The sequence below is a fragment of the Serratia sp. BNK-23 genome (assembly GCF_047456145.1).
Lineage (GTDB): Bacteria > Pseudomonadota > Gammaproteobacteria > Enterobacterales > Enterobacteriaceae > Serratia > Serratia nematodiphila.
Window position 1 is genome coordinate 1,372,358 of record NZ_CP179900.1, and the last position, 113,074, is coordinate 1,485,431.

108 protein-coding genes (2 of these 108 cut by a window edge) are annotated in these 113,074 nt (G+C 60.9%); 81 read left to right on the forward strand and 27 right to left on the reverse strand.

Features of this window, described 5'->3' with window-relative positions:
- Together fadJ and sixA are read left to right on the forward strand one after the other, a co-directional pair.
- Positions 1–2,018: the 3' portion of a fatty acid oxidation complex subunit alpha FadJ gene (gene fadJ, locus ACMGF9_RS06480; RefSeq protein WP_015378619.1), read on the forward strand. It extends 148 nt beyond the left edge of the window; 2,018 of the gene's 2,166 nt are visible here — the last part of the coding sequence; its start codon lies beyond the left edge, outside the window; the stop codon is at positions 2,016–2,018.
- 388 nt (positions 2,019–2,406) lie between these two features.
- The gene (sixA, locus tag ACMGF9_RS06485; RefSeq protein ID WP_004936230.1) at positions 2,407–2,889 is read left to right on the forward strand and encodes a phosphohistidine phosphatase SixA; all 483 of its coding nucleotides are present in this window, start codon (positions 2,407–2,409) and stop codon (positions 2,887–2,889) included.
- A 69-nt stretch (positions 2,890–2,958) separates the two neighbouring features.
- Here sixA and smrB read toward each other — a convergent pair whose 3' ends face one another.
- On the reverse strand, positions 2,959–3,489 hold the full coding sequence (smrB, locus tag ACMGF9_RS06490) for an endonuclease SmrB (protein WP_004936226.1): 531 nt from the start codon (positions 3,487–3,489) through the stop codon (positions 2,959–2,961).
- Positions 3,490–3,659: 170 nt separating this feature from the next.
- Between smrB and prmB the strand changes: the two genes are divergently transcribed.
- The 6 genes from prmB (at position 3,660) to ACMGF9_RS06520 (ending at position 8,338) form a co-directional block, all read left to right on the forward strand.
- The gene (gene prmB, locus ACMGF9_RS06495; protein WP_015378618.1) at positions 3,660–4,592 is read left to right on the forward strand and encodes a 50S ribosomal protein L3 N(5)-glutamine methyltransferase; all 933 of its coding nucleotides are present in this window, start codon (positions 3,660–3,662) and stop codon (positions 4,590–4,592) included.
- Between the two features lie 65 nt (positions 4,593–4,657).
- Positions 4,658–5,743, forward strand: coding sequence for a chorismate synthase (aroC, locus tag ACMGF9_RS06500; RefSeq protein ID WP_004936219.1), 1,086 nt, complete (start codon positions 4,658–4,660; stop codon positions 5,741–5,743).
- Positions 5,744–5,748: 5 nt separating this feature from the next.
- Positions 5,749–6,576: a penicillin-insensitive murein endopeptidase gene (mepA, locus tag ACMGF9_RS06505; RefSeq protein ID WP_088381817.1), complete on the forward strand. Its 828-nt coding sequence runs from the start codon at positions 5,749–5,751 to the stop codon at positions 6,574–6,576.
- Positions 6,577–6,579: 3 nt separating this feature from the next.
- Complete coding sequence (locus ACMGF9_RS06510) at positions 6,580–7,386, forward strand: sulfite exporter TauE/SafE family protein (protein WP_414160608.1); 807 nt, start codon at positions 6,580–6,582, stop codon at positions 7,384–7,386.
- 80 nt (positions 7,387–7,466) lie between these two features.
- Positions 7,467–8,024, forward strand: a complete 558-nt coding sequence (locus ACMGF9_RS06515; protein WP_015378615.1) for an elongation factor P hydroxylase — start codon at positions 7,467–7,469, stop codon at positions 8,022–8,024.
- A gap of 32 nt (positions 8,025–8,056) precedes the next feature.
- A complete protein-coding gene (locus tag ACMGF9_RS06520; RefSeq protein ID WP_004936209.1) occupies positions 8,057–8,338 on the forward strand; it encodes a YfcL family protein in 282 nt (93 codons plus the stop codon).
- 40 nt (positions 8,339–8,378) lie between these two features.
- Here the strand turns inward: ACMGF9_RS06520 and mnmC are convergent, their stop codons facing one another.
- Positions 8,379–10,400 (reverse strand): bifunctional tRNA (5-methylaminomethyl-2-thiouridine)(34)-methyltransferase MnmD/FAD-dependent 5-carboxymethylaminomethyl-2-thiouridine(34) oxidoreductase MnmC, encoded by a 2,022-nt coding sequence (gene mnmC, locus ACMGF9_RS06525; protein ID WP_414160609.1) that lies wholly within the window; start codon positions 10,398–10,400, stop codon positions 8,379–8,381.
- Between the two features lie 170 nt (positions 10,401–10,570).
- Here mnmC and fabB point away from each other — a divergent pair, with 170 nt between their 5' ends.
- Together fabB and ACMGF9_RS06535 are read left to right on the forward strand one after the other, a co-directional pair.
- Positions 10,571–11,791: a beta-ketoacyl-ACP synthase I gene (gene fabB, locus ACMGF9_RS06530; protein WP_004936203.1), complete on the forward strand. Its 1,221-nt coding sequence runs from the start codon at positions 10,571–10,573 to the stop codon at positions 11,789–11,791.
- Between the two features lie 212 nt (positions 11,792–12,003).
- Complete coding sequence (locus ACMGF9_RS06535) at positions 12,004–12,225, forward strand: hypothetical protein (protein ID WP_004936201.1); 222 nt, start codon at positions 12,004–12,006, stop codon at positions 12,223–12,225.
- Positions 12,226–12,277: 52 nt separating this feature from the next.
- Here the strand turns inward: ACMGF9_RS06535 and apbE are convergent, their stop codons facing one another.
- Entirely contained in the window at positions 12,278–13,309 is a 1,032-nt protein-coding gene (apbE, locus tag ACMGF9_RS06540; RefSeq protein WP_021505583.1) for an FAD:protein FMN transferase ApbE, read from the reverse strand.
- A gap of 152 nt (positions 13,310–13,461) precedes the next feature.
- Between apbE and ACMGF9_RS06545 the strand changes: the two genes are divergently transcribed.
- Positions 13,462–14,574, forward strand: a complete 1,113-nt coding sequence (locus ACMGF9_RS06545; protein ID WP_060559993.1) for an SLC13 family permease — start codon at positions 13,462–13,464, stop codon at positions 14,572–14,574.
- Here the strand turns inward: ACMGF9_RS06545 and pepT are convergent.
- Positions 14,571–15,818 carry a peptidase T gene (gene pepT, locus ACMGF9_RS06550; protein ID WP_075684721.1) on the reverse strand — a complete coding sequence of 416 codons (1,248 nt, stop codon included), beginning with the start codon at positions 15,816–15,818 and terminating at the stop codon, positions 14,571–14,573. The genes ACMGF9_RS06545 and pepT overlap by 4 nt on opposite strands.
- 217 nt (positions 15,819–16,035) lie before the next feature.
- On the opposite strand from pepT, the gene ACMGF9_RS06555 reads away from it, so the two are divergent.
- On the forward strand, positions 16,036–16,932 hold the full coding sequence (locus tag ACMGF9_RS06555) for an endonuclease/exonuclease/phosphatase family protein (RefSeq protein WP_015378611.1): 897 nt from the start codon (positions 16,036–16,038) through the stop codon (positions 16,930–16,932).
- Positions 16,933–16,959: 27 nt separating this feature from the next.
- Here ACMGF9_RS06555 and ACMGF9_RS06560 read toward each other — a convergent pair whose 3' ends face one another.
- On the reverse strand, positions 16,960–18,393 hold the full coding sequence (locus ACMGF9_RS06560; RefSeq protein WP_351006336.1) for a PLP-dependent aminotransferase family protein: 1,434 nt from the start codon (positions 18,391–18,393) through the stop codon (positions 16,960–16,962).
- A gap of 93 nt (positions 18,394–18,486) precedes the next feature.
- Between ACMGF9_RS06560 and ACMGF9_RS06565 the strand changes: the two genes are divergently transcribed.
- On the forward strand, positions 18,487–18,942 hold the full coding sequence (locus tag ACMGF9_RS06565) for a rhodanese-like domain-containing protein (RefSeq protein ID WP_021505580.1): 456 nt from the start codon (positions 18,487–18,489) through the stop codon (positions 18,940–18,942).
- 4 nt (positions 18,943–18,946) lie between these two features.
- Here ACMGF9_RS06565 and flk read toward each other — a convergent pair whose 3' ends face one another.
- Positions 18,947–19,975 carry a flagella biosynthesis regulator Flk gene (gene flk / locus ACMGF9_RS06570; protein WP_021505579.1) on the reverse strand — a complete coding sequence of 343 codons (1,029 nt, stop codon included), beginning with the start codon at positions 19,973–19,975 and terminating at the stop codon, positions 18,947–18,949.
- 205 nt (positions 19,976–20,180) lie between these two features.
- Here flk and ACMGF9_RS06575 point away from each other — a divergent pair, with 205 nt between their 5' ends.
- Genes ACMGF9_RS06575 through ACMGF9_RS06590 form a run of 4 tightly spaced genes read left to right on the forward strand, consistent with a single transcriptional unit; the run spans position 20,181 to position 23,835 of the window.
- Positions 20,181–20,543: a hypothetical protein gene (locus tag ACMGF9_RS06575; protein ID WP_015378607.1), complete on the forward strand. Its 363-nt coding sequence runs from the start codon at positions 20,181–20,183 to the stop codon at positions 20,541–20,543.
- Positions 20,544–20,592: 49 nt separating this feature from the next.
- Positions 20,593–22,629, forward strand: coding sequence for a protein-disulfide reductase DsbD family protein (locus ACMGF9_RS06580; RefSeq protein ID WP_414160610.1), 2,037 nt, complete (start codon positions 20,593–20,595; stop codon positions 22,627–22,629).
- The gene (locus tag ACMGF9_RS06585) at positions 22,626–23,342 is read left to right on the forward strand and encodes a DsbA family protein (protein WP_312425077.1); all 717 of its coding nucleotides are present in this window, start codon (positions 22,626–22,628) and stop codon (positions 23,340–23,342) included. The genes ACMGF9_RS06580 and ACMGF9_RS06585 overlap by 4 nt, the downstream gene beginning before the upstream one ends.
- Complete coding sequence (locus ACMGF9_RS06590; protein ID WP_414160611.1) at positions 23,335–23,835, forward strand: protein disulfide oxidoreductase; 501 nt, start codon at positions 23,335–23,337, stop codon at positions 23,833–23,835. Before ACMGF9_RS06585 ends, ACMGF9_RS06590 begins: the two co-directional genes overlap by 8 nt.
- On the opposite strand, the gene ACMGF9_RS06595 is transcribed toward ACMGF9_RS06590, so the two are convergent.
- The gene (locus ACMGF9_RS06595; protein ID WP_166730212.1) at positions 23,832–25,298 is read right to left on the reverse strand and encodes a PLP-dependent aminotransferase family protein; all 1,467 of its coding nucleotides are present in this window, start codon (positions 25,296–25,298) and stop codon (positions 23,832–23,834) included. The genes ACMGF9_RS06590 and ACMGF9_RS06595 overlap by 4 nt on opposite strands.
- A 172-nt stretch (positions 25,299–25,470) precedes the next feature.
- Between ACMGF9_RS06595 and ACMGF9_RS06600 the strand changes: the two genes are divergently transcribed.
- Positions 25,471–26,466, forward strand: a complete 996-nt coding sequence (locus ACMGF9_RS06600; RefSeq protein ID WP_031300548.1) for a DMT family transporter — start codon at positions 25,471–25,473, stop codon at positions 26,464–26,466.
- Positions 26,467–26,622: 156 nt separating this feature from the next.
- Positions 26,623–27,252, forward strand: a complete 630-nt coding sequence (locus tag ACMGF9_RS06605) for a CatB-related O-acetyltransferase (RefSeq protein ID WP_015378601.1) — start codon at positions 26,623–26,625, stop codon at positions 27,250–27,252.
- Positions 27,253–27,286: 34 nt separating this feature from the next.
- Here ACMGF9_RS06605 and ACMGF9_RS06610 read toward each other — a convergent pair whose 3' ends face one another.
- The 3 genes from ACMGF9_RS06610 to ACMGF9_RS06620 are packed head-to-tail and all read right to left on the reverse strand — an operon-like array spanning position 27,287 to position 30,243.
- Positions 27,287–28,804: a tripartite tricarboxylate transporter permease gene (locus tag ACMGF9_RS06610; RefSeq protein ID WP_015378600.1), complete on the reverse strand. Its 1,518-nt coding sequence runs from the start codon at positions 28,802–28,804 to the stop codon at positions 27,287–27,289.
- 11 nt (positions 28,805–28,815) lie between these two features.
- Entirely contained in the window at positions 28,816–29,247 is a 432-nt protein-coding gene (locus ACMGF9_RS06615) for a tripartite tricarboxylate transporter TctB family protein (RefSeq protein ID WP_004936154.1), read from the reverse strand.
- Positions 29,248–29,262: 15 nt separating this feature from the next.
- Positions 29,263–30,243, reverse strand: coding sequence for a Bug family tripartite tricarboxylate transporter substrate binding protein (locus tag ACMGF9_RS06620; RefSeq protein WP_015378599.1), 981 nt, complete (start codon positions 30,241–30,243; stop codon positions 29,263–29,265).
- A 360-nt stretch (positions 30,244–30,603) separates the two neighbouring features.
- On the opposite strand from ACMGF9_RS06620, the gene ACMGF9_RS06625 reads away from it, so the two are divergent.
- From ACMGF9_RS06625 to ACMGF9_RS06635, 3 genes are all read left to right on the forward strand, one after another.
- A complete protein-coding gene (locus ACMGF9_RS06625) occupies positions 30,604–30,849 on the forward strand; it encodes a hypothetical protein (RefSeq protein WP_021505572.1) in 246 nt (81 codons plus the stop codon).
- Positions 30,850–31,016: 167 nt separating this feature from the next.
- The gene (tctD, locus tag ACMGF9_RS06630; protein WP_004936146.1) at positions 31,017–31,691 is read left to right on the forward strand and encodes a transcriptional regulator TctD; all 675 of its coding nucleotides are present in this window, start codon (positions 31,017–31,019) and stop codon (positions 31,689–31,691) included.
- Positions 31,678–33,096: a sensor histidine kinase gene (locus tag ACMGF9_RS06635; protein WP_004936144.1), complete on the forward strand. Its 1,419-nt coding sequence runs from the start codon at positions 31,678–31,680 to the stop codon at positions 33,094–33,096. The genes tctD and ACMGF9_RS06635 overlap by 14 nt, the downstream gene beginning before the upstream one ends.
- Here ACMGF9_RS06635 and ACMGF9_RS06640 read toward each other — a convergent pair.
- Positions 33,093–34,013, reverse strand: coding sequence for a DMT family transporter (locus ACMGF9_RS06640; RefSeq protein WP_004936141.1), 921 nt, complete (start codon positions 34,011–34,013; stop codon positions 33,093–33,095). The two genes, ACMGF9_RS06635 and ACMGF9_RS06640, sit on opposite strands and share 4 nt — an antisense overlap.
- A gap of 117 nt (positions 34,014–34,130) precedes the next feature.
- Between ACMGF9_RS06640 and ACMGF9_RS06645 the strand changes: the two genes are divergently transcribed.
- From ACMGF9_RS06645 to hisP, 15 genes are all read left to right on the forward strand, one after another.
- The gene (locus ACMGF9_RS06645; protein WP_015378596.1) at positions 34,131–34,904 is read left to right on the forward strand and encodes an AraC family transcriptional regulator; all 774 of its coding nucleotides are present in this window, start codon (positions 34,131–34,133) and stop codon (positions 34,902–34,904) included.
- 53 nt (positions 34,905–34,957) lie between these two features.
- Complete coding sequence (pdxB, locus tag ACMGF9_RS06650; protein WP_021505571.1) at positions 34,958–36,079, forward strand: 4-phosphoerythronate dehydrogenase PdxB; 1,122 nt, start codon at positions 34,958–34,960, stop codon at positions 36,077–36,079.
- Positions 36,080–36,189: 110 nt separating this feature from the next.
- Positions 36,190–37,200 (forward strand): aspartate-semialdehyde dehydrogenase, encoded by a 1,011-nt coding sequence (locus ACMGF9_RS06655; RefSeq protein WP_015378594.1) that lies wholly within the window; start codon positions 36,190–36,192, stop codon positions 37,198–37,200.
- Positions 37,200–38,021, forward strand: coding sequence for a tRNA pseudouridine(38-40) synthase TruA (gene truA, locus ACMGF9_RS06660; RefSeq protein ID WP_015378593.1), 822 nt, complete (start codon positions 37,200–37,202; stop codon positions 38,019–38,021). The genes ACMGF9_RS06655 and truA overlap by 1 nt, the downstream gene beginning before the upstream one ends.
- Positions 38,022–38,099: 78 nt before the next feature.
- Positions 38,100–38,762 (forward strand): DedA family protein, encoded by a 663-nt coding sequence (locus ACMGF9_RS06665; protein ID WP_004936130.1) that lies wholly within the window; start codon positions 38,100–38,102, stop codon positions 38,760–38,762.
- Between the two features lie 232 nt (positions 38,763–38,994).
- The gene (gene accD / locus ACMGF9_RS06670) at positions 38,995–39,903 is read left to right on the forward strand and encodes an acetyl-CoA carboxylase, carboxyltransferase subunit beta (protein ID WP_004936126.1); all 909 of its coding nucleotides are present in this window, start codon (positions 38,995–38,997) and stop codon (positions 39,901–39,903) included.
- Positions 39,904–40,093: 190 nt separating this feature from the next.
- A complete protein-coding gene (gene folC, locus ACMGF9_RS06675) occupies positions 40,094–41,359 on the forward strand; it encodes a bifunctional tetrahydrofolate synthase/dihydrofolate synthase (RefSeq protein WP_031300547.1) in 1,266 nt (421 codons plus the stop codon).
- A complete protein-coding gene (dedD, locus tag ACMGF9_RS06680) occupies positions 41,360–42,097 on the forward strand; it encodes a cell division protein DedD (protein ID WP_021505568.1) in 738 nt (245 codons plus the stop codon). It begins immediately after the preceding gene.
- Positions 42,098–42,331: 234 nt separating this feature from the next.
- On the forward strand, positions 42,332–42,832 hold the full coding sequence (gene cvpA / locus ACMGF9_RS06685) for a colicin V production protein (RefSeq protein WP_004936119.1): 501 nt from the start codon (positions 42,332–42,334) through the stop codon (positions 42,830–42,832).
- Between the two features lie 21 nt (positions 42,833–42,853).
- Positions 42,854–44,371 carry an amidophosphoribosyltransferase gene (gene purF, locus ACMGF9_RS06690; RefSeq protein ID WP_021505567.1) on the forward strand — a complete coding sequence of 506 codons (1,518 nt, stop codon included), beginning with the start codon at positions 42,854–42,856 and terminating at the stop codon, positions 44,369–44,371.
- 135 nt (positions 44,372–44,506) lie between these two features.
- Complete coding sequence (locus tag ACMGF9_RS06695) at positions 44,507–45,079, forward strand: UbiX family flavin prenyltransferase (RefSeq protein ID WP_004936112.1); 573 nt, start codon at positions 44,507–44,509, stop codon at positions 45,077–45,079.
- A gap of 304 nt (positions 45,080–45,383) precedes the next feature.
- Positions 45,384–46,166 carry a histidine ABC transporter substrate-binding protein HisJ gene (gene hisJ / locus ACMGF9_RS06700; protein WP_004936109.1) on the forward strand — a complete coding sequence of 261 codons (783 nt, stop codon included), beginning with the start codon at positions 45,384–45,386 and terminating at the stop codon, positions 46,164–46,166.
- A gap of 82 nt (positions 46,167–46,248) precedes the next feature.
- On the forward strand, positions 46,249–46,935 hold the full coding sequence (locus tag ACMGF9_RS06705) for a histidine ABC transporter permease HisQ (RefSeq protein ID WP_015378590.1): 687 nt from the start codon (positions 46,249–46,251) through the stop codon (positions 46,933–46,935).
- A complete protein-coding gene (locus tag ACMGF9_RS06710; protein ID WP_021505566.1) occupies positions 46,932–47,636 on the forward strand; it encodes an ABC transporter permease in 705 nt (234 codons plus the stop codon). The genes ACMGF9_RS06705 and ACMGF9_RS06710 overlap by 4 nt, the downstream gene beginning before the upstream one ends.
- Positions 47,637–47,656: 20 nt before the next feature.
- Entirely contained in the window at positions 47,657–48,430 is a 774-nt protein-coding gene (gene hisP, locus ACMGF9_RS06715) for a histidine ABC transporter ATP-binding protein HisP (protein ID WP_004936098.1), read from the forward strand.
- Positions 48,431–48,437: 7 nt separating this feature from the next.
- Here hisP and ACMGF9_RS06720 read toward each other — a convergent pair whose 3' ends face one another.
- From ACMGF9_RS06720 to yfcG, 3 genes are all read right to left on the reverse strand, one after another.
- Positions 48,438–49,352: a TIGR01777 family oxidoreductase gene (locus tag ACMGF9_RS06720; RefSeq protein ID WP_021505565.1), complete on the reverse strand. Its 915-nt coding sequence runs from the start codon at positions 49,350–49,352 to the stop codon at positions 48,438–48,440.
- Between the two features lie 16 nt (positions 49,353–49,368).
- Positions 49,369–49,740, reverse strand: a complete 372-nt coding sequence (gene folX, locus ACMGF9_RS06725) for a dihydroneopterin triphosphate 2'-epimerase (protein ID WP_004936094.1) — start codon at positions 49,738–49,740, stop codon at positions 49,369–49,371.
- A 111-nt stretch (positions 49,741–49,851) separates the two neighbouring features.
- Positions 49,852–50,481, reverse strand: coding sequence for a GSH-dependent disulfide bond oxidoreductase (gene yfcG, locus ACMGF9_RS06730; RefSeq protein WP_004936091.1), 630 nt, complete (start codon positions 50,479–50,481; stop codon positions 49,852–49,854).
- A gap of 244 nt (positions 50,482–50,725) precedes the next feature.
- Here yfcG and yfcE point away from each other — a divergent pair, with 244 nt between their 5' ends.
- The gene (yfcE, locus tag ACMGF9_RS06735; protein ID WP_414160613.1) at positions 50,726–51,277 is read left to right on the forward strand and encodes a phosphodiesterase; all 552 of its coding nucleotides are present in this window, start codon (positions 50,726–50,728) and stop codon (positions 51,275–51,277) included.
- Positions 51,278–51,376: 99 nt separating this feature from the next.
- Positions 51,377–51,922: an NUDIX hydrolase YfcD gene (gene yfcD, locus ACMGF9_RS06740; RefSeq protein ID WP_004936086.1), complete on the forward strand. Its 546-nt coding sequence runs from the start codon at positions 51,377–51,379 to the stop codon at positions 51,920–51,922.
- A gap of 54 nt (positions 51,923–51,976) precedes the next feature.
- Here the strand turns inward: yfcD and ACMGF9_RS06745 are convergent, their stop codons facing one another.
- Positions 51,977–52,996, reverse strand: a complete 1,020-nt coding sequence (locus ACMGF9_RS06745; RefSeq protein ID WP_021505563.1) for a LacI family DNA-binding transcriptional regulator — start codon at positions 52,994–52,996, stop codon at positions 51,977–51,979.
- 310 nt (positions 52,997–53,306) lie between these two features.
- Between ACMGF9_RS06745 and ACMGF9_RS06750 the strand changes: the two genes are divergently transcribed.
- From ACMGF9_RS06750 to ACMGF9_RS06770, 5 genes are all read left to right on the forward strand, one after another.
- Entirely contained in the window at positions 53,307–53,750 is a 444-nt protein-coding gene (locus tag ACMGF9_RS06750) for a PTS sugar transporter subunit IIA (protein ID WP_021505562.1), read from the forward strand.
- A gap of 92 nt (positions 53,751–53,842) precedes the next feature.
- Entirely contained in the window at positions 53,843–54,124 is a 282-nt protein-coding gene (locus tag ACMGF9_RS06755) for a PTS sugar transporter subunit IIB (protein WP_015378585.1), read from the forward strand.
- A 23-nt stretch (positions 54,125–54,147) separates the two neighbouring features.
- Positions 54,148–55,527 carry a PTS ascorbate transporter subunit IIC gene (locus tag ACMGF9_RS06760; RefSeq protein ID WP_004936074.1) on the forward strand — a complete coding sequence of 460 codons (1,380 nt, stop codon included), beginning with the start codon at positions 54,148–54,150 and terminating at the stop codon, positions 55,525–55,527.
- Positions 55,528–55,540: 13 nt separating this feature from the next.
- Positions 55,541–56,392 (forward strand): transketolase, encoded by an 852-nt coding sequence (locus ACMGF9_RS06765; protein WP_118891834.1) that lies wholly within the window; start codon positions 55,541–55,543, stop codon positions 56,390–56,392.
- Complete coding sequence (locus ACMGF9_RS06770; protein WP_033632504.1) at positions 56,385–57,344, forward strand: transketolase family protein; 960 nt, start codon at positions 56,385–56,387, stop codon at positions 57,342–57,344. The genes ACMGF9_RS06765 and ACMGF9_RS06770 overlap by 8 nt, the downstream gene beginning before the upstream one ends.
- A 63-nt stretch (positions 57,345–57,407) precedes the next feature.
- On the opposite strand, the gene pta is transcribed toward ACMGF9_RS06770, so the two are convergent.
- Both pta and ackA read right to left on the reverse strand, forming a co-directional pair.
- Complete coding sequence (pta, locus tag ACMGF9_RS06775; protein WP_004936066.1) at positions 57,408–59,567, reverse strand: phosphate acetyltransferase; 2,160 nt, start codon at positions 59,565–59,567, stop codon at positions 57,408–57,410.
- Between the two features lie 74 nt (positions 59,568–59,641).
- Entirely contained in the window at positions 59,642–60,844 is a 1,203-nt protein-coding gene (gene ackA, locus ACMGF9_RS06780) for an acetate kinase (RefSeq protein WP_004936063.1), read from the reverse strand.
- Between the two features lie 358 nt (positions 60,845–61,202).
- Here ackA and yfbV point away from each other — a divergent pair, with 358 nt between their 5' ends.
- The 4 genes from yfbV (at position 61,203) to ACMGF9_RS06800 (ending at position 64,900) form a co-directional block, all read left to right on the forward strand.
- Entirely contained in the window at positions 61,203–61,658 is a 456-nt protein-coding gene (gene yfbV / locus ACMGF9_RS06785; protein WP_004936061.1) for a terminus macrodomain insulation protein YfbV, read from the forward strand.
- A 143-nt stretch (positions 61,659–61,801) separates the two neighbouring features.
- Positions 61,802–62,296: a YfbU family protein gene (locus ACMGF9_RS06790; RefSeq protein WP_004936059.1), complete on the forward strand. Its 495-nt coding sequence runs from the start codon at positions 61,802–61,804 to the stop codon at positions 62,294–62,296.
- A gap of 17 nt (positions 62,297–62,313) precedes the next feature.
- The gene (locus ACMGF9_RS06795; RefSeq protein WP_015378584.1) at positions 62,314–62,970 is read left to right on the forward strand and encodes a sugar phosphatase; all 657 of its coding nucleotides are present in this window, start codon (positions 62,314–62,316) and stop codon (positions 62,968–62,970) included.
- Between the two features lie 79 nt (positions 62,971–63,049).
- Complete coding sequence (locus ACMGF9_RS06800) at positions 63,050–64,900, forward strand: SLC13 family permease (RefSeq protein ID WP_076740584.1); 1,851 nt, start codon at positions 63,050–63,052, stop codon at positions 64,898–64,900.
- 27 nt (positions 64,901–64,927) lie between these two features.
- Here the strand turns inward: ACMGF9_RS06800 and yfbR are convergent, their stop codons facing one another.
- Both yfbR and ACMGF9_RS06810 read right to left on the reverse strand, forming a co-directional pair.
- Positions 64,928–65,527 carry a 5'-deoxynucleotidase gene (gene yfbR, locus ACMGF9_RS06805; protein WP_015378582.1) on the reverse strand — a complete coding sequence of 200 codons (600 nt, stop codon included), beginning with the start codon at positions 65,525–65,527 and terminating at the stop codon, positions 64,928–64,930.
- A gap of 107 nt (positions 65,528–65,634) precedes the next feature.
- Positions 65,635–66,849: a pyridoxal phosphate-dependent aminotransferase gene (locus ACMGF9_RS06810; RefSeq protein ID WP_004936047.1), complete on the reverse strand. Its 1,215-nt coding sequence runs from the start codon at positions 66,847–66,849 to the stop codon at positions 65,635–65,637.
- 855 nt (positions 66,850–67,704) lie between these two features.
- Between ACMGF9_RS06810 and lrhA the strand changes: the two genes are divergently transcribed.
- The 14 genes from lrhA (at position 67,705) to nuoN (ending at position 84,425) form a co-directional block, all read left to right on the forward strand.
- Positions 67,705–68,649: a transcriptional regulator LrhA gene (lrhA, locus tag ACMGF9_RS06815; protein ID WP_004936045.1), complete on the forward strand. Its 945-nt coding sequence runs from the start codon at positions 67,705–67,707 to the stop codon at positions 68,647–68,649.
- 708 nt (positions 68,650–69,357) lie between these two features.
- On the forward strand, positions 69,358–69,795 hold the full coding sequence (nuoA, locus tag ACMGF9_RS06820; RefSeq protein WP_004936040.1) for an NADH-quinone oxidoreductase subunit NuoA: 438 nt from the start codon (positions 69,358–69,360) through the stop codon (positions 69,793–69,795).
- 15 nt (positions 69,796–69,810) lie between these two features.
- Positions 69,811–70,485, forward strand: a complete 675-nt coding sequence (locus ACMGF9_RS06825; protein WP_004936039.1) for a NuoB/complex I 20 kDa subunit family protein — start codon at positions 69,811–69,813, stop codon at positions 70,483–70,485.
- A gap of 96 nt (positions 70,486–70,581) precedes the next feature.
- Positions 70,582–72,378 (forward strand): NADH-quinone oxidoreductase subunit C/D, encoded by a 1,797-nt coding sequence (nuoC, locus tag ACMGF9_RS06830; RefSeq protein ID WP_004936036.1) that lies wholly within the window; start codon positions 70,582–70,584, stop codon positions 72,376–72,378.
- A 2-nt stretch (positions 72,379–72,380) separates the two neighbouring features.
- Positions 72,381–72,932 carry an NADH-quinone oxidoreductase subunit NuoE gene (gene nuoE / locus ACMGF9_RS06835; RefSeq protein ID WP_004936034.1) on the forward strand — a complete coding sequence of 184 codons (552 nt, stop codon included), beginning with the start codon at positions 72,381–72,383 and terminating at the stop codon, positions 72,930–72,932.
- Positions 72,929–74,275, forward strand: coding sequence for an NADH-quinone oxidoreductase subunit NuoF (gene nuoF / locus ACMGF9_RS06840; RefSeq protein WP_414160614.1), 1,347 nt, complete (start codon positions 72,929–72,931; stop codon positions 74,273–74,275). The genes nuoE and nuoF overlap by 4 nt, the downstream gene beginning before the upstream one ends.
- 77 nt (positions 74,276–74,352) lie before the next feature.
- A complete protein-coding gene (gene nuoG, locus ACMGF9_RS06845) occupies positions 74,353–77,091 on the forward strand; it encodes an NADH-quinone oxidoreductase subunit NuoG (RefSeq protein ID WP_031300541.1) in 2,739 nt (912 codons plus the stop codon).
- Positions 77,088–78,065: an NADH-quinone oxidoreductase subunit NuoH gene (gene nuoH / locus ACMGF9_RS06850; protein ID WP_004936022.1), complete on the forward strand. Its 978-nt coding sequence runs from the start codon at positions 77,088–77,090 to the stop codon at positions 78,063–78,065. Before nuoG ends, nuoH begins: the two co-directional genes overlap by 4 nt.
- A 14-nt stretch (positions 78,066–78,079) precedes the next feature.
- Complete coding sequence (gene nuoI / locus ACMGF9_RS06855) at positions 78,080–78,622, forward strand: NADH-quinone oxidoreductase subunit NuoI (RefSeq protein ID WP_004936019.1); 543 nt, start codon at positions 78,080–78,082, stop codon at positions 78,620–78,622.
- Positions 78,623–78,635: 13 nt separating this feature from the next.
- The gene (gene nuoJ / locus ACMGF9_RS06860; protein ID WP_004936018.1) at positions 78,636–79,193 is read left to right on the forward strand and encodes an NADH-quinone oxidoreductase subunit J; all 558 of its coding nucleotides are present in this window, start codon (positions 78,636–78,638) and stop codon (positions 79,191–79,193) included.
- Complete coding sequence (gene nuoK, locus ACMGF9_RS06865) at positions 79,190–79,492, forward strand: NADH-quinone oxidoreductase subunit NuoK (RefSeq protein ID WP_004936014.1); 303 nt, start codon at positions 79,190–79,192, stop codon at positions 79,490–79,492. The genes nuoJ and nuoK overlap by 4 nt, the downstream gene beginning before the upstream one ends.
- Entirely contained in the window at positions 79,489–81,336 is a 1,848-nt protein-coding gene (gene nuoL, locus ACMGF9_RS06870) for an NADH-quinone oxidoreductase subunit L (protein WP_015378577.1), read from the forward strand. Before nuoK ends, nuoL begins: the two co-directional genes overlap by 4 nt.
- 95 nt (positions 81,337–81,431) lie before the next feature.
- Positions 81,432–82,961 (forward strand): NADH-quinone oxidoreductase subunit M, encoded by a 1,530-nt coding sequence (nuoM, locus tag ACMGF9_RS06875; RefSeq protein ID WP_004936002.1) that lies wholly within the window; start codon positions 81,432–81,434, stop codon positions 82,959–82,961.
- Positions 82,962–82,967: 6 nt separating this feature from the next.
- Positions 82,968–84,425: an NADH-quinone oxidoreductase subunit NuoN gene (gene nuoN, locus ACMGF9_RS06880; protein ID WP_004936000.1), complete on the forward strand. Its 1,458-nt coding sequence runs from the start codon at positions 82,968–82,970 to the stop codon at positions 84,423–84,425.
- 60 nt (positions 84,426–84,485) lie between these two features.
- On the opposite strand, the gene ACMGF9_RS06885 is transcribed toward nuoN, so the two are convergent.
- Complete coding sequence (locus tag ACMGF9_RS06885; protein WP_004935995.1) at positions 84,486–85,358, reverse strand: LysR family transcriptional regulator; 873 nt, start codon at positions 85,356–85,358, stop codon at positions 84,486–84,488.
- Positions 85,359–85,705: 347 nt separating this feature from the next.
- On the opposite strand from ACMGF9_RS06885, the gene ACMGF9_RS06890 reads away from it, so the two are divergent.
- The 14 genes from ACMGF9_RS06890 (at position 85,706) to menE (ending at position 100,256) form a co-directional block, all read left to right on the forward strand.
- On the forward strand, positions 85,706–87,535 hold the full coding sequence (locus ACMGF9_RS06890) for a thiamine pyrophosphate-binding protein (RefSeq protein WP_015378575.1): 1,830 nt from the start codon (positions 85,706–85,708) through the stop codon (positions 87,533–87,535).
- Positions 87,536–87,617: 82 nt separating this feature from the next.
- Positions 87,618–88,043, forward strand: coding sequence for a cupin domain-containing protein (locus ACMGF9_RS06895; protein WP_004935988.1), 426 nt, complete (start codon positions 87,618–87,620; stop codon positions 88,041–88,043).
- A 43-nt stretch (positions 88,044–88,086) separates the two neighbouring features.
- Positions 88,087–88,950, forward strand: coding sequence for a DMT family transporter (locus tag ACMGF9_RS06900; RefSeq protein ID WP_049241827.1), 864 nt, complete (start codon positions 88,087–88,089; stop codon positions 88,948–88,950).
- Positions 88,951–88,969: 19 nt separating this feature from the next.
- Positions 88,970–89,506 carry a DUF2938 family protein gene (locus ACMGF9_RS06905; RefSeq protein ID WP_414160616.1) on the forward strand — a complete coding sequence of 179 codons (537 nt, stop codon included), beginning with the start codon at positions 88,970–88,972 and terminating at the stop codon, positions 89,504–89,506.
- A gap of 137 nt (positions 89,507–89,643) precedes the next feature.
- Positions 89,644–90,888 (forward strand): MFS transporter, encoded by a 1,245-nt coding sequence (locus tag ACMGF9_RS06910; RefSeq protein WP_004935980.1) that lies wholly within the window; start codon positions 89,644–89,646, stop codon positions 90,886–90,888.
- A gap of 234 nt (positions 90,889–91,122) precedes the next feature.
- Entirely contained in the window at positions 91,123–91,632 is a 510-nt protein-coding gene (locus ACMGF9_RS06915) for a DUF1097 domain-containing protein (protein WP_004935976.1), read from the forward strand.
- A 363-nt stretch (positions 91,633–91,995) separates the two neighbouring features.
- The gene (gene idnO / locus ACMGF9_RS06920) at positions 91,996–92,760 is read left to right on the forward strand and encodes a gluconate 5-dehydrogenase (RefSeq protein WP_033632515.1); all 765 of its coding nucleotides are present in this window, start codon (positions 91,996–91,998) and stop codon (positions 92,758–92,760) included.
- Between the two features lie 22 nt (positions 92,761–92,782).
- Positions 92,783–93,814: an L-idonate 5-dehydrogenase gene (gene idnD, locus ACMGF9_RS06925; RefSeq protein WP_414160619.1), complete on the forward strand. Its 1,032-nt coding sequence runs from the start codon at positions 92,783–92,785 to the stop codon at positions 93,812–93,814.
- An 81-nt stretch (positions 93,815–93,895) separates the two neighbouring features.
- Positions 93,896–94,207, forward strand: a complete 312-nt coding sequence (gene elaB, locus ACMGF9_RS06930; protein WP_004935964.1) for a stress response protein ElaB — start codon at positions 93,896–93,898, stop codon at positions 94,205–94,207.
- 380 nt (positions 94,208–94,587) lie between these two features.
- Positions 94,588–96,264, forward strand: a complete 1,677-nt coding sequence (gene menD / locus ACMGF9_RS06935; RefSeq protein WP_414160620.1) for a 2-succinyl-5-enolpyruvyl-6-hydroxy-3-cyclohexene-1-carboxylic-acid synthase — start codon at positions 94,588–94,590, stop codon at positions 96,262–96,264.
- A complete protein-coding gene (gene menH, locus ACMGF9_RS06940; protein ID WP_015378567.1) occupies positions 96,261–97,031 on the forward strand; it encodes a 2-succinyl-6-hydroxy-2,4-cyclohexadiene-1-carboxylate synthase in 771 nt (256 codons plus the stop codon). The genes menD and menH overlap by 4 nt, the downstream gene beginning before the upstream one ends.
- An 11-nt stretch (positions 97,032–97,042) precedes the next feature.
- The gene (gene menB / locus ACMGF9_RS06945) at positions 97,043–97,900 is read left to right on the forward strand and encodes a 1,4-dihydroxy-2-naphthoyl-CoA synthase (protein ID WP_033635308.1); all 858 of its coding nucleotides are present in this window, start codon (positions 97,043–97,045) and stop codon (positions 97,898–97,900) included.
- The gene (gene menC, locus ACMGF9_RS06950) at positions 97,900–98,883 is read left to right on the forward strand and encodes an o-succinylbenzoate synthase (RefSeq protein WP_076740588.1); all 984 of its coding nucleotides are present in this window, start codon (positions 97,900–97,902) and stop codon (positions 98,881–98,883) included. Before menB ends, menC begins: the two co-directional genes overlap by 1 nt.
- Positions 98,871–100,256, forward strand: coding sequence for an o-succinylbenzoate--CoA ligase (gene menE, locus ACMGF9_RS06955; RefSeq protein WP_015378564.1), 1,386 nt, complete (start codon positions 98,871–98,873; stop codon positions 100,254–100,256). The genes menC and menE overlap by 13 nt, the downstream gene beginning before the upstream one ends.
- A 44-nt stretch (positions 100,257–100,300) precedes the next feature.
- Here menE and katA read toward each other — a convergent pair whose 3' ends face one another.
- Positions 100,301–101,737: a catalase KatA gene (gene katA, locus ACMGF9_RS06960; RefSeq protein WP_015378563.1), complete on the reverse strand. Its 1,437-nt coding sequence runs from the start codon at positions 101,735–101,737 to the stop codon at positions 100,301–100,303.
- A 338-nt stretch (positions 101,738–102,075) separates the two neighbouring features.
- Here katA and ACMGF9_RS06965 point away from each other — a divergent pair, with 338 nt between their 5' ends.
- Positions 102,076–102,615 carry a YfaZ family outer membrane protein gene (locus tag ACMGF9_RS06965; RefSeq protein WP_004935943.1) on the forward strand — a complete coding sequence of 180 codons (540 nt, stop codon included), beginning with the start codon at positions 102,076–102,078 and terminating at the stop codon, positions 102,613–102,615.
- A 61-nt stretch (positions 102,616–102,676) separates the two neighbouring features.
- Here ACMGF9_RS06965 and tyrP read toward each other — a convergent pair whose 3' ends face one another.
- The gene (gene tyrP, locus ACMGF9_RS06970) at positions 102,677–103,885 is read right to left on the reverse strand and encodes a tyrosine transporter TyrP (RefSeq protein WP_015378562.1); all 1,209 of its coding nucleotides are present in this window, start codon (positions 103,883–103,885) and stop codon (positions 102,677–102,679) included.
- A 246-nt stretch (positions 103,886–104,131) separates the two neighbouring features.
- On the opposite strand from tyrP, the gene ACMGF9_RS06975 reads away from it, so the two are divergent.
- Positions 104,132–105,328 carry a nicotinamide mononucleotide deamidase-related protein YfaY gene (locus ACMGF9_RS06975; protein WP_414160622.1) on the forward strand — a complete coding sequence of 399 codons (1,197 nt, stop codon included), beginning with the start codon at positions 104,132–104,134 and terminating at the stop codon, positions 105,326–105,328.
- A 3-nt stretch (positions 105,329–105,331) separates the two neighbouring features.
- Here ACMGF9_RS06975 and ACMGF9_RS06980 read toward each other — a convergent pair whose 3' ends face one another.
- On the reverse strand, positions 105,332–106,540 hold the full coding sequence (locus ACMGF9_RS06980; protein ID WP_254842460.1) for an FAD-dependent oxidoreductase: 1,209 nt from the start codon (positions 106,538–106,540) through the stop codon (positions 105,332–105,334).
- A 116-nt stretch (positions 106,541–106,656) separates the two neighbouring features.
- Between ACMGF9_RS06980 and ACMGF9_RS06985 the strand changes: the two genes are divergently transcribed.
- Positions 106,657–107,478 carry an AraC family transcriptional regulator gene (locus ACMGF9_RS06985; RefSeq protein ID WP_160125648.1) on the forward strand — a complete coding sequence of 274 codons (822 nt, stop codon included), beginning with the start codon at positions 106,657–106,659 and terminating at the stop codon, positions 107,476–107,478.
- 230 nt (positions 107,479–107,708) lie between these two features.
- Entirely contained in the window at positions 107,709–107,861 is a 153-nt protein-coding gene (locus ACMGF9_RS06990; RefSeq protein ID WP_004935921.1) for a Hok/Gef family protein, read from the forward strand.
- A 59-nt stretch (positions 107,862–107,920) separates the two neighbouring features.
- Here the strand turns inward: ACMGF9_RS06990 and yfaE are convergent, their stop codons facing one another.
- The 4 genes from yfaE to ubiG form a co-directional block, all read right to left on the reverse strand.
- Entirely contained in the window at positions 107,921–108,181 is a 261-nt protein-coding gene (yfaE, locus tag ACMGF9_RS06995; RefSeq protein ID WP_015378558.1) for a class I ribonucleotide reductase maintenance protein YfaE, read from the reverse strand.
- A 3-nt stretch (positions 108,182–108,184) separates the two neighbouring features.
- Complete coding sequence (nrdB, locus tag ACMGF9_RS07000; protein WP_004935915.1) at positions 108,185–109,315, reverse strand: class Ia ribonucleoside-diphosphate reductase subunit beta; 1,131 nt, start codon at positions 109,313–109,315, stop codon at positions 108,185–108,187.
- A gap of 67 nt (positions 109,316–109,382) precedes the next feature.
- Positions 109,383–111,671, reverse strand: coding sequence for a class 1a ribonucleoside-diphosphate reductase subunit alpha (gene nrdA / locus ACMGF9_RS07005; protein WP_004935912.1), 2,289 nt, complete (start codon positions 111,669–111,671; stop codon positions 109,383–109,385).
- A 438-nt stretch (positions 111,672–112,109) separates the two neighbouring features.
- Positions 112,110–112,835, reverse strand: coding sequence for a bifunctional 2-polyprenyl-6-hydroxyphenol methylase/3-demethylubiquinol 3-O-methyltransferase UbiG (ubiG, locus tag ACMGF9_RS07010; RefSeq protein WP_004935909.1), 726 nt, complete (start codon positions 112,833–112,835; stop codon positions 112,110–112,112).
- A 212-nt stretch (positions 112,836–113,047) separates the two neighbouring features.
- On the opposite strand from ubiG, the gene gyrA reads away from it, so the two are divergent.
- Positions 113,048–113,074: the 5' portion of a DNA topoisomerase (ATP-hydrolyzing) subunit A gene (gyrA, locus tag ACMGF9_RS07015; RefSeq protein ID WP_004935906.1), read on the forward strand. Its footprint extends 2,616 nt past the window's final position; only the first 27 of its 2,643 coding nucleotides appear in the window; it begins with the start codon at positions 113,048–113,050; the stop codon falls past the right edge of the window.

The window sequence follows — 113,074 nt, forward strand, 5'->3', positions numbered from 1 at the left end:
ACGACGTGCTGATCCGGGCGCAGCAGCACACTGCACTGGAAGGGCTGGTGATCGTTTCCGGCAAGCCGGACTCGTTTATCGCCGGCGCCGACATCACCATGATCGCCGCCTGCACCAGCGCCAAAGAGGCGGAAACGCTGGCCAAGAAAGGGCAGAGCACGCTGGCGCAGATCGCCGCTTTCCCGGTGCCGGTGGTAGCGGCCATCCACGGCGCCTGCCTGGGCGGCGGGCTGGAATTGGCGCTGGCCTGCCACGGCCGCGTCTGTTCGCTGGATGACAAAACCGCGCTCGGTCTGCCGGAAGTGCAGCTGGGCCTGCTGCCGGGCTCTGGCGGCACTCAGCGCCTGCCGCGCCTGATAGGCGCCGCCAAGGCGCTGGACATGATCCTGACCGGCAAGCACATTCGCGCCCGCCAGGCGCTGCGCATGGGGCTGGTGGACGACGCCGTGCCGCAATCGATCCTGTTGCAGACCGCCATCGAGCGGGTGAAACAGGGCTGGAAACATCAGCGCGAGCTGCCGTGGCAGGATCGCCTGCTCAACGGCCCGCTGGGCAGAAATCTGCTGTTCAGCATCGTGCGCAAGAAAACGTTGGCGAAAACCCACGGCAACTACCCGGCGGCGGAGCGCATTATTCAGGTGGTGCGCACCGGGCTGGATCACGGCAGCGCCAGCGGCTATGAGGCCGAAGCGCGCGCCTTTGGCGAGCTGGCGATGACGCCGCAGTCGGCGGCGTTGCGCAGCCTGTTCTTCGCCTCCACCGCGCTGAAAAAAGAGCGGGGCGGCAATGCTCAGCCGCATGCCCTGCATCGCGTCGGCATTCTCGGCGGCGGCCTGATGGGCGGCGGCATCGCCTGTGTCACCGCCACGCGCGGCGGTTTGCCGGTGCGCATCAAAGACATCAATGAAACCGGCATCAATCATGCGCTGAAATACAGCTGGGACGTGCTCGGCAAACGGGTACGCAGCAAGCGCATGCGCCCGGCGGAGCGGCAAAAGCAGATGATGTTGATCTCCGGCTCCACCGATTACACCGGCTTCGAGCAGGTGGATATCGTGGTCGAGGCGGTGTTTGAGGATCTGGCGCTGAAGCAGAAAATGGTGGCCGAGGTCGAAGCGAACTGCGCGCCGCATACCGTGTTCGCCTCCAACACCTCTTCGCTGCCTATCGGCCACATCGCCGAACAGGCCCAGCGGCCGCAGCAGGTGATCGGTCTGCACTACTTCAGCCCGGTGGATAAAATGCCGCTGGTGGAAGTGATCCCGCACGCCGGCACCAGCGAACAAACCATCGCCACCACCGTAGCGCTGGCGCACAAGCAGGGCAAGACCGCCATCGTGGTGGGCGACAGCGCCGGTTTTTATGTCAACCGCATCCTGGCGCCGTACATCAACGAAGCGGCGCGCTGCCTGCTGGAAGGCGAGCCCATTGAATCGCTGGACAAAGCGCTGGTGGACTTCGGCTTCCCGGTCGGCCCTATCACCCTGCTGGATGAAGTGGGCATCGACGTCGGCACCAAAATCATTCCCGTGCTGGTCGAGGCGCTGGGGCCGCGTTTCGCCGCGCCGGCCGCGTTCGATGCGGTGCTGAAAGACGGGCGCAAAGGGCGCAAGAACGGCCGCGGCTTCTATCTCTACCCGAGCGAAGGACAGCAGCGTCAACGGCGTAAGCGCGCGGATACCTCATTGTATACGTTGCTCGGCGTCACGCCGAAGGCGCACATGCTGCCGGCGACCGTCGCCCAGCGCTGCGTGATGATGATGCTGAACGAAGCGGCGCGCTGCCTGGATGAAGGCGTGATCCGCAGCGCGCGCGACGGCGATATCGGTGCGGTGTTCGGCATCGGTTTCCCGCCGTTCCTCGGCGGCCCGTTCCGCTATATGGACGAGCTCGGCGCCGAGAAAGTGGTGAAGACGCTGGACTACCTGCGCCAGCAGCACGGCGAGCACTTCGCGCCGTGCGAGCGCTTGCAGCGCATGGCGCAGCAGGGCGAGCGCTTTTACCCGTTGGGGAGCTGAACGCAGGGCGGCCCGATTTGCACTATAGTTGCAACAGGGCCGCGTTGTGATCGCCATCACTCCTTGCGACAGCGTCAGCCGGTGAGGCTGTACAGCAAGGCTGAGGCAGCGGTAAGTTAGCTTGACCGCCATCAATAAATTTCATGGCGGCAAGGTTAAAATTTAACCCGTTGAATTGATTGTTCTGTGAGCAATCGAGGTTTGCCCGGGGAGGGTTGCTGTAAAAAACAGCGTTTTCTTTAGGCAAACTTTCAGGCAAAATGCCCGGCCGCCATAAAGAGACGGCGCGTTATCGTTTTAAAGCTTTGGCTTTGGGTTGGAAAACTCGGCGGTACAGCACGCACGGCGTTTCTGTATAGCGTTACTTTGTCAACAACAGCGGTGCAATATGCAAGTTTTGATTATGCGTCACGGAGAGGCGGCGCTCGAGGCAGCCAGCGATGCGGTAAGGCCCCTTACCCTGTGCGGCCGCGACGAGTCCCGTCAGATGGCGGCCTGGTTGAACACCAAGTCTGTGGATATTGAACGCGTGCTGGTCAGCCCCTATCTGCGGGCCGAACAGACGCTGGCGACGGTGCGTGAAGCCTTGACGCTGCCGGAGGGCGAAGAAGTGCTGCCCGAGCTGACGCCGGGCGGCAACGCCGAACAGGTCGGCAGCTATCTGCAGGCGCTGGCGATGCAAGGGGTGAGCTCGGTGCTGATCGTGTCGCACCTGCCGCTGGTGGGGTATCTGGTGGCGGAACTGTGTCCGGGCGAGTGCCCGCCGATGTTCGCGACCTCGGCGATCGCCAACGTCGATCTGCCGGCGGACGGCAGCTACGGCAAGTTTGAATGGCAGGTCAGCCCATCGCAGGTGATGGCCAAAGTGTGAACCGCGGATGCGGTGCGGAATAAACTCAGGGCGATGTCTGACATCGCCCTGAGTCGTTTCTGAGGGGGGCTACTCGGCCAGCTCCACCAGCAGCAGGATGGCGGCGTTGCCACCCCATTCCTTCGGCGCCTGGTGGAACGCCAGCACGTCGGGGTGCTGCGCCAGCCACAGCGGCGTTTGCTGCTTGAGGATGTGTTTGCCGTGCCCGTGCATCACACAGGCGCAGTGCACGTGCTCGCGTTTGCAGGCGGCGATCAGCGCCCCCAGCTCCTGCTTGGCCTGCAGCTGGGTCAGGCCGTGCAAATCGAGAAACAGCTCCGGCGAGTAATCGCCGCGCCGCAGCTTCTTCAGCTCATACGGGCTGCTGCCGGGGCGCACGTAGCGCGTCGGGCCTTCCTCTTCCAGCTGCGGCTGGTATTCATCTGAAAAATAATAGCTGGCATCGACCTGCTCCTGCAGCAATCGCTGCGGCGCAATCTGTTTGACCTTGGGCTTCGGCGGGCGGTGGACGATGGTGTCCTGGCGCAGCTTTTTCGCGCCCGCCACCGACTCTCTGAAGAGCTGTTGTTCGTCTTTGCTCAGAGGGGGCTTGTTCTTCATGCTTCATTCACCGGAAATCGTTTATTTCGCTAGTTTACCTTGTGAATGAGCGCTGTCGACGCAAAACTCGGGCCAGAGTGAAAAGCGCGAGGGGCAAGCGTGATTTGTCGCGGGCTTCATGGCAAACTATGCGGCTAAATCATGAAACACAGCGCCTGCCGGAGGGCAAATTGGACAAAATTTTCGTCGACGAAGCAGTGAACGAACTGCACACCATTCAAGATATGCTGCGCTGGACGGTAAGCCGCTTCAACGCCGCCAATATCTATTATGGTCACGGAACCGATAATCCGTGGGACGAAGCGGTGCAATTGGTGCTGCCAAGCCTGTTCCTGCCGTTGGACATTCCGGAGGACATGCACACCGCCCGTCTGACTTCCAGCGAGCGCCATCGCATCGTTGAGCGCGTGATCCGCCGCGTCAACGAACGCATCCCGGTCGCCTATCTGACCAACAAGGCCTGGTTCTGCGGCATGGAATTTTACGTCGACGAGCGCGTGCTGGTGCCGCGTTCACCGATCGGCGAGCTGATCAACGATCGTTTCAGCGCGCTGATCCCTCACCCGCCGCGCCATATCCTCGACATGTGCACCGGCAGCGGCTGCATCGCCATCGCCTGCGGCTACGCTTTCCCGGAAGCGGAAGTGGACGCGGTGGACATCTCCAGCGACGTGCTGGCGGTAACCGAGCGCAATATTCAGGCGCACGGCGTCGAACATCAGGTGATCCCGATCCGTTCCGATCTGTTCCGCGACGTTCCCGCGATCCAGTACGATCTGATCGTCACCAACCCGCCGTACGTCGATGCGGAAGACATGTCGGATCTGCCGCAGGAGTTCCGCTTTGAGCCGGAACTGGGGCTGGCGGCGGGCAGCGACGGCCTGAAGCTGGTGCGCCGCATCCTGGCGTGCGCGCCGGACTACCTGACCGACGACGGCGTGCTGATTTGTGAAGTGGGCAACAGCATGGTACATCTGATGGAACAATATCCGGACATCCCGTTCACCTGGCTGGAATTCGAAAACGGCGGCGACGGCGTGTTCATGCTGACCAAGCAGCAGCTGGTGGATTGCAAGGAACACTTCAGCCTCTATCGCAGCTAAGCCGCATTTCCAAGGCCCGCATGGCGGGCCGCATAACGATAAAAGACTAACGGTAAGGAGCCGTGATGGCAGGAAACAGTATTGGGCAGATTTTCCGCGTCACCACCTTCGGTGAATCTCACGGGGTGGCGCTGGGTTGTATCGTCGACGGCGTGCCGCCCGGCATCCCGCTCACCGAAGCCGATTTGCAACACGATCTGGACCGCCGTCGTCCGGGCACCTCGCGTTACACCACCCAGCGCCGTGAACCGGATCAGGTGCGCATTCTCTCCGGCGTATTCGAAGGCGTGACCACCGGCACCAGCATCGGTCTGATCATTGAAAACACCGATCAGCGCTCGCAAGACTACAGCGCCATCAAAGACGTGTTCCGTCCAGGGCATGCCGACTACACCTACGAACAGAAATACGGTCTGCGCGACTATCGCGGCGGCGGCCGCTCTTCGGCGCGTGAAACCGCCATGCGCGTCGCGGCGGGTGCTATCGCCAAGAAATACCTGCAGCAGAAGTTCGGCGTGCAGGTGCGCGGCTATCTGGCGCAGATCGGCGACGTGACCTGCGAGCTGAAAGACTGGGATCAGGTCGAACAGAACCCGTTCTTCTGCCCGGATCCGGACAAGCTGGAAGCGCTGGACGAACTGATGCGCGCGCTGAAAAAAGAGGGTGACTCCATCGGCGCCAAGGTCAGCGTGATTGCTGAAAACGTGCCGGTTGGCCTGGGTGAGCCGGTGTTTGACCGCCTCGATGCCGATCTGGCGCACGCGCTGATGAGCATCAACGCGGTGAAAGGCGTGGAGATCGGCGACGGGTTCGCCGTGGTGACCAAACGCGGCAGCGAAAACCGCGATGAAATCACCCCGGAAGGCTTCCAAAGCAACCATGCCGGCGGCATTCTCGGCGGCATCAGCAGCGGCCAACCGGTGATCGCGCATCTGGCGCTGAAGCCGACCTCCAGCATTATGGTGCCGGGGCGCACCATCAATCGCCAGGGCGAAGCGGTGGAAATGGTCACCCGTGGTCGCCACGATCCGTGCGTGGGCATCCGCGCCGTGCCGATCGCCGAAGCGATGATGGCGATCGTGTTGATGGATCACCTGCTGCGCCAGCGCGCGCAAAACGGTGATGTGGTTTCCGACGTACCGCGCTGGTAATCGCCATGAAAAACTGGATGTTGGGCCTGGTGGCCCTGACGGCCTCCGCCTCTGCCATGGCGCTGACGCCGTGGCAGAAAATCGATCATCCGGTGGCCGGCGCGCCGCAGGCGGTGGGCGGTTTCGCCAACGGCTGCGTCATCGGCGCGCAGCCGTTGCCGCTGAACTCACCGAACTACCAGGTGATGCGTACCGACCAGCGCCGCTATTTCGGCCACCCGGATCTGCTGGCGTTCATACAGCGCCTCAGCAGCAAAGCGAACCAGAAAGCGCTGGGCACGGTGCTGATCGGCGATATGGCGATGCCGGCCGGCGGGCGCTTCAGCAGCGGCCACGCCAGCCACCAGTCTGGGCTCGACGTCGACATCTGGCTGCAGCTGCCGCGCCAACGCTGGAGCGCGCAGCAATTGCTCAAGCCGCAGCCGATCGACCTGGTGTCGGGCGACGGCAAGCAGGTGGTGGCGAACCAATGGCAACCGCAAATTGAGTCGCTGATCAAGCTGGCGGCGCAGGATGCGGAGGTGACGCGTATCTTCGTCAACCCGGCGATCAAGCAGCGTCTGTGTCTGGACGCCGGCGCCGATCGCGCCTGGTTGCACAAGGTGCGGCCGTGGTTCGGCCACCGTGCGCACATGCACGTGCGCCTGCGTTGCCCGGCCGGCAGCCTGGAGTGCCAGGAGCAGGATACGCCGCCGCCGGGCGATGGCTGCGGCGCCGAACTGGCGAGCTGGTTCGTGCCGCATCAGCCTAACGCGAAGCCGGGCAAATCCGTGCCGCCGCCGTTGCCGCCGACCTGTCAGGCATTGCTGGATCACCATTTCTCAGCGGAATAACTCATGGACTGGTTCGTCATTGGCCCCGAGATGCTCGGGATGTTGTTTGCGGTAGCGCTGCTGGCGGGGTTTATCGACTCTATCGCCGGCGGCGGCGGATTACTGACGGTGCCGGCCTTGCTGGCAGTGGGGGTTCCTCCGGCGCAGGCGCTGGCGACCAATAAGCTGCAGTCGGTCGGCGGCTCCTTCTCCGCCAGTCTGTACTTCATTCGTCGGCGAGCGGTGAACCTCAACGACCAGAAGCTGACGATTTTTCTGACGCTGATCGGCTCGATCGCCGGCGCCATTCTGGTGCAGCATATGCGCGCCGATGTGCTGCGGCAGATGTTGCCGCTGCTGGTGATCGGCATCGGTCTCTACTTCCTGCTGATGCCGCGCCTGGGTGAGGAAGATCGTCAACGCCGCCTCGGCGCCTTGCCGTTCGGGCTGGTGGCCGGCGGCTGCGTCGGGTTTTACGACGGCTTCTTCGGCCCCGGCGCCGGCTCATTCTACGCGCTGGCCTATGTGACGCTGTGCGGTTTCAACCTCGCCAAGTCCACGGCGCACGCCAAGGTGCTGAACTTTACCTCCAACGTCGGCGGGCTGGCGCTGTTCATCATCGGCGGCAAGGTGGTGTGGAGCATCGGTCTGGTGATGCTGGTAGGGCAGGTGCTGGGGGCGCGTTTGGGCGCGCACATGGTGCTGACTCGCGGGCAGAAACTGATTCGGCCGATGATCGTGATCGTCTCGCTGGTGATGAGCCTCAAGCTGCTTTACGACAATCACGGCGCAGAGATTCAGCAGTGGCTGTCCGCCTTCTTGCACGGTTAAAGATGAAGAGGGTGCGCTGCTTACGCGCCCTGTCTTATCGGATATAATGGCCTCTTTATTTTTGTGGTTATAGAATTTTTATGTCAGACACGCAGACCCGTCATCACTATGAGCAGTTGATCGCGATCTTCAATCGCTGCTTCAGCGATGACTACAACACCCGCCTGGTGAAGGGCGATGACGAACCCATTTACCTGCCGGCCGACGACGAATTGCCGTATCACCGCATCGTGTTCGCCCACGGTTTCTACGCCAGCGGCCTGCACGAAATTTCGCACTGGTGCATCGCCGGTGAAGCGCGCCGTCAATTGGTGGACTTCGGTTATTGGTATTGCCCGGACGGGCGCGACGCGCAGACCCAGAGCGAATTCGAAGCGGTAGAGATCAAACCGCAGGCACTGGAATGGATGTTCTGCGTGGCGGCCGGTTTCCCGTTCAACGTCAGCTGCGACAACCTGAACGGCGACTGCGAGCCGGATCGCATTGCGTTCCAACGCAAGGTGCGCGCCCGGGTATTGGCGCTGCTGGAGCAGGGAATACCCACAAGGCCTGCGCGCTTTATTCAGGCGCTGCAATCGTTCTACAATACGCCACCGTTGGCGGCCGAGCATTTTCCGTATCCGGAAGATCTCAACTGACGCCACAGCCCGTTATTTAATGAGGAAATTTGATGATCGCAGAATTTGAAGCGCGCATTTTGGCGCTGATTGATGACATGGTAGAGCACGCCAGCGATGATGAACTGTTTGCCGGTGGCTACCTGCGCGGTCATCTGACGCTGGCGGTGGCCGAGGCGGAAGAGCAGGGCGAACACACCGCCGCAGCGCTGAAAGCGCGGGTGGAGGAGAGCCTGCACAAAGCGATCGCCGCCGGGGAACTCTCGCCGCCGGATCAGATCCTGGTGCGCGGCATGTGGGAAAACCTCTATCAGGCTGCAACCCCTGCCGCCTGATCGTCATGCCGGGGCGCGTCGCCGCGCCCCTCAAGGTTGATTAAACCGCACGTCCTTTCAGCAATTTCCGCACCCACATCCGATTCGGATTCAACGCCGCCAGCAGGCGCGCATCGCCCGGCAACGGCTCGCCGAACAGCTGCGCCGCCAAAATTTCCGCCGCCAGGGGCGCCGAGCACAAGCCGCGCGAGCCTAACCCGCCGATAGCGAACAGGCCGGGATAGACCGGCGCATCGGCGACGGTTTCGCCGCGCTGGTTCTGCCGCTGCAAATCCTGATACTGCGTCAACGTGGCCTGATAGTCCGGCAGCGCGCCGACCATCGGCAAATGATCGCGGGTGGCGCTGCGCACGCCGCAGCGCGCCTGCTGAGCGCTGACGTCCACCTGCTGCGGCCAGGCCTGTTCCGGCAGGCAGCGCAGCAGGCGTTCACGGTTTTCCTGTTGCTCCTGCTCGCGGTAGTCGGTGGCGATGTCGCCGCGCTGATAGCTGGCGCCGATGCAGTGCTGGCCGTTGTTGGCATTAACCGGCGTCAGGTAGCCGTCGTAACACAAGACCTGTTTCAATTGACCGAGGGCCGGCGAGCTTGGGATATGCGACACCTGCCCGCGTACCGAATACAGCGGCAGGGCTTCCGTCGGCGCCAGTTCGGCCAGCCGGTGGCCGTTGGCCAGGATCACCGTCGCATGGCTGCGGCTTTCGCCGTGGGCGAAATCGATGCGCCAGCCGTTTTCTTCCTGCGTCAGCCTCTGTGCATCGTGCCGGTAGTGGCAGACCAAGCCCTGACGCTGCGCCAGCGCGATAGCGCCGCGCGTCAGCTCGGCCGGGCACAGCCAGCCGCCTAGCGGGTAGGTGATGCCGCCAAAGCCGGTATCGACGCCGCACCGATCGCTGAGCGTCTCGCGGTCGGCCGCCGTCGCCAAGGCCTGCGGCCAGTCGGTTTTCAGCATATTGGCGATCTTGGCGCCGCTTTTGTCGTCATAGGCCAACTGGCTGACGCCGCACCACTGGTGATCAAAGGCGACGCCTTGTTGCAACAGCGCGTCGTACTGGCGACGGGCGAAGGGAAACGCGGCGCTGAAGAAACTCTCCAACACGTCGCCGCTGCCGTTCAGTAAAGGATAAATCGCGCCCTGGCGGTTGCCGGATGCGCCTTCGGCCGCCTGCTCATCGGCGCAGTACAGCGTGACGGTGGCGCCGCGCCGCAGCAAGGCCAGCGCAGTGAGCGCGCTGGCGACGCCGCCGCCGATCAGGGCGACGTCGGCGGTGTTGTCCGCCGCCGGGCGTCGATACCAGGGCGCCGGATGTGCGGCGGGCTGCGTATCGGCCGGGAGTTCGCCGGCGAGCATCTCACGCTTTTGGCCGAAGCCTTTGCAGCGGTTGACCTGAAAACCGGCCTGTTGCAAGCCGCGACGCACGAAGCCGGCGGCGGTAAAGGTGGCGAAGCTGCCTCCCGGCCGGGCGAAACGCGCCATGGCGGCGAACAGTTGATCGGTCCACATGTCGGGGTTTTTTGCCGGTGCGAAGCCGTCGAGGAACCAGGCATCCACCTGGTTATTCATGCTGGCGTCAAACTGCGGCAGCAGATCGTTGACGTCGCCGAACCACAGATCGAGCGTAATGCGGCCTTCGGCCAACAGCAGGCGATGGCACCCCGGCAACGGCAGCGGCCATTGGGCGCGCAGTTCGTCGGCGTAAGGCGCCAGCTCCGGCCAGCGCGCATGCGCCGCCGCCAGGTCAGCCTGCTGCAGGGGAAATTTTTCGAAGCTGATAAAGTGCAGGCGCTGCAGCGTCGCGTCCGGCTCGGCCTGGCGGAAGCCGGCGAAGGCCTGCCACAGCGTGAGGAAATTGAGCCCGGTGCCGAACCCGGTTTCCGCCACGACAAACAGCGAGCGCGGATGGGCGGCGAAACGTTGCGGCAGCCGATTGCCGTGCAGGAAGACGTAGCGGGTTTCTTCCAGCCCATCCTGATTGGAAAAATAGACGTCATCAAACTGTTTCGAAACAGGTGTACCCTGTTCGTTCCAGGTTAGCGTTGCGGTTTGGATGGGGGCGTGGTTCACGGTCAATGGCTCGAAATTCAAGGGATGCCGCGAATTCTAACGGCGCTGGCGCCCCGGCGCAAACTGGACGACAATAAAGCTGAAAAACGCTGATCGGACTTGTTCGGCTTACATCTGTACGCTAAAGTGCGATGCAAAATCCCGTAGGTAAATAGTGGAAGAGGTATTGAATGAAACGTGCAGTGATTACTGGCCTGGGAGTTGTCTCCAGCATTGGTAATAACCAGCAGGAGGTCCTGGCAAGCCTGCAGGAAGGACGTTCTGGGATCACTTTCTCCCAGGAGCTGAAAGATTCCGGCATGCGTAGTCACGTATGGGGGCAAGTTAAGCTCGACACTACCGGCCTGATCGACCGCAAGGCGGTGCGTTTCATGAGCGACGCTTCCATTTATGCCTTCCTGGCGATGCAAGAAGCGATCGCTTCTTCCGGTTTGAAGGAAGAAGAGTATCAAAACAACCCGCGCGTGGGCCTGATCGCCGGTTCCGGCGGCGGTTCTCCGCGCTTCCAGGTGTTCGGCGCCGATGCGATGCGCAGCCCGCGTGGCTTGAAAGCGGTTGGCCCATACGTGGTCACCAAAGCCATGGCTTCCGGCGTTTCCGCCTGCCTGGCGACGCCATTCAAAATCCACGGCGTGAACTACTCCATCAGCTCCGCTTGCGCGACCTCCGCACACTGCATCGGTAACGCGGTTGAGCAAATCCAGCTGGGCAAACAGGACATCGTGTTCGCCGGCGGCGGCGAAGAGCTGTGCTGGGAAATGGCCTGCGAGTTCGATGCGATGGGCGCGCTGTCCACCAAGTACAACGACACGCCGGAAAAAGCCTCTCGCACCTACGACGCCGATCGTGACGGTTTCGTCATCGCCGGCGGCGGCGGCATGGTGGTGGTTGAAGAACTGGAGCACGCGCTGGCGCGCGGCGCACATATCTACGCAGAAATCGTTGGCTACGGCGCAACGTCTGACGGCGCCGACATGGTTGCACCTTCGGGCGAAGGCGCAGTGCGCTGCATGAAGATGGCGATGCAGGATCTGGACGCGCCGATCGACTACATCAACGTGCACGGCACCTCCACACCGGTGGGCGACGTGAAAGAGCTGGGCGCCATTCGCGAAGTGTTCGGCGACAATACCCCGGCCATCTCCTCCACCAAGGCGATGACCGGTCACTCGCTGGGCGCCGCGGGCGTGCAGGAAGCGATCTACAGCCTGTTGATGCTGGAGCACGGCTTTATCGCACCGAGCATCAACATCGAAACCCTGGATGAACAGGCGGTCGGCATGAACATCGTGACTCAGCCGACTCAGCGCGAGCTGACCACCGTGATGTCCAACAGCTTCGGCTTCGGCGGCACCAACGCCACCCTGGTGATGCGCAAACTGGCGAAATAATTCCGCCTGAGCTTCACCTCGCCATCAAGCCCGCGTTTTCGCGGGCTTTTTACTGCCCTAAGCCCATTTGACGGGCGCTCGGAGTTTTCCCAAATCACATCCCCTGACACATCATTACCTCGCCATTACACGCGTTGGGCATACAATAGCCTGGTAGCATGATTATCGCTCGGCGTAGCTTTCTAAAGTGATCGAACATTGAGGCAAGAAGTATGAAAAAGTTAATTGCGGTTGGGTTACTGTCGGCCGTGTTGGCCGGATGCGCCACCGATTCTCCCTGCGTGCCGGTCTATGATGACCAGGGGCGTCTGGTGCACACCAACACCTGCATGAAGGGCACCACTCAGGATAACTGGGAAACCGCGGGCGCGATCGCCGGCGGCGCGGCGGCGGTTGCCGGTCTGACCCTTGGCATCATCGCGCTGACCAAGTGATCGGCGCGGAACAGGACCAAGCCCGGCCATTGCGTGCCGGGCTTTTTTTATCTCACTGCACCAAAAACGCTTTGAACTGCGGCGTCATCACGGCGCTGAAGCCGTCGTCGGTTTTACTGATCAGGTAGACCGCCAGCCCTTTCTCTTCCGCGAGCTGCAACGCTTTCTCCGGGCCCAGCACCATCAAACCGGTATCCCAGCCGTCGGCCTCGAGCGCGGTCGGGGCGATCACCGTGGCGGAAACCAGCCGGTGGTTGATCGGCCTGCCGGTGGTCGGATCGATGACATGGGAGTAGCGCTGGCCGTTTTGTTCAAAGTAGTTGCGATAGCTGCCGGCGGTGCTGATGCCGTAACCGTGCAGATCCACCAGCGCCTGTACCGCATTTTCACGGTCGGTCGGCTTTTGGATCGCCACCCGCCAGGGCTTGCCCTGGCCGTTGACGCCACGTGAAGAGACCGCACCACCGACCGATACCAGGTAGTTGGTAATGCCGTGACGGTTCATCAGGCGCACCAGCTCATCGGCGCCATAGCCTTCGCCCAGCGTCGAGAGATCGACATACATGCCCGGCAGATCTTTTTGCAGCCACTCCCCGCGGTTGTCGCTGATCAGCTTCAGGTGCTGCAGGCCGGTGCGCTGCTTTGCCGCGTCGATCTGCGCCTGTTCCGGCACCTTGACCGGATGTTTGTCGGGACCGAACCCCCACAGGTTCACCAAGGGGCCGACGGTGATGTCCATGGCGCCGCCGGTATCGCGGCCGATGCGTTGAGCCATCAACACGATGTCCGCCATGCCGCGCGGGATAGACTGCGGTTCGAGGCTAACATTGCGGTTAAACCTCGACAGCACCGAATTGGCGCGGTAGGTCGAGATGTCGTCGTTGGCCCGTTCGAGCACCGTGTCGATCTGCCGCTGCAATTCTTGTTTGCCGATCGCGACGTCACCGCTGACTTTTACGCTGTAGAAAGTGCCCATGGTTTTGCCGTCAATATCGATTTGCGGGCGGGAGGAGGCGTCGTCGCAGGCGGCGAGCAGGGCGCATAAGGCGCTCAACAGCGCTCCTTTGGCGAACAGGGAAGCCATAACATGTCCTTTGAAACCGTGAAAGCCGCTACAAATAAAGTAATGCGCGGCAAATGGAAAGCGGATAAAGGTAAAATAGCATTTTGCTGGCGCTGAAGCCGCGTCTGAGCTAACGTCTGCCCATTCTTTTCGGTGAGGTTCACACTGCCGCTATGAGTTCAACCGCCATTTCCCGGCTCATCCATCCCTTTGCCAAAGACCGTTTCTTGCATGCATTGCTGCTGGCCGGCGTGGCGATGTTCGCCTTTCATCCGCAGCCGCTGGCAGCGCTGGGTGGTTTTATCGACGGCCGTACCCTCATCACCCTGTTGGGGCTGATGCTGCTGACCAAAGGGGTGGAGGTCAGCGGCTACTTCGATTTTGTCGGCCGCAAGATTATCAACCGCTTGCACAGCGAACGGCGGCTGGCGCTGTTCCTGGTGTTCTCCGCCGCGCTGTTGTCGTCATTTCTGACTAACGACGTAGCGCTGTTTATCGTCATTCCGCTCACCATCACGCTGAAAAAGCTGTCGGCGCTGCCGGTTGGCCGCCTGATCATCTTCCAGGCGCTGGCGGTGAACGCCGGTTCGTTGCTGACGCCGATCGGCAACCCGCAAAATATCCTGCTGTGGAGCCGCTCCGGCCTCTCTTTCCTCGGCTTCATCGGCCAGATGGCGCCGTTTGGCGCCGCAATGATGTTGAGCCTGCTGGCGCTGACCTGGTTCAGCTTCCCGGCGCGCGACATCGTGAAAACGCCGAATACCGAGGGCTATCCCTACCAGCGGCCGCTGTTGCTGAGCTGTGTAGGGCTGTATGCGGTTTTCCTGCTGTGTCTCGATTTCGATCTGCCGTTGTATGGGCTGCTGGCGGTGTTCGCCGGTTTCTTGCTGCTGGCGCGCCGAGTGCTGTTGCAGATCGACTGGAGCCTGATTTTCGTGTTCGCCGCCATGTTCATCGATGTCGGCCTGTTTACCCGCCTGCCGCCGCTTCAGCCGGCGTTCGCCGCCATCGCCGGGCTGAGCGAGGGGAGCGTGTATGCGTTGGGCGTCGGGCTGTCGCAGATCGTCAGCAACGTGCCGGCCACCATACTGTTGCTCAACTATGTGCCCTCCAGCGCTCAGCTGGCCTATGCGGTCAACGCCGGCGGCTTCGGGTTGGCGATCGGATCGCTCGCCAACCTGATTGCGTTGCGCATGGCGGGGGAGCGCAAGATCTGGTTGCGCTTCCACTATTATTCGCTGCCGCTGTTGGCATGGGCCGCGTTGCTCGGCTGGGTGATGAGCTAAGCCGGTTGGCCGCTTTGCCGCGCGGCCAGCAGGCAAATGCTGCGGGTCACCTGATAGGATTTCACGAAGGCGCTGACGGGTAAAAACTCGAAGCGCGAGTGGAAGTTATGCGCGCCGGTGAAGTAATTGGGCGTCAGGATGCCGCGGTTGGAGAGCGCCGCGCCGTCGGTGCCGCCGCGCATCGGGATCACCTTCGGCGGGATGCCGTGGGCGGCGAGGGCGCCGAAGATCAGATCGATAGCGCGCCGGTCCTCGCCGATGGCGTTGCTGATGTTGCTGTAGATGTCGCTGACGCTGCAGCTGACGTTGGCGCGCGGATAGTTGGCCGCCACCTGGCGCACCGTCTCCTCAAGGCGGGCCTTGCGCGCCTCGAACGCCGCGCGATCGAAGTCGCGAATCGACACCTTCAGCGTCGCCTGATTGGCGTTGGCGGCCAGATCGGTGAACCAGAAATAACCCTCGCGCCCCTCGGTGTGCTCTGGGGTATCCTGCACGTCGAATCGATTGATGATGTCGTTGGCGATGCGTATCGGGTTGATTAATACGTTTTTCGCCGACATCGGGTGGGCGGTCACCCCCTCGATGCGGATCTCCGCCGCCGCCGCGTTGAAATTCTCGTACACCACTTCACCCAGTTCGCAGCAGTCGATGGTGTAGGCGAAATCGACGGGGAAACGCTGCAGATCCAGCGCTTTGGCGCCGCGCAGGCCGATCTCTTCGTCCGGCACGAACGCCACCACGATATCGCCGTGGCGATCGGCTGCGGTCAGGTTGGCCAGCAGCGTCATCACCACGGTGACCGCCGCCTTATTGTCGGCGCCCAGCACGCTGGTGCCGTCGCTGAACAGGATCTCTTCGTTTCGGTAGGGCAGGATCTCCGGATGCTCGGCGGTACGCAGCCAGATGCCTTGCTCGGCGTTCAGGCATAAATCTTCGCCGGTGAAGCGCAGGCGCTGCGGGCGAATCTCGGGTGACAGGCCGACGTCCACGGTGTCGATATGCGTGATGAAGCCGATGCGCGGCGCGCCGGGTTGGGTGCCGGGCTTGCGGGCGGTGACGGTGGCGTGCTCGTCGATCTGCACGTCGGCCAGGCCGAGCCGGCGCAGCTCGTCGGCCAACAGTTGCGCCATCTCATGCTGCCCCGGCGTGCTGGGCAGGGTGGCTGCGGCGGCGTTGCTCTGGCTGGTCACCGCCAGATAGCGGAAGAAACGTTCGGTAAGCTGTTCGGCAATCGGGCTGGTCATCGGAACTCCTCGCGGTTGGCAATCTACCGGTTTTAAAACGAAATCAGCCGTTTGTCCAACGGTGCAATGCGTAAACCGCCAGAATGCGAAGCATCGCGCAGAAACGAAAAATAGCGGTGCAACTAGGAAATAGTCGCAGGTTTCTGCGGCAAAATCGGTGTTAGCTGTGGGCCAGGAAGCGCCCACATAACACTTATCTGTCCCTCAAGGAGAATTCATGCACACCGGTCACGCTCTGCTTATCACCTTACTGTCCCTGGGCATCTCTCACAGCGCCTGGTCGTCTGCCGATACCGGGCACGCCAACAGCAACGCCAACAGCCGCGAAGTGGCCAGCGCGTTGGGCGGCCTGAAGAACAAAACCTACGAACTGGAGCAGGCGCCGAAGATCCGCGTCGCCAGCTTCAATATCGCCGCCGGCAAGGTCAGCGACATGACCGCCATCGCCAAGGCGATTCGCGCGATGAATGTCGACGTGGTGGCGCTGCAGGAGGTGGATAAACTCACCGCCCGCAGCGGGCGGGTCGATCAGGCGGCGGAACTGGCGAAACTGACCGGCATGCAGGCGGTGTTCGGCCGGGCGATCGATTTCGACGGCGGCGAATATGGTTTGGCGTTTCTGTCGAAGTATCCGCTGCACGATGCCGTGATCTATCCGCTGCCGTCCGGCCAGCGCGAACAGCGCATCGCCTTCAGCGCCAAGGTCGATGTGCCGGAGTTCCCGACGCCGATCACCCTGTTCAACACCCACCTCGATACCAAGGAAGATCCGACGATGCGTCTGGATCAGGTACGGGAGCTGAACGATCGCACCATCGAAGTGCGCGGCATCAAGCTGCTGTTCGGCGATATGAACGATGTGCCGGGCAGCGTCACCTGGCTGGAGCTGAGCCGCTATTGGAACGATATCATGCCCAACGGGCAGGACGGCCGCAGCTGGCCGGCGGAAAACGCCGAGATCAAGGTGGATTACATCTTCACCGGCAACGCGCAGCGCTGGCATCTTGACAGCCTGACGGTGCCGAACGCCAGCGGCGACTGGAACGGCGTGCATTGGCCGGCGGTGAGCGACCACCTGCCGCTGGTGGCGGAGATGCGCCTGACCGAACAATAAGCCGATCGGCGTCCCATTGGGGCCAGGCTAAGCCACGGTGATCCGCGCCAGCCGCTCGACGGCGCAGCGGATCTCGCCCGGCGTCAGGGCCGAAAAGCCCAGCAGCCACCCGTCGCGCTGCGCCTGAACCGTTTGGTATTGCGCTGTTAACCCGGGCGTAAGGATGCCGAGCCGCCGCGCTTGCCGGCTGAGCGCTGCCTCCTGGCCGGGCGGCAGCCAGACGCTGAGCTGCAGGCCGCCGGCGGCGGGAGCGGGGGTGGCGAAGTGGTCGAGTTTTTCGCGTACTGCCGCCAGCAACACATCGCGCCGGCTATGGTAGAGTTGGCGCATGTAGCGGATATGCGCGGCGAAGTGCCCCTGGCGGATGAATTCGGCGGTGACCGCCTGCATCAGCTGCGCGCTGTGGCCGTCATACACCGTGCGTGCGGTGACGAACGCTTCAACCAGCGTGGGCGGTACGATCAGGTACGCCAACCGCAGCGAAGGGAACAGCGATTTGGAGAAGGTGCCGAGGTACAGCACCCGGCCACGGCGATCCAGACCCTGCATCGCCGGTATCGGCAGGCCGTCGTAATGAAACTCGCTGTCGTAATCGTCCTCAATGATCCAGGCCTGCTGCTTTTCCGCCAGCGTCAGCAGTGCCAAGCGGCGCGCCAGGCTGAGCGCTGCGCCGGTTGGGTATTGGTGCGAGGGCGTCAAATAAATCAAACGCGGCTCGGGCAAGGAGGGCTCAGCGCGCAGGCCGTCGCTGTCTACCGCCACCGGCGTCAGGGCGGCGCCGGCGCTGATAAAGGCGTTTCTCGCCCCGGCGTAACCCGGTTCTTCCATCCAGACGCTGTCGCCGCTGTCCAGCAGCAACGTGGCGATCAGCTGCAGCGCCTGCTGTGAACTGGTCAGCACGATAACCTGGTTTGCATCGCAGATTACGCCGCGCGTTTGGTTGACGTGGGCGGCAATCGCTTCACGCAGCGGCAAATAGCCCTGCGGGTCACCGTAGCGCAGCAGGCTTTCTCCCTGTAGCCGCAGGCGCTGTGCGGTCAGTTGCTTCCACAAGGCTAGCGGAAACGCGCGCAGATCCGGCGAGCCGGCGGCAAACGCCTGTGGCTGCTGCGGATCGCGGCAGCCGCCGGTTTGCACGATCTGTTGGCCGCGTTGCGAAAGGCGCGGCATGGCGGTGCGAGGCGGCGGCGGCAGCGATTTGGCGATGCGGATAGCCACAAATGTGCCCTGGCCGACGCGGCGCTGCAAATACCCCTCCGCCTCCAACTGGCCGTACGCTGCTTCGACGGTCACCCTTGAGAGTTTCAGATCCCCAGCCAGCACTCGGCTGGAGGGCAGGCGTTGCCCAATGTTCAATGCGCCGTGGTGGATGGCCTGCCGCAATGCTGCACAAAGACGTTCGCGCAGCGTGCCGACGGCCTGGGGCGATTGCTGAAACAGCGTGATCAGCGTGTGCCGCATAATGGGTCTTATCATCTGTGGATAATGGGTATCAATCATAAGACCAAAATGGGGCACTATTGTCATCTGTCTTGATGCACGGGAGTAAGTGATATGTCGAAAGAATCATTGGTGCTGGCTTTTCCGCCGGCGGCGCCGGAAGAAAGCCTGGCCTATCTGGCGGCTAAACTGAGCCGCTATGCGGATGCCTGGGATGTGGCGGAAGATCTGCGCAATGGCGTGGACGGGATGGTGGTGATCGACACCCGCGCGCAGGCGCTGTACGCCGCCGGGCATATCCCCGGTGCGCTCAGTTTGCCGCATCGCCTGATGGATGAAGCCGGCACGGCGCAGCTGGATCGCCGGAAAGTGTATGTGACCTACTGCGACGGCATTGGCTGCAACGGATCCACCAAAGGTGCTTACAAGCTGGCGAAACTGGGATTCAGGGTGAAGGAGCTGATCGGCGGGCTGGACTTCTGGCTGCGTGATGGCCATCCATTGGCCATCGGAGAACAGCCGGGATCGCTGCGCGATCGGGCGGCTGCTGAGGACTGCGGCTGCGCCTGAGGCGTTAAAACACCAGCGCCAGCACGACCGCCAACGCCAACAGCAGCAGGATCAGCGCCACGGCCGGCTTGCTCAGCGCTTTTTGCAGCGGCAGAGGCAAGGCGGCGATCAGCGGGTTGAGCAGCGGCTGCGGTTCGACAGGGTGGCTGGCGATCGGCTGCGCCGTGCCGGCTTTATCCAGACGGCGGGCAAACAGCTGATGAATGGCGTCGCTCATTTGCGGATGCGTCAGCGGCGCATTGGCGCCGCAGTTGAAGCGCGCCTGGCAATAGTCGTTCATCTGCTGCAGTTCTCGCTCGTCCGCCGGCTGCTTGAGTGCCGCCAACAGGTTGTTCAGCGTCGGCGCGTTCTGCGGGCTGAGCGCCACCTTCACCTGTAAAAACTGGTTCAGCAGCTGGAAGTGGCGCGCCGGCAGCGGATCGTTGGTTTTCACGCCCGCCAGATCGAACAGCGTTTGCCAGATTTTAGCCGGCGCTTCGCCGGTGGCGGCGCTGAGTTTGGTGATCTGCTGCTGCAGGCTTTGATGCTCTGCGGGCAGCAGCGGGCGATCGCTGGTGGCGGTTTGCTGCGGCTGGGGAATGGTCAGGCCGCCGGTTTGCAACAGATTAAGTACCTGTTGCAATTGCGGTGGGCTCAGTTGGCTCAACACCGTATGGCCGAACTGCTGGCGAATAAAGTCGCTGACCGCCTGGCGGTTATTGCCCTGCGGCAGCAATTCGGCCAGCTGTTGCAGCAGTTGGCGCCCGGCATGGTTTTGCTGCGCCTGCGTCAGGCGCGTTTGCAGCAGCTGTTCCGCCGGTTGAAAATGGCGCGCCAGCAGTTCGCCGCCTTTGTCGGCGCCGAGATCGTGACGCAGAGACGCCCAGATCTCCGCCGATTTGACCGGGCTGAGCGTCATGATTTTCACGATCAGTTTTTCCAGCGTCGTGCGCTGCGCCGGAGAGAGGGGTTGATCGTCAGTGGCCGCCGTTTTGCCCGGGGAGGGGGGGCGTTCGCCGGCGATTGGGGTGCCCGGCCCACTCAAAGGTTGCATATCACCAGTCCTTCGCTGTGTATCCCCGCAGAATGCCTGGAGGAGAGAATCGTCATCGTACCCGGCGAAAAGCGCAGGCTTACCCACTATGATACCTGTAAATCGCCGCCATCAATACCGCCGCTCAGACATTTCTTTACCGACAAAACGTTGCTAATCGCGTCTGCGCCGCTAAGATAACCCCAGATCTGAACATGAGGATGGCATGGTTAAACGGCAGCGGATTGCAAAATGGTTTTTATGCCTGGCTTGCCTGGTGGTGCTGACGTGCATGACCCAGCGCATGGCGGGCCTGCATGCGCTGCAGCAAACGCTGGGGATCCCGGCCGCCACCGCCGTTCAATCCGGCGATGAGGCCGCCGAAGCGCAGCCGACGCCCTGTGAGCTGAGTGCCAAGTCATTGCTGGCCGCGCCGCCGGTGATGTTCGAAACCGTGCTGTTCGGGCTGGGTCTGCTGCTGGCGCTGTTGGCGCCGACCATCGCCGCGCGTCTGCGCATTCCTCCTCCTCGCGCCATTTCTCCGCCCACCCTCAGGGTGCACCTTCGATTATGCGTCTTCCGTGAATGAGTTAATCGCCCGTTTTTCGTGGTGAATTAATCATTTATGGAGAATTAACATGTTGAAAATCATCAGGCTGGCCTGCGCTTGCCTGTTTATGCTGTGGCTGCCTGCCTTGCAGGCGGCGGACAGCGGCTGGCTGCAAAATCCGGCCAACGATCATGCCAAGGTGCGGCTGCGCGCCGACACGTCACAGCCGGGTGAGACCCGCCTGCTGCTGTCGGTCGAGCTGCAAAAAGGCTGGAAAACCTATTGGCGCTCTCCGGGCGAAGGCGGCATCGCGCCGGCTATCGTCTGGCAAGGCAACCCACCGCCGGCGACCTGGCACTGGCCGACGCCGCAGCGTTTCGAGGTGGCCGGCATTTCCACCCAGGGCTATCACGATCGGGTCACGTTGCCGATCGTGATGTCAGGCCAGGTATCCGGCCCGCTGGCGGGTACGCTGACGCTGTCCACCTGCAGCAACGTCTGCATTCTGACCGACTACCCGTTCAGTCTGGATCTGGCGACGCCTCACGATCCGCAGTTTAATCACGATTTCGCGCAGGCGATGGGGCAGGTGCCGATCACCGCCGGGTTGGCGGATAACGTCAAGGCCGGGTATCGCAGCGGCGAGCTGCAGATTGCCGCCGAACGCGCCGCCGGCTGGCAACAGCCTGCGCTGTTCTTCGATACGCTGGCGGATGCCGATCTCGGCAAGCCGCAGGTTGAAACCGACGGCGCTCGGTTGCTGGCGCGAGTGCCGGTCAGCGATGGCTGGGGCGATGCGGCGCCGGACCTGCGCGGCAAAACGCTGACGCTGGTGATCGACGACGGCGGCATGGCGCAGCAGATTACGTTGCCGATTGGCGATGCGTTGGCCGCGCCCGCCGGTGCGGCGTTCCCGTTGTGGCAGGCGGTATTGATGGCGCTGGCGGGCGGGTTAATCCTCAACCTGATGCCGTGCGTGCTGCCGGTGCTGGGCATCAAGCTCGGTTCGATCCTGCAGGTGGAGCGGCGCGATCGGCGCAGCGTTCGTCTGCAGTTCCTGGCGTCGTCGCTGGGCATCGTCGCCTCGTTTATGGCGCTGGCCCTGCTGATGACGCTGCTGCGGCTCGGCAACCACGCGCTCGGCTGGGGCATTCAGTTCCAGAATCCGTGGTTTATCGGCTTTATGGTGCTGGTGACGCTGCTGTTCAGCGCCAACCTGTTCGGCCTGTTCCATTTGCGTCTCTCGTCCGATCTGAATACCTCGCTGGCGACCCATAACGGGCGCGGTCTGAGCGGCCATTTCTGGCAGGGCGCGTTCGCCACGCTGCTGGCGACGCCGTGCTCGGCGCCGTTTCTCGGCACGGCGGTGGCCTTCGCGCTGGCGGCGTCGCTGCCGGTGCTGTGGGGCATGTTCATCGCGCTCGGCATCGGCATGAGCCTGCCGTGGCTGCTGATCGCCGCCTGGCCGTCGCTGGCGCTGCGTTTGCCGCGCCCCGGCCGTTGGATGAATACCGTCAAGCTGGCGATGGGGCTGCTGATGCTGGCGTCGTCGCTGTGGCTGCTGAGCCTGCTGAGCAACCATATCGGCGTGCAGGCCACGCTGTGGCTGGGGGCGTTGGCGCTGCTGGCGTTGCTGCTGGCGGTGTGGCGCCAACAGGGGGCACGCTTGGCGGCCAAGCTGGCGGCGGGCACTGTGGTGCTGGCGGGTGTGGTCCTGCTGGCCGGATCGCTGAGCGCCGGCCTGTGGCGCCAACCGTTGCAGGATCGGGTGCAGTGGCAACCGCTGAGCGAGCAAGCGATCGCCGAGGCGCTGGCGCAGCATAAGCGGGTGTTCGTCGACGTGACAGCCGACTGGTGCGTGACCTGTAAAGCCAACAAGTTCAATGTGCTGCTGCGTGATGACGTACAGCGCGCGCTGAGCGCCGACGATGTGGTCGCGCTGCGCGGCGACTGGAGCCGTCCATCGGCCGACATCGGCGCCTTCCTGCAAAAGCGCGGCAGCGTCGCCGTGCCTTTTAACCAAGTCTATGGCCCCGGCAGCCCGGACGGCGAGGTGTTATCCCCGCTGTTGACCCGTGACGCCGTGCTGCAAACGCTTTCCCATGCCAAAGGAACCGAACAATGAAAAAACTACTGATTTTACTGATGATCATCGTCGCCCCAGCGTGGGCCGCCGAACCTTTCACCCCGGCGCAAGAGGCGCGTATCAAAGAGATGATCCGTGAAACGCTGGTGTCCAACCCGGACATTCTGGCGCAGGCGGTGGACGCCTGGCAGCAGCAAACCGCCGGCGAGCAAATCAGCCAGGCTATCAAGCAGAACGCCAAAACGCTGTACCAGGATCCGGCCAGCCCGCGCCTGGGCGCCGCCAACGCCAAACTGACGCTGGTGACCTTTACCGACTATAACTGCCCGTACTGCAAGCGTTTTGATCCGATGTTGGAGAAAATCGTCAAGCAATATCCGGACGTGGCGCTGGTGGTGAAGCTGCTGCCGTTCAAGGGCGAAAGCTCGGTCAGTTCGGCGCGCGTGGCGCTCACCACCTGGCAACAGCACCCGGATCAATTCTGGGCCCTGCACCAGCGGCTGATGGCGAAAAAGGGCTTCCACGACAATGCCAGCATCGCCGCCGCGCAAGAGAAAACCGGCGTCAAGGCGGTGGCGCCGAGCGAACAGAGCATGACCACGCTGCGCACCAATATGGCGTTGGCGGAGCAACTGGGCGTACAAGGGACGCCGGCGACGCTGATCGGCGATCGAATGCTGCCGGGGGCGGTGTCGTATGAAGAGCTGGAAGCGATGGTGAAACAGCAGTTGGCGAAGGCTAACAATGGCTAAGCTCAAGCGCTGGGGGCGCGAGTTGTTGTTGCTGGCGCTGATCGCATTGGCGGTGGTGACGGTGATGGATTGGCTGAACGCGCCGCAGGCGCCGCCGGCCTTCGATGCCCAGACGCTGACCTCGCTGGACGGCGAGCGCGTGTCGTTGGCGCAGCTCAGCCATGAGCGGCCGCTGCTGGTTTACTTTTGGGCCAGCTGGTGCGGCGTTTGCCGTTTCACCACGCCGGACGTCGCCCGCTTGCAGGCGGTGGGCGGCAACGTGCTGACCGTCGCGCTGCGATCGGGCGATGATGCCCAGGTGAAGCAGTGGCTGGCGCGTAAACGGCTGGCGCTGCCGGTGGTCAACGATCCGGCCGGCGCGCTGTCGGCGCAGTGGCGGATTGGCGTCACGCCGACCTTCGTGGTGATCTCGCAGGGCAAGGTGGTGCAAAGCACCACCGGCTGGACCAGCTACTGGGGGATGAAGCTGCGGCTGTGGTGGGCCGCCGTCTAACCGGTGCTTTTCTCCGCTATCACTTCCTCAATCGCCCGGCACAGCCGGGCGATACCTTCTTCAATCTGCGGCGGCGAGTTGGCGGCAAAATTCAGCCTCAGGCCGTGTGCGCCCAGCTGTTCCTGCGCATAGAAGCATTCGCCGCGCGCGAAGGTCACCCCGTGTCGCCAGGCCACCGGCATCAGCTCGGCGGTGGTCACCGCCTTCGGCAGCGTCAGCCAGATAAACAAGCCGCCTTGCGGCATTTCGAAACGGCACCCCGGCGGCAGCCGATGTTGCAACGCGTCGATCATCACTTCCAGATGCAGGCGGTAGACGCGTCCGGCGCGCCGCAGCTGCTTGTCGTAACGGCCGACGGTGACGAACGCGTCCAGCGCGCGCTGGATCAGGCTGGAGCTGGTGAAGCTGTCGACGTGTTTCAGCCTGGCGAAACGCTGATAGTGTTCGCTGTCCGCCACCAGATAGCCGATGCGCATGCTGGGCAGCAGCATTTTGGAGAAGGTGCTGACGTAGATCACCGCGCCCGGCTGCGCCAGCGCTCGCAGCGACGGCAGCTGTTTGCCCTGATAACGCAGATCGCCGACGAAGTCGTCCTCCAGGATCACCACGCCGGCCTGTTGGGCGATCGCCAGCAGGCGCCGCCGGCGGGCCTCGCTCAGGCAGCGGCCGGTCGGGTTGTGGAAATTGGGGATGGTGTAGATCAGTTTAGGGCGGTGGCGTTCCAGCAGCTCGGGCAGTCGATCGACCAGCATGCCGTGGCGATCGCCGGGCACGGAGACGATATTGATGCGGTGCTGGCGCAGCAGGCCCAGCGCTTCGGCGTAGGTCGGCTCTTCGACGATCACCGTATCACCCGGCGCCAGCAGGCTTTGCACCACCAGACTGATGGCATGCTGCGAACCGTTGGTGATCAGCACCTGTTCGGCCTGCGTGGGGATGCCCTGGGCGCTGAGAATGCGGCTCAGCGTATCGCGCAGCGGGTAGTAGCCGCAGTATTCGCCGTAACTGAAGGCTTCTTCCGCGTGGCGGCTGAGCACCGACAGCAGCACTTTGCGAAACGCCTCCAGAGGAAATATCTTGGGGCTGCCGACGCCGGCGGCAAAGTTGATCAGCCCCTCCGGCAGCGGGGCGTCGGCATAGCCGTCCAGCCGCGAGGTGAGGGTGGTGAAGCTCTCCAGCGGGAAAGGGGCGTTGCTGGTCGGCCGGGCCGGGCGCGTTTGCGCCTGCGGGTGCGCGACATAGGCGCCGCTGCCGCGCCGCTGGTGCAAAAAGCCCTTGGCCGCCAGTTCGGCATAGGCGTTATCCACCGTCAAACGGCTGACCGCCAATTCGGCCGCCAGCGTGCGTGTCGAGGGCAGCTTGTCGCCATCCACGAACACGCCGGTGAGGATGGCGCGCCGCAGCGCTTCTTCGATCTGCAAATACAGCGGAACGTCCTGCTCGCGATCTAACGGAATGTGCATGCGAAATTGGCCCGGTTAGGGAGATAGCTTTTTACTATACCCCATGTCAACAGGGCTTCAAGCGCAGAAAAGTGGCCTGCATGACAAGGCCGAAAAGTGGCTATAGTGGGAAAATATGGCCGCGTTACACTGTGCGCCTGAGCATTTATGTCGCCATTTTCCCGAGGATCTCATGTCATTACCGTCAGGCGTTTCCGCCCGGCCGGCGTTGCCCGGCGCGCGTCTCTTGCAGGGCAGCAGCCAGGGTTACGTCATCGCCATTATCAGCGCCATGCTGCTGGCCTTTACCGCCATCATCATCCGCGCGCTGACCGAGTACTATCAGCTGCCGACCTTCGTGCTGGCGTTCTGGCGCGCGGCGCTGGTGGCGCTGGTGCTGTTGCCGCTGCTGTTGCTGGTGAAACCGCAGTGGGCGCGTCTGCGCCGTGAGCAGGTGGTGTTCTACGCGCTTTACGGGCTGCTGCTGGCGCTGTTCAACAGCCTGTGGACGCTGTCGGTAGCGCTGAATGGCGCGTCGGTGGCGACCATACTGACCTACTGTTCGGTGGGCTTTACCGTGTTCCTCGGCTGGGTGATGTACAGCGAGCGCCTGACGCTGCGCCAACTGCTGGTGATCGCCATCAGCCTGGGCGGTTGCTTCCTGGTCAGCAACGGCGACAGCATGGGGAACAGCCACTTCGATCTGCTGGGGCTGCTGGTAGGGATGCTGTCGGGCATCGGCTATACCCTGTATACCCTCGGCGGGCGGGTGGCCAGCGAACGCGGCTATCCGGTGTGGAACACCATCCTGTACGTGTTCGGTTTTTCGGCGCTGTATCAGATGGCGTTCAACGCGGCGCTGACGGCGTTCCCGTTGGCGGCGTTCCACGGCATGGCCGGCGATTTGTGGTTCCTGTCGCACGGCGCACAGGGCATCCAGTGGAGCGGCTGGCTGTTGCTGCTGGCATTGGCCGCCGGGCCGACGCTGTTGGGCTTCGGGTTGTATAACATCAGCCTGAAAACGCTGCCGCTGGCGGTGGCCAACCTGATCCTGTCGCTGGAACTGGTGTTCACCGCGGTGATCGCCTATTTCCTGCTGGGGGAAAGCATGAATCAGCTGCAGCTGCTGGGCAGCGCGTTGGTGATGGGCGGGGTGCTGCTGTTGAAAAGCAAGACCGCCGAGGCGTGATCGGTTACCCTTGTGCCTCGCAAGGGAGGCACTAATGATGAATAACCCGAGATTGAAACGAGCGCTTATCGCTTGAATGGCCGTGTTGAGTGAACGACAACACGGCCACAGACATTCCGTTCCGTGGCTTTTATTCCGGTAACAAGAGAATACGCCATGTCCGAAAAACACTGGTCCCAAACCGAACTGCTGCATCAGACGGTGACCAACCCGAATATCATCGTCAAAGGCACCCACAGCTACTACAGCGACTGCTGGGATAACGGCTTCGAACGCTCGGTGGTGCGCTATCTGCACGGCGACGCGGTCAGCCGCCAATGGCAGCCGCTGGGCGAAATAGATCGCCTGCTGATCGGCGATTATGTGTGCATCGCGGCCGAAGCGGTGATCCTGATGGGCGGTAATCACACCCATCGCATCGACTGGCTGAGCCTGTATCCGTTTATGGCAACCATCAAGCAGGCATACCGTCCCAAAGGTGATACCCGGCTGGGTGACGGCTGCTGGATCGGCATGCGGGCGATGCTGATGCCGGGGATCTCGATAGGCGAGGGGGCGATCGTCGCCGCCGGTAGCGTGGTGGCCGGCGATGTTGCGCCTTATGCCATCGTCGGTGGTAACCCGGCGAGGTTTATCCGTTGGCGGTTCGCGCCGGAAGTCATAGCACGGTTGCTTGCCTTGCGCCTCTATGACTTGTCCGAGGTGGACTTTGCGGTGATTCAGCCGTTGCTTGCCGATAACGATATCGGGGCGCTGGAAAGGGGAATGGCGGCCTTGCGCCGTTAAACACTACGGGCGGGGGATCCCCGCCCGTTTCGCGTTATTCGGCCTTGGCCTCGGCCGTCGGTTGGCGGCGTTTGCGCATCAGGCGCAGCAGCGGCGGCAACGCCAGCACCGCGACCGCCAATACCAGCAGCGTTTGCGCGATGCTGCTGCTCCACAGAATGCCGAACTCGCCGTTGCTGATCGACAGCGCGCGGCGCAGGTTTTGTTCCAGCATCTCACCCAGCACAAAGCCCAGAATCAGCGGCGACATCGGGAAATGCATTTTGCGCAGGATGTAGCCGAACACCCCCAATCCGACCATCAGCAGCAGGTCGAAGGTGGTGCTGTGCACCGCATAAACCCCCACCGCCGAAACCGCGGCGATCGCCGGTACCAGGAACCACAACGGGATGGTCAGCATGCGGGTGAACAGGCCGACCAGCGGCAGGTTCATGATCAACAAAATGACGTTGGCGATCAGCAGCGCGGCGATCAGCCCCCAGACGATATCCGGCTGTTCGGTGAACATCGCCGGGCCGGGGGTGATGTTGTACAGCGTCAACGCGCCCATCATCACCGCCGTGGTGCCGGAGCCCGGCACCCCCAGCGTCAGCATCGGAATGAACGAACCGCAGGCCGAGGCGTTGTTGGCCGCTTCCGGCGCCGCGACGCCGCGGATATCGCCTTTACCGAAGGTGTCGCTGTTGCCGCTGATTTTCTTCTCGGTCATGTAGGTCAGCGCGCTGGCAATGGTGGCGCCGGCGCCCGGCAGAATGCCGACGAAGAAACCGATCACCGACGAACGCAGGGTAGGGCCTGCGCACTGCGCCGCCTCTTTGCGGTTGAACAGCAGCCGGCCGGTTTTACGCACCAGCTTCTGGCCGGCGCTGGTGCTCTCCAGCATCAACAGGATTTCGCTGACCGAGAACAGGCCGATCACTACCACGATGAACTGCACGCCGTCGGAGAGGTGCACGCTGTCGAAGGTAAAGCGGTAAACGCCGGTGTTGGCGTCGACGCCCACCGTTGCCAGCCCCAGGCCGATCAGCGCCGCCAGCAGCGATTTCAGTGGGTTCTGGCTCATCATGCTGCCGAGGCAGGCGATGGCGAACACCATCAGGGCGAAATACTCCGCCGGGCCAAAGGCCAGCGACCAGCGGGCCAGCAGCGGCGCGAACAGAATGATGCCGCCGATGGCGATCATCGAGCCGACGAACGAGCTGACCGCCGAGATGGACAGCGCCACGCCGGCGCGCCCCTGCTGCGCCATTGGGTAGCCGTCCAGCGCGGTCATGATCGCCGCCGCGTCGCCCGGCACGTTGAGCAGAATCGACGAGATGCGCCCGCCGTATTCGCAGCCGATATACACCGTCGCCAGCAGGATCAGCGCCGATTCGGCCGGCAGTTTGAGGGCGAACGCCAGCGGCAGCAGGATCGCCACGCCGTTGATCGGCCCCAGCCCCGGCAACAGGCCGACGATGGTGCCGACGAAGCAGCCGATCAGGGCGATAATCAGGTTCTGCGGCACCAGCGCCACTTCAAACCCTTGGGTCAAATACATCCAGGTATCCATCATCGCTCCCGTTAGCTCAGCCAGGCGCCGAGCGGCAGTGTGACATCGAGAAGTTGGTCAAAGGCGTAGTACAACGCTGCGCCCATGATGACGCCGGAGATGGCCGCCGCCGGCAGGCTGGCCTGAAACAACAGGCCGATGCTGAACGTCAGCAGCGCGGTCGCCAGCGGGAAGCCGAGCCATTCAAAGCCCCAGGCATACAGCACCAGGGTGATCACCAGCACCAGCAGCCGCTGCAACACCTTGCTGTGCGGCCACTCCACCGCCTGCGGGTGGCGCAGCAACAGCAGGGCTGCGCACAGCGCCATCAGGCTGAGGATCGCCAGCGGGAACGGGCGCGGCCCCAGCGGTTCATAGCTGTATTCGCTCTGGATGCCCCAGCCGATGAACAGCCCGCCGATACACAGCAGCAGCCAAAAACCGGCAAAAATACGATCGCTCATGGTTTTCCCCTGCGGTTATTTGGCCAGGCCGAACACTTTCGCCTGCTCACGGTATTGGGCAACCTGGTTCTTCACGTAGGCGTCCAGCTCTTTGCCGGTCAGGTTGAATTCGAACAGGCCGCGCAGATCGCGCTGCTGCTTGAATTCGTCGGTCGCCATCATTTTCTGGAAGGTGTCGATCCACCACTGATACTCTTCATCGCTGACTTTCGGCCCGACGTAGAAGCCGCGAATGATCGGCCACACCAGGCTGTATCCCTGCTCTTTGGCGGTGGGAATATCGGCCAGCTGGCCCGGCAGACGTTGCTCGGCATACACCGCCAGCACGCGGATCTTGTCGCCCTGCAGGTAAGGCACCATCTCGCTCAGGTCACCGGAAACCGCCTGAATATGGTTGCCCAGCAGCGCGGTGACCGGCTCGCCGCCGCCTTCGAACGCCACGTAGCGCATCTTGCGCGGATCCACGCCGACTTCGCGCGCCAGCAGCGCGGTTTTCATCCAGTCCTGGCTGCCGATGGAGGCGCCGGCGCCGAACACCACGCTGTTGGGATCTTTTTGGAAAGCGTCCATCAGGTCTTTCAGGGTTTTGTAAGGCGAGTCGGCACGCACTGCGATCATGCCGTAGTCGGTGCCGACCGCCGCCAGCCATCTCACGTCGTCCACGTTGTAGCGGCCGAACTTGCCCTGGGCCAGATTGAGCAGCGAGCCGCCGGAGAAGGCCACCACGGTGCCGAACTCCGCCGGGCGTTGTGCGACGATGGCGTTGTAGGCCACCGCGCCGACGCCGCCGGGCATATAGGTGACGCGCATCGGTTTATCGATGGCCTTGGTATCCTGCAGCGACACCTGAATCAGTTTGCAGGTCAGATCGAAGCCGCCGCCGGGTTTGGCCGGCGCAATGCATTCGGTGCGTTTGGGCGCCTCTGCGGCGAAGGACTGAGAGGCCGCCAGCAACAGGGCGGCGGCGGTAAAGGTTCGGGTCATTATTTTTTTCATTGTGACTTGCCCTCGGTATTGTTCTGGTTGTGAAATCCCGCCGGGTGCGGTTGCAGGATTGTTAAAACAACAACCTTTCATTTACCTTTCAGTGGCCGGAAAAGTTTCCAGTCTGTGATTAGGGTCTCTTGTCGCCAGCGAATGGCGGGTGCGCTACCATAGAAACGAGGGCAAGAACAGGGCGCTAAACCGGCCAAAATCCTGCGTAATATCAGGTTTGTCGTTCTGCTTTTGCGATAAAATCATGATCAGTGAAATGAATAGAGACGCAGTAATATGTTTTCGTTAGGGAAATTGTTTGGTGGCAGGGACAGCGCCAAAGTATGCGCAATTAAACGGTTGCCTGAGGTCTACGCCGAGATGGCGGGAGAAAGCGGGCAGTGTCGTTTGAAGCGCCTGCGCCCCGAGGTTGGCGTGTTTGAGCTGCATTTCGTCAACGCCGACGGTGAAAAGTATGCCTGTCAGATGACCGCCTGCGTGACCGGCATCGATCTGGTGTTTGCCGCCAACAACCGCTCCGTGCTGGTTTCTTCGCCGTTTACCGCCGACAAGCTGCGCCCGGTGCTGGACATTGCCGTTGCCGATAGCCCCATTCCGCTGATCTGACGCCGCCCTGCGATCGCGCTCCATACGCATAATTGTGTGCCAGCTCCCAAAACTGGCGGCGCGGCGCTCTTTTATCCCCTTATTTTCCATGCCATCCTTTGTTATCAGCCTGTTAACGGATGCCGTGTCGGCGCCAGGTTGTTCAGGTAAATCAATGGAATGGGAACATGCGACTGTTATTGGTTGAAGATCACCCCGAGCTGTCTCACTGGTTGCAAAAGGCGCTGACCGGCGCCGGGTTTGCCGTCGACGTCGCCCCGGACGGCGTGGCGGCCGATCATCTGTTGCTCAACGAGCGTTATGCGCTGGCGGTGTTGGATGTGGCGTTGCCGCGTTTGAACGGCCTGGATTTGCTGGCGCGCCTGCGCAAGCGCGGGCAGGATCTGCCGGTGCTGTTGCTGACGGCGCGCACCGACGTGGCCGATCGGGTAAGGGGCCTGAATCTGGGGGCAGACGATTACCTCACCAAGCCGTTCGAATTGGACGAGCTGGAGGCGCGTATTCGGGCGCTGCTGCGCCGCAGCGTCGGCGCCCCACAGCCGGCGTTGCAGTACGGCGCGTTGACCTACCATGACGAAGGCTATTTTCTGCTGGAGAGCAAGCCGCTGGCGCTGACGCCGCGCGAACTGGCGGTGTTGACCGCGCTGATGCATCGGCGCGGCCGCCCGGTGGCCAAACAACAGCTGTTCGAGCAGGTGTTTACGCTGTCCGACGAGGCCAATCCGGAGAGCATCGAGCTTTACGTACACCGCCTGCGGAAAAAGCTGCAGGGCAGCGACGTGGCGATCGTCACGCTGCGCGGTCTGGGCTACAGTCTGGAGCTGTGCAATGCGGTGGTTTAACGCCCCGCGTTCGCTGTTCTATCAACTGCTGCTGTTTTTTGGCCTGCCGCTGCTGGCGTTGGGCGGTATCTCCATCTACACCCACTATTTCAGCGCCATGAGCGCCGCCACTCTGGCTTACGATCGCACGCTGCTGGCGTCGGCGCGCACCGTGGCGGAGCGACTGGTGGTGCGCGAAGGCAAGCTGGCGGTCGATGTGCCCTATGTGGTGCTCGACAGCTTCGAGCGCAACATGAACGATCAGCTGTATTACGAGGTGATTTCGCCGCAGGGAAAAAGCATCTCGGGTTATGACGATTTGCCGTCGCTGCCGCCCCATATCCCGCGCTCCACGCTCTACCCGGCGCTGGTGCATTTTTACGATGCGGAATATCTCGGCCGGCCGATCCGCGTGGCGGCGCTGTTTCAGCCGGTCAACGAGTCGGGGGTGAGCGGCATGGCGACCATTTTGGTGGCGGAAACCCTGGAGTCGCGCCGTTACCTGGCGCGGCAGATGATGATCGCGGCGCTGCTGAGCCAGGGCACGGTGGTGGTGTTGACCCTGATCCTGGCGTTCGCGCTGCTCAAGCGGGTGTTGAAGCCGATGCGTAAACTCTCCGGCATCATGCTGCGGCGCGATCCGGGCGAGCTGACGCCCTTGCCGCGGGTATTGCCGTGGTCGGAGATGCAGCCGCTGCTGGTGGCGTTCAATCGCTATATCGAACGGCTGCGGCTGATGGTGGCGCGTCAGGAACGTTTCAGCGCCGACGCTTCCCACCAGCTGCGCACGCCGCTGGCGGTGTTGAAGACTCAGGTCGGGGTGGCGCTGGCCAGCGATCGGCCGCAGCAGTGGCGCGAAAGCCTGCAGGCGATGAGCGCGACGCTGGACAATACCGTGGCACTGACCGACCGCCTGCTGTATCTCTCACGCCTGAAGGCCAGCGAGCACCAGGCCGAGCGCAAGCTGCAGCCGGTCAACCTGGCGCAGGTGCTGCGCGACGCCTGTTTTTCCCGCTTGCCACAGGCGCGCAGCAAACAGATCGATCTCGGCTTCGAAGGTGAAGCGGCGTGTCAGGTGGCGGGGGAACCGCTGCTGTTGGCCGAGCTGTGCGCCAACCTGTTGGACAACGCGTTGAAATACACACCGCGTCAGGGCGTGGTCACCGCTCGCCTCACGCAGGAGAAGGCGACGGGGGAAGGCGTGCTGGAGATTGAAGACAGCGGCCCCGGCATCGCCTTGCAGGACAAGGCGCTGGCGCTGCAGCCATTTCACCGGCTGGACAACGTGGGCGATCAGCCGGGCGCCGGCCTGGGGCTGGCGCTGGTGAAGGACATCACCGCCTATCACGGCACCCGCCCGGAGCTGTTGAGCTCCGCCGCGCTGGGCGGTCTGTTGGTGCGGGTGCGTTTCAGGCTGTTGCCTTAAGCCTGTTCTTTGCAGGACTCGACGTCGGCCGCCGGGGCTTTGGCTTTACGCGTCAGCGGCGTGCGCAGCCGCTGCGACAGGATAACGCCCAGCAGGGTAATGCCGCCGCCGATCAGGTGATAACCGTGCAACTGCTCATGCAGGAACAGCACGGCGATAGCGGCGGTAAACACCGGCGCCAGGTTCATGAAGATCGAGGCGGTGTTGGCGCCCAGGCGCATCACGCCCTGGATCCACAGGAACGGGGCGATGATCGAAGCCGGAATGCCGGCGAACAGCACCAGCGGCAGGTTATGGCCGTTCAAGCCGACATCCTGCGCCATCAGGAAATTAGGCAGCAGCAGCAGCACGCCGAACAGGATCTGCACGTACAGCGATTGCCAGTTCGGCAGCGCGATGGCCCAGCGTTTGGTCAACACGCCATACAGCGCGTAAGAGGCGGTGGCGAGCAGCATCATCAATTCCCCCTTGCCGATACCGTGCTGCAGCAGCACGCCGGGCTGGCCGCCGCTGACCAGCCAGATCAAACCGCCGAAGGAGAGAATACTGCCGAGCAGCACGCCGACGGTCGGCGCAATGCGCAGCAGGACGATGCTGATCAGGATGGTCAGCAGCGGGATCAGCGACACGATGATGCCCATAAACAGCGCGCTGACGCTGTGCGCCGCGTAATAGGCCAGGCTTTGATACAGCACCATGCCCAGCAAGCCGAGGATCATTAGTTTCCACCAGTTGGCGCGCACCTGCGCCCAATTGCGCAGCACGCCCGGCAGCACGAACGGCGTCAGGGCGATCAGCGCCAGCAGCCAGCGGTAAAGTGAAATGGCCGCCGGATCGATGGCGGTGGCGGAGAGTTTGCTGACAACGGCGTTAATCGACCATATCAGCACGGCCAACAGTGGGAAGAGCATATTCATGATAATTATTCTCAATAACGTCCAACATGCTGGCTAGTCTACGCGTGTCCGGTTTATCATATATAGCGATATCCAGACAAAAATCGGCGTAAACAAGACAAATCACGGGACGAAACCATGCCAGAAATCCGCCATTTCCCTGAGTCGCTGATCCCGGCGCCCAACCCGGTGCAGTTCCGCTGTGAAGAGTTTAACGCGCGCACCGAATTCCAGCCGCACAGCCACACCTGGGGCCAGTTGATGTGGGTCAAAGCCGGGGTGATGGTGCTGCGCATCGGCGGGCAGCGCTTTCTGGCGCCGCCGGAGTTCGTGTTGTGGGCGCCGGCGGGCATCGAACACTCCTGCTACAACCAGCGACTGGCGCAGTGCCGCATGGTGGACATTACGCCGGCGCTGTGCGCCGGCATGCCGGCCGACCCCTGTCTGGTGAGCGTAACGCCCATCTTCCGTGCCATCGCCGAGGATTTCTATGCGCGCAAGCAGTACATTCCGCAGGCGGAGGAGGATTTGCGCCTCTGTCAGGTGCTGATCGACCAGCTGCGCCTGTCGCCGCGTCAGCAAACCTATCTGCCGTCGTCGGACGACAAATTTTTGGCGCCGGTGCTGGAAGCGCTGGAGCATTGCCCGGCGGACAACACCTCGCTGGCAACGTGGGCGGCGCGGGTCTACACCACCGAGCGCACGCTGTCGCGCCGCTGCCAGCAGGATCTGGGCATGTCGTTCAGCGAGTGGCGCCAGCGCCTGCGTTTTCTGCATGCCGTGTCGTTGCTCGAGCAGGGCAAAACCGTGCAGGACGTGGCGTTGGACGTCGGCTACAGCTCCGCGTCGGCCTTTATCGTCATGTTCCAGCAGATCGCCGGCACCACCCCTGAGCGCTTTCGCCGTGCCTGATTCAGTGGCACACTATTTCGCAGACCAATAGCCGTAAACCGTCGGAGAACGCAGTGAAAATTCTGGTTGATGAAAATATGCCGTACGCGGCCGAGCTGTTCAGCCGCCTGGGCGACGTGCAGGCGGTGCCGGGGCGTCCGATCCCGCTTGAGGCGCTGGCGGATGCCGACGCGCTGATGGTGCGTTCGGTCACCAAGGTCAATGAAGCCCTGTTGGCCGGCAGCCGCATCGGCTTTGTCGGCACCGCCACCGCCGGCACCGATCACGTCGATGACGCCTGGCTGCAACGGCAGGGCATCGGGTTTTCCGCCGCGCCGGGCTGCAACGCCATCGCGGTGGTCGAGTATGTGTTCTCCGCCTTGATGCTGCTGGCCGAACGCGACGGCTTCCACCTGCGGGATAAAACCGTCGGCATCGTCGGCGTGGGCAACGTCGGTTCCCGCCTGGACGCGCGCCTCAAAGCGTTGGGCGTGCGCACGCTGCTGTGCGATCCGCCGCGCGCCGATCGCGGCGACGCCGGGGAGTTCTGGCCGTTGGAGAAGCTGGTGGCCGAGGCCGATGTGCTGACCTTCCATACGCCGCTGAATAAATCCGGCCCTTACCATTCGCTGCATCTGGCGGATGCCGACCTGCTGGCGGCGCTGCCGGACAACCGCATTCTGATCAACGCCTGCCGCGGGCCGGTGGTGGATAACGCCGCGCTACTGCAGGCGCTGGAAAAGGGCAAAAAGCTGAGCACGGTGCTGGACGTGTGGGAACCGGAGCCGGACCTCGCCTTGCCGCTGCTGGCGCGGGTGGATATCGGCACCGCGCATATCGCCGGGTATACGCTGGAAGGCAAGGCGCGCGGCACCACCCAGGTGTTCGAAGCGTTCAGCCGCCATCTGGGGCAGCCGCAGCAGGTGGCGCTGGCCTCGCTACTGCCGGTGCCGGAGTTCAGCCAGATCCGCCTCAACGGGCCGCTGGATGAAGCGCGGTTAAAACGATTGATGCACTTGGTGTATGATGTGCGCCGCGATGATGCGCCATTGCGCAAAGTCGCCGGGCAACCGGGCGAATTCGATCGCCTGCGCAAGCACTACCAGGAGCGCCGCGAGTGGTCTTCGCTGGCCGTGCAATGCGATGACAGCGCCAGCGCCGAGCTGCTCGGCAAGCTGGGCTTCAGCGTGGCGTAGGGCGTAAGGTTGTCTTAAGCCAACGCCGCTACAGTGAGCGGTAAAGATTATCGGGCGGTGATTGCACTGCCCGTGTGCTTTTATGAATGAAATACTCTGGAGAAAACCCGATGTCTGACGGCTGGAATATCGCGCTGCTCGGCGCCACTGGCGCGGTAGGTGAAGCGTTGCTGGAATTGTTGCAGGAACGCCAGTTCCCGGTGGGTGAGCTCTATCCTCTGGCAAGCGAACGCAGCGCGGGCGCCAATGTGCGCTTCAACGGCAAGTCTCTTCTGGTGCAAAATGCCGAAGAGTTCGACTGGTCGCAGGCGCAGCTGGCCTTCTTCGTCGCCGGCAGCGACGCTTCCGCGCGCTATGCCGAAGAAGCCGGCAACATGGGCTGCCTGGTGATCGACACCAGCGGCCTGTTCGCCATGGAGCCGGATGTGCCGCTGGTGGTGCCGGGCGTGAACCCGCAGGTGCTGGCGGATTACCGTAACCGCAATATCGTGGCGGTGGCCGACAGCATGGTCAGCCAACTGCTGACGGCGATCAAACCGCTGACCGAACAGGCGGGGCTGTCGCGTCTGCACGTCACCACGCTGATGTCGGTATCGTCGCGCGGCAAGGTGGCGGTGGACGATCTGGCCGGCCAGAGCGCGCGCCTGCTGAACGGCATTCCGGCCGAGGAAGGCGTTTTCGGTAAACAGCTGGCGTTCAACCTGCTGCCGCTTGTCGCCGACGAGCAGGGCAGCGTGCGCGAAGAGCGCCTGATCGTCGATCAGGTGCGCAAGGTGCTGCAGGATGAAGGGCTGCCGATTTCGGTGAGCTGCGTTCAGTCGCCGGTGTTTTATGGTCACGCGCAGGTGGTGCACCTGGAAGCGCTGCGCCCGCTGTCCGCCGAAGAGGCGCGCAGCGAGCTCGAAGAGGTCGAAGATATTCAGCTGAGCGAAGAGGACGATTACCCGACCCAGGTCACCGACGCTTCCGGCAGCGATGCGCTCAGCATCGGCTGCCTGCGTAACGATTACGGCATCCCCGAGCTGCTGCAGTTCTGGACGGTGGCGGACAACGTGCGCTTCGGCGGCGCGTTGATGGCTGTCGAAACCGCCGAGCGTCTGGTGCAGGAGCAGATGTACTGATGTCTGAGGTGGTCTCGCCCGCTCAGCCGACGCTGAAGGTAGCGCTGGGCATCGAATATGACGGCAGCCGTTATTACGGCTGGCAGCGGCAGCAAGAAGTGGCCAGCGTGCAGGAACGCCTGGAGCAGGCGTTGAGCAAGGTGGCGGATGCACCGATTACCGTGCTGTGCGCCGGGCGTACCGACGCCGGGGTGCACGCCACCGGGCAGGTGGTGCACTTCGAAACCACTGCGCGCCGCAAGGACGCCGCCTGGACGATGGGGGTGAATACCCATTTGCCGCCGGATATTGCGGTGCGTTGGGTGAGCCCCGTTGCCGACGATTTTCACGCGCGTTTCAGCGCCACCGCGCGCCGCTACCGCTATATCATTTTCAACCATCGCTACCGGCCGGCGGTGCTGCAGCAGGGGGTAACGCATTTTTATCACCCGCTGGACGCCGATCGCATGCATCGGGCGGCGCAGGCGCTGCTGGGCGAGAACGATTTCACGTCGTTCCGCGCGGTGCAATGCCAGTCGCGCACCCCGTGGCGCTGCGTAAAACACGTTAAGGTTACGCGCTACGGCGAATATATTGTGGTAGATATCAAGGCGAATGCCTTCGTGCATCACATGGTTCGCAACATCGTCGGCAGCCTGATGGAGATCGGCTGCGGCAATCAGGATGAGAACTGGATGGCCGAGTTGCTGGCGCTGAAGGATCGCAATCTGGCGGCGGCGACGGCGCGAGCCGAGGGGCTGTATCTGGTTGCCGTGGATTACCCTGACCACTTTGGTCTGCCGCGGCCGCCGATGGGGCCGCTGTTTTTGCCCGACGATTAAACGCCGGCACGCCTGAAAGCGTCGCTCCCTTGTGCTTCTGCCGGGTGATTGAAACGCCCGGCATCAATGAGAGAATTTATGGACATCATCAAGTTTATTATTGATTTCATTCTGCATATTGATGTGCACCTGGCCGAACTGGTCGCACAATACGGCATGTGGGTCTACGCTATTCTGTTCCTGATCCTGTTTTGTGAAACCGGTCTGGTGGTGACGCCGTTCCTGCCGGGGGATTCTTTGCTGTTCGTCGCCGGCGCGCTGGCGGCGTTGCCGACCAACGATCTGAACGTGCACACCATGGTGGCGTTGATGGCCGTGGCGGCGATCATCGGCGATGCGGTGAACTACACTATCGGGCGGTTGTTCGGCGAGAAGCTGTTCAGCAACCCGAATTCGAAAATCTTCCGCCGCAGCTACCTGGATAAAACGCATCAGTTTTATGAGAAGCACGGCGGGAAAACGATTATTCTGGCGCGATTCGTGCCGATCGTGCGTACTTTTGCGCCGTTCGTCGCCGGTATGGGGCATATGTCCTATCGCCACTTCGCCGCCTACAACGTGATTGGCGCACTGGTTTGGGTGCTGCTCTTCACTTATGCTGGCTACCTGTTCGGCGATCTGCCGGTGGTGCAGGAGAACCTGAAACTGTTGATCGTCGGGATCATCATCGTTTCGATTCTGCCGGGGGTGATTGAAATTTGGCGCCACAAGCGCGCGGCCGCCCGCCAGCAAAAACAGTAAAAACATCGCTTAACCTGTCGGTTCGACCAGTTTTTTGTCCACAGCGTCGGGCCGATATGGTTTAATGAGCGACATTATGGTCTGTTCCTGCGAACAACCCTGAAGCCGATGCCTCAGTCGCCGCGCTTGCCGCGCCGCGAACGGGCATTTTTTCATTGGGGTGTTTTCGGGGGGATTGTTAAAGCATGAACAGCGGACTGGCGTGTGCCAGGTTCAAACAGAAAGGTCATCGATGAGCTGGATTGAACGAATTCTTAACAAGAGCAATATCACACAAACCCGTAAGGCGAGCATTCCTGAAGGGGTCTGGACTAAATGCGACAGCTGCGGCCAGGTTCTCTACCGCGCCGAGCTGGAGCGTAATCTGGAAGTGTGTCCGAAGTGCGACCACCACATGCGTATGGGTGCGCGCGCGCGTCTGCATACCCTGCTGGACGAAGGCAGCGAAGTGGAGCTGGGCAGCGATCTGGAGCCGAAGGACGTTCTGAAATTCAAGGATTCCAAGCGCTATAAAGATCGTCTGGTCGCCGCACAGAAAGCGACCGGCGAGAAAGACGCGCTGGTGGTGATGAAGGGCACGCTGTACGGTATGCCGATCGTCGCCGCGTCCTTCGAATTCGCCTTCATCGGCGGCTCGATGTCTTCCGTGGTCGGCGCGCGTTTCGTGCGTGCGGTTGAGCAGGCGCTGGAGGACAACTGTCCGTTGGTGTGCTTCTCCGCCAGCGGCGGCGCGCGTATGCAGGAAGCGCTGATGTCGCTGATGCAGATGGCGAAAACCAGCGCGGCGTTGGCCAAAATGCAGGAGCGCGGCTTGCCGTATATCTCCGTGCTGACCGACCCGACCATGGGCGGTGTCTCCGCCAGCCTGGCGATGCTGGGCGATATCAACATCGCCGAGCCGAAAGCGCTGATCGGTTTTGCCGGCCCGCGCGTTATCGAGCAAACCGTGCGCGAGAAACTGCCACCAGGCTTCCAGCGCAGCGAGTTCCTGATCGAAAAAGGCGCGATCGACATGATCGTTCGCCGTCCGGAAATGCGCCAAACGTTGGCGAGCATTCTGTCCAAGCTGACCAACCAGCCGCAGCCGCATTTCGATGAGGCCGCGCCGGTCATTGAGCCGGAGCAGCAGGCCGACGCCTGAGGCAAAGACAGATCCCGCCCGGGTTCAGCCGCCACTTTGTGGCTAAGTGACGGCTGATGCCCGCTCTCCGCCGGCCGTAGCCTATCCGCTGCGGTTGGCAGGCTGGCGGCAGTCACGAAGCGCATCGCCTTTACCGCGGTGAGGGTGGTGCCCTGATGGATTAATGAACCCAAGTTCAGTGATGGGACTCATGCAAAACCACCAAATTCCCCAAGCCACGTCGCCATTGAGCTCGTGGCTTTATTATCTGGAACGTCTGCACAGCCAGGCGATCGAACTCGGCCTTGAGCGCGTACAGCGCGTCGCGGCGCATCTGGATTTACTGACCCCCGCACCCACGGTGTTCACCGTTGCCGGCACCAACGGCAAAGGCACCACCTGTCGCACCCTTGAAGCGATTCTGCTGGCCGCCGGCCTGCGCGTCGGCGTCTACAGTTCGCCGCATCTGGTACGCTATACCGAACGCGTGCGCATTCAGGGGGAAGAGCTGAGCGAAGCGGAGCACAGCCGCTCGTTCGCCGCCATTGAAGCCGGCCGCGGCGAAACGTCGCTGACCTATTTCGAATTCGGCACCCTGTCGGCGCTGCAGCTGTTCAAACAGGCGCGGCTCGACGTGGTGATCCTGGAAGTGGGCCTGGGCGGGCGCCTCGACGCCACCAACATCGTCGATCCGAGCGTGGCGGTGATCACCAGCATTGCGCTCGATCACACCGACTGGCTGGGTAACGATCGCGAAAGCATCGGCCGTGAAAAGGCCGGCATTTTCCGCAGCGGCAAACCGGCGGTGGTCGGTGAACCCGACATGCCGGACAGCATTCGTCAGGTTGCCGAAACGCTGGGCGCGCCGCTGTCTCGCCGCGGCGAAGCCTGGTGCTTCAGCGAGCAGGGCGATCGCTGGCAGTGGCAGGGCGGCGACACGCTGTTGACCGATCTGCCGACGCCGAACGTACCGCTGGCCAACGCCGCTACCGCGCTGGCGGCGCTCAACTGTTCTCCGCTGGAAATCGACGAACGCGCGATTTTCACCGGCCTGCAGCAGGCTACGCTGCCGGGGCGTTTCCAGATCGTGCGGCGGGAGCCGACGCTGATCCTCGATGTGGCGCACAATCCGCACGCCGCCGGCTATCTGGCCGGGCGTCTGGCCAAACTGCCGCGCAACGGCGGCAAGGTGCGCGCGGTGGTGGGCATGCTGTCGGACAAGGACATCGCCGGCACGCTGGCCTGCCTGAGCGAGCAGGTGGATGAATGGTACTGCGCGCCGCTCGACGGGCCGCGCGGCGCCAGCGTCGAACAGCTGGCGCAACATCTGGCGGAACCGCGACGCTTTAATGATGTCGAAACTGCCTGGCGGCAGGCTATGCAGGATGCTGATAAACAGGATATTGTGATCGTCTGTGGATCGTTCCACACCGTGGCGCAGGTGATGGCGGCGTCAGACGAGATGCGGGGAGTGTGAGTGGCGAGTAAATTTCAGAACCGACTGGTCGGAACCGTGATTCTGGTGGCGCTGGGGGTGATCATCCTGCCAGGGTTGCTGGACGGCAAAAAGAAGCATTACGAGGATGAATTCGCGGCCATTCCGTTGGTGCCGAAGGCGGGCGACGTCGAAGAGAACGACGTGCTGCCACCGGTGACGCAACCGTTGCCGGCGCAGCCGCCGGAAGGGGCGGGCGCGCTGGTCGAGCAGCAGGCGGCCAACGAAGCGGCGGCGCAACAGGCAGTGCGGCAGAGCGCTCAGCAACCGACGCAGGTGGCGCCGCCGCCGGTCGAAACGCGTCCTCAACCGGTGCCACAGCCCAAGCCGAAACCGGTAGAAACCAAACCGGTGGAAGTGAAACCGAAACCGGCGCCGCAACCGAAACCGGTGGAAGTGAAGCCGGTACCGAAGCCGGAGCCGACGCCGAAACCTGAACCGACGCCGCAGCCGAAACCGGCGGAAGAAAAAGCGCCGGCCGGGCAAGCCTACGTCGTGCAGCTCGGGGCGTTGAAAAATGCCGCCAAGGCGAACGAGATTGTCGCCTCGCTGCGCCTCTCGGGCTATCGCGCCTTTACCGTGCCGTCAACGCCGGTGCAGGGGCAGATCACCCGCATCTACGTCGGCCCGGATGCCTCCAAGCAGAAGCTGCAGGCGGCGCTGCCGTCGCTGAACTCGATCAGCGGGCTGAGCGGGCAGGTGAAGCCGTACGGCCGTTAAACCCCGCAGGGGCGCAGCACGATGCGCCCCTGAATTAAGGAGTGGTGGAGAGAAAGCGAGAAAAACCGCGCCTTTTACAGGCGAAATCACCTATGTAGGCGCGGCGATTGGGAATTTTTTGATCGCCGCTTTTTATTTGTAACGTGGTAGGAAATCCCCTACGCAAACGTTTTCTTTTTCTGTTAGAATTCGCCGCGAATTGGATGCAGGGGCGATTCATCATTGGAATAGTTCATGGTCTGGATTGATTACGTCATTATAGCGGTGATTGGATTTTCGGCTCTGGTGAGCCTGATCCGAGGGTTTGTTCGCGAAGCATTGTCACTTGTGACATGGGGATGTGCGTTTTTTGTTGCCAGCCATTTCTACTCTTACCTTGCGGTCTATTTCACTCGTTTTGAAGATGAACTGGTGCGAAACGGCATCGCGATCGCGATTTTGTTCATCGCGACCCTGATCGTAGGGGCTATTGTTAACTATGTGATTAGCTCACTGGTAGAGAAAACCGGGTTGTCGGGCACCGACCGGGTGTTGGGCATCTGCTTCGGCGCGCTGCGCGGAGTATTGATCGTCGCGGCGATCCTGTTCTTCCTGGATACCTTTACCGGCTTTTCACAGAGTGCCGACTGGAAACAGTCGCAGCTGATTCCCCAGTTCAGTTACGTCATCAGGTGGTTCTTTGACTACCTGCAGAGCACGTCGAGTTTCTTGCCGACCCAATTGCCGGGGCGGTAGCGCTGATGAGGAAAAGACAACATGTGCGGTATTGTCGGTATCGCCGGTTTCATGCCGGTAAACCAGTCGATTTATGATGCGCTGACGGTGCTTCAGCACCGTGGCCAGGATGCCGCAGGCATCGTCACCATTGACGCCCACAACGGGTTCCGTTTGCGTAAAGCCAACGGCCTGGTGAAAGATGTGTTTGAGGCGCGCCATATGCAACGCTTGCAGGGCAACATGGGCATTGGCCATGTGCGTTACCCGACGGCCGGCAGCTCGAGCGCCTCTGAGGCCCAGCCTTTCTACGTCAACTCGCCGTTCGGCATTACGCTGGCCCACAACGGCAACCTGACCAACGCCCATGAGCTGCGCCAAAAGCTGTTCGAAAGCGGCCGCCGCCATGTCAACACCACCTCCGACTCGGAAATCCTGCTGAACGTGCTGGCCAGCGAGCTGGATCGCTTCCCGCACTATCCGCTGGAGGCCGACAACATCTTTACCGCGGTCGCCGCCATGCATCAGCAACTGCGCGGCGCTTACGCCTGCGTGGCGATGATCATCGGCCATGGCCTGCTGGCGTTCCGCGATCCGAACGGCATTCGCCCGCTGGTGATCGGCAAGCGCACGCTGGAGGATGGCCGCAGCGAGTACATGGTGGCTTCCGAGAGCGTGGCGCTGGATACCCTGGGCTTTGAGTTCCTGCGCGATGTGGCGCCGGGCGAAGCGGTGTACATCACCACCAAGGGCCAGCTGTTCACCCGCCAGTGCGCAGAGAACCCGAAAACCAACCCGTGCCTGTTTGAATACGTCTATTTCGCTCGCCCGGACTCCTTTATGGACAAGATCTCGGTCTACAGCGCCCGCGTGCGCATGGGCCAGAAGCTGGGTGAGAAGATTGCCCGCGAATGGGAAGATCTGGACATCGACGTGGTGATCCCGATCCCGGAAACCTCCTGCGACATCGCGCTGGAGATCGCGCGTATTCTCGAGAAGCCCTACCGCCAGGGCTTTGTGAAGAACCGCTACGTCGGCCGCACCTTCATCATGCCGGGCCAGCAGGCGCGCCGTCAGTCGGTGCGCCGCAAGCTGAACGCCAACCGCGCCGAATTCCGCGACAAGAACGTGCTGCTGGTGGATGACTCCATCGTGCGCGGCACCACTTCGGAGCAGATCGTCGAAATGGCGCGCGAAGCGGGCGCCAAGCGCGTCTATCTGGCTTCCGCCGCGCCGGAAGTGCGTTTCCCTAACGTCTACGGCATCGACATGCCGAGCGCCAACGAACTGATCGCCCACGGGCGTGAAGTGGATGAAATCCGCCAGATCATCGGCGCCGACGGGCTGATCTTCCAGGACCTGGACGATCTGATCGAAGCGGTGCGCGAAGAGAACCCGGACATCAGCCAGTTCGAATGCTCGGTATTCAACGGCATCTACGTGACCAAAGACGTCGATCAAAGCTATCTGGAATACCTGGAGTCGCTGCGCAGCGACGACGCCAAGGCGCTGCGAGGGCAAACCGAAGCGGAAAATCTGGAACTGCACAACGAAGGCTAACCGGCCGCGTTGATTACTCGGGGGGGGGCATCGCCGCGTCTGCGGCGGTGCGCCTTGCTCCTGTGAACTTGCTTATCCCTCGCCATTGCGGCAAAGTCTGCCTGATCTTACTTTTTACGGCAGAGGCCATTTTCCATGAAACGACTCATCATCGGCATTTCCGGCGCCAGCGGCGCGATCTACGGCGTGCGCCTGTTACAGGTTTTGCGCGACGTCGCAGAGGTGGAAACCCATCTGGTGATGAGCAACGCTGCACGGCAGACGCTGGCGCTGGAAACGCCGTACAGTCTGCGTGAAGTGCAGGCGCTGGCCGACGTGGTGCACGATGCGCGCGATATCGCCGCCGCCATCTCCTCCGGCTCTTTCAAAACCCTGGGTATGGCGATCCTGCCATGTTCGATCAAAACCCTGTCCGGCATCGTCAACAGCTACAGCGACGGGCTGCTGACCCGCGCCGCCGACGTGGTGCTCAAAGAGCGCCGCCGTTTGGTGCTGTGCGTGCGGGAAACGCCGCTGCACCTTGGGCACCTGCGGCTGATGACGCAGGCGGCGGAGATGGGGGCGGTGATCATGCCGCCGGTGCCGGCGTTTTACCACCAGCCGAAAAGCGTGGAAGACATCATCGATCAGACCGTCAATCGGGTGATCGATCAGTTTGATATCGAACTGCCGGCCGATCTGTTCACCCGCTGGCAGGGCGCTGATTAACATTTTCATCCCCAAATTGGTACATTTGTGCAACACCGCACTGAATTAGGGCGGCGCATGCACCATAATGATCCCACTTCATCACGTTCACTGTTTCATGGCGCCGCCTTATCGCGGCTGCCAGTGGCGCGGCCCCGAGCGGCCGATTTAATTTTGCGGTTATCGTCCCAGGAAACAGTATTGTGAAGGCCGGAGCCGTTCCCTCCGCCCGTAGCACCTAATGTGGCACGATTACTGCAAATTGATTTGGTGGGGAAAAGTAATGCCCGTAGTGGCATCAAAAAAATCAATTTGAGGGTAATTTATGAAAAAGCGGGTTTTGATTTTGCCGTTAGTTCTGGCTTTGAGCGCCGCCAGCAGCGCCTTTGCCGCCATTCCTTCCACGCTGAAGATTGGCACCGATCCGACTTACGCACCGTTTGAATCCAAAAACGCCAAAGGCGAATTGGTTGGCTTTGACATCGATTTGGCCAAAGAGCTGTGCAAACGCATCAATACCCAATGCACCTTCGTGGAGAGCGACTTCGACGCGCTGATCCCATCCCTCAAGGCGAAGAAAATCGACGCCATCATCTCTTCGCTGTCCATCACCGAAAAACGCCAGCAGGAAATCGCCTTTACCGACAAGCTGTATGCCGCCAACGCGCGTCTGATCGCGCCGAAAGGATCCAAGCTGTTGCCTACCGTGGACGCCCTGAAAGGCAAGAGCGTGGGCGTGTTGCAGGGCACTACCCAGGAAGCCTACGCCAACGCCATGTGGCAGCCGAAGGGCATCACCGTCGTGCCTTACCAGAACCAGGATCTGGTTTACGCCGATTTGGCTTCCGGGCGTATCGACGCCGCCTTCCAGGATGAAGTGGCGGGCAGCGACGGCTTCCTGAAACAGCCGCCGGGCAAAGACTATGCGTTCGCCGGCGAATCGGTGAAGGATGACAAGTTCTTCGGCGTCGGCACCGGCATGGGGCTGCGCAAGACCGATACCGAGCTGAAGGCGGCGCTGGACAAAGCTTTCGCCGAGATGCGCAAAGACGGCACCTACGACAAATACGCGAAAAAGTACTTCGACTTTGACGTCTATGGCGGGTAATCCGCTTACCGTTCCATGCTGTGACTGTGGGGCCGGCGTGCCGGCCCCGATGGTTCGGATCCTAGACCACAGGGTGAAGTAGATGCTGCAAGGCTATTCCCAACTGATTTTCGAGGGGGCTCTGGTGACGCTGGAGCTGGCCCTCAGTTCCGTGCTGCTGGCGGTGGTGATCGGCCTGATCGGCGCCGGTGGCAAACTGTCTCATAACCCCTTTATCTCCGGCCTGTTCGGCGCCTATACCACGCTGATCCGCGGCGTGCCCGATCTGGTGCTGATGCTGCTGATCTTTTATGGTCTGCAAATCGCGCTGAACAATATCACTACGCTGCTGGGCTTCGCGCAGATCGATATCGATCCGCTCGGCGCCGGCATCATAACCCTCGGCTTTATCTACGGCGCTTATTTTACCGAGACCTTCCGCGGCGCTTATCTGGCGGTGCCGAAAGGGCAGATCGAAGCGGCGACGGCCTATGGCTTCAGCGGCGCGCAGATCTTCCGGCGCATTCTGTTCCCGGCGATGATGCGTTTTGCCCTGCCGGGCATCGGCAACAACTGGCAGGTGATCCTGAAGGCGACGGCGCTGGTGTCGATTCTCGGCCTGAACGACGTGGTCAAAGCCACGCAGCTGGCGGGGAAAGGCACCTATCAGCCGTTCTTCTTCGCCATCGTGGCCGGCGTGGTGTATCTGGTCTTCACTACCGTTTCCAACGGCGTGCTGCTGTGGCTTGAACGGCGTTACTCACTGGGCGTCAAGAGGGCCGAGCTATGATCGATATCCTGCAACAGTACTGGCAGTCGCTGCTGTGGAGCGACGGCTACCGCTTTACCGGCGTGGCGATCACGCTGTGGCTGCTGATCGCTTCAGTGGTGATGGGCGGGCTGCTGGCGATCCCGATGGCGGTGGCGCGCGTGTCTTCCCTGCGCTGGGTGCGTTTCCCGGTGTGGCTCTACACCTATGTGTTTCGCGGTACGCCGCTGTACGTGCAGCTGCTGGTGTTCTACTCCGGCATGTACAGCCTCGAGATCGTGCGCGGCAGCGAGTTTCTCAATGCGTTTTTCCGCAGCGGGCTCAACTGCACCATCCTGGCGCTGACGCTCAACACCTGCGCTTATACCACCGAGATCTTCGCCGGGGCGATCCGCTCGGTGCCGCACGGTGAAATCGAGGCCGCCAACGCCTACGGTTTCTCGCGCTTCAAGATGTATCGCTGCATCATTTTGCCTTCGGCGCTGCGCACCGCGCTGCCGGCTTACAGCAACGAGGTGATCCTGATGCTGCATTCCACCGCGCTGGCGTTTACCGCCACCGTGCCGGATCTGCTGAAGATCGCGCGCGACATCAACGCCGCGACCTATCAGCCGTTCTACGCCTTCGGCATCGCGGCGGTGCTGTACCTGATCATCTCCTACGTGTTAATCAGCCTGTTCCGCAAGGCTGAAAGACGCTGGATGGCACACGTTAGTCACTGATAAATGACGGGAAGAAAACCATGTCTGAAAATAAATTAGCCGTCACGGAACTGCACAAACGCTATGGCGACCACGAAGTGCTGAAGGGCGTCTCGCTGGCGGCCAACGCCGGGGATGTGATCAGCATCATCGGCTCCTCCGGCTCCGGCAAAAGCACCTTTCTGCGCTGCATCAACTTCCTTGAGAAGCCGAGCGAAGGTTCGATCAGTCTGAACAACGAAGATATTCGCATGGTGCGCGACAAGGACGGCCAGCTGAAGGTATTCGACAAGAAGCAGCTGCAGCTGCTGCGCACCCGCCTGACTATGGTGTTCCAGCACTTTAACCTGTGGAGCCACATGACGGTGCTGGAGAACGTGATGGAAGCGCCGGTGCAGGTGCTGGGGCTGAGCAAGGCCGACGCGCACGAGCGCGCGGTGCGCTACCTGGACAAAGTGGGCATCGACGAGCGGGCGCGCGGCAAATACCCGGTGCACCTGTCGGGCGGTCAGCAGCAGCGCGTCTCTATCGCCCGCGCATTGGCGATGGAGCCGGAGGTGCTGCTGTTTGACGAACCGACGTCGGCGCTGGATCCCGAACTGGTGGGCGAGGTGCTGCGCATCATGCAGAAGCTGGCGGAGGAGGGGAAGACCATGGTGGTGGTGACGCACGAAATGGAGTTTGCGCGCCACGTTTCCAACCACGTGATCTTCCTGCACAAAGGGTTGATTGAAGAACAGGGGCCGCCGGCCGAGCTGTTCGGCAACCCCAAAAGCCCGCGCCTGCAGCAGTTCCTGTCCGGCGCGTTGAAGTAACCTCAGATCAGCGGGCTTCGGCCCGCTGATTGACAACGTCATCCAACGCCTGTTCCAGCTCCAGATAGCGGAAGTGGAAGCCGGCTTCTTCCAGGCGCTTCGGCACCGCCCGCTGGCCGCCGAGCACCAGCACCGCCGCTTCCCCCATCAACAAACGCATGACGAACGCCGGCACCCGCAGAAACGCCGGGCGATCGAGCACGTTGGCCAATTGGGCGGCGAACTGTTCGTTGTGCACCGGGTAGGGAGCGACCATGTTGAACGGGCCGGTCAGCGTGGCGTGATCCAGCAGATAAATAATGCCGTTGACCATGTCTTCGAGGTGGATCCACGGCAGGTATTGGCGGCCGTCGCCGATCGGGCCGCCCAGTCCGAAGCGGAACGGCGGCAGCATTTTGGCCAGCGCGCCGCCCTGTGGCGCCAGCACCACGCCGGTGCGCAGCAGGCAGACGCGGGTGGCGTCGCTCTGCGCCTGCAGCGCCAGCGTTTCCCAGCGCTGGCACAGCTGGTGGGTGAATTCGTCGTGCGGCGGCTCCTCTTCGGTGACCACCGCCTGCCCCTGATCGCCGTAGTAGCCGACGGCGGAACCGGAAATCAGCACGCCGGGCGGCGTGCTGCCGGCCTTGATCAGCTGCGCCAGGCGTTCGGTCAGATCCCAGCGGCTGCGGCACAGGCGCTCTTTCTGCTGCGCGCTCCAGCGCTTGTCGGCGATAGGTTCGCCGGCCAGGTTGATCACCGCGTCGAAGTCATCCAGCGACTGCCGGTCGTCCAGCGTTTGCCAATAGCTCGGCCGATCGCCCAGCCTGGCTCGGGCGCGCCGCTCGTCGCGGGTCAGTACCGTAATGTGGTGAGAAAGCGCCAGCAGTCTTGCCGTCAGGCTGCTGCCTATCAATCCCGTTGCGCCGGTGATCAGGATCCGCATGGTCTACCTCCCTGAGTTAGCCCCGGCGGTAGCTCATGGTCATGGAGACCGAATCGGCGTAGCGCAGAGCCAGAAGTTTATCTATCTCCACTTCAGCATAGGTTACCCAGGCGTGTTCTTTTACGATGTCGAGCACATCCTGCGTTAATTTTTCCAGCAACGCGAAACGGTTATCTTCCACATGGCGGATGATCGCTTTGGTGATGGTGCGGTAGTTGAGCGCGTCGGCGATGTCTTCGCTGTTGCGCGCCTTGTCCGCCGGGTAGTGGATCACCACGTTGATCAGCACGTCCTGCCGGTTGTTGATTTCCTCTTCCTTGATACCGATGAACGTGCGCAGCCGCAGATTTTTAATGCGAATAACGGCGTCGGGTTGACTGAAAGACATCAGAGATTCTCCATAGGTCTGATTATTAGCGTTCAGAATACACGGAAAGTAAGGAAATGATAACGTGAGGACGATGTGACTCCCCGGCCGACGGGGAGTCGGAGGAGGCGCTTAGGCTTGTTCGGCCAGTTTGTAGGCGCGCTCGGTCGCCGGGCGGTTGCTGATGCGCTCGAACCAGTTGCGCACCGCCGGGTAATCTGCCAGATCGATGCGCTGGCGCGGATGCGACACCACCCACGGGTAGGTGGCGATATCCGCGATGCTGTAGTTATCGCCGCCCAGGTACGGGTGTTTTTGCAGTTCAGCGTCCAGCACGCCGTACAGCCGTTTGGTTTCCAGATGGTAACGCTCGATGGCGTAAGGCACCGGCTGCGGCGCGTAGTGGTTAAAGTGGTGATTCTGCCCGAGCATCGGCCCGAACCCGGCCACCTGCCAGAACAGCCACTGCAGGGTGGCGGCGCGTTCGCGCAGGCCCTTGCTCAGCAGCTTGCCGGTCTTCTCCGCCAGATACAGCAGGATTTCCCCGGACTCGAACAGGCTGATTGGCGCGCCGCCGTCCACCGGTTGCTGATCGACAATCGCCGGGATTTTGTTGTTGGGAGAAATGCTCAGAAAGTCCGGTTTGAACTGCTCGCCGGCGCTGATGTTTACGCGATGGATACGGTAGGGCAAGCCGACCTCTTCCAGAAACAAGGTGATCTTGTGACCATTGGGAGTAGGCGCGTAATACAGGTCAATCATGTTGCCTCCTGCGGTAAGGTGATCTGTAATTCATTACACGTTGCTGCGGTCTTCGCCGCGCACAAGCCGCGCACAAAGGTATATCAGAGATCCAACAATAGCAGCTAAGGATAGCAGGCTATGTGGGATTCGTCCGATGCTATCTGCGCAGTTGGATCACAATTCTACACCGGGGCGGGCGGCGGTTTGCCGCACGGCGCCGGCGCGGTAAAATGGCGCTTATTTCCCTCTATAGGACAAGGTTATGAAGCTGATGTTCGCCTCGGATATCCACGGATCGCTGCCGGCTACCGAACGCGTGCTGGAATTGTTCGCACAACAGGGCGCCGACTGGCTGATTCTTCTGGGCGATTTGCTGAATCACGGCCCGCGCAACGCGCTGCCGGCCGGGTATCAGCCCGCTCAGGTTGCCGAACGATTGAATCGCTATAGCGACAAGATCATCGCCGTTCGCGGCAATTGCGACAGCGAGGTCGATCAGATGCTGCTGACGTTCCCTATCGAGGCGCCCTGGCAACAGGTTTTACTGCAAAAAAGACGATTGTTTTTGACCCACGGTCACCTTTATCATCCCTCGGCACTGCCGCCGTTATCCCGCGGTGACGTCCTGGCCTACGGCCATACGCATCTGCCGCAGGCGGAGCGGCAGGGTGAGATCTATTGCTTCAATCCGGGCTCGGTCAGCATCCCGAAAGGGGGGGGTCCGGCCAGCTACGGCATGTTGGATCGGGGCACTTTGCGCGTGCTGGCGCTCGACGACGGCAAGGTCGTCGCGGAGGTGGCGTTAACACGCTAAACGCACTAATTTATACACACACAATAAAAATCTTTGAAAAACACTCATTGATTAACCAGCGCGCGGGATGCATCGCGCCAAAATAGAAGGTTTTAGAGGATGGCGGAACAGGGTCAGGCTGCAGATACCGAATGGGTTGATATCGTCGACGAGCAAAACGAGGTGATTGCGCAATCCAGTCGTCAACAGATGCGGGCGGAGCGGCTGCGTCATCGTGCTACCTATATTGTGGTGCATGATGGGATGGGAAAAATTCTGGTGCAGCGTCGCACCGAGATCAAGGACTTCTACCCGGGCTGGCTGGACGCGACGGCGGGTGGCGTAGTGCAAAGCGGTGAAAACGTGCTGGACTCGGCGCGCCGCGAGGCGGAAGAGGAGCTGGGCATCGCCGGCGTGCCTTTCGCCGAACACGGTCTGTTCTACTTCGAAGAAGAGCAGTGCCGGGTGTGGGGTGCGCTGTTCAGCTGTGTGTCGCACGGCCCGTTCGCGCTGCAGGAAGAAGAAGTGGCTGAAGTGTGCTGGCTGACGCCGGAAGAGATCACCGCGCGCTGCGACGAATTTACCCCGGATTCGCTGAAGGCGCTGTCGCTGTGGCTGACGCGCAACAACGAACAGGATTACGGTAAGCCGCTCGACAACCACTGAGACGCCAACGCGTGAGAAAGCCGGTCATCGACCGGCTTTTTTTATGCTGTGGATTCAGCAACTGTCACGGCGGCACAGCGTGGCGGGCAGGGAACCTGCCGGCTGCCAGGGTTGCTCGTTCAGCCGCGCCAGCAGCGCCTGGCCGGCCTGAATGCCGATATCGCGATGCGGAATGGTCATGGTGGTCAGCGGCGGCTGGCACACCCGGCTGAACTCGCTGTTGCCGAACCCCACCACCGCCAGATTGTCCGGCACCCTGATGCGCCGCCGCTGGCATTCATACAGCGCGCCGCCCGCCAGTTCGTCCGAGGCGCACACCAGCGCGTCCAGCTCCGGCCAGGCCAGCAAAAATTCCGGCAGCTGCTGCGCGCCGGTGCTGAAGCTGGCGGGCTGCGCGGCGTTGATCACCCGATGCGGCGACATATGGTTGCGCAGCAGCGCCTTGTGCCAGCCCTGCAGGTGCTGCTGGAAAATCCACTGTTCCTGATTGGCGCACAGCAGCCCGATATTCTGATAGCCGCTGGCGATCACCGTTTGTGTCAGCTGATACATGGCCGCCACGTAATCGATGCCGATGCTCATGTCGATCGGATCGGCGCGCACGGCGCCGATCTCCACCACCGGAATGTTGGCGGCGATCAACGCGTTGCGGGCATTTTGCGAATGCTCGACGCTGAGCAGCACCGCCGCCGCCAGGTTGTAAGAGAGCAGGGTCTCCAGCAGTTTCTCCTCGCGTTCCAGGTGGTGCTGCGACTCCGCCAGCATGATGTGATAGCCGGCGGGCTGCAGCACTTTCTGCAGGCCGGCGAACATCTCGGCGCAGCCGGATTCGGACAGGCTGGGCACCACCATGGCGATGGTGTAAGAGGAGGCCGACGCCAGCGAACTGGCGGCCAGGTTGGGCAGATACCCCAACTCGCTCACCGCGGCTTCAATCTTCTCGCGCAGTTTGTCTGAAACCTGCTCCGGCGTGCGCAGCGCGCGCGACACCGTCATGGTGCCGACGCCCGCCAGCTGCGCTACATCAGCCAACGTCACCCTGCCCGTGCTGCGTCGTTTTTTACCGATCGACATGCCAAATCCCGACTGAAATGCGCGCGCGGCGCATAAAAATGGTGAGGGTGGGAAGCCGACGGCGCGGCTTCGACGATCCCCGTATGCGGCACATTCTACCCCGTTACCCGAAAGAGCGAGAAAAAATTGTGGTTAACGTCATACCGCAGCACGGCGTTTTGATAGCGCTATCACAGATCTGCATGATAGCGCTTTGGTAGCGCTATCTTTGTGATATCCATCACTGTGTGGCCAGGAGGGGTTGATTAAAGTTTTACCGTCGCCGGTGAATTAATCACCGGCCGCAATCATCGACTCTCGGGAGGATAACGTGCTGAAAGAGTGGCTGACCGCCGATCATATACAGCTGTGCGAACGGGTGGAGGACTGGCGCCAGGCGGTAACGCTGAGCGCGCAGCCGCTGCTGCAAGACGGTGTGATTACGCCGAATTACCTGACGGCCATCTTTCATCAGCAGGAGAAGCTCGGCCCTTACTTTGTCCTGGCGCCGGGCATCGCCATGCCACACGCCCGGCCGGAGGAAGGCGCCAGCGCGCTGGGGTTATCGCTGTTGAAGATCCATCAGGGGGTGAACTTTCATTCCGCGGATAACGATCCGGTTCAGGTGGTGGTGATGCTTTCCGCACCCGACGGCAACAGCCACATCGAATTGATTTCGCAACTGGCGGAATTATTTTCCGATAACCAGGCCATGGAGGCGTTATTTCACGCCAAAGATAAACGGCAAATCGAGGATATTATCGCCCGCTATTAACGTTTAATCACCAGGAACATTATTAATGCTAACAACGCCGGGAATATGACCGGCGGCGCTACCCTACACGCTAAATTCAACAGGTGGATATCATGAAAATCATGGCGATTTGCGGTTCAGGTCTCGGCAGCAGCTTTATGGTGGAAATGAACATTAAAAAGGTGCTGAAAAAGATGGGGGTGGAGGCCGAGGTTGAACACTCCGATCTGTCGTCCGCCACTCCCGGCGCGGCCGACGTGTTCGTGATGGCAAAAGACATTGCCGACAGCGCCAGCGTGCCGGCCGAGCAGCTGGTGGTGATCAGCAACATCATCGACATCAATGAGCTGGAAGCCAAGCTGCGCGCTTACTTCGAAGCCCACTCAATCCTCTGAATAAAACGATTGGCGAGGTGGATATGTTTATCCAGGAAACGCTCAAGTTTGTGGTGGATATATTAAAGGTGCCTTCGGTGCTGGTCGGGCTTATTGCGCTGATCGGTTTGCTGGCGCAAAAGAAATCCTTTTCCGACGTGGTGAAAGGCACGGTAAAAACCATTCTCGGCTTTATCGTGTTGGGCGGCGGCGCCACGGTATTGGTCGGGTCGCTCAATCCGTTGGGCGGCATGTTCGAACACGCGTTTAATATTCAGGGCATCATTCCTAACAACGAAGCCATCGTCTCTATCGCGCTGGAGAAATACGGCGCTTCCACCGCCTTGATCATGGCGTTCGGCATGGTGGCGAACATCGTGGTGGCGCGCTTCACCCGGCTGAAATACATCTTCCTCACCGGCCACCACACCTTCTACATGGCCTGCATGATCGGCATCATCCTGACGGTGGCAGGCTTCGAGGGCGTGCAGCTGGTGTTTACCGGCGCGTTGACCCTGGGGCTGGTGATGGCGTTCTTCCCGGCGATTGCCCAGCGCTATATGCGCCGCATCACCGGCAACGACGATATCGCCTTCGGCCACTTCGGCACCCTGGGCTATGTGCTGTCCGGTTGGATCGGCTCGAAAGTGGGGAAAAACTCGCGCTCGACCGAAGAGATGAACCTGCCGAAAAATCTCAGCTTCCTGCGCGACAGTTCCATTTCGATCTCGATGACCATGATCGTCATCTACCTGATCCTGGCGATCTGCGCCGGGCGGGCCTATGTGGAAAGCGAGCTCAGCGGCGGCCAGAACTACCTGGTGTACTCGATTATCCAGGCCATCACCTTCGCCGCCGGGGTGTTCATCATTCTGCAGGGCGTGCGCTTGATTCTGGCGGAGATCGTGCCGGCGTTCACCGGCTTCTCGGAAAAACTGGTGCCTAACGCGCGGCCGGCGTTGGATTGCCCGGTGGTTTATCCCTATGCCCCCAACGCGGTGCTGATCGGCTTCCTGTTCAGCTTCCTTGGCGGGTTGGCCGGGCTGTTCCTGCTGGGGCAACTGAAGATGGTGCTGATCCTGCCCGGCGTGGTGCCGCATTTCTTCACCGGCGCTACCGCCGGGGTGTTCGGCAACGCGACCGGCGGGCGGCGCGGCGCGATGCTGGGCGCCTTTGCCAACGGGCTGCTGATCACCTTCCTGCCGGTGCTGCTGCTGCCGGTGTTGGGGGCGCTTGGTTTTGCCAACACCACTTTCTCCGACGCCGACTTCGGCGCGATCGGCATCCTGCTGGGCAATATGGCGCGCTTTATGTCGAAGGAGATGATCATGTTGGCGATCGTCGCCGTGTTCGCGCTGCTGGTGGCGCATAACTTCCTGGGAAAACGCAAAGGCGCGCCGGCCGCTGACCGCGTCGAGAAATAACGAGGGCAGACTGATGAACGACACAACGAGCGAAACGGAAATTGAAGAGCTGCGTGCCTTGGCGCGCGCGATCCGCCTGGAAACGCTGAAAGCGCTGACCGGGCTGGGCTTCGGCCACTATGGCGGCTGCATGTCGGTGGTGGAGACGCTGGCGGTGCTGTACGGCGGCGTGATGCGCATCGATCCGGCGGATCCGGACTGGCCGGAACGCGATGACTTTGTGCTGTCGAAAGGGCACGCCGGCCCGGCGTTGTACAGCACGCTGGCGATCAAGGGCTACTTCCCGCTGGCGGAGTTGCAAACCCTCAACCAGAACGGCACGCGCCTGCCAAGCCACCCGGACCGGCTGCGCACGCGCGGCGTGGACGCCACCACCGGCTCACTGGGGCAGGGCGTGTCGATCGCCGCCGGCATGGCGTTATCCCATCGGCTGGCGGGGCGGCGCAATCGGGTGTTCAGCATTCTCGGCGACGGGGAGCTGAATGAAGGACAGTGCTGGGAGGCGTTCCAGTTTATCGCCCACCACAACCTGAACAACCTGACGCTGTTCATCGATTACAACAAGCAACAGCTGGACGGCGCGCTGGACGAGGTGATCCAACCGTTCGATCTGGCCGCCAAGTTCCGCGCCTTCGGCTTTGAGGTGCAGACTGTCAAGGGCGACGACATCGCGGCGCTGCTGGCGGCGGTAGCGCCGGCGCGCGGCGGTGAACAGCGGCCGCTGGCGATCGTGCTCGACAGCATCAAGGGACAGGGCGTGACCTATCTGGAAAACCTGTCGAACTCACACCACCTGCGCCTGACGCCGGACGTGCAGCTGGAGATTGAAAAAGCCATCGCCGAACTGGAGGCCGCCCATGTTTAACGTAGTGACGCAGTTGGAAAACGACACCGTCGAAATGCGCAAAGTCTACGCCGGCGCGGTGCGGCGGCAGATTGAGGCGGGCGCGCCGATCATCGCGCTGGAGGCGGATTTGATGAGCTCGATGGCGATGGACGGCGTGCACCAGGATCACCCGCAGCACGTGATCAACTGCGGCATCATGGAGGCCAACGTGATCGGCGTCGCCGCCGGGCTATCGCTCACCGGCCGGGTGCCGTTCGTGCACACTTTCACCGCCTTCGCCAGCCGCCGCTGTTTCGATCAGCTGTTCATGTCGCTGGATTACCAGCGCAACAACGTCAAGGTGATCGCTTCCGACGCCGGGGTGAGCGCCTGCCACAACGGCGGCACCCACATGTCGTTCGAAGACATGGGCATCGTGCGCGGGCTGGCGCATTCGGTGGTGCTGGAGGTGACCGACGCCACCATGTTCGCCGACGTTCTGCGCCAGCTGATGGATCTGCGTGGCTTCTACTGGGTGCGCACCATCCGCAAGCAGGCGACGCGCATCTACCAGGAGGGCTCGCGCTTTACCATCGGCAAGGGCAACCTGCTGCGCGACGGTGACGATATCACGCTGATCGCCAACGGCATCATGGTGGCGGAGGCGCTGAAGGCGGCGGAGATGCTGGCGCGGCAGGGTGTCAGCGCGGCGGTGATCGATATGTTCACCCTCAAGCCTATCGACCGTGAACTGATCAAAACCTACGCGGCCAAGACCGGACGCATCGTCACCTGTGAAAACCACAGCATTCATAACGGGCTGGGATCGGCGGTGGCGGAAGTGCTGGCGGAGGAGTGCCCGACGCCGATGCGGCGCGTGGGGGTGAAGGAGCGTTACGGCCAGGTGGGCACTCAGGCGTTTTTACAGCAGGAGTACGGCCTGACCGCCGAGCATATTCTGGAGGCTGCCGGGCAGTTGCTGGCGCGTTAGGGAACGCAAAAGAAAAGCGCCGGTCAATGACCGGCGCTTTTTTATCGCTCAACCTGAAGAATATCAGGCCTTGGCGGCGGCAGCGTCAGCCTGGGAAGACTGGATCGCCGTCAGCGCAACGGTGTAGACGATATCGTCAACCAGTGCGCCGCGCGACAGGTCGTTCACCGGCTTGCGCATGCCTTGCAGCATCGGCCCAATGGAGACCAGGTCAGCGGAACGCTGTACCGCTTTGTAGGTGGTGTTGCCGGTGTTCAGATCCGGGAAGATGAACACGGTCGCCTGGCCGGCCACCGGTGAGTTCGGCGCCTTGGATTTGGCAACGTCGGCCATGATGGCGGCGTCGTACTGCAGCGGGCCGTCGATGATCAGGTCCGGGCGTTTTTCCTGCGCCAGACGGGTCGCTTCGCGCACTTTCTCGACGTCGCTGCCCGCGCCGGAGTTGCCGGTGGAGTAGGAGATCATCGCTACGCGCGGCTCAATGCCGAAGGCGGCGGCGGAATCCGCAGACTGGATGGCGATTTCAGACAGCTGCTCGGCGGTCGGATCCGGGTTGATCGCGCAGTCGCCGTAGACCAGTACCTGGTCAGGCAGCAGCATGAAGAACACGGAGGACACCAGCGAGCTGCCCGGCGCGGTTTTGATCAGCTGCAACGGCGGACGGATGGTGTTGGCGGTGGTGTGAACCGCGCCGGAGACCAGACCGTCGACTTCGCCTTGTTCCAGCATCAGGGTGCCGAGCACCACGTTGTCTTCCAGCTGCTCGCGCGCGACCACTTCGGTCATGCCCTTGCTCTTGCGCAGCTCAACCAGACGCGGCACGTAGTTTTCACGCACGGCGACCGGATCGACGATTTCGATGCCTTTGCCCAGCTCAACGCCTTGCGCCGCCGCGACGCGCTGGATCTCGTCCGGGTTGCCGAGCAGCACGCATTCCGCGATGCCGCGTTCGGCACAGATGGCCGCCGCTTTCACGGTGCGCGGCTCATCGCCTTCCGGCAGCACGATGCGCTTGCCGGCTTTACGCGCCAGTTCGGTCAGCTCGTAACGGAACGCCGGTGGAGACAGGCGGCGTGAACGCTCGGAGGTGGCGGTCAGCGAATCGATCCACTCGGTGCTGATGTGGCTGGCCACGTAGTTCTGCACTTTCTCGATGCGCTGGTGGTCGTCCGCCGGCACTTCGAGGTTGAAGCTCTGCAGGCTCAGCGAGGTCTGCCAGGTGTTGGTGTCGACCATGAACACCGGCAGGCCGGTCTGGAAGGCGCGTTCGCACAGCTTCTTGATCGGCTCGTCGATGGCGTAGCCGCCGGTCAGCAGGATAGCGCCGATTTCCACGCCGTTCATCGCCGCCAGGCAGGCGGAGACCAGTACGTCAGGACGGTCTGCGGAGGTCACCAGCAGGGAGCCTGGGCGGAAGTGTTCCAGCATGTGCGGAATGCTGCGCGCACAGAAGGTCACGGACTTCACGCGGCGGGTCATGATGTCGCCTTCGTTGACCACGCGGGCCTTCAGGTGGCGAGCCATGTCGATGGCGCGGGTGGCGATCAGATCGAAGCTCCACGGCACGCAGCCCAGAACCGGCAGCGGGCTGTTGGCGAACAGCTGCGCAGGATCGACATGGGCGATGCTGGCCTTGGTGGAGTCGTCGAAGATTTCGGACAGGTCAGGACGGGTGCGGCCCTGATCGTCGACCGGTGCGTTCAGCTTGTTGATGATCACGCCGGTGATGTTTTTGTTCTTGCTGCCGCCGAAGCTGGTGCGCGCCAGTTCGATGCGCTCTTTCAGCTGAGCCGGGGAGTCGTTGCCCAGCGCCAGCACGAAGACGATCTCGGCGTTCAGGGTTTTGGCGATCTCGTAGTTCAGCGCGTTGGCGAACTGGTGTTTGCGGGTCGGCACCAGGCCTTCGATCAGCACCACTTCCGCGTCTTTGGTGTTCTCGTGGTAGCGCGCCACGATCTCTTCCATCAGCACGTCTTGCTGGTTGGAGCTCAGCAGGCCCTCAACGTAATCCATGCGCAGCGGTTCGGCCGCCGGGATGGTGGAGTTGCTGCGGATGATGGTGGTGGTCTGGTCGAGTGCGTTGTCGCCGGTGCGCGGTTGAGCGATAGGTTTGAACACGCTCAGACGAACGCCTTTTTGCTCCATGGAGCGGATGACACCCAGGCTGACGCTGGTCAGGCCGACGCTGGTGCCGGTGGGGATCAACATAATAGTACGTGACACAGAATAGTCCTCTTCACGATTAACATGAGGCTAAAACAACACCGTCAGCCTGGGCTGACGGTGTTTTGAGAGCATTACGCGGTCAGGCGGGATGCGTCCTGCGCGATGACCAACTCTTCGTTGGTCGGGATCACCAACGCCAGGCGGCTGCCGTCTTTGGTGATGGCGCCGGATTTGCCGAAGCGAGCGGCCATGTTGCGGTCGTGGTCGATTTCGAAGCCCAGCAGGCCCAGTTTGTTCAGGGTCAGCTCACGCACCATGCCGGCGTTCTCGCCGATGCCGCCGGTGAAGATCACCGCGTCCAGACGGCCTTCCATCAGCGCGCTGTAGGCGCCGACGTATTTGGCCAGACGGTGGCAGAACACGTCCATGGCGCGTTTGGCGTCGGCTTTGCTGTCGTAGTTGTCTTCAACGTAACGGCAGTCGCTGGTGACTTCGGTCAGGCCCAGCAGGCCGGATTCTTTGGTCAGCATCTTGTTGATCTGATCAACGCTCATGCCCAGAGAATCGTGCAGGTGGAAGATGATAGCCGGATCGATGTCACCGCTGCGGGTGCCCATCACCAGGCCTTCCAGCGGGGTCAGACCCATGGAGGTGTCAACGCACTGGCCGTTGCGCACTGCGGTGACGGAACCGCCGTTGCCCAGGTGGCAAGTGATCACGTTCACTTCTTCCACCGGCTTGTTCAGCATCTTCGCGGCTTCCTGAGTCACGTAGAAGTGGCTGGTGCCGTGTGCGCCGTAGCGGCGAACGCCGTGGTCGCGGTACAGGCTGTACGGCAGGGCGTACAGGTAAGACTCTTCCGGCATGGTCTGGTGGAACGCGGTGTCGAACACGGCAACGTTCTTGTCAGCCAGGTGAGGGAAGGATTTCAGCGCTTCCGCGATGCCGATCAGGTGAGCTGGGTTGTGCAGTGGTGCAAACGGCACGGAATCTTTGATACCCTGCAGAACTTCGTCGTTGATCACGGCGGAGGCGGTGAACTTCTCGCCGCCGTGCACGATGCGGTGGCCGATGGCGGTCAGCTGCGCGGAAAGCTCTGGTTTTTGTGCCAGAATAGTATTAACAATGAAGTTCAGCGCTTCGCTGTGTGCAGCGCCGGCCCCCAGGGCAGCTTCGTGTTTGGCGCCGTCCATTTTCCACTTGATGCGAGCTTCAGGCAGGTGGAAACACTCGGCCAAACCGGAGAGGAATTCGTCGCCGTTAACGGCATCGATGATGGCGAATTTCAGAGAAGAACTGCCGCAGTTAAGAACCAGTACTAGCTTACTCGACATGGAAGTACCTACTTAAATAGTCGTGTTGTTAAAAGAAAATCGAACACACGTGGTGAATTAATCGTCAATCAGACAACAAGCGTAGCGCATAGTGCCGATGACATTTATGATTAACATCATGTGAAGTGCACAAATCACAGGATGATGGAAAAACCGATGATTTCTCTGCGGTTTAAATAATCTTGATTTTTATAGGGCTAAAAGTTGACAAAATTTACGTCATCTTCTACCGGCCACAAGGCCGGCTTAGGATACCGATAGCCCGGTGCAAACACAAAATAAATTTAAAGCTTCAAATTTTTTAGTATGGTCTCTGGCAGCACGCTTTTAGTTTCTTTACGTGACGTTGAGGTACGCAATGACGAGCAAACCGTCCGGTTCCGTAAGCTGGTTTCAGGTCTTCCAGCGCGGGCAGCATTATATGAAAACCTGGCCGTCAGACAAACGTCTGGCACCGGTCTTTCCGGAGAACCGCGTTGCGCGTGCCACCCGTTTCGCTATTCGTTTCATGCCGCCGTTGGCGATTTTCACGCTGACCTGGCAGATCGCGCTCGGCGGCCAGCTCGGCCCGGCGATCGCCACCGCGCTGTTCGCTTGCAGCCTGCCGATGCAGGGCTTGTGGTGGCTGGGGCGCCGCTCTGTTACGCCGCTGCCGCCGACGCTGTTGCAATGGTTCCATGAGGTGCGCAACAAGCTGACGGAAGCCGGGCAGGCGGTAGCGCCGCTCGAAGGCACGCCGACCTATCAGACGTTGGCTGATTTGCTCAAGCGCGCCTTCAAGCAGCTGGACAAAACCTTCCTCGACGATCTGTAAATGAAAAAAGGCCGCGCTGATGCGGCCTTTCTCGTCAAAGCGCCAATAACCCCGGTTTAAATCAAAGAACGGTCGAGTTGTGATTTCCTGCGTTCTTGCGCTGTGCGATGCTCCCGCCATCACACAGAAATGAGGAAATCCTGATGGAAATGACCAACGCCCAGCGGCTGATCCTGTCGAATCAGTACAAGATGATGACCCTGCTCGATCCGGACAACGGCGATCGTTATCGCCGGTTGCAAACCATCGTCGAACGCGGCTTCGGTTTGCAAATGCGCGAGCTGGATCGCGACTTCGGCGAACTGAGCGAAGAGGTGTGCCGCACCATCATCAACGTGATGGAGATGCATCATGCGCTGCAGGTTTCCTGGGGCAACCTGAAAGAGAAGCAGGATCTGGACGAGCGCCGCCTGGCGTTTCTCGGTTTCGATGCCGCGACCGAGGCGCGCTACCTGAGTTACGTGCGTTTCCTGGTTAGCACCGAGGGGCGCTATACTCACTTTGATTCCGGCAGCCACGGTTTTAACGCCCAGACCAAAATGTGGGAAAAATATCAGCGTATGCTGGCGATTTGGCAGGCCTGCCCGCGCCAGTATCATTTGAGCGCCGTTGAGATAGCGCAAATCATCAATGCTTGATTAAGAAGAGGTTTTCTGTGGAGTGTAAGGGTTTTCTGTTCGATCTTGATGGCACCCTGGTGGATTCGCTGCCGGCGGTAGAGCGCGCCTGGACGCACTGGGCCGAGCGCCGCGGCGTCGACCCGCAAACGGTGCTGGACTTCATTCACGGTAAACAGGCCATTACTTCTCTGCGCCACTTTATGCCGGGCGAAAGCGAAGCGGAAATTCAGCGTGAATTCCAATTGCTGGAGCAGGTGGAAGCGCAGGATACCGACGGCGTTCGCGCGCTGCCGGGCGCCATTGCATTGCTGGAGCGCCTGAACGCGCTCGGCATCCCTTGGGCGATCGTCACCTCCGGTTCGGTGCCGGTGGCGGGCGCCCGTCGCCAGGCCGGCGGCTTGCCGCAGCCGGCGGTGTTTATCACCGCCGAGCAGGTTAAACACGGTAAACCGCAGCCCGACGCCTATCTGCTGGGCGCCGAGCGCCTGGGGCTGGCGCCGCACGAGTGCGTGGTGGTCGAAGACGCACCGGCCGGCATTCTCTCCGGCCTGGCGGCGGGTTGCCAGGTGATTGCGGTCAACGCCCCGGCCGATGCGCCGAAGCTGGAGCAGGTCGACCTGCGGCTGGATTCGCTGGCGCAGATCGCCGTCGATAAAACGGCGCAGGGCGCGATCGTTCGCCGGCTGGCCTAAGTGGCATTATCTTCACCCTAATTGATTAGACCCCGCCTCGGCGGGGTTTTTTTATGCTATTTTTTAGGCCTTTGGACATTTGCCGGATGAGGCCGTTTTGAACAGCGAATTACTGTGGGTGCTGAGTTTACTGCTGATTGCCATCGTGCTGTTTACCACCAACAAGCTGCGTATGGACGTGGTGGCGCTGTTGGTGATCATCGCTTTCGTGCTGAGCGGCACGCTCAGCCTGCAGGAGGCGACGGTCGGTTTCAGCGATCCCAACGTGATTTTGATCGCCGCGCTGTTCGTGATCGGCGAAGGGCTGGTGCGCACTGGCGTGGCTTATCAGGTGGGCGACTGGCTGGTCAAAGTCGCCGGCAGCAGCGAAACCAAAATGTTGATGCTGCTGATGGTGACGGTCGCCGGGCTCGGGGCATTTATGAGCTCGACCGGCGTGGTGGCGATCTTTATCCCGGTGGTGCTCAGCGTGACGGCGAGAATGAAGATCGCGCCGGGGCGGCTGATGATGCCGCTCAGTTTCGCCGGGCTTATCAGCGGCATGATGACGCTGGTGGCCACGCCGCCCAACATGGTGGTCAACAGCGAACTGGTGCGCGAAGGCATCCATGGTTTCGGTTTCTTCAGCGTGACGCCTATCGGCCTGGTGGTGCTGGCGCTGGGCGTTGGCTACATGCTGATCGCCCGCCGTTGGCTGGGCAGCAGTGACACGGGCAAAGCCGGCGACGACTGGCAGCGCCGCTCCTTCCGTGACCTGATCCGCGATTACAAGCTGACCGGCCGTGCGCGGCGGCTGGCTGTCCGCAGCGCTTCGCCGCTGATCGGGCGTTCGCTGGACGAGCTGCACCTGCGTGCGCGCTATGGCGCCAACGTGGTGGGCATCGAGCGCTGGAAACGCTTCCGGCGGGTGATGGTCAGCGCCTCCGGCAGCACCGAGCTGCGCGAGGGCGACGTCCTCTTGATCGACATGTCGGACAGCCAGGTCGATCTGCGCGAATTCTGCGGCGAACAGCGGCTGGAGCCGATGGTGCTGCGCGGTGATTACTTCTCGGAACAGTCGCGCAACGTCGGCATGGCGGAGGTCTCGCTGATCCCGGACTCGGCGCTGCTGGGTAAAAGCCTGCGCGAAGCGGCGTTCCGCAGCCGCTACGATCTGAACGTGGTGGGTATCCGCCGCCACGGCGAGACGCTGGGCGGCAAATTGGTGGACGAGCCGCTGGAACTGGGCGACATCTTGCTGGTGATCGGCGACTGGAAGGCGATTCGTCAGCTGCAGGCCAAAACCCACGACTTTATCGTGCTCAATCTGCCGGCCGAGGTGGACGAAGTGGCACCGGCCATCACGCAGGCGCCGCACGCGCTGTTTTGTCTGGCGCTGATGGTGGCGATGATGCTGACCGACGAAATCCCCAACCCAATCGCGGCGCTGATCGCCTGTTTGCTGATGGGCAAGTTCCGCTGTATTGATATGGAGAGCGCCTATAAATCGATCCATTGGCCGAGCATTATTTTGATCGTCGGCATGATGCCGTTCGCGCAGGCGCTGCAAAAGACCGGCGGGGTGGATCTGATCGTCAGCGGGCTGATGGACGTCGCCGGCGGCGCGGGGCCGCGCGTGATGCTGCTGTGCCTGTTCGTCTTGTGCGCCACCATCGGCCTGTTTATTTCCAACACCGCGACGGCGGTGCTGATGGCGCCGATCGCCATCGCCGCCGCGCGCGAAATGGGGGTATCGCCATACCCGTTCGCGATGATTATCGCCGTCGCCGCGTCCGCCGCCTTTATGACGCCGGTCTCTTCACCGGTCAATACGCTGGTGCTGGGGCCGGGCAATTACAAGTTCGGCGATTTCGTGCGGCTCGGCGTGCCGTTCACCCTGTTGGTGATGGCGGTCAGCGTGATTGTGGTGCCGTGGCTCTACGGTTTTTAACGGCGCAGCGAGGCTGCGCCGGCGGGGTTACAGCGAGCTGTCGAGGCTGATTTCGTCCAATGACAGGCTGAAACTGGGAATGAATACCTCCATGAAGTAGTCCATTTCCGGGCTGCGGCGCTGCTCCAGGGTTTTATCCAGCCGCGCCTTGGCCAGGGTGAATTCGTTGTTGCCGGCAGACAGCTCCTCCAGGCATTTCAGGTAGGCGCACAATGCGTCCGCCTGCTTTACCACCTGTTTTTCATCTTCGCTGTAGTAGTGCTCATCGAGAATGGTGCGGAAATCGTTGCGCAGCTCAGCGGGGATCATGTCCAGCAGCTTTTGCTGGGCGATCTTTTCGATCTTCTTGTACTCATGGGCGATCTGCGGATTGTAGTACTTGATCGGCGTCGGCATGTCGCCGGTGATCACTTCGCTGGCGTCGTGGTACATCGCCAGCAGGGCAACGCGATCGGCGTTGAGGTTGCCGTTGAATTTGCGGTTCTTGATCACCGCCAATGCGTGGGCGACAAAGGCCACCTGCAGACTGTGTTCGGAGACGTTCTCGGTACGCACGTTGCGCATCAGTGGCCAGCGGTTGATCAGTTTCAGGCGGGACAGATGGGCGAAGAAATGGCTCTGGCTCATGGTGCTCTCTTTAACGGCAAGTGAGGGCTCCATTGTGAAGCAGTGACGGCGAATTTTGCAACCGGGCAATGAGAGAAGGGCGCAGCAAGGCGCTGCGCCCTAGGCGATTACTGATGGTAGCCTTCAAGGAAGCGGCCCAGCTTGCCGACCGCCATTTCCAGCTCGTCTACGCGCGGCAGGGTGACGATACGCACGTGATCCGGGTAGGGCCAGTTGAATGCGGTCCCCTGCACCAGCAGCACTTTTTCCTGCAGCAGCAGATCCAGCACCAGTTTCTGGTCGTCATGGATATTGAAGCGTTTGGCATCGATGCGCGGGAACATATACAGCGCGCCCTGCGGCTTCACGCATGAGACGCCCGGAATGTCGTTGAGCAGTTCCCAGGTGCGGTTGCGCTGTTCGTACAGACGGCCGCCGGGCTGAATGAATTCGCTGATGCTTTGATAACCGCCCAGCGCGGTCTGAATGGCGTGCTGCATCGGCACGTTGGCGCACAGGCGCATCGAAGCCAGCATCTCCAGCCCTTCGATATAGCCTTTGGCGTGCTTCTTCGGCCCGTTCAGCACCATCCAGCCCTGACGGAAGCCCGCCACGCGGTAGGTTTTCGACAGGCCGTTGAAGGTCACGGTCAACAGATCCGGCGCCAGCGCAGCGATCGAATGATGCTCCGCTTCGTCATACAGGATCTTGTCGTAGATTTCGTCGGCGAAGATGATCAGGTTGTGTTGGCGGGCGATCTCGACGATCTGCTCCAGCAGCGCTTTACTGTACACCGCGCCGGTCGGGTTGTTCGGGTTGATGATCACGATGCCGCGGGTGCGCGGGGTGATCTTGCTGATGATGTCGTCCAGATCCGGGAACCAGCCGGCCTGCTCATCGCACAGGTAATGTACGGCCTTGCCGCCGGACAGCGAGACCGCGGCGGTCCACAGCGGATAGTCCGGCGCCGGCACCAGCATTTCGTCGCCGCTGTTGAGCAGCGCCTGCATGGATTGAACGATCAGCTCGGAGACGCCGTTGCCAATGTAGATATCCTCAACGGTCACGTCACGCATGTTGCGCGCCTGATAGTGCTGCATGATCGCTTTACGCGCCGAGAAGAGGCCCTTGGAGTCGGAGTAACCTTGCGCCGTGGGCAGATTGCGGATCACGTCGACCAGGATTTCGTCCGGGGCGTCGAAACCGAACGGGGCAGGGTTGCCGATGTTCAGTTTCAGGACTTTGTTGCCTTCTTCTTCAAGACGTTTAGCTTCTTTAAGCACCGGGCCGCGAATGTCATAGCAGACGTTGTCCAGTTTGCTGGATTTCTCAATGGGGGACATAAAAAGTTGAGCCTTTTGCTGGGATAGGGGCGCTCCTACCGTGGGACGCCGCAACCCGCCCAATGTACTCCTGGCGTAGTTGCTTTTGAAGGGTTTTGCACGCCTTTGGTGCAAATGCATGTCGTAAAGGGGGATTTTAGTTATGATAAGCAAAGGTAAAGTTATTTTGTGGTTCATAATTTCATGAACTATAATTTTACTAGGGTTTTGTTCTGTTAAATTGCGTGTCGATAAACGAGACGTGCCGGCGATCGCGGCCGGTAGCAGTGAAATGATAAGCCGAAAGTGAGAATGGGCTTCAATAAACTGTAAAGGAACGATAATACCGGAGTTGTCTGATAGCGGGTTGCCGGTTAGCGCACCACACTAAGAAAATGGCATATTTACATTAGCTTTACTTTATATTTCAGCTTAAGCATTGTTTATGTGGTTATAGGATTATTATTTAAAGTAAAAATCTTACTGATTGAATTTATTAAATTCATTGAGTGATAACACGAAGTTGGTGCCGTTAATTATTTATTTTTCTTACTCTGTAATGCAGTCTGAACGCCGGTTGATAAGGATTCTCAGTAGCACGAATGGAGTGGAAATTAGGCGGTATCAATGAGTAAAATCTCAGGTTCGGTGGGGGTTTTCCCTTTCCACCGGTATTCAGTCCCCCGCGTTCTATAAGCACCATCGATAGATCGCATTTTAAAAGGCGATAGAGGTAACGAATCATAAGTAATTTTTTTGCCCTCCACTTATGAGTGGGGTACTGTCATAACAGGCTCCGTCCTTTTCAACGGCGTCTGAGAAACACACCAGGGTAGTAGTTCGTAAATTAGAATTTAAAAAAGTGAAGAATACACTATGACAACTGCAAATCGTCCGATACTTAATCTCGACCTCGATCTGCTAAGAACCTTTGTTGCGGTTGCTGATTTGAATACCTTCGCGGCGGCGGCTGTTGCCGTTTGCCGTACGCAATCAGCCGTCAGCCAACAAATGCAGCGATTAGAGCAACTGGTCGGCAAAGAACTGTTTGCCCGCCATGGGCGCAACAAACTCCTGACTGAGCATGGTATTCAGCTTCTCGGTTATGCCAGGAAGATCCTGCGCTTTAACGACGAAGCCTGTACCTCGCTGATGTACAACAATATTAAAGGTGTTCTGACCATCGGCGCTTCCGACGACACCGCCGATACCATTCTGCCTTTCCTGTTGAACCGCGTGACCGCCATCTATCCGAAGCTGGCCATTGACGTGCGCGTAAAGCGCAGCACGACGATGGTCGATCTGCTGGAAGAGGGTGAGATCGATCTGGCGGTGACCACGGCCGATCCGGCCGGGCACCCGCACATCGTGCTGCGCACGTCGCCGACGCTGTGGTACTGCGCTGCCGATTACCACTATCAGGCCGGCGAACCTATCCCGCTGGTGGTGATGGATGAACCAAGCCCGTTCCGCGCGCTGGCGATCAAACAGTTGGACGAAGCCGGTATCCCGTGGCGTATCGCCTACGTCGCCTCCACGCTGTCTGCGGTGCGGGCGGCCTGTAAGGCCGGTCTGGGTGTGACCGCGCGGCCGATCGAGATGATGAGCCCCGATCTGCGGGTGCTGGGCGCGGTGGAAGGTTTGCCGCCGCTGCCGGATACCCAGTATGCGCTGTGCAAAAACGCGCAGTGCAGCAACGAACTGGCAATGGCCATCTTCAGCGCGATGCAGGGCGGCAATGACGGCTATGGCTTCAACGGCGCGGAAGCCGGTCTCCAGGGCGATCAGGATGATGCCAGCCTGGTGGACGAAGAAGAATAACGCCGCGGCGTGATATCTGATGAAAAACCTCTGCTTCGGCGGAGGTTTTTTTTGGCCGTTTTTTGGCGATTTTTACTGTTATAGGGATTTAATGACGATTTTGTTATGAGTTGGCTGTTTTATTAACTTTTAAGCGTTGCTGAAAAGAGAATTTGACCGGGTTTAAGATGCTGGGTTTATTTTTTGAACAATAAGATTGAATGAGTTAAAGGCATGGTAATGTTAGGGTTATTTTGTTAGCTTATGGCGGCCGTTTTTGCGGCTTAATTTGAGGAAAATTGTTAAAGGGCCACACTTTTTTTGAGGATTTATGCTGAAAACGTGTCCTGGATCAAAAAAATACCCCTAGGTAGTGAGTGGAAGAACAGGGAATTCCTGAGACAATGGTATAGTAAAACTGAAATGTGCATGTTGGTTTATATCTATCTGTTTCTACACAAAAATTAACTGACACGATTTAGCCTGTCCCTGGCGCATCAAATGTTAATCAAATGATACGTATGTAAACTAGTGTGTAGATACTTTTGTCAAAGTTGACAAAAGGTTATAGAAAGGAGTAAAAAGCCCACAGAAAAACGCTGCCTAACTCGCTGTAAAAGCAGTTTGTTTGTGTGGTTATTTATCCTTCCCTTAAATCGATGTGGCGCACTAACTGCCGGTGACAAGAGCAGTGCGATCGACGCCACTTTTGATGAGTAAGCATAGAGTATGTCAACAACCACTGAAGTTATCGCTCATCACTGGGCGCTCGCCGTATTTCTCGTCGTGGCTATCGGGCTTTGCGGCTTAATGCTGCTGGGTGCGTTCTTCTTGGGCGGGAGAGCCCGGGCGCGCGCCAAACACACCCCGTTTGAATCAGGTATCGACTCCGTCGGCACGGCGCGCATGCGCTTGTCCGCCAAGTTCTACCTGGTGGCCATGTTCTTCGTTATTTTCGACGTTGAAGCCTTATACCTGTATGCCTGGTCGGTCTCGATTCGCGAGAGCGGCTGGGTGGGCTTTATCGAAGCCGCCATTTTCATTTTGGTGCTATTGGCCGGTCTGGTTTATCTGGTGCGCATCGGCGCGTTGGATTGGACTCCGGCGCGTTCCCAACGCCGCAGCAAACCAAGCACGATCACTAACACCAACAGTCATCCGCAGTAACAGCGAGGCATTAAGATGGACTATACGCTCACCCGCATAGACCCGAACGGTGAGAACGACCGTTATCCCCTGCAAAAACAGGAGATCGTCGCCGATCCCCTGGAACAACAGGTCCACCGCACGGTTTACATGGGTAAACTCGAACATGCGCTGCATGACATGGTGAACTGGGGGCGTAAAAACTCTATTTGGCCGTATAACTTCGGCCTTTCGTGCTGTTACGTGGAGATGGTGACGTCGTTTACCGCCGTTCACGATGTGGCGCGTTTCGGTGCGGAAGTGTTGCGCGCCTCCCCGCGTCAGGCTGACCTGATGGTGGTGGCCGGCACCTGCTTCACCAAGATGGCCCCGGTCATCCAACGCCTGTACGAGCAGATGCTGGAGCCCAAGTGGGTGATCTCGATGGGCGCCTGCGCCAACTCCGGCGGCATGTACGACATCTATTCCGTGGTGCAGGGCGTGGACAAGTTCCTGCCGGTCGACGTGTACATTCCCGGCTGCCCACCGCGTCCGGAAGCTTACATGCAAGCGCTGATGCTGCTGCAGGAATCTATCGGCAAAGAACGTCGCCCGCTGTCGTGGGTTGTCGGCGATCAGGGCGTTTACCGCGCCAATATGCAGTCTGAAAGAGAGCGTAAACACGGCGAGCGCATCGCGGTGACCAACCTCCGGACGCCTGACGAGATTTAAGACGTTCATTTAACGTCCATCTTAGTGCGCTATTGGTTAACACAGCGAAAAGTGAAACTTGCGGCGAATAACCCTTTAGTGTGGTGAAAAAAAATTATGACAGATTTGACGACGCACGACGCCTTGCCTGCCTGGCAGACCCGAGATCACCTTGACGACCCGGTGATCGGCGAACTGCGCAACCGTTTTGGGCCGGAAGCCTTTACTGTTCAGGCCACCCGCACCGGCATGCCCGTGGTATGGGTTAAACCTGACCAGTTACTGGAAGTAATGACGTTCCTGAGAAAACAGCCGAAGCCGTATGTCATGCTGTTCGATCTGCATGGCGTGGACGAACGTCTTCGCACCCACCGCGACGGCCTGCCCGCTGCGGATTTCTCCGTTTTCTACCATCTGATTTCCATCGAACGCAACCGCGACATCATGCTGAAGGTGGCGCTGTCTGAAAAAGACCTGCACGTGCCGACGGCGACCAAGGTGTTCCCGAACGCCAACTGGTACGAGCGCGAAACCTGGGAAATGTTCGGCATCACCTTCGACGGCCACCCGCACCTGTCGCGCATCATGATGCCGCAGACCTGGGAAGGGCACCCGCTGCGTAAGGACTACCCGGCGCGCGCCACCGAATTCGATCCTTTCGTGCTGACCAAGCAGAAAGAAGATCTGGAGATGGAAGCGCTGACCTTCAAGCCGGAAGACTGGGGCATGAAGCGCGGCACCGAGAACGAAGACTTCATGTTCCTCAACCTCGGCCCGAACCACCCGTCCGCGCACGGTGCGTTCCGCATCATTCTGCAGCTGGACGGCGAAGAGATCGTCGACTGCGTGCCGGATATCGGCTATCACCACCGCGGCGCCGAGAAGATGGGCGAGCGTCAATCCTGGCACAGCTACATTCCGTACACCGACCGCATCGAGTACCTCGGCGGCTGCGTGAACGAAATGCCTTACGTGTTGGCGGTTGAAAAGCTGGCCGGCATCAAGGTGCCTGAGCGCGTCGACACCATCCGCGTGATGCTGTCCGAGCTGTTCCGCATCAACAGCCACCTGCTGTACATCTCCACCTTCATTCAGGACGTCGGCGCGATGACCCCGGTGTTCTTCGCCTTTACCGACCGTCAGAAGATCTACGATCTGGTGGAAGCGATCACCGGCTTCCGTATGCACCCGGCCTGGTTCCGCATCGGCGGCGTCGCGCACGATCTGCCGCGCGGTTGGGATCGCCTGCTGCGTGAATTCCTCGACTGGATGCCGAAGCGTCTGGATTCCTACGTGAAAGCGGCGCTGAAGAACAGCATCCTGAAAGGCCGCTCCATCGGCGTCGCGTCTTATAACGCCAAAGAAGCGCTGGAGTGGGGCGTGACCGGCGCCGGCCTGCGCGCGACCGGCGTTGAGTTCGACGTGCGTAAATGGCGCCCGTACTCCGGCTACGAGAACTTCGACTTCGAAGTGCCGGTCGGCGACGGCACCAGCGACTGCTACACCCGCGTGATGCTAAAGGTGGAAGAGCTGCGCCAGAGCCTGCGCATCCTCGAACAGTGCCTGAACAACATGCCGGAAGGCCCGTTCAAGGCCGATCACCCGCTGACTACGCCGCCGCCGAAAGAGCGCACGCTACAGCACATTGAAACGCTGATCACCCACTTCCTGCAGGTTTCCTGGGGCCCGGTGATGCCAGCCAACGAATCATTCCAGATGATTGAAGCCACCAAAGGGATCAACAGCTACTACCTGACCAGCGACGGCAGCACCATGAGCTACCGCACCCGGGTACGTACGCCGAGCTTTGCGCACCTGCAGCAGATCCCATCGGTCATCCGTGGCAGCCTGGTTTCCGACCTGATCGTCTATCTGGGTAGTATCGATTTTGTAATGTCAGATGTGGACCGCTAACTATGCATGATCAAAAAGACAATCACGCAGTCAATGATGCGCTCGAGCCCATCAACGCAGCCGCTCCTCAGAGCGGCGTTGATGCATTTGTACTGAGCGCGGAAGAACGTGATGCGATCGAGCACGAAAAGCACCATTACGAGGATCCGCGCGCCGCTTCCATCGAGGCACTGAAAATTGTGCAGAAGCAGCGCGGCTGGGTTCCGGACGGTGCGATTTACGCCATCGCGGAAGTGCTGGGCATCCCCGCCAGCGACGTAGAAGGCGTGGCCACGTTCTACAGCCAGATTTTCCGTCAGCCAGTAGGACGTCACGTGATCCGTTATTGTGACAGCGTTGTTTGTCACATCACCGGTTACCAGGGCATTCAGGCCGCTATCGAGAAGAAGTTGAACATCAAGCCGGGTCAAACCACCTTTGATGGCCGCTTCACGCTGTTGCCGACCTGCTGTCTGGGCAACTGCGATAAAGGGCCGACCATGATGATTGATGAGGACACTCACAGTCAGCTGAAGCCTGAAGATATCGAGACGCTACTGGAGCAGTACCAATGACCAAGCACATTGTACGCACTCCCGAAACGCATCCGCTGACCTGGCGTCTGCGCGATGACAAGCAGCCGCTGTGGCTGGACGAATACCGCAGCAAAAACGGCTATGCCGGCGCAGAGAAGGCCCTCAAAGGCCTGGCCCCGGACGAGATCGTCGGCCTGGTGAAAGATTCCGGGCTGAAGGGCCGCGGCGGCGCGGGCTTCTCCACCGGTTTGAAGTGGAGCCTGATGCCGAAGGACGAATCCATGAACATCCGTTACCTGCTGTGTAACGCCGATGAGATGGAGCCGGGCACCTATAAAGACCGCCTGCTGATGGAGCAGCTGCCGCACCTGCTGGTGGAAGGCATGCTGATCTCCGCGTTCGCGCTGAAAGCCTACCGCGGGTACATCTTCCTGCGCGGCGAGTACATCGAAGCGGCGGCGCACCTGCGTCGCGCCATCGCGGAAGCCACCGAAGCCGGCTATCTGGGCAAGAACATTCTCGGCACCGGATTTGATTTCGAGCTGATCGTGCACACCGGCGCCGGCCGTTACATCTGCGGCGAAGAAACCGCGCTGATCAACTCGCTGGAAGGCCGCCGCGCCAACCCGCGTTCCAAGCCGCCATTCCCGGCCAGCGCCGGCGTCTGGGGCAAGCCGACCTGCGTCAATAACGTCGAAACGCTGTGCAACGTGCCGGCCATTTTGGCGAACGGCGTGGAGTGGTACACCGGCATATCCGGCAGTGAAGACAAAGGCACCAAGCTGATGGGCTTCTCCGGCCGGGTGAAAAATCCGGGCGTCTGGGAGCTGCCGTTCGGCACCACCGCGCGCGAGATCCTGGAAGACTACGCCGGCGGCATGCGCGACGGTCTGCGTTTCAAAGCCTGGCAGCCGGGCGGCGCGGGCACCGACTTCCTGACCGTCGATCATCTCGATCTGCCGATGGAATACGGCGCGATCGGTAAAGCCGGCAGCCGTCTCGGCACCGCGCTGGCGATGGCGGTAGACCACGAAATCGGCATGGTGCCGCTGGTGCGCAACCTGGAAGAGTTCTTCGCCCGCGAGTCCTGCGGCTGGTGTACGCCATGCCGCGACGGCCTGCCGTGGAGCGTGAAGATCCTGCGCGCGTTGGAAAACGGCGAAGGGCAGCCGGGGGATATTGAAACCCTCGAACAGCTGTGCCGTTCCCTCGGCCCGGGCAAAACCTTCTGCGCCCACGCGCCAGGTGCCGTAGAGCCACTGCAAAGCGCGATTAAATATTTCCGTGAAGAGTTCGAGGCGGGTATCGCCGTGCAGCACTTCGGCAACGCGCATGCGATTGGCGGCATTCAGCCGAACAATCTGCTGAAGCAGCGCTGGTAAGCCGAACTCGCCCGAACACGGCCAGAATTTTTGATTAACGCCTGCCGCAAGGCAGGCCACTTGGAAGCATGCTGACTATGGCTACGATTCATGTAGACGGCAAAGAGTATGAGGTAGACGGGGCGGACAACCTGCTGCAGGCTTGTCTCTCCCTCGGCCTTGATATTCCTTACTTTTGCTGGCATCCGGCGCTGGGAAGCGTCGGCGCTTGCCGCCAATGTGCGGTAAAGCAATACCAAAACGCGGAAGATACGCGCGGCCGTTTGGTGATGTCCTGTATGACCCCGGCATCCGATGGCACCTTCATCTCCATCGATGACGGCGAAGCGAAGCAGTTCCGTGAAAGCGTGGTCGAGTGGTTGATGACCAACCACCCGCACGATTGCCCGGTCTGTGAGGAAGGCGGTAACTGTCACCTGCAGGATATGACGGTAATGACCGGCCACAGCTTCCGTCGCTACCGCTTCACCAAACGCACCCACAACAACCAGGAGCTGGGGCCGTTTATCTCGCACGAGATGAACCGCTGCATCGCCTGCTACCGCTGCGTGCGTTACTACAAAGACTATGCGGACGGCACCGACTTCGGCGTGTACGGCGCGCACGACAACGTCTACTTCGGTCGCCCGGAAAGCGGCACGCTGGAAAGCGAGTTCTCCGGCAACCTGGTGGAAGTGTGCCCGACCGGCGTTTTCACCGACAAAACGCACTCCGAACGCTACAACCGTAAATGGGACATGCAGTTCGCACCGAGCATTTGCCAGCAGTGCAGCATCGGCTGTAACACCAGCCCGGGCGAGCGCTATGGCGAGCTGCGCCGTATCGAAAACCGTTACAACGGCAGCGTGAACCACTACTTCCTGTGCGACCGAGGCCGTTTCGGTTACGGCTACGTCAACCAGAAAGATCGCCCGCGTCAACCGCAGCAGCTGCGCGGCGACGACTGGATCACCCTGAACGCCGAGCAGGCGATGCAGGGCGCGGCGGACATCCTGCGTCAGGCGAAGAAAACCATCGGCATCGGCTCCCCGCGCGCCAGCCTGGAAAGCAACTTCGCGCTGCGCGAGCTGGTTGGCGCAGAGAACTACTACACCGGTATCGCTCAGGCGGAGCAATCACGTCTGGCGCTGATGCTGAACGTGCTGAAGAACGGCGGCGTTCATACGCCGGCGCTGCGTGAGATCGAAGATTACGACGCGGTGCTGGTGTTGGGCGAAGACCTGACGCAAACCGGCGCGCGCATCGCGCTGTCCGTGCGTCAGGCCGTCAAGGGTAAAGCCCGCGCGATGGCGGCGGCGCAACGCGTGGCCGACTGGCAGATCGCGGCGGTGCAGAATATCGGCCAACACGCCAAGTATCCGTTGTTCACCACCAACGTCGATAACACCCGTCTGGATGACATCGCCGCCTGGAACTACCGCGCGCCGGTAGACGAGCAGGCGCGCTTCGGCTTCGCCATCGCTCACGCGCTGGATAGCGCAGCGCCGGCGGTGAACGATCTGGCTGAAGGCCTGAACAAGAAAGTCGATATCATCGTGCAGGCGCTGACCGGCGCACGCAAACCGCTGATCGTGACCGGCAGCAACGCCGGCAGCGAAGCCATCATCGAAGCGGCGGCCAACATCGCCAAAGCGTTGAAGGGCCGCGGTTCCGATGTCGGCATCACCTTCGTGGCGGGCGCAGCCAACAGCATGGGCCTGGCGATGATCGGCGGCGGTTCGCTCGATCAGGCGCTGGAACAGCTGGCGAGCGGCGCAGCCGACACCGCCATCGTGATGGAAAACGATCTCTATCGCCATGCGCCGGCGGCGCAAGTGGACGCGGCGTTGGCCAAGGTCAATAACCTGATCGTCGCCGACCACCAGCGCACCGCGATCATGGACAAAGCCAATCTGATCCTCTCCTCGGCCAGTTTCGCCGAGAGCGACGGTACGCTGATCAACCAGGAAGGCCGCGCGCAGCGCTTCTTCCAGGTATACGATCCGGCTTACTACGACGACGCCAAGAAGAATCAGTTCACCGTGATGCTGGAAAGCTGGCGCTGGATGCACTCGCTGCACTCCACCTACACCAGCCGCCACGTGGACTGGACCCAGCTCGATGACGTGATCGCCGCTTGCGTCGCCGCGTTGCCGCAGCTGCAGGGCATCGTCGACGCCGCGCCGGACGCGACGTTCCGCATTCGCGGTCAGAAGCTGGCGCGTTCGCCGCACCGTTCCAGCGGCCGTACCGCCATGCGCGCCAACATCAGCGTGCACGAGCCGCGTCAGCCGCAGGATAAAGACACCATGTTCGCCTTCTCGATGGAAGGGAACAACAGCCCGCTGGCCGATCGTCAGCAGATCCCGTTCGCCTGGGCGCCAGGCTGGAACTCACCGCAGGCATGGAACAAGTTCCAGGCCGAAGTGGGCGGCAAACTGCGCCACGGCGATCCGGGCGTGCGCCTGATCGAAGCGGGGGAGGGCAGCCTCGGTTACTTCGACCGCGTGCCTGCCGCGTTCAATCCGGTCGACGGCTGGCGTGTCGCGCCTTATTACCACCTGTTCGGCAGCGATGAAATGTCGCAGCGCTCTCACGTGATCCAGCAGCGTATGCCGGAAGCCTACGTGATGGTCAACCCGGCCGATGCGGCGACGCTTGGCGTTAATGCGGGCAGCCTGGTGGAGTTCAGCTGTGCGGGCCAGACTCTGCGTCTGCCGGTGCGTCTGAGTGAAACCCTGACCCAGGGCCAGGTTGGTTTGCCGCTCGGCTTGCCAGGGATCCCGCCGATCTTGGTGGGTGCTAAGGTAGACAATCTGCGGGAGGCGGCACGATGAGCTGGTTTACCCCTGAGGTGATCGACATCTTGATCGCCATTCTTAAAGCGGTCGTGATCCTGTTGGTGGTCGTGGCGTGCGGGGCATTCATGAGCTTCGGCGAACGCCGCCTGCTCGGCCTGTTCCAGAACCGTTACGGACCGAACCGCGTAGGCTGGGGCGGCTCGCTGCAGCTGGTCGCCGACATGATCAAAATGTTCTTCAAGGAAGACTGGGTGCCGAGATTCTCCGACCGGGTGATCTTCACCCTGGCGCCGATGATCGCCTTTACTTCCCTGTTGCTGGCATTTGCCATCGTGCCGGTCAGCCCGACCTGGGCGGTGTCCGATCTCAACATCGGTATTCTGTTCTTCCTGATGATGGCCGGCCTGGCGGTGTACGCCGTGCTGTTCGCCGGCTGGTCGAGCAACAACAAATACTCGCTGTTGGGCGCGATGCGCGCCTCCGCGCAAACCCTGAGCTACGAAGTGTTCATCGGCCTGTCGCTGATGGGCGTGGTGATGCAGGCGGATTCGTTCAACATGCAGGCCATCGTTGAATCTCAGGCGCACGTCTGGAACGTCATTCCGCAGTTCTTCGGCTTCGTGACCTTCGCGATCGCCGGTGTGGCGGTGTGTCACCGTCACCCGTTTGACCAGCCGGAAGCCGAGCAGGAACTGGCCGACGGTTACCACATCGAATATTCCGGCATGAAGTTCGGTCTGTTCTTCGTGGGGGAATACATCGGTATCGTCACCGTGTCCGCCCTGATTGTGACGTTGTTCTTCGGCGGCTGGCAGGGTCCGTTCCTGCCGCCATTCATCTGGTTCGCGTTGAAAACGGCCTTCTTCATGATGATGTTCATCCTGATCCGCGCCGCGCTGCCGCGTCCGCGTTATGACCAGGTGATGTCCTTCGGCTGGAAAGTGTGCCTGCCGCTGACGCTGCTGAACCTGCTGGCAACCGCCGCGGTCATTTTGTACAACGCTCAATAAGGGGTGAATAAACCATGACATTGAAAGAGTTAGTGGTTGGTTTCGGCACCCAGATGCGCAGCATTTGGATGATTGGCATGCATGCCTTCGCCAAGCGCGAAACCCAGATGTATCCGGAAGAACCGGTGTACCTGCCGCCACGCTACCGCGGCCGCATCGTGCTGACGCGCGATCCGGACGGCGAAGAGCGCTGCGTCGCCTGTAACCTGTGTGCGGTTGCCTGCCCGGTCGGCTGTATCTCGCTGCAAAAGGCAGAACAGAAAGACGGCCGTTGGTATCCGGAGTTCTTCCGCATCAACTTCTCGCGCTGCATCTTCTGCGGCCTGTGCGAAGAGGCTTGCCCGACTACCGCTATCCAGCTGACGCCGGATTTCGAACTGGGCGAGTACAAGCGTCAGGATCTGGTGTACGAAAAAGAAGATCTGTTGATCTCGGGGCCGGGTAAATATCCGGAATATAACTTCTACCGGATGGCCGGTATGGCGATTGACGGCAAAGCCAAAGGCGAAGCCGAAAACGAAGCCAAACCGATCGACGTCAAAGGTCTGTTGCCCTAAGGAGCCAGCAAGCATGGAAATTGCATTTTATCTGGCAGGTTTGATTGCGGTGGCCGCGACGATTCGCGTGATCACCCATACCAACCCTGTGCATGCGCTGCTGTATCTGATCGTCTCGTTATTGGCGATCTCGGCAGTCTTCTTCTCTCTCGGCGCCTACTTTGCCGCCGCATTGGAAATCATCGTTTATGCGGGCGCCATCATGGTGCTGTTCGTGTTCGTTGTGATGATGCTGAACCTCGGCAACGTGCAGCAGCAAGAGCGCGACTGGATGAAACCGACGGTGTGGATCGGGCCTGGCCTGCTGTCACTGGCGCTGCTGGTGGTATTGATCGTTGCGATCCGCAGCGTATCCGATCAGGGCATCAGCGGTGAGATGGTCGACGCGAAGGCGGTGGGCATCAGCCTGTTCGGGCCTTACGTACTGGCGGTTGAGCTGGCTTCAATGCTGCTGTTGGCGGGGCTGGTTGTCGCCTTCCATATCGGCCGCGAGCACAAGCCTGGCGAGGTGCTGAGCAACGCGCCGGTGGGTGGCGAAATGGCGAGAAGAAAATCGGAGGAGCAAGCATGATCCCTCTTCAACACGGCCTGATCCTGGCGGCTATCCTGTTTGTGCTCGGGTTGACCGGGCTGCTGGTGCGCCGCAACCTGCTGTTTATGCTGATCAGCCTGGAAGTGATGATCAACGCTGCGGCGTTGGCGTTTATCGTGGCGGGAAGCTACTGGGGCCAGGCGGACGGGCAGGTGATGTACATCCTGGCGATCAGCCTGGCGGCAGCCGAGGCCAGTATCGGCCTGGCGCTGCTGCTGCAGCTCTACCGTCGTCGTCATACCCTGAATATTGATACTGTCAGTGAGATGCGCGGATGAACCTATTATATTTAACAATTCTGCTACCGCTGATCGGGTTCCTGCTGTTGGCATTTTCCCGCGGTCGCTGGTCTGAGAACACGGCGGCCACCGTCGGCGTGGGCTCTATCGGCCTGGCTGCGCTGGTCACGGTGTATGTGGCGATGGATTTCTTCGCCCAGAAAGCCGCCGGCGTGCAGCTGTTCGAGCAAAGCCTGTGGACCTGGATGGCCGTCGGCAACTTCAATATCGGCGTGACTCTGGTGCTGGACGGCCTGTCGCTGACCATGCTGTCGGTGGTCACCGGCGTCGGCTTCTTCATCCACATGTTCGCTTCCTGGTACATGCGCGGTGAAGAGGGCTATTCGCGCTTCTTCGCCTACACTAACCTGTTTATCGCCAGCATGGTGGTCCTGGTGCTGGCGGACAACCTGCTGCTGATGTATCTGGGTTGGGAAGGCGTGGGCCTGTGCAGCTACCTGTTGATCGGCTTCTACTACAAAGATCCGGCCAACGGCGCGGCGGCGATGAAAGCCTTTATCGTCACCCGCGTGGGCGACGTGTTCCTGGCGTTCGCGCTGTTCATCCTCTACAACGAGCTGGGCACGCTGAACATCCGTGAGCTGATGATCCTGGCGCCGCAGAAACTGGCGGTGGGCGATACGGCCATCACCTGGGCGACGCTGATGTTGCTGGGCGGCGCGGTCGGTAAATCGGCGCAGCTGCCGTTGCAAACCTGGCTGGCGGACGCGATGGCGGGCCCAACCCCGGTTTCTGCACTGATCCACGCGGCAACCATGGTGACCGCAGGCGTCTACCTGATCGCCCGCACGCACGGCCTGTTCCTGATGGCGCCGGAAGTGCTGCACCTGGTGGGCATCGTCGGTGCGGTCACTCTGCTGCTGGCCGGCTTCGCCGCGCTGGTGCAGACCGACATCAAGCGCGTGCTCGCTTACTCCACCATGAGCCAGATCGGTTACATGTTCCTGGCGCTGGGCGTGCAGGCATGGGACGCGGCGATCTTCCACCTGATGACTCACGCGTTCTTCAAGGCGCTGCTGTTCCTGTCGTCCGGTTCGGTGATCCTGGCCTGCCACCACGAGCAAAACATCTTCAAGATGGGCGGCCTGCGCAAGAGCATCCCGCTGGTGTACGTCTGCTTCCTGGTGGGCGGCGCGGCGCTGTCTGCGTTGCCGCTGGTCACGGCCGGCTTCTTCAGTAAGGACGAGATCCTGGCGGGCGCGATGGCCAACGGCCACATCAACCTGATGGTTGCCGGCCTGGTCGGTGCGTTCATGACCTCGCTGTACACCTTCCGTATGATTTTCATCGTGTTCCATGGCGAAGAGAAAATCAAAGCGCATGCCGGTAAAGGCATCACTCACCACCTGCCGCTGCTGGTTCTGCTGGTGCTGTCCACCTTCGTCGGCGCGATGATCGTGCCGCCGTTGCAGGGCGTGCTGCCGGAGACGACCGAGCTGGCGCACGGCAGCGTACTGACGCTGGAAATCACCTCCGGCGTGGTGGCTATCGTCGGCATTCTGCTGGCGGCCGCGCTGTGGCTGGGCAAACGCAGCCTGGTCAACAGCATCGCCAACAGCGCACCGGGGCGTTTCTTCTCGACCTGGTGGTTCCATGCCTGGGGCTTCGACTGGCTGTATGACAAAGTATTCGTCAAGCCGTATCTGGGCATTGCGAAGCTGCTGCAACGCGATCCGCTGAACTCGCTGATGAACCTGCCGGCCGTCTTCTCCCGCTGGGGGAACCGCGGTCTGACGGTGAGCGAGAACGGCCAGGTGCGTTGGTATATAGCGTCTATGGGTGTGGGTGCAGTGGTCGTATTGGCTCTGTTGATTCTGGTTTAATTGAATAATTTAAACAGACGCATTTTTCGGGCGTAGCGCCGGGCAGGCGCTACGTACAAAGTTTGAAATTATTCGTATAAGGGACACAAAACGCCATGCTATTACCTTGGCTAATTCTTATCCCCTTTATCGGCGGTCTGCTGTGCTGGCAGCTTGAGCGCTTCGGTACTAAGGTGCCGCGCTGGATAGCGCTGATCGCAATGGGGCTGACGTTGGCGCTCTCTCTGCAGCTGTGGATGCAGGGCGGCTATACATTGACCACGCCGAAAGGCATTCCGCAGTGGCAGAGCGAATTCCTGCTGCCGTGGATCCCGCGCTTCGGCATCTCCATCCACCTGGCGCTGGACGGTCTGTCACTGCTGATGGTGGTGTTGACCGGTCTGCTGGGCGTGCTGGCGATCCTCTGTTCCTGGCGTGAAATCCAGAAGTATCAGGGCTTCTTCCACCTTAACCTGCTGTGGATCCTGGGCGGCGTTATCGGCGTGTTCCTCGCCATCGACATGTTCCTGTTCTTCTTCTTCTGGGAAATGATGTTGGTGCCGATGTACTTCCTGATCGCGCTGTGGGGCCACAAGGCGTCGGACGGTAAAACCCGCATCACCGCGGCGACCAAGTTCTTCATCTACACCCAGGCCAGCGGTCTGGTGATGCTGATTGCGATCCTGGGCCTGGTGTTCGTGCACTACAACGCCACCGGCGTGTGGACCTTCGATTACGAAGACCTGCTGCAAACGCCGATGTCCCACAACGTGCAATATCTGCTGATGCTGGGCTTCTTCATCGCCTTCGCGGTGAAAATGCCGGTGGTGCCGCTGCACGGCTGGTTGCCGGATGCGCACAGCCAGGCGCCGACCGCAGGTTCCGTCGACCTGGCGGGCATCTTGCTGAAAACCGCGGCCTACGGCCTGCTGCGTTTCAGCCTGCCGCTGTTCCCTGAGGCTTCACACGAGTTCGCGCCAATCGCCATGTGGCTGGGCGTGGTCGGTATCTTCTACGGCGCCTGGATGGCGTTCGCGCAGACCGACATCAAGCGTCTTATCGCTTACACCTCGGTCTCGCACATGGGCTTCGTGCTGATCGCCATCTACACCGGCAGCCAGCTGGCTTACCAGGGCGCCGTGATCCAGATGATCGCGCACGGCCTGTCCGCCGCCGGTATGTTTATCATCTGCGGCCAGCTGTATGAGCGCCTGCACACCCGCGACATGCGTCAGATGGGCGGCCTGTGGGGGCGTATCAAGTTCATCCCTGCGCTGTCGCTGTTCTTCGCCGTGGCTACGCTGGGGATGCCGGGCACCGGTAACTTCGTCGGCGAATTCATGATTCTGTTCGGCAGCTACCAGGTGGTGCCGGTGATCACCGTGATCTCCACCTTCGGTCTGGTGTTCGCTTCGGTTTACTCGCTGATCATGATGCAGCGCGCTTACTACGGTGCGCCTAAGTCAGACCAGCCGCTGCAGGGCATGACCGCGCGCGAACTGTTCATCATTCTGCTGCTGGTGGTGTTGCTGGTTCTGCTGGGGGTTTACCCGCAGCCGATTCTGGATACTTCCAACGCGGCGATGAGCAACGTGCAACACTGGTTTGGTTCGTCAGTTTCAGCAATTTCAACAACAAGGCCGTAATTCGCCATGACAATAACTCCTCAACAACTGATCGCACTGCTGCCGCTGTTGATCGTCGGATTGACGGTGGTGGTTGTGATGCTAGGCATTGCGTGGCGACGCGACCACTTTATCAACGCCACCCTGACCGTGATCGGTCTCAACCTGGCGCTGCTTTCGCTGTACTTTGTCGGCCAGGCAGGCCCAATGGACGTCACCCCGCTGCTGCGGGTTGACGGCTACTCGATGTTCTACACCGGGCTGGTGCTGCTGGCGAGTCTGGCGACCTGCACCTTCGCCTATCCGTGGCTGGTCGGCTATCCGGATAACCGCGAAGAGTTCTACCTGCTGGTGCTGATCGCCGCTCTGGGCGGCATCCTGCTGGCGAGTGCTAACCACCTGGCTTCGCTGTTCATCGGTATCGAGCTTATCTCGCTGCCGCTGTTCGGCCTGGTGGGCTACGCCTATCGCCAGAAGCGCCCGCTGGAAGCCGCCATTAAGTACATGCTGCTGTCCGCCGCCGCGTCGTCGTTCCTGCTGTTCGGCATGGCGCTGCTGTATGCCGAGTCCGGCGATCTGTCGCTGGCCGGCCTTGGCAAGAGCCTGCAGGAAAACATGATGCACCAGCCGCTGATCCTGGCCGGTATGGGCATGATGATCGTCGGTCTGGGCTTCAAGCTGTCGCTGGTGCCGTTCCAACTGTGGACGCCGGACGTGTATCAGGGCGCGCCTGCGCCGGTCTCGACCTTCCTGGCGACCGCCAGCAAGATCGCGATCTTCGCGGTCGTGATGCGTCTGTTCCTGTATGCCCCGGCCGCCGACAACGAAGCGCTGCGCATGGTGTTGTCGATCATCGCGTTCTGCTCCATCTTGTTCGGTAACCTGATGGCTATCAGCCAGACCAACATCAAGCGTCTGCTGGGCTACTCGTCGATCGCTCACCTGGGCTACCTGCTGGTGGCGCTGATTGCGGTGCAAACCCATCAGCTGTCGCTGGAAACCGCCGGCGTTTATCTGGCCGGTTACCTGTTCAGCAGCCTGGGCGCCTTCGGCGTGGTCAGCCTGATGTCCAGCCCATACCGCGGCCCGGATGCGGATTCGCTGTTCTCTTACCGTGGTCTGTTCTGGCACAAGCCAATCTTGTCCGCGGTGATGACGGTGATGATGCTGTCGCTGGCAGGTATCCCGATGACGCTGGGCTTTATCGGTAAGTTCTTCGTGATCGCGATGGGCGTCAGCGCACACCTGTGGTGGCTGACCGGCGCAGTCGTGGTAGGCAGCGCCATCGGTCTGTACTACTACCTGCGCGTGACCGTCAGCCTGTTCCTCAGCGCGCCGGAATCGCTGCAGCGCGACACCCCGAACAACTGGGCGTTGACCGCCGGTGGCGTCGTGGTGCTGATCTCCGCCGCGCTGGTGCTGCTGTTGGGGGTTTATCCGCAGCCGCTGATTTCGCTGGTGCAGATGGCGCAGCCGACGTTCTGATAACGCTTCAGACGGTAAAAAGGTCGCTTCGGCGGCCTTTTTTTATGGGCGAAACGGCACTCAGCCGTAATGGGCGCTAAACGACGTTTCCAGCGCCTGCACTACCGCGCGCACGCGGGCTGCGCGTTGCAAATCGGGATGCAGCACCAGCCAGATATCCACCCAGTCTTTGTTCTCCGGGAACAGACGCACCAGTTCCGGGTCTTTGTCCGCCAAAAAAGCGGAGAGCAGGCCGATGCCCAGCCCGCTGCGGGTGGCGGAACGCAGCAGCAGCTGCGAATTGCATTGCAGCACGACGTTGGGCTCGTGCAGAGCCTCGCCGCAGAAATTGTTCCAGTGGCGCGGCACCAGCTCGCGCGGGAACATCAGCAGATCGTGGCCGCGCAACTGTTCGCCCTTGACCGGCATGCCGCGCCGCGCCAAATAGTGCTGAGTGGCATACAGGCCCATTTCGATGGTGGCTAACCGTTTGATGATCAGCTCATCGTCATCGGGACGGGCGCCGCGGATCGCCAGATCTGCGCCGTGGTAAGAAATATCGGCGATGTTGACCGCCGTCAGCAGCGTGACGGTGATGGCCGGATAGCGTTCCCGCAGATCTTGCAGCGCAGGCATCACGAAGGCTTCGGCCAGGGTATCGGTGGTGGCGATGCGCACGTTGCCGCACAGGCTTTCGTCACCGCTGGCGGCTTTACGGTTGATCGCCTGCACCGCATTTTCCATCTTCATCACGTCCGCCAGCATTTCCTCCCCCAGCGGGCTGAGGGCGAAGGATTTCGGCGTGCGGATAAACAGCTTGGAGCCGAGCGCATCTTCGAAAGCGGAGAGCCGTCGGCCGACGGTCGCCTGATCGACATGCAGCTGGCTGGCGGCTTTGCGTAGCGTGCCGCAGCGCGCAACGGCGAGAAAAAATCGGGCGTCGTCCCAGTTCATTGCACACCTCCTCTGTACAGACTGGCGGGAGGGGGAAGGAAGCGGTGTGATGCGGTGTTTATTCTGGTGTGGAGACCGAAAAAAATGCTTCGTATCATCATTATTTATAATGTTTCAGGATATGTATAAATGCATCACCGTGAAGCGGTTTTGCACCTTTATTTTTGTCTGGTAATGCTTATTCTTATCGGCGCTTATGCTGCGACCCGACGCACATTTTACACCAAGGCCACCCTAATGCATAAGCAATACGAATAAGAGCCGGTTCCCGTTATTTCTGGGCGACCGCCAAGTGGGATCGACTCTGAATCAAGTTAGCTCACGATGATATGACTGGATATAAAAAAATGGAGTCTCACGCAGAGATGCTGTGCCCCCCCGTTGCGTTGGCGACGGAGGACGGAGTCAGAGTTACCGTGGCGCCAGGCGCCGAGAAGATGGAACGCAACAACGCCGATGTCATTATTCAAGGCCTTGCAGCGCGCGGCATTCAACATATCTTTTTGGTCCCTGGCAAACTGGTTTATCCGTTAATCACTTCTATTGACCGTTCCGAGATTGTCGGCATCGTCGGTGCCCATGAAACCGCATGCGGATTTATGGCCGATGGCTATGCCCGCGCCAGCCGAAAGTTTGGCGTCTGTTTGGGCATTTCAGGTCCCGGCACCATGAATTTCCTGCCGGCGATGGCCGCCGCGCAAGCCGATAAGATCCCCGTGCTGTACCTGGCCGGCAGCATCGCCACCTATCATGAGGCGCAGGGCGCTTTTCAGGACGGCAGCAACAGCGGCATCGATGAGCTGACCATCGTCAAACCGTTGCTTTGCGCCGCGATAGAAACGAAAAACAACCTGACCTTGCAGCATGAGCTGCGCCGCAGCCTCTCCAGCCTGAACCCACAGCGGAAAGGGCGCGCCTATCTGAGCGTGCCGGTCGACATGCAGAAGAAAACCGCGTTCGGCGATCGTCGCGACCAGCCTGAGCGAGTGCCGCAGCACCGTGAAGCGGCCGTGGATGTGCAAGCGGTGGAACAGCTGTTGCATGATTATCTGCTGCGCGGCCTCAACGTCGCCTGCCTGGTAGGCAACCGGATGAACAATCCACAGGATGCCGCGCTGTTGTTGCGGGTAGCGGAAAAATACCGCTTGCCTGTCGCCACGACGTTGTCCGGCAAGGGCGCGTTTCCCGAAGGGCACGCCCTGGCATTAGGGGTCTACGGTTTTGCCGGCCATGCCCGCGCGGTAGAAACCCTCAACGGTGAAGGCGTCGACGTGCTGCTGGTGCTGGGCTGCGATCTCAGCCAGCGCGACAGTCTGAACTGGAACCCGAGACTGCACGGCAATAAAACGCTGGTGGCGATCGACGAAGACTTCGACAAAGTGAGCTCGCATTACCAGCCGGATCTGCAGATATTTTCCAGCCTGAGCGGTACGTTGCACTGTTTGTTGGCCGCGGTTGGCGATGAGGACGCGCGGCTTGGCGACGCGGCTCACCTGCGTGACGCCTGGTTGGAAGGGGTTCGCGCACTGCCGCTGGAACAGCCGCAGCCGACGTTGCAGGCGCGCATCGCCCAGGGCGAAAGCCGGCTGTATCCCGGCGATGCGATTAAACACATTCGCAGCCGCATGAATCCGGATACCAACGTCGTGGTCGATTCGGGCGCACACCGCATTTTCATGGCGCATCACTGGCTGGCGGCCGGGCGGGGGGATTATCACACCTCCAGCTCCCTGGCGCCGATGGGGTGGGCCATTTGCGCGGGCATCGGCATCAAGCTGGCGGCACCGCAGCGGGATTGCCTCGTGGTGACCGGCGACGGTTGCATGCTGATGCACGGCATCGAAATTCAGACCGCCGCGCGTTATGGCGTGAAGGTGGTGTTCGTGGTGATGAACAACAGCGCGCACGGCGCCATGCACATCGACACGCTGCAAAATCGCGGCATTTCCGCCGACTATACCGCCTTGCCCAACCATGACTGGAAAGCGTTTGCCAACAGCCTGGGGGTCGCCTCCGCGAAGGCGGAGACGCTGGAGGATCTGGACGAGGCCCTCGGCGCCGCAGCGAAACATCCGGGGCCGTACCTCATCGAAGTGATGGTGGGCAACTTTGCGGCGCCTAACCGCTACTACGCCGAGAGCATCGCAGAATACGAGCAGCGCATCAAAGGACTGTAGCACAACGCTGTTTTTTCAACTCGCCAGGTTCACCGCGCGCGGCGCCTGGCATTTTTACTCGCGGCAGTCAGGGAGCGATAAGATGGTTAAGTGGGGCATTTTGGCATTGTTGGCAGTATTTCAGGGGCCGGTTCAGGCTGCCGAGGGGCATGGCGAAGGCATCGTCAAAACGACGTTGCTCAAGACCGACAGCGCATGGGAGGGCTCGGCATATCGTCAGTATCCCGCAGGCGCGCCGCAGATCACCATGCTGAAGGTGACGGTAGAGCCGAACAAGGTACTGGCCTGGCATACGCATCCTTGCATCAGCGCAGTGTACATGAGCGGCGGCAGCGTTTCGCTCACCGTCAGGAAAACCGGTGAACGCCGCACGTTCCGGCAGGGGGATTCGTTTACCGATACCGTGGATATCGTGCATCAGGGCGTTTCCGGCGAGCAAGGCGCCGAAATGCTGGTGTTCTTCGCTTGCGCGGACGATAAACCGTTGACGGTGAAAGCCGCCGGGTAGTGTTGATACGGCCCTGTCCAAAGGCCGTTAATAAGAGAAGATCATGGTAGCTTTGTGGATGGTCGTCGCCAGCGGATTCTTTGCGCTGATGGGTGCTTGCATCAAGTTGGCGTCGACGACGGTCGGATTTTTCGACATCATTTTTTATCGTTCTCTCATCAATGTGCTGATCGTCGCGGCGCTGATCAAGATCCAGCGCCTCGGTTTTCGCACCCGTCATCTCGGATTGCATATGAAGCGGGCGGCGATAGGCAATGCGGCGATGTACTGCGGTTTTTATTCGCTGATACATCTGCCGATCGCCACCGCCACCACGTTGGGTTATACCAACCCCCTCTTTCAGTCGGCGATCGCGTTCATCACGACCCGAGGGCAGCTGACCGGTCGGCTGTTGTTTTCCGTGCTGTTGGGCTTTGCCGGCATTTTGGTCTTGCTGCGCCCCGACGCCCCCAACGGGGAGTACGTTGCCACGCTGGTCGGGCTGGCGGCCGGTTTGTTAACCGCGCTGGCTTACTTTAACGTCGGCAAGCTGGTGCGACGCGGTGAGCCGGAACTGCGCGTGGTGTTCTATTTCTCGCTGGTGGGAACGCTGGTTGGCGGCCTGATGACTGCGTTGCTGGGCTTTTCCTTGCTGGACGGCGCAATGCTGCTGTGCGTCTGCGCCATTGGCGTCTTCGGCAGTCTGGGGCAGATCGCCATGACTCGCGCCTACGGGGGTGGCAATGCGGTGATTGTCAGCATTCTCTCTTACAGCACCATTATTTTCTCTACGCTGCTTGGCTATCTGATATTTGGCGAGCGGCTGTCTTATATCGCCGCCGCCGGTATGGCGCTGATCGTGTTGTCCGGCGCGTTGGCGGTGCGCAAGCGTGCTTCGGCCAAGTCCGAGCAGGCGGCGGTGGCATAACGTGATAAGGAACGAAACAATGAACATGCGTCCGGTTGGCGCCATGGCGATGGCGGTCTTGTTTGGCATAGTGGCGACGCTGACGATGGATGGGGTGAACAGTGTCGCCTCCAGCGTCGGTCTCATCGGCAAGCTCAACCTGGCCTTCATCGGCAAACTGATGAATCAATGGCTGCAGGGGCAATTTTGGTTTTTGCGGCCTGGCGACATTCCCGATGTGCCAGAGGCTCTGATGATGGGCTACGGCGCGCACTATTTTGCCGGCATTAGCCTGGCGATCCCGTTCTATTGCCTGATCTACCCGCGCGTTAAGTCGGGGGGCGGCCTGCTCGTTGGGGCGCTGACGTATGGCCTGGCCTGTTCGCTGATCTCGCTGTGCTTCATTTATCCCTCGGTGGGGTTGGGGCTTTGGGGAATGGCCGGCAAAAATCCGGCTTTGCTGATCGCCAGCCTGGCCAACCATGCAGTGTATGGCGTGGCATTGGGCGGTTGCGCCATCGCTTGGCGGCATCGCATGCTGCAGAAATGCATGCCTGACGCTGCGATGCTGCATTAATGAATCACGATGATGCATTCTTGGCTATTTTGGGCGTGATAGCCCAACGCTATGATAAGCGCGCTTCCTGAAGCCGCGTGGCATGCGGGAAGACGCATTTATTTAGGGCGAATGCCTGATCGATTCGGGAGTTGAACATGTCAGAAAGTATCGCCGTTGAAGAAACGGCTAAAGCGAAGGCGGGTACATCGCATTTTGCCATCTTGCTGTTTCTGGCGTTGGCATTGATGTCAGCGCTGTTGAACAGCAGCGCGCCGACGCCGCTTTATCCGCTTTATCAACATGAGCTGGCGTTGAGCTCGGTCAGCCTGACGATCATCTACGGCGCTTATGCCGCCGGCGTGCTGATTTCGCTGTTCGGCGTAGGCAATATGGCGGGGAAAGTAAAAGACCTGCGCAGCATGATCGTGCCGGCGCTGTTGGTGGTGTTGCTTGGCGCGCTGCTGTTTTCGGTGGCGTCGTCGTTCTTCATGATGTTTATGGCACGGCTGCTGGCCGGCGTCGGCACCGGCGCCCTGACCGGTGCGGCGAATATCGCGTTGGTGCGTTTCGGGCCGCAGGACGGCGGAAAAAATGCGGCGTTGATCGCGACGCTGTCCTTTACCACCGGATTGGCCCTGGGCCCGATCTTTAGCGGCGTCGCACTGCAAACCGGTTTTCATACCACGTCATTGCCGTTCATCATCATCATGGCCATTGCCGCCGTCGCCGCACTTGGCGTGATGCTGCGCTGGCCGCGAGAGGCGGTGGCGGCGCAGGCCGATAGCGCAGCGGCGGATAACGCGCCGGTGGCGAAAAGCTCTCTGGCGGATGGCCTGCGCGCGACCGGCGGCAAATTCTTCCTGTGCGCCGGGGCGTTGTTCATTTGTTGGGCGGTTGCCGCCAGCATTCTGGCGATAGGGCCGAGCGTCGCCGAAAAACTGTTGGATATGCAGAGCCGTGGCGTCTTTGGCTATGTGGTCGCCGTCTATCTGGTGATTGCCGGCATCAGCCAGATTTTGAGTCGTCGCATCAACGCCCGCCATTCGCTGATGTTCGGCTGCCTGGCTCAGGCTTTGTCGGTCGGGGTGTTCGCCGTGGCGATTCAGATCCATTCGCTGGCGCTGGCCGCCGCAGGCATGGTGATCGCCGGTTACGCCTATGGCGCGATCTTCGTCGGCAGCGCCACGCTGGTGAATCTGATTTCACCGAAAGCCAGCCATGCGCGTTTGATCTCCCTGTTCTACGTGATCGCGTATATCGCTAACTGGGTGCCGATCCTGTTAGGCGTTGTGATCGACCACGCCGATTTGCATTTGGCGACCCACTTGTTATTCCTGAGCAGCGCCGTGATTTGTTTGATGTTGAGCGTCATGGTAACGCGTGCGGGCTTCCCTCGCTGAAACCGGCGTTCGGGAGGGGGGCGACAGGCGTCGCATGTAGGCATTTCATTTGAGATCGTGATTTCCCTGGTGTTGTGTTATTCCAGCGTGCTCGTCACGCTGGCTTTTTTTGTGATACACATTGCTTTTTTGATATTTACATTTCCTTATTTGCATTTTTTTCGTGATTTTAGTCACGAAAAAATCACTCGCTTCGGGTAAACTGCGCGCTTTATTTTTGCCGCAGGTCACTTTATGAACGTTCTTTTCGCCATTGCCGTTACTACCGGGATCCTCTCCGGCGTTTGGGGCTGGGTTGCCGTCAGCCTGGGGCTGATCGGTTGGGCCGGTTTTCTCGGCTGCACGGCGTATTTCGCCTGCCCGCAGGGCGGGCTGAAAGGGCTGTTGATCGGCGCGTTGACCTGCTGCAGCGGCGTCTTCTGGGCAATGGCGATCATCCACGGCAGCGAACTGGCGCCGCAGTGGAATCTGCTGGGGTATCTGCTGACCGGCGTCGTGGCGTTCCTGATGTGCATTCAGGCCAAACAGCAGTGGCTGGGGTTCGTGCCCGGCACCTTTATCGGCGCCTGTGCGACCTTCGCTGGCGGCGGCGATTGGCCGCTGGTGACGCTTTCCCTGCTGGTGGGCCTGCTATTCGGCTATGCGATGAAAAACAGCGGTCTGTGGTGGGCGGCGCGCAGCGAAAAAGCCCGCGCTACGCCGCCGATTGGCCCGAATGCCGGCTCAAACGGTGCCGCCGAGTGAGAGACGGCAGTTCACCACCAGCGTTTGGTTACCCGGCGTTTGGGTTACGCCGGCCCATTGTGCGATGTCCTGTCGCGTAACGCGGAGGTGTTTCATTCGGTGGCCTTCACGGGCGGCGCGGCAAGGGGGATAGCGGCATGTTAACCCATCGATTTGGCGATAACAATGAATGTACTTCTATTGAAAATAGCCGTTTTTCAATCGGATAGATAAGTTTTACCCGCTGACTGCCTGCGTGAGATCACGTTAAGGGTAACAGGGTTTCGTAACATGATTTTCAGTGATTTCCATCACGTTTTTACCGGTAACAATCGGCTGAGATAGAAGCCTGTCCGATTGGAGGCCTGATGGCCGGGAATCACTATGAACAATCTGTTTTCACTGGATAACAAGACCGTCTTGATCACCGGCGCCTCGCGCGGCATCGGTTTTCTGCTGGCACGCGGCCTGGCGCAGCAAGGCGCGCATATTCTGGTCAACGCCACCACCGAAGAGCATGCCCGGCACGCCGCCGAACGTTTGCGCGAAGAGGGGCTGCGCGCCGAGGCGGCGGCGTTCGATGTCACCGATTCCCAGGCGGTGCATGCCGCCATCGACCGTATCGAAGCGGACATCGGCGCGATAGACGTTTTGATCAACAACGCCGGCATCCAGCGCCGCCACCCGTTCACCGAGTTTCCGGAGCAAGACTGGGACGACATCATTGCCGTCAACCAGAAGGCGGTCTTCATCGTGTCGCAGACCGTGGCGCGTTACATGGTGCCGCGCCGGCGCGGCAAGATAGTCAACATCGGCTCGATGCAAAGTGAGCTGGGCCGCGACACCATCACCCCTTATGCGGCGTCCAAAGGGGCGGTGAAAATGCTCACGCGCGGCATGTGCGTGGAGCTGGCGCGCTACAACATTCAGGTCAACGGCATTGCCCCCGGCTACTTCAAAACCGAGATGACGCAGGCGCTGGCCGACGATCCGGCCTTCACCGCCTGGCTGACCCAACGCACGCCCGCCGCGCGCTGGGGCGATCCGCAGGAGCTGATCGGCGCGGCGGTGTTCCTGGCCGCCGACGCCTCCGCCTTCGTCAACGGGCAACTGCTGTTTGTCGATGGCGGCATGTCGGCGGCGGTGTAATCTTTTTCCGTGGAGTCTTGCGATGAAAATTCAAACTCAGTCCTGCGTGGTCAAAGGCAAGCGAGACGTGGCGGTGATCGCGCAAGAAGTGGATTATCGAGGGCAGGGAACGCTGGTGAAAATCAGCCGCGGCGGCATCTGCGGCTCGGATCTGCATTACTTCCAGGAAGGCAAGGTCGGCAATTTTCAGGTGCGTCAGCCGATGGTGCTGGGCCATGAGGTGATCGGTGAGGTGGTCGCCAGCGATTCGCCGCAGTTGCCGGCCGGGCAGAAGGTGGCGCTCAATCCCAGCAAACCCTGCGGGCAGTGCAAATACTGTCTGGAGCAGCAAAGCAATCAATGCGTCGAGATGCGCTTTTTCGGCAGCGCGATGTATTTTCCGCACGTCGACGGCGCTTTTACCCAATACAAAGTGGTGGATAGCGCGCAGTGCATTCCTTACGCCGCCGATCGCGACGACAGGGTGATGGTGTTCGCCGAACCGCTGGCGGTGGCTGTCCACGCGGCGAAGCAGCCCGGCGATGTGGCGGGGAAAAAGATCTTCGTGTCCGGCGTCGGCCCGATCGGCTGTCTGCTGGTGGCGGCGCTGAAAGCGCTGGGCGCCGCCGAGATTGTCTGCGCCGATCTCAGTCCGCGCTGCTTGGCGATCGCCAGCCAAATGGGGGCCAATCGGTGCCTGCATGCCGCGGATGACGATTTTAGCGACTATCAGCAGGACAAGGGCTACTTCGATGTCGCCTTCGAAGTGGCGGGGCACCCGCTGTCGCTGCAGCGCTGTCTGGAGATCACCCGCGCCAAAGGCAGCGTGGTGCAGGTCGGCATGGGCGGCAGCTTCCCTGATTTCCCGCTGATGTTGTTGATCGCCAAAGAGTTGAACCTGCTCGGATCGTTTCGCTTCGTGGCGGAATTCGCGCTGGCGGTGGCCTGGCTGGCCGGCGATGTGGTCGATCCGCTGCCGCTGTTGTCGGCGGAATTCGCCGGGGACCAACTGGCGCAGGCGCTGGAGTTTGCCGGCGACAAGCGCCAGGCCGCCAAGGTGCAATTGGTGTTTTAGGGTAAAAGTCCGATGGCCGCAGGCGACGATCCTTGTCTATAGTGTAGGAACGCTTAATTTTTCAACCACGGAGATCTCACTATGGCAAGACATTCGGATGCTGAGCAAACTACGCTGGATGACGATCTGAGAATGCTGACCGAGACGCTGGAAGAAGTGTTGCAATACACCGGCGATCGCGCGGATCAGGCCTACATTGACATCAAGTCGCACGCCGAGCAGGCGCTGAGTGAGGTCAAGGCGCGCTGGGCGAACACCGGCGAATCCTACTATGCGCGCGCCAAAGAAGCGGTGCACCGCACCGACGACTACGTGCGGGATAAACCCTGGCACAGCGTAGGCATCGGTGCCACCGTCGGGCTGGTGCTGGGGCTGCTGCTGGCCCGCAAATAAATCATGTCATCGGGGCGGCGCAGGCCGCCTCGTGCTTTTCTGCAGACTGTGTCGTTCATCCCGCCGTTTCCCCGATCGCTTTCCCTTATCCCGCCTATACTTCCCGCTGGCCGCCATTGGAGCACCTTTATCTCCCTTGTTTTTGTATGGACGGATTGAGCCGGCGTCGCCGCAAGTGTAAAGTGTTTGTGTTTTAATTGTTTGTTTTTTGTTCTAAATCAAACAATTATCTGGTGTAAACACCCAGGGATATACGGCGTTCTTGCGCTGGCGCAAAAGCCGTGAAAATAACACCTCATATAATACAGAACGTAACTACAGGCGCGGCGTCCGTCGGCTGCGCCGGGGACGATTTCTGCTAACTGACTTGTGAGCGAACTATGTCGACAAGTGTTTTTAATCGCCGGTGGGCGGCTGTGCTGCTCGAGGCGCTGGCCCGCCATGGGGTGCGGCATGTTTGTATCGCTCCGGGATCGCGCTCCACGCCGCTGACGCTGGCCGCCGCGGCCAACCGATCGTTTATCTGCCATACCCATTTTGATGAGCGCGGGCTCGGCCATTTGGCGCTCGGGCTGGCGAAGGCGGCGCGTGAGCCGGTGGCGGTGATCGTTACGTCCGGCACCGCGGCGGCGAACCTTTATCCCGCGTTGATCGAAGCCGGCCTGACCGGTGAACGGCTGGTGTTTCTCACCGCCGATCGGCCGCCGGAACTGATCGACTGCGGCGCCAATCAGGCGATCCGTCAAAACGGTCTCTACAGCAGCCACCCGACGTTGGCGATCGATCTGCCGCGTCCGACGCCGGATATTCCGGCCGCGTGGCTGGCCTCCAGCGTCGACAGCGCGATGGCGCGCCTGCAGCATGGCGCTTTGCATATCAACTGCCCGTTCGCCGAACCGCTGTACGGCGGCGATGAGCGTCACTATGCCGATTGGTCCGCCGCGCTGGGCGACTGGTGGCAGAGCGATCGTCCGTGGCTGCAGGAAAGCGAGACGCGTACGGCGCCGTCGCCGCAGCCGGACTGGTTCTCCTGGCGGCAAAAGCGCGGCGTGGTGCTGGCCGGTCGCATGAGCGCACAAGAGGGCGCGCAGGTGGCCGACTGGGCCGAAACGCTGGGCTGGCCGCTGATCGGCGATGTGCTGTCGCAGACCGGGCAACCGCTGCCCTGCGCCGATTTGTGGCTCGCGCATCCGCAGGCGCAGCGCGTACTGCAAGATGCGCAGCTGGTGGTGCAGTTCGGCGGCAGCCTGACCGGCAAACGCCTGCTGCAATGGCAGGCGCAGTGTCAGCCGGAAGAATATTGGATTATCGACGAGCTGCCGGGGCGGCTCGATCCGGCCCAACACCGGGGGCGGCGCCTGCGCGCCGGCGTGGCGCAGTGGTTGGCGCAGCATCCCGCGCAACCGCGCGCGCCGTGGGCCGCCGGGCTGGCAGCGCTGGCGGATAAAGCGCTGACGGCGGCGTCCACGCATCTGCACGATAACTTTGGCGAAGCGCAGCTGGCGCACCGCCTGCCGGAACTGCTGCTGGAGAACGGCCAGCTGTTTCTCGGCAACAGCCTGGTGGTGCGACTGATCGACGCGTTAACGATGCTGCCTGCCGCTTACCCGGTATTCAGCAACCGCGGCGCCAGCGGCATCGACGGTCTGATTTCCACCGCCGCCGGCGTACAGCGCGCCACCGCCAGGCCGACGTTGGCGGTGGTGGGCGACCTTTCCGCCCTGTATGACCTCAATGCGCTGGCGCTGCTGCGCCACTGTTCGGCGCCGACGGTGCTGATCGTCGTCAATAACAACGGCGGCCAAATTTTCTCGCTGCTGCCGACGCCGGAAGAGGAGCGTCAGCGCTTTTACTGCATGCCGCAGAACGTTGAGTTCAGCCACGCGGCGGCGATGTTCCAGCTTGACTATGCGCGGCCGGAAAACTGGAGCCAGCTGCAACAGGCGGTTGAGCAAGGCTGGCGGCGCGGCGGCGCCACGTTGATAGAGCTGCAGGTGCCGCCGAGCGCAGGGGCCGAAAGCCTGCAATACCTGGTGCAACAGATGGCGGTGCAATGATGCTGGCGACGCGAATTTTGCAACAGGGCGAAGCGGGCCGCCCCTGGCTGATATGGTTGCATGGCCTGCTCGGCAACAACAATGAATGGCGGGTGATCGCCGCGCGCTGCCCGGAATGGCCGTCGTTGGCCATCGATCTGCCCGGCCACGGCGATTCCGTGGCGGTGAGCTGCCGCGGCTTCGACGACATCAGCGCGCAAATCGCCGCGACCCTGCAACTGCGCAATATCGAACGTTATTGGCTGGTGGGCTACTCGCTTGGCGGGCGCATCGCCATGTATCACGCTTGCCACGGACGCCACGACGGTCTGCAAGGCGTGCTGGTCGAGGGCGGCAATCCGGGGCTTGAGGACGAACAACTGCGCCGTGACCGTTGCGAGCAGGATGCGCGATGGGCGGCGCGTTTTCGCAGTGAGCCGATTGCCGAAGTCCTGGCGGACTGGTATCAGCAACCTGTGTTCAAAGAGCTTAGCCACGTGCACCGCCAGGCGCTGATCGCTGCGCGTTCGATCAACAGCGGCCCGGCGATCGCCGACATGCTCGAAGCCACATCGCTCGGGCGGCAGCCCTATCTGGCGCCGCAGCTGCGCCAACTGACCGTGCCGCTGCGGGTGCTGTGCGGTGAGAACGACCCCAAATTTCAACGGCTGGCGCGCGACGCCGGGTTGCCGTTGCGCATCGTGCCGCAGGCCGGCCACAACGCGCATCTGGCCAATCCGCAGGAGTTCGTCGCCGAGCTGCAGACCTTTCTCGTTAACCCTGGTTAAAGGAACCGAACATGCTTTATCCGAATGAAGAACAGCTGTATGCCGCCATCGCCTGGCAGGATTGCACCGGCGATTTCGAAGATATTCTGTATCACAAGTCCGCCGACGGCATCGCCAAAATCACCATCAACCGGCCGCAGGTGCGCAACGCGTTTCGTCCGCAAACGGTCAAAGAGATGATCGACGCGCTGGCCAACGCCCGTTACGACGACGGCATCGGCGTCATTATTCTGACCGGCGCCGGCGATAAGGCCTTCTGCTCCGGCGGCGATCAGAAAGTGCGCGGCGACTACGGCGGCTATCGCGACGACAGCGGCGTACATCACCTCAACGTGCTGGACTTCCAGCGCCAGATCCGCACCTGCCCGAAACCGGTGGTGGCGATGGTGGCCGGTTATTCGATCGGCGGCGGCCACGTGTTGCACATGATGTGCGATCTGACCATCGCGGCGGATAACGCCATCTTCGGCCAGACCGGCCCGAAAGTGGGCTCGTTCGACGGCGGCTGGGGCGCGTCTTACATGGCGCGCATCGTCGGTCAGAAGAAGGCGCGCGAAATCTGGTTCCTGTGCCGCCAGTATGACGCCGCCGCCGCGCTGGACATGGGGCTGGTCAATACCGTGGTGCCGCTGGCCGATCTGGAAAAAGAGACGGTGCGCTGGTGCCGCGAAATGCTGCAGAACAGCCCGATGGCGCTGCGCTGCCTGAAGGCGGCGCTGAATGCCGACTGCGACGGCCAGGCCGGTTTGCAGGAGCTGGCGGGCAACGCCACCATGCTGTTCTACATGACCGACGAAGGGCAGGAAGGGCGCAACGCGTTCAACGAGAAGCGCCAGCCGGATTTCAGCAAATTCAAGCGTAACCCGTAATGAGCGGGGCAAACCGCAGCGCGGCGCTATACCGTTACAGCCTGCCGATGGAGGCGGGCGTGGTGCTGCGCAATCAGCGGTTGAAAACGCGTGACGGATGGGTGGTGCAGCTGTGTCAGGGCGAGCGTGAGGGGTGGGGCGAGATCGCGCCGCTGCCGGAGTTCAGCCGGGAAACGCCGGCGCAGGCCGAACGGGCCGCATTGGACTGGCTGCAGGCGTGGCTGGCGGGCAACGAACCGGATGACAGCGAGCTGCCCTCGGTGGCCTTTGGGCTGAGCTGCGCGCAGGCCGAGCTGGAGCAGCGTTTGCCGACGCAGGCGGATTTTCGCAAGGCGCCGCTGTGTACTGGCGATCCGGACGAGCTATTCGAGACATTGAGCGCTTTGCCGGGCGAGAAAGTCGCCAAGGTGAAAGTAGGGCTGTATGAGGCGGTGCGTGACGGCATGATCGTCAACGTGCTGCTGGAGGCGCTGCCGGATCTGCGGCTGCGGCTGGACGCCAACCGCAGTTGGACCCGCGCCAAGGCCGACGGCTTCGCCAGGTACGTTAACCCAGCGTGGCGCGATCGCATCGCTTTTTTGGAGGAGCCCTGCAAGACCCGTGATGAATCGCGCGACTTCGCCCGGGCGACCGGCATTGCCATCGCCTGGGATGAGAGCGTGCGCGAGGCGGATTTTGTGGTGCAGGCCGAGCCGGGCGTGGCGGCCATCGTGATCAAACCGACGCTGGTCGGCAGCCTGGCGCGTTGCCAGACGCTGGTGGCGCAGGCGCACGCGGCGGGCCTGACGGCAGTGATCAGTTCCAGCCTCGAATCCAGCCTGGGGTTGACCCAACTGGCGCGCATTGCCCATTGGCTGACGCCGGATACCGTGCCGGGCCTGGACACGCTGGGATTGATGCAGGCGCAGGTGCTGCGCCCGTGGCCGGGCTGCGCGTTGCCGCTGCTGGATGTTTCGGCGCTGGAGTGTCTATGGCGCCGTTGAACGATTGGCCGTGGCGGCACTGGGCGCGCCTTCAGCCGCAGGCGACGGCGCTGTTGCTCGGCGAACAACCGCTGAGCTGGCTGGCGTTGCAAAGCCAGGTGGATGAACTGGCGGCGGATTTCCAGCATCAGGGCGTTGAACCGGGCTGCGGCGTGGCGCTGTGCGGTAAAAACAGCTATCCACTGCTGCTGGCCTATCTGGCGCTGTTGCAGTGCGGCGCACGCCTGTTGCCGCTCAATCCCGCCTTGCCGGCGCCGCTGCTGGCGCAGCTGTTGCCGGAATTGGATATGACCTTTGTCTTCGGCCCGGACTCGTTGCTGGCGCTGCCGGAAGAGGTGATTCGATTGACGCCTCCCTCGACCGAGCCGCGTTGGCCAGACCTGCCGACGTGGGATGCGCAGCGTCTGGCGACGCTGACGTTGACTTCCGGTTCCAGCGGCATGCCGAAGGCGGCGGCACACAGCTACGCCAACCATCTGGCCAGCGCCGCCGGGGTGTTGCAGCTGATGGATTTTCAACGCGAGGATTGCTGGCTGCTGTCACTGCCGCTGTTTCACGTCTCCGGCCAGGGCATCGTCTGGCGCTGGTTGGCGGCGGGCGCGCGGCTGGCGGTGCGCGAGACGCACCCGCTGGCGGAGGCATTGGCAGGATGCACGCATGCTTCGCTGGTGCCGACGCAGCTCTGGCGGCTGTTGGCGCAACCGCTGACGGGCATGACGTTGAAAGCGGTGCTGCTCGGCGGCGCGATGATCCCGGTGGAGCTGACCGAACGGGCGGAGGCGGCGGGGATCCGCTGCTGGTGCGGCTACGGGCTGACCGAACTGGCCTCCACGGTGTGCGCCAAGCGCGCCGATGCGCGGCCAGGCGTCGGCCTGCCGCTCGGCGGCCGCGAAGTAAAACTGGTGGACGAAGAGGTCTGGATCCGCGCCGACAGCCTGGCGCTCGGCTACTGGCGTCATGGGCATCTGCAGCCGTTGGCCGATGAGCAGGGCTGGTTCGCGACCCGCGATCGCGGCGTGATGGCGGAGGGGGAACTGCGCATTCTCGGCCGGCTGGACAACCTGTTTTTCAGCGGCGGCGAAGGGGTGCAGCCCGAGGATATCGAACGTGTGCTGGCGGCGCACCCGCAGATCACGCAGGCGTTTGTGGTGCCGATGGCGGACGCTGAGTTCGGCCAGCGGCCGGTGGCGGTGATCGACGGCGATCCGGCGCTGTCGTTGGGGGCGCTGCTCGCCTGGTCGCAGGATAAGCTGGCCAATTTCCAACGCCCGACGGCATTGCTTCCGCTGCCTGACGAGCTGAAAAACGGCGGCATCAAGATTTCGCGCCGCCAATTGCAGCAGTGGGTGGCGCAGCGTTTCTCCCAGGCATAAAAAAGCCGCCTGAAAGGGCGGCTGAGTGGATGGCTGCAGGGGGGTTATTTCAGCCCCAACGCCTTGGCGACGCCGGCGCCGTAGTCCGGGTGCACCTTGGTGAACAGCTCGACCTGACGGCGCTGGATCTGTTCCGGCACCTGCGACAGTTCGCCGGCGATGCGGGTGAACATGCGCTGGTGCTCTTCGGCGCTCAGCAGGTTGAACAGCGCGCGCGGCTGGCTGTAGTAATCGTCGTCTTCACGATGGTTCCAGTGGTCGGCCGCGCCCTCAATGCTCAGCGGTGGTTCGCTGAAGTCCGGCTGCTCCTGGAACAGGCCGAAGCTGTTTGGTTCGTAGGTGGCGCCATTGCCGCTGTTGCCGTCCACGCGCATCGCGCCGTCGCGATGGTAGTTGTGGAATGGGCATTTGGCGCCGTTCACCGGGATCTGGTGGTGGTTGACGCCCAGACGGTAGCGGTGCGCATCGCCATAGGAGAACAGACGGCCCTGCAGCATTTTATCCGGCGAGAAACTGATGCCCGGCACCACGTTGGCGGGGTTCATCGCCACCTGCTCGACCTCGGAGAAGTAGTTGTCGGGATTGCGGTTCAGCTCGAAATAACCGACGTCGATCAGCGGGTAGTCGCCGTGCGGCCACACCTTGGTCAGATCGAATGGGTTATAGGGCGTCTGCGAGGCCTCGTGTTCCGGCATGATCTGAATTTGCAGCTTCCAGCGCGGGAAGTCGCCGCGTTTGATCGCCTCGAATAGATCGCGCTGTGAGCTTTCGCGATCCTTGGCGATGATCGCTTCTGCCTCTTCATCCATCAGGTTTTCAATGCCTTGTTCGCAGCGGAAGTGGAATTTCACCCAGAAACGTTCGTTGGCGGCATTGATAAAGCTGAAGGTGTGGCTGCCGAAGCCGTGCATGTGGCGGTAGGACTTCGGAATACCGCGATCGCTGAAGTCGATGGTCAACTGGTGCAGTGATTCCGGCAGGTGGGAGAAGAAGTCCCACTTGTAGACCGGGTTGCGCAGGTTGGTATGCGGATCGCGTTTCACCACGTGGTTGAGATCGGGGAATTTCAGCGGATCGCGCAGATAGAACACCGGCGTATCGTTACCCACCAGATCCCAGTTGCCTTCTTCGGTATAGAACTTCATGGCGAAGCCGCGAATGTCGCGTTCGGCGTCGGCGGCGCCGCGTTCACCGGCGACGGTGGAGAAGCGGATAAACATGTCGGTCTGCTTACCGATTTCGGAGAAGATCTTGGCGCGGGTGTAGCGGGTGATGTCGTGGGTGACGGTAAAGGTACCGTAGGCGCCGGATCCCTTGGCATGCATGCGGCGCTCGGGGATGACTTCACGGTCGAAGTGGGCCAGTTTTTCCAGGAACCACACGTCCTGCAACAGCATCGGGCCGCGTTTGCCTGCGGTGATCACGTTATTGTTATCGACAACCGGGGCGCCGGCTGCGGTGGTCAGTCCTTTCTTGCTCATCACTTGCTCCTTATCGTAGTGCATTTAAGTAAAGACTCGGGCGGTTTAAGCGTTCATCAGCATAGTCCTTTGGCGGGGCTTCTTCCCCTGACCTTGGTCAAAGCCACTACTAGTTGTAGCCCTATTGCCGAGCGACGGCAAATAGGTCTCGGTTATCGTTGGCATCGCCTTGACGAATATAGATTATTGTTTGCAAATATTTACATTTATTTGATTATTGAAGAATTTTTTCGCTTTTATCCCTTAAATACGCATTGCGCTTTGGTATAGACTCGTGACGTTATTATTATGCGTTGATTCGAACATTCGATACGGATGACAAACCAGAGGGAAAGATGATGAAAAAGACTTGGGTCGCGTGCGCGGCAGGATTGCTGTTGGTGACCGGCGCGGCGAACGCCATCAGCGTGTCGGGCGAAGCCGGGCAGCACTACACCAACCTGGGCGTTGGCATGAGCACCGGCTCTTCAGGTCTGGGCCTGACCGGCAACTGGGCGCGCAGCGACCACGACGGCAACGTCGGCAGCGTGGGGTTGAACTTCGGCGTGCCGCTGGGGCCGTTGACGGCGACCGTGGGTGCCAAAGCGCTGTACCTCAGCCCGAAAGACGGGAAGAGCGGCGGGGCGGTGGCGCTGGGCGGCGGCCTGGAGTGGGAAATTAACCGTTACTTCAGCCTGCACGGCGAAGGTTACTTTGCCCCTGAGTCTTTCACCAGCGGCGTGAAGGCCTATAACGAAGCCAGCGGCGGCCTGCGCTGGAAGTTCCGTCCGCTGAGCGTGGACGTGGGCTACCGTTACATGCAGATGGAAGGCAAAGACGGGCGTCGCGACAACACCCTGGCCGATGGCCCTTATGTCGGCGTAGGGCTGAGCTTCTGACGCTCAGCAAAAAGGGGCCATTGCGGCCCCTTTCTCTTTATCATTTCTTGTCTTTCGTCGCTTACCCGACCGCCGGCAGCATGCCGCTGGCGATGCCCAGTTGGATGGCGATCACCGTTACCCCGCAGACAAACACCAGCGCCAGCGCAGGGGTGCCGCCCCAGACGCGATACTGCGCCTGATGCTTTTGACGCGTCTTCCACACCAGCAGTGAAGGCAGCAGCAGCGCCAGCACCGACAGGGCGATGGCGGCGAATCCCAACGCCAGCACGAAACCACGAGGGTAGAACAGCGCGAAGGCCAGCGGCGGCAGGAAGGTGATGGCGCCGGTTTGCAGGCGGCCGCGCACGTTATCTTGCCGCTTGAACAGGTCGGCCAGGAAATCGAACAGCCCAAGCGCCACGCCGAGGAACGAGGTCGCCAGCGCCAGATCGGCGAACAGGTGCACCGCCAGTTCAACGTGCGGCGAAGCTACTGCATCACGCACCGCCTGCAACAGGCCGTTCAGCCCGGCCTGCTGCGCCAGAATGCCGACGAAGGTGTCGGAGCTGATGCTGCCCAGCGTCGCCAGTTGCCAGAAGATATAGGCCATCAGCGGGATGGCGCTGCCGATGATAAACACCCAGCGCAGTTTGCGAATGTTGCCGCCCATGTAGTTGACGATGCTCGGCACGCTGCCGTGGAAGCCGAAGGAGGTGAAGATCACCGGAATAGCCGACAGCGCCAGGCCTTGCTCCAGCGGCAACGTCATCAGGTTGGTTTGGTGGATATTCGGCAACATCAGGCCGAGCATCACCACCAGAAATACCACTTTGGCGCTGAACAGGATACGGTTGAACAAGTCGACCGAGTGGGTGCCGATGCACACCACGCCGCCGGCCACCAGGGTGAACAACAGAACGCCGAGCGACACCGGGAAGTCCTGCGATGTCCATTGGCTGATGCTGGTGGCGAGCAGTTCGCCGGCGCCGCTAATGTAGGCGGCGGTGAGGGCGTACATCAGGAACATCATGCTGAAGCTGGTCAGCCACTGGCCGCCGCCGCCGAGATAACGTTTGGCGAGGGTACCCAGACCGGTATCCGCCTGCTCATGCTGGTAAACCTCTACCAGCAGCAGCGCGGTGTAACACATCAACAGCCACAGCCCGACCAGTAAGGCCAGCGTGACGCCGAAGCCGACGCCGGCCGCCGCCAGCGGCATCGCCAGCATCCCGGCGCCAATGGTGGTGCCCGCCACGATAAAAACACTGCCAAGAGTGCGATTCTTCACGTTTTTTTCTCTACCAGCCGAAAGATTTTGAAAATTATAGGTAACGATTTATGAGGATGGCAGGATAGTGGAAGCCCTAATTTGTGTCAAACCGACGTTACGCATGGTGTACATTAATGTTTACATTGCAGCGTGCTGCATGGCGCATGAGAAACGAACCCATGGCTGAAATTATCCGCAGGCGGCTAGTGAAAAGTTATTTACGGGCTTCTATAGTGGAATGACCAAAAAATGTGGGAGAGATCAATGTTAAGGGTGGAGATGCTCAGCACCGGCGATGAGGTGCTGCACGGGCAAATTATTGATACCAACGCCGCCTGGCTGGCGGACTACCTGTTCCAGCAGGGGGTGCCGATGAGCGGGCGTGAAACGGTCGGGGACAGCCTCTCTGCGTTGATCGAGATCCTGCAGGAACGCAGCCACATCGCCGATGTGTTGATCGTCAACGGCGGCCTGGGGCCGACCAGCGACGATCTCAGCGCGCTGGCCGCCGCGAAAGCCAGCGGCGTAGAGCTGGTCGAACGGGCTGACTGGTTGGCGCGCATGGAAGCCTATTTCGCCGAGCGCGGGCGGCCGATGGCCCCTTCCAATCGCAAGCAGGCGCAGATCCCGGCCAACGCGGAAATGCTGGATAACCCGGTAGGCACCGCCTGCGGGTTCGCGCTGCAGCTGAACCAATGCCTGATGTTCTTCACCCCCGGCGTGCCGTCGGAATTCAAAGTGATGGTCGAACAGCAGATCGTGCCGCGTCTGCGCCAGCGCTTCACCTTGCCGGCGCCGCCGCTGTGCCTGCGCCTGACGACCTTCGGCACCTCCGAGAGCGATCTGGCCGCCGAGCTGGACAGCCTGCCGCTGCCGCCGGATGTGGTGTTGGGTTACCGTTCCTCCAGCCCGATCATCGAACTGAAGCTGACCGGGCCGGAAAGCCGGCGTGCGGAGATGGAGCTGGCCTGGCGACGCGTGCGCGAGGTGGCGGGGGACAACTGCATCTTTGAAGGCACCGACGGGTTGCCGGCGACGCTGACGCAGCGCCTGAATCAGCAAGGGCTGAAGCTGGCGTTGAGCGAGCAGTTCAGCGGCGGTTTGATCAATCTGCAGCTGCAGAGCGAAGGGGCGCCGCTGGCGGGGGGCGAGCTGCTGCCGGCGCACTGCATCGAAACGCTGGAAACGACGCTGGCGCGCGCCCGCTCGCTGGCGGAATTGACCGGTGCGCCGTTGGCGTTGGCGGTCAGCACCATGCGCGATGAGCAGGTCAGCATTGCGCTGCACACGCCGCGCGGCGGCATTGGCCAGACCGTGCGTTATCGCGCGTCGCGCCACGGCCTGCGGCTGCGGCAGGAGTCGGTGGCGATGCTGGCGCTGGATATGCTGCGCCGTTGGCTGAATGGGGGCCAGGCGTGCGGTAAAAACGCCTGGCTGGAGGTGGTGGACATTATCGAGTGACGCTCATGGCGCTGAGTTGTCTGCCTCACTGTTTTGTTGTAGCCGTTCGGACGCCAGGCGTGAAAGACGTATTGCCGCGGCGCCTCGCGTTTGCAGCTCTGTACCGTAGTTCCTGAGCGCCTGCGCGGCGCTGTCTGAGTGCGCCAGATGCGCCGCCAGGCTGGCGGCGTCTACCAGCGCGGTGTTGGCGCCGAGCCCACCCGCCGGGCTCATGGCGTGCACGGCGTCGCCGAGAAAGGCGATGCGTTCGCTGTGCCATTCTGGCATCGCCGCCGTAACCTGCACCGTCCGCACGCTGAGCGACAGGGGATCCGCCAGCGCTAACGCCGTTTGCAAGGCGGGCGCCCATCCCTGCGAGATATGCCGTACGCGCGCCTGCAGCGCAGCGGTTCCCTCAGTTCGCACCGGCCCGCCGAGACGCCCAGCCGATCCGATACAGGCCCAATAGAGATAGTCGTCGACCGGTGAGAGGCGGCAATCGGGTGCGTAGTCGGCCGCCAGCTGCGCCATGGGGGCCTGAAAGCGCATCGGTTCAACCACCAGCGACACGCCGTCGGCGAAGATCACCGATACGCCGTTCAGCAGCTCGGGGGCCAATTGGGCCCGGGTCGCCGCATCGAGCGGCGTTTTACCGTAAAGGGTGACCGCGCCGCTGTCTTCGGGCCCCGCCTCGGGCAGGCAGCGCCGCCGCACCAGCGAGTTGACGCCGTCGGCGGCGATCAGCACATCGACCCGCACGTGTTCGCCGTTGGCGAACTGCAGTTCCACGCCCTGCGGCGTTTGTGCAAATTCACGCAAGGTATGGCCGAAGCGCACCTGGTCTTGCAGGCCGGCAAGCAGGATCTCGCGCAGCGTTTGGCGATGAATGCCGAGATCGCCGCTCGGTTCTTGCGTTTGGCGCTGGCTGGAGGGCAACCAGTGCTCGGGGCGTCGGCTGGTGAGCGGGGCAAGCTGCGGATCCCATAGATTGCTCTCGCCGCTGTTTTGCGCGCTGCCGGCGCAGAGCAACCGGTAGTGTGCCGGCGGCAGGCAGGCGGCCAGCGCCTGCTGGCCCGACGGATCGATGCGCAGCCGGTAGCCCTGATCGCGCGCCTGCGGTGTGGCGTCGCGTTCAAATACCGTGGCGTGGATGCCGAAGCGGCGCAGTCCCTGAGCCAGACACAGGCCGCCGGGCCCTGCGCCGATAATGCCAATGCTGAGTGTTGTCATCATATTCCCTCGTGAAACAGTGGCCACAGACGGTCGCGGCCGGAAGCATTTCATTATGTCGGCGCAGGAAAAGGTTGGTATAACGGTATCTGGACTAAAAATAGTGATTAGTGGCCAATATGAATGCGAACCTTCACGCCCTCGACGCTGACTGCAGCGAATGGTCGACGGGCCCCTGGCTGATCGCCCTTGGCGGCCGCGACGCGGCAGGCCGGGAGTATCGGTTGGGCACGCGAGAATACGACTGGCATCAGCATGTGCGCGGGCAGTTGCTGTGCGTCGAAAGCGGCTTGTTGCATGTACGCACGGCGCAGGGCGATTGGGTGCTGCCGCCTCAGCGGGCGGGTTGGATCCCGCCGGCGACGGAGCACCGGGTACAGGTCTGCGGCGCGCTGAGCGGCTGGAGTTTGCTGCTGGCGCCGGAGGCCTGCCACGAGCTGTCGAATACACCTTGCGTTATCGGCATCAGCGCCGTGCTGCAGGCGCTGGCTCAGCGTGCGGAAGGCTGGGATAAACGCTGCGCGCTTACCCTGGAGCAGGATCGTATGGCGCAGGTGATGCGGGATGAGATACGTCAGGCGCCGACGGAGCCGCTGTATTTGCCGATGTCGTCCCATCCGCGCCTGGCCGGCGTTCTGCAGGCCTTGCTGGCGCAACCGGGGAGCGAACGTTCACTGGAGGCGTGGGCTGAATGGGGGGCGATGTCGCCGCGTACCCTGCGGCGGCTGATGATCGGCGAGACGGGGTTGAGTTTTGCCCAGTGGCGTCAGCAGGCCCGGTTGTCATATGCATTGGCGAAGTTGGCCGAAGGCGAAACGGTGCTGCAGATCGCGGAAGCGCTGGGGTATGCCTCGCCGAGCAACTTTATCGCCATGTTTCGCAAAGCCTTCGGCGATTCTCCGGCGCGTTATTTTGCCGCATCGGCGGGAAAGGAGCGCTAAGCGAAATACTTTGAGGATAGTTATATATCCCTGATTAATCATAATCTTATAGGGGATATTCGCGGTGAGGGAATGCTGTTACTCTCTTGACGGGTGCTTGAGACTGTTCGTCTTGGGCATTGTGTGACAAGGCGGATAGATGAAAGCCCCAGACTGACTCTCAATCAGAATGGGGCTGCCCTAACGCCTAGACACCGTTATGGTAGCCCCTTCACAGCAAGGAGGCAAGCATGCGCTTAAGGCATGTGTTTCACTCGCTAACCGTTGTATGTATTACGGTTTTGTTATTTATCTGGATGATAAGAGACTCGCTGTGCGAGCTGAAAATCTACCAGGAAAATATCACTATCCTGATCAGGTTGGCGTGTGAGGTGAAGCGGTAATACTAGGGCGGGGGCAACCCCGCCTTCTGGTCTCCAGGCGCGGTTTCCGGCACCCGACTTTACATTTCCAGCTCGATATCCGTCAGCGGCATGCAGCAGCAGGGCAGGATCTCGCCGGCGTTGATAAACGCCAGCGGCTGTTGGCGGTAGGCCACTTCGCCTTTCACCAGCTTCAGGCGGCAGGCGCCGCAATAACCGGAGCGGCATTGGTACTCCACCTGCACGTCGTGCAGCTCCAGCACGTCGAGCAGGCAGTTTTCACTGTTGGGGCAAGAGAGCTGCGTGCCAGCGGCGCGCAGCGTTACGGTTGGCGTCGCCATCGCTTACAGTTCGAAGTCGCTCAGGTCGTCGGCGTTGATCTCCGAGTCGATCTGGCCAACCAGGTAGGAGCTCACTTCCACTTCCTGCGGCGCTACCTGCACGTTGTCGGACACCAACCAGGCGTTGATCCACGGGATCGGGTTGGAGCGGGTTTCGAACGGCAGACCGAGGCCGACCGCCTGCATGCGGATATTGGTGATGTATTCCACATACTGGCACAGGATGTCTTTGTTCAGGCCAATCATCGAGCCGTCGCGGAACAGGTATTCCGCCCACTCTTTCTCCTGCTGAGCGGCCAGCACGAACAGATCGTAGCACTCTTGCTGGCACTCCTCGGCGATCTCTGCCATTTCAGGATCGTCCGCGCCTGAACGCATCAGGTTCAGCATGTGCTGGGTGCCGGTCAGGTGCAGCGCTTCGTCGCGGGCGATCAGTTTGATGATCTTGGCATTGCCTTCCATCAATTCGCGCTCGGCGAACGCGAAGGAGCAGGCAAAGCTGACGTAGAAACGGATCGCTTCCAGCGCGTTCACGCTCATCAGGCACAGGTACAGCTGCTTCTTCAGCGCACGCAGATTGACGGTGACGGTTTTACCGTTCACCTGGTGGGTGCCTTCACCCAGCAGGTGATAGTAGCTGGTCATCTCGATCAGATCGTCGTAGTAGCCGGAAATGTCTTTCGCGCGCTTCTTGATCTCTTCGTTGGTGACGATGTCGTCGAACACCAGCGCCGGATCGTTGACGATGTTGCGGATGATGTGGGTGTAGGAACGGGAGTGGATGGTCTCGGAGAACGACCAGGTTTCCACCCAGGTTTCCAGTTCAGGGATCGAGATCAGCGGCAGCAGGGCGACGTTCGGGCTGCGGCCCTGAATGGAGTCCAGCAGGGTCTGATACTTCAGGTTGCTGATGAAGATGTGCTTCTCGTGCTCCGGCAGCGCCTGATAATCGATGCGATCGCGAGAGACGTCAACCTCTTCCGGGCGCCAGAAGAAGGAGAGCTGTTTTTCGATCAGTTTTTCGAAGATTTCATGCTTTTGCTGGTCGAAACGCGCAACGTTTACCGACTGGCCGAAGAACATCGGCTCTTGCAGCTGGTCGTTTTTGGTCTGAGAAAAAGTGGTGTAAGCCATAAGCCTGAATCCATCGTAACGTGGCTAAATGAAGGGGCCGGAAAATTCCGGCCCGCTAGGTCAAACTTTAGATCTTGCAGGCGCCGCTTTCGCAGTCATCATCGCCGGCCTTGGCAGGCTGCAAATCTTCCTGGGCGTCTTCCGCGCCGTCGCGGGTGTTTTGGTAGTACAGCGTTTTCACGCCGAACTTGTAGGTGGTGAGCAGGTCTTTCAACAGCTGCTTCATCGGCACCTTGCCGCCCGGGAAGCGGGTCGGATCGTAGTTGGTGTTGGCCGAAATCGACTGGTCGATGAATTTCTGCATCAGCCCCACCAGCTGCAGATAGCCGTCGTTGCTCGGCATTTCCCACAGCAGCTCGTAGTTGTCTTTCAGACGCTCATACTCCGGCACCACCTGGCGCAGGATGCCGTCTTTCGACGCCTTGATGCTGATGTGGCCGCGCGGCGGCTCGATGCCGTTGGTGGCGTTGGAAATCTGCGAAGAGGTTTCCGACGGCATCAGGGCGGACAGCGTCGAGTTGCGCAGACCGGTTTCCTGGATCTCTTTACGCAGGGTTTCCCAGTCGTAGTGCAGCGGTTCGTTGCAGATCGCATCCAGGTCTTTCTTGTAGGTGTCGATCGGCAGGATACCCTGCGAATAGGTGGTTTCTTTGAACCACGGGCAAGCGCCTTGTTCCTGAGCCAGGCGGTTGGAGGCTTTCAGCAGGTAGTACTGAATGGCTTCGAACGTTTTGTGGGTCAGGTTGTTGGCGCTGCCATCGGAGTAGCGCACGCCGTTCTTCGCCAGGTAATAGGCGAAGTTGATCACGCCAATGCCCAGGGTGCGACGCCCCATCGCGCCACGGTGCGCGGCCTTGATCGGATAATCCTGATAATCCAGCAGGGCGTCGAGTGAACGCACCGCCAGGGTCGCCAGCTCTTCCAGATCGTCCAGGCTGTCGATCGCGCCCAGGTTGAAGGCGGACAGGGTGCACAGCGCAATTTCGCCGTTCTCGTCGTTGACGTCTTCCAGCGGCTTGGTCGGCAGGGCGATTTCCAGGCACAGGTTGGACTGACGCACCGGCGCGATCTGCGGATCGAACGGGCTGTGGGTGTTGCAGTGGTCGACGTTCTGGATGTAGATGCGGCCGGTAGAGGCGCGCTCTTGCATCATCAGCGAGAACAGCTCAACCGCTTTCACGCGCTTCTGGCGAATGCTGTCGTCTTTTTCGTACTGGGTGTACAGGCGCTCGAATTCGTCCTGATCGGCGAAGAATGCGTCATACAGCCCCGGCACGTCGGACGGGCTGAACAAGGTGATGTCTTCGCCTTTGATCAGGCGCTGGTACATCAGACGGTTCAACTGCACGCCGTAGTCCATGTGGCGCACGCGGTTGCCTTCAACGCCGCGGTTGTTTTTCAGCACCAGCAGGCTTTCCACTTCCAGGTGCCACATCGGGTAGAACAGCGTTGCCGCGCCACCGCGCACGCCGCCCTGCGAGCAGGATTTGACGGCGGTCTGGAAGTGTTTGTAGAACGGAATGCAGCCGGTATGGAAAGCTTCCCCGCCACGGATCGGGCTGCCCAGCGCGCGGATGCGGCCGGCGTTGATGCCGATGCCGGCGCGTTGCGAAACGTATTTCACAATGGCGCTGGAGGTGGCGTTGATGGAGTCCAGGCTGTCGCCGCACTCGATCAGCACGCAGGAGCTGAACTGGCGGGTTGGGGTGCGCACGCCGGACATGATCGGCGTAGGCAGCGAAATCTTGAAGGTGGAAATCGCGTCGTAGAAACGTTTGACGTAGTCCAGACGAGTTTCACGCGGGTAGTTGGAGAACAGGCACGCGGACACCAGCATGTACAGGAACTGGGCGCTTTCGTAGATCTCGCCGCTGACGCGGTTCTGCACCAGATACTTGCCTTCCAGCTGCTTGACGGCGGCATAAGAGAAGTTCATGTCGCGCCAGTGATCGATAAAGGAGTCCATCTGCTCGAACTCTTCAGCGCTGTAGTCTTCCAGCAGATGTTTATCGTATTTGCCCATCTCGACCATGCGCGTCACGTGAGCGTGCAGCTTCGGCGGCTCGAACTGGCCGTAAGCCTTTTTGCGCAGGTGGAAGATCGCCAGGCGAGCGGCCAGGTACTGATAGTCCGGCGCATCGCGGGAGATCAGATCGGCAGCGGCTTTGATGATGGTTTCGTGAATGTCGGCGGTTTTGATGCCGTCATAAAACTGAATGTGGGAACGCAACTCTACTTGAGAAACCGAGACGTTGTGCAATCCTTCTGCGGCCCAATCGATGACCCGGTGGATTTTGTCGAGGTTGATGCGCTCTTTACGGCCATCGCGTTTAGTTACAAGCAGACTTTGGTTCATGTGGTGTTTTACCTGTCCGTATGGTGCCCCTAAGCAGAAGTGTAGTCGCTCTGCTCAGTATGTAAACACTATATATAGGGGTTGTATGTCGGTGAGGTAACAAGATAGTGAGAAAAAACGGCGTTTGCAAGTGAACAAAACCGGCCTAATTTGTGGATAACTTGGGGGTGAAATGTAACTTGCCGTTCGCAGTGCGCGCCGTGACTGGCGCGACAAGCTTGTCAATAAGCGAGATCAGATTTTACTGAAAAACTGAAAAAACCGATCGTTTGGCGCTTTATTAAACGTTAGAAAAAAACGGCATATTGATCTGATTTAATATTCTAAAAAACTGTCTACAACCACGATTTTGATCGAAGTCGCGGAAATTAGGTATTTTTCCTAACAGCGCGTTGGCGCCGAACCCCGATAACGCAGGGCCGGCGCGGTTTACAGCGCTCAGCCTTCGTGCTGGGTGTGCACCATGTAGTTCACGTCAACGTTGCGCCCAAGCTTGAAATGATCGGTGATCGGGTTGTAATGCAGGCCGATCATGTGCTTTTCGCGCAGCGGCGTGCCGTCGACCCAGCCGATCAATTCGGAAGGGCGAATAAACTTCTTATGATCGTGGGTGCCCTGCGGCACCATCTTCAGCACGTACTCCGCGCCGATCACCGCCATCAACCAGGCTTTGGTGTTGCGGTTGATGGTGGAGAAGAACACGTGGCCGCCCGGTTTCACCAGTTGGGCGCAGGCGCGCACCACCGAGGCCGGATCCGGCACGTGCTCCAGCATCTCCATGCAGGTGACCACGTCGTAGCGCTGCGGGTTGGCCTGAGCGTGGCTTTCCACCGTCTCCTGCACATAGGTGACGTCCATGCCGCTTTCCAGCGCGTGCAGCCGGGCGACCTGCAGCGGCTCCGCGCCCATGTCCAGCCCGGTTACCTTGGCGCCTTCGCGCGCCATGCTCTCCGCCAGAATGCCGCCGCCGCAGCCCACGTCGAGCACCTGCTTGTCAAAAATGCCGCCGGCGCGCTGCATGATGTAGTTCAGGCGCAGCGGGTTGATGCGGTGCAGCGGTTTGAACTCGCCTTCCAGATCCCACCAGCGGGAGGCGACGGCCTCGAACTTGGCGATTTCCTGGTGGTCAACGTTTTGCACTCGGCTGGATGATTCTGCGTTCATGGGCTTGTCTGGCTCCTTGTTCTCGTTGCGCGGATTATACATGTTCCGGCGCGGCATCGTCTGTGCCGATGCGTTTTTAGCGCACTTATCTGCACAATTTCCGTGAAACAGCGGCGGTTATTTTCCCGTAAAGCGTGCTTTGTGATATAGTTTTACACCTTTGCCACTATGGCAGCGGGCAGATGAATCATTAGTAGAGGGATAGCAGCTCCATGAGCGACCTTGCCAGAGAAATCACA

Bases quoted from the DNA above. Each gene is read 5' to 3' on its own strand.
- sixA (WP_004936230.1), top strand. From the start codon at position 2,407: ATGCAAGTTTTGATTATGCGTCACGGAGAGGCGGCGCTCGAGGCAGCC.
- smrB (WP_004936226.1), bottom strand. From the start codon at position 3,489: ATGAAGAACAAGCCCCCTCTGAGCAAAGACGAACAACAGCTCTTCAGA.
- aroC (WP_004936219.1), top strand. From the start codon at position 4,658: ATGGCAGGAAACAGTATTGGGCAGATTTTCCGCGTCACCACCTTCGGT.
- mepA (WP_088381817.1), top strand. From the start codon at position 5,749: ATGAAAAACTGGATGTTGGGCCTGGTGGCCCTGACGGCCTCCGCCTCT.
- ACMGF9_RS06510 (WP_414160608.1), top strand. From the start codon at position 6,580: ATGGACTGGTTCGTCATTGGCCCCGAGATGCTCGGGATGTTGTTTGCG.
- ACMGF9_RS06515 (WP_015378615.1), top strand. From the start codon at position 7,467: ATGTCAGACACGCAGACCCGTCATCACTATGAGCAGTTGATCGCGATC.
- ACMGF9_RS06520 (WP_004936209.1), top strand. From the start codon at position 8,057: ATGATCGCAGAATTTGAAGCGCGCATTTTGGCGCTGATTGATGACATG.
- fabB (WP_004936203.1), top strand. From the start codon at position 10,571: ATGAAACGTGCAGTGATTACTGGCCTGGGAGTTGTCTCCAGCATTGGT.
- ACMGF9_RS06535 (WP_004936201.1), top strand. From the start codon at position 12,004: ATGAAAAAGTTAATTGCGGTTGGGTTACTGTCGGCCGTGTTGGCCGGA.
- apbE (WP_021505583.1), bottom strand. From the start codon at position 13,309: ATGGCTTCCCTGTTCGCCAAAGGAGCGCTGTTGAGCGCCTTATGCGCC.
- ACMGF9_RS06545 (WP_060559993.1), top strand. From the start codon at position 13,462: ATGAGTTCAACCGCCATTTCCCGGCTCATCCATCCCTTTGCCAAAGAC.
- pepT (WP_075684721.1), bottom strand. From the start codon at position 15,818: ATGACCAGCCCGATTGCCGAACAGCTTACCGAACGTTTCTTCCGCTAT.
- ACMGF9_RS06555 (WP_015378611.1), top strand. From the start codon at position 16,036: ATGCACACCGGTCACGCTCTGCTTATCACCTTACTGTCCCTGGGCATC.
- ACMGF9_RS06560 (WP_351006336.1), bottom strand. From the start codon at position 18,393: ATGCGGCACACGCTGATCACGCTGTTTCAGCAATCGCCCCAGGCCGTC.
- ACMGF9_RS06565 (WP_021505580.1), top strand. From the start codon at position 18,487: ATGTCGAAAGAATCATTGGTGCTGGCTTTTCCGCCGGCGGCGCCGGAA.
- flk (WP_021505579.1), bottom strand. From the start codon at position 19,975: ATGCAACCTTTGAGTGGGCCGGGCACCCCAATCGCCGGCGAACGCCCC.
- ACMGF9_RS06575 (WP_015378607.1), top strand. From the start codon at position 20,181: ATGGTTAAACGGCAGCGGATTGCAAAATGGTTTTTATGCCTGGCTTGC.
- ACMGF9_RS06580 (WP_414160610.1), top strand. From the start codon at position 20,593: ATGTTGAAAATCATCAGGCTGGCCTGCGCTTGCCTGTTTATGCTGTGG.
- ACMGF9_RS06585 (WP_312425077.1), top strand. From the start codon at position 22,626: ATGAAAAAACTACTGATTTTACTGATGATCATCGTCGCCCCAGCGTGG.
- ACMGF9_RS06590 (WP_414160611.1), top strand. From the start codon at position 23,335: ATGGCTAAGCTCAAGCGCTGGGGGCGCGAGTTGTTGTTGCTGGCGCTG.
- ACMGF9_RS06595 (WP_166730212.1), bottom strand. From the start codon at position 25,298: ATGCACATTCCGTTAGATCGCGAGCAGGACGTTCCGCTGTATTTGCAG.
- ACMGF9_RS06600 (WP_031300548.1), top strand. From the start codon at position 25,471: ATGTCATTACCGTCAGGCGTTTCCGCCCGGCCGGCGTTGCCCGGCGCG.
- ACMGF9_RS06605 (WP_015378601.1), top strand. From the start codon at position 26,623: ATGTCCGAAAAACACTGGTCCCAAACCGAACTGCTGCATCAGACGGTG.
- ACMGF9_RS06610 (WP_015378600.1), bottom strand. From the start codon at position 28,804: ATGGATACCTGGATGTATTTGACCCAAGGGTTTGAAGTGGCGCTGGTG.
- ACMGF9_RS06615 (WP_004936154.1), bottom strand. From the start codon at position 29,247: ATGAGCGATCGTATTTTTGCCGGTTTTTGGCTGCTGCTGTGTATCGGC.
- ACMGF9_RS06620 (WP_015378599.1), bottom strand. From the start codon at position 30,243: ATGAAAAAAATAATGACCCGAACCTTTACCGCCGCCGCCCTGTTGCTG.
- ACMGF9_RS06625 (WP_021505572.1), top strand. From the start codon at position 30,604: ATGGCGGGAGAAAGCGGGCAGTGTCGTTTGAAGCGCCTGCGCCCCGAG.
- tctD (WP_004936146.1), top strand. From the start codon at position 31,017: ATGCGACTGTTATTGGTTGAAGATCACCCCGAGCTGTCTCACTGGTTG.
- ACMGF9_RS06635 (WP_004936144.1), top strand. From the start codon at position 31,678: ATGCGGTGGTTTAACGCCCCGCGTTCGCTGTTCTATCAACTGCTGCTG.
- ACMGF9_RS06640 (WP_004936141.1), bottom strand. From the start codon at position 34,013: ATGAATATGCTCTTCCCACTGTTGGCCGTGCTGATATGGTCGATTAAC.
- ACMGF9_RS06645 (WP_015378596.1), top strand. From the start codon at position 34,131: ATGCCAGAAATCCGCCATTTCCCTGAGTCGCTGATCCCGGCGCCCAAC.
- ACMGF9_RS06655 (WP_015378594.1), top strand. From the start codon at position 36,190: ATGTCTGACGGCTGGAATATCGCGCTGCTCGGCGCCACTGGCGCGGTA.
- truA (WP_015378593.1), top strand. From the start codon at position 37,200: ATGTCTGAGGTGGTCTCGCCCGCTCAGCCGACGCTGAAGGTAGCGCTG.
- ACMGF9_RS06665 (WP_004936130.1), top strand. From the start codon at position 38,100: ATGGACATCATCAAGTTTATTATTGATTTCATTCTGCATATTGATGTG.
- accD (WP_004936126.1), top strand. From the start codon at position 38,995: ATGAGCTGGATTGAACGAATTCTTAACAAGAGCAATATCACACAAACC.
- folC (WP_031300547.1), top strand. From the start codon at position 40,094: ATGCAAAACCACCAAATTCCCCAAGCCACGTCGCCATTGAGCTCGTGG.
- cvpA (WP_004936119.1), top strand. From the start codon at position 42,332: ATGGTCTGGATTGATTACGTCATTATAGCGGTGATTGGATTTTCGGCT.
- purF (WP_021505567.1), top strand. From the start codon at position 42,854: ATGTGCGGTATTGTCGGTATCGCCGGTTTCATGCCGGTAAACCAGTCG.
- ACMGF9_RS06695 (WP_004936112.1), top strand. From the start codon at position 44,507: ATGAAACGACTCATCATCGGCATTTCCGGCGCCAGCGGCGCGATCTAC.
- hisJ (WP_004936109.1), top strand. From the start codon at position 45,384: ATGAAAAAGCGGGTTTTGATTTTGCCGTTAGTTCTGGCTTTGAGCGCC.
- ACMGF9_RS06705 (WP_015378590.1), top strand. From the start codon at position 46,249: ATGCTGCAAGGCTATTCCCAACTGATTTTCGAGGGGGCTCTGGTGACG.
- ACMGF9_RS06710 (WP_021505566.1), top strand. From the start codon at position 46,932: ATGATCGATATCCTGCAACAGTACTGGCAGTCGCTGCTGTGGAGCGAC.
- hisP (WP_004936098.1), top strand. From the start codon at position 47,657: ATGTCTGAAAATAAATTAGCCGTCACGGAACTGCACAAACGCTATGGC.
- ACMGF9_RS06720 (WP_021505565.1), bottom strand. From the start codon at position 49,352: ATGCGGATCCTGATCACCGGCGCAACGGGATTGATAGGCAGCAGCCTG.
- folX (WP_004936094.1), bottom strand. From the start codon at position 49,740: ATGTCTTTCAGTCAACCCGACGCCGTTATTCGCATTAAAAATCTGCGG.
- yfcG (WP_004936091.1), bottom strand. From the start codon at position 50,481: ATGATTGACCTGTATTACGCGCCTACTCCCAATGGTCACAAGATCACC.
- yfcE (WP_414160613.1), top strand. From the start codon at position 50,726: ATGAAGCTGATGTTCGCCTCGGATATCCACGGATCGCTGCCGGCTACC.
- yfcD (WP_004936086.1), top strand. From the start codon at position 51,377: ATGGCGGAACAGGGTCAGGCTGCAGATACCGAATGGGTTGATATCGTC.
- ACMGF9_RS06745 (WP_021505563.1), bottom strand. From the start codon at position 52,996: ATGTCGATCGGTAAAAAACGACGCAGCACGGGCAGGGTGACGTTGGCT.
- ACMGF9_RS06755 (WP_015378585.1), top strand. From the start codon at position 53,843: ATGAAAATCATGGCGATTTGCGGTTCAGGTCTCGGCAGCAGCTTTATG.
- ACMGF9_RS06760 (WP_004936074.1), top strand. From the start codon at position 54,148: ATGTTTATCCAGGAAACGCTCAAGTTTGTGGTGGATATATTAAAGGTG.
- ACMGF9_RS06765 (WP_118891834.1), top strand. From the start codon at position 55,541: ATGAACGACACAACGAGCGAAACGGAAATTGAAGAGCTGCGTGCCTTG.
- ACMGF9_RS06770 (WP_033632504.1), top strand. From the start codon at position 56,385: ATGTTTAACGTAGTGACGCAGTTGGAAAACGACACCGTCGAAATGCGC.
- ackA (WP_004936063.1), bottom strand. From the start codon at position 60,844: ATGTCGAGTAAGCTAGTACTGGTTCTTAACTGCGGCAGTTCTTCTCTG.
- yfbV (WP_004936061.1), top strand. From the start codon at position 61,203: ATGACGAGCAAACCGTCCGGTTCCGTAAGCTGGTTTCAGGTCTTCCAG.
- ACMGF9_RS06790 (WP_004936059.1), top strand. From the start codon at position 61,802: ATGGAAATGACCAACGCCCAGCGGCTGATCCTGTCGAATCAGTACAAG.
- yfbR (WP_015378582.1), bottom strand. From the start codon at position 65,527: ATGAGCCAGAGCCATTTCTTCGCCCATCTGTCCCGCCTGAAACTGATC.
- ACMGF9_RS06810 (WP_004936047.1), bottom strand. From the start codon at position 66,849: ATGTCCCCCATTGAGAAATCCAGCAAACTGGACAACGTCTGCTATGAC.
- lrhA (WP_004936045.1), top strand. From the start codon at position 67,705: ATGACAACTGCAAATCGTCCGATACTTAATCTCGACCTCGATCTGCTA.
- nuoA (WP_004936040.1), top strand. From the start codon at position 69,358: ATGTCAACAACCACTGAAGTTATCGCTCATCACTGGGCGCTCGCCGTA.
- ACMGF9_RS06825 (WP_004936039.1), top strand. From the start codon at position 69,811: ATGGACTATACGCTCACCCGCATAGACCCGAACGGTGAGAACGACCGT.
- nuoC (WP_004936036.1), top strand. From the start codon at position 70,582: ATGACAGATTTGACGACGCACGACGCCTTGCCTGCCTGGCAGACCCGA.
- nuoE (WP_004936034.1), top strand. From the start codon at position 72,381: ATGCATGATCAAAAAGACAATCACGCAGTCAATGATGCGCTCGAGCCC.
- nuoF (WP_414160614.1), top strand. From the start codon at position 72,929: ATGACCAAGCACATTGTACGCACTCCCGAAACGCATCCGCTGACCTGG.
- nuoG (WP_031300541.1), top strand. From the start codon at position 74,353: ATGGCTACGATTCATGTAGACGGCAAAGAGTATGAGGTAGACGGGGCG.
- nuoH (WP_004936022.1), top strand. From the start codon at position 77,088: ATGAGCTGGTTTACCCCTGAGGTGATCGACATCTTGATCGCCATTCTT.
- nuoI (WP_004936019.1), top strand. From the start codon at position 78,080: ATGACATTGAAAGAGTTAGTGGTTGGTTTCGGCACCCAGATGCGCAGC.
- nuoJ (WP_004936018.1), top strand. From the start codon at position 78,636: ATGGAAATTGCATTTTATCTGGCAGGTTTGATTGCGGTGGCCGCGACG.
- nuoK (WP_004936014.1), top strand. From the start codon at position 79,190: ATGATCCCTCTTCAACACGGCCTGATCCTGGCGGCTATCCTGTTTGTG.
- nuoL (WP_015378577.1), top strand. From the start codon at position 79,489: ATGAACCTATTATATTTAACAATTCTGCTACCGCTGATCGGGTTCCTG.
- nuoM (WP_004936002.1), top strand. From the start codon at position 81,432: ATGCTATTACCTTGGCTAATTCTTATCCCCTTTATCGGCGGTCTGCTG.
- nuoN (WP_004936000.1), top strand. From the start codon at position 82,968: ATGACAATAACTCCTCAACAACTGATCGCACTGCTGCCGCTGTTGATC.
- ACMGF9_RS06885 (WP_004935995.1), bottom strand. From the start codon at position 85,358: ATGAACTGGGACGACGCCCGATTTTTTCTCGCCGTTGCGCGCTGCGGC.
- ACMGF9_RS06890 (WP_015378575.1), top strand. From the start codon at position 85,706: ATGGAGTCTCACGCAGAGATGCTGTGCCCCCCCGTTGCGTTGGCGACG.
- ACMGF9_RS06895 (WP_004935988.1), top strand. From the start codon at position 87,618: ATGGTTAAGTGGGGCATTTTGGCATTGTTGGCAGTATTTCAGGGGCCG.
- ACMGF9_RS06900 (WP_049241827.1), top strand. From the start codon at position 88,087: ATGGTAGCTTTGTGGATGGTCGTCGCCAGCGGATTCTTTGCGCTGATG.
- ACMGF9_RS06905 (WP_414160616.1), top strand. From the start codon at position 88,970: ATGAACATGCGTCCGGTTGGCGCCATGGCGATGGCGGTCTTGTTTGGC.
- ACMGF9_RS06910 (WP_004935980.1), top strand. From the start codon at position 89,644: ATGTCAGAAAGTATCGCCGTTGAAGAAACGGCTAAAGCGAAGGCGGGT.
- ACMGF9_RS06915 (WP_004935976.1), top strand. From the start codon at position 91,123: ATGAACGTTCTTTTCGCCATTGCCGTTACTACCGGGATCCTCTCCGGC.
- idnO (WP_033632515.1), top strand. From the start codon at position 91,996: ATGAACAATCTGTTTTCACTGGATAACAAGACCGTCTTGATCACCGGC.
- idnD (WP_414160619.1), top strand. From the start codon at position 92,783: ATGAAAATTCAAACTCAGTCCTGCGTGGTCAAAGGCAAGCGAGACGTG.
- elaB (WP_004935964.1), top strand. From the start codon at position 93,896: ATGGCAAGACATTCGGATGCTGAGCAAACTACGCTGGATGACGATCTG.
- menD (WP_414160620.1), top strand. From the start codon at position 94,588: ATGTCGACAAGTGTTTTTAATCGCCGGTGGGCGGCTGTGCTGCTCGAG.
- menH (WP_015378567.1), top strand. From the start codon at position 96,261: ATGATGCTGGCGACGCGAATTTTGCAACAGGGCGAAGCGGGCCGCCCC.
- menB (WP_033635308.1), top strand. From the start codon at position 97,043: ATGCTTTATCCGAATGAAGAACAGCTGTATGCCGCCATCGCCTGGCAG.
- menC (WP_076740588.1), top strand. From the start codon at position 97,900: ATGAGCGGGGCAAACCGCAGCGCGGCGCTATACCGTTACAGCCTGCCG.
- menE (WP_015378564.1), top strand. From the start codon at position 98,871: ATGGCGCCGTTGAACGATTGGCCGTGGCGGCACTGGGCGCGCCTTCAG.
- katA (WP_015378563.1), bottom strand. From the start codon at position 101,737: ATGAGCAAGAAAGGACTGACCACCGCAGCCGGCGCCCCGGTTGTCGAT.
- ACMGF9_RS06965 (WP_004935943.1), top strand. From the start codon at position 102,076: ATGAAAAAGACTTGGGTCGCGTGCGCGGCAGGATTGCTGTTGGTGACC.
- ACMGF9_RS06975 (WP_414160622.1), top strand. From the start codon at position 104,132: ATGTTAAGGGTGGAGATGCTCAGCACCGGCGATGAGGTGCTGCACGGG.
- ACMGF9_RS06980 (WP_254842460.1), bottom strand. From the start codon at position 106,540: ATGATGACAACACTCAGCATTGGCATTATCGGCGCAGGGCCCGGCGGC.
- ACMGF9_RS06985 (WP_160125648.1), top strand. From the start codon at position 106,657: ATGAATGCGAACCTTCACGCCCTCGACGCTGACTGCAGCGAATGGTCG.
- ACMGF9_RS06990 (WP_004935921.1), top strand. From the start codon at position 107,709: ATGCGCTTAAGGCATGTGTTTCACTCGCTAACCGTTGTATGTATTACG.
- yfaE (WP_015378558.1), bottom strand. From the start codon at position 108,181: ATGGCGACGCCAACCGTAACGCTGCGCGCCGCTGGCACGCAGCTCTCT.
- nrdB (WP_004935915.1), bottom strand. From the start codon at position 109,315: ATGGCTTACACCACTTTTTCTCAGACCAAAAACGACCAGCTGCAAGAG.
- nrdA (WP_004935912.1), bottom strand. From the start codon at position 111,671: ATGAACCAAAGTCTGCTTGTAACTAAACGCGATGGCCGTAAAGAGCGC.
- ubiG (WP_004935909.1), bottom strand. From the start codon at position 112,835: ATGAACGCAGAATCATCCAGCCGAGTGCAAAACGTTGACCACCAGGAA.